Below are 115,343 nucleotides of genomic sequence, written 5' to 3' on the forward strand. Positions count from 1 at the left end.
CCAGCTATAACCATGATCATGGGAAATATCGGTCGATAGCTTACCTGTTGCAATACAGGTTTCCTGGTAACAGGCCATTGCGGTGCGCAGTCCAGGAGTGGTTCCCGGCGGTTTATGCCACACATAGCCCTTTAGATACACCATATTGGCGTCATGTTTATCCCGCTGTTGGTAATCGCCACCAAGTACAAACAGATCGCCTAAGGTATTTAAAGCTAAACCATAACCACCAGCAGTTTGGGTATCATCATAAAGTGCCACAGGCCGTCTACGCCAGTGCTCTCCTGAATCAGCGCTACTGTAAACTGAGCTACTAAAGCCGCCAGAAGTAAACCAAGCTCTACTGCGCTTATCTACAATTAACGTATTCCCGCTAGCAGCAAAAGCCAGCTCTTTGTCGAGCATTTCAGGCAACTCTCGTTGCGCGATGCGTCGCCAACTTTTGCCGCCATCAGTGGTACGTAATATCACGTAGCTGCCGCCAACAGGATCACCCAATAGCAAACCGTTATTTCGGTCCCAAAAAGCAATCGAATTGAAAAAGCCAAGTTCATCAGGATTATCGTATAGTAGCTCCCAGCTAAGGCCCTGATTTTGGGTGATGTAGAGCTTTGATAAACCGCCGGCACCCGCGCCCATCACTATCGCAGTGTTGGCATCGAATACTTCAATGTCGCGAAAATCCATTAACAACTCAGCTTTGACTGACACATCTTGCCAAGATTTACCGGTATCTTTAGAAATATAAACTTGATTGTTACTACCAGTAACCCAAACAACGCCTTCAGATACTGCGCTGCCCCTAAATGAGGCATTAGCAGTCAGTGATTGAATTTGCCAGTCCATAGCAGAAACGCTAAAGCAAAATAGGCTAATTAACAGCATGAATATCTTCATTAAAATCCCTTAAATGAACAACGTCGCTCTACCATTACTATCGACCAAAGATCTAGGTTAAGCAAGCTAGTCCAATTCGCTTTCCAGCAAATCATATATACCTTCCTGCTCACGAATCTAAATTAGCACGAACTAAATAAAATACTATTAAACAACAACTTAATAACAAAAAGTTCTGGACTCTGCCTAAAATATAAACTAGATTGAAAGTGTGACAAAGATCACTATTTTATAAAAAAGGATACCACTATGACAAAATCACTTAGCCAAGCAGCCTTGTTGACCGCCGGATTATTACTTTCGACCGCGAGTGTTGCGGCAATGGGTCCGATTGCTAAATGTAATGACTGTTCTAGCCAAGCTGCGCAGCAAACCGCAACTGAGATTGAAAACAGCAGTGTCTACGTAGTTGACTTTGTTAACCGTACTGCGCAGAAGTTTGTAACTGATGAGAAAGGCGATACTTTATTAACTAAGCTTTCAATCGGCGAGTTAAACCAAATTAATCAAAAATATGATTACCGCAAAACTCACCTAAGAGCGGTTCAGCCTTAATTTCGCTGTTACAAAGCAGTTATTTGGCTACGGAATAAACCCGTAGCCATAGACCTTAACAACTCTCCACAACCTTAATTAACCTGTTAATGTCACTAATATTGTTGTAGATGTGTGGCGACACGCGGATCCCTTGACTGCGCACATCTACACTTATTTTAGCCCGCTTTAACGCTGTGAAAACCTGCTGCTGTTTGATCCCGAAATCCAATATTGCTGTAGCGCTGCGCTTATTTTCAAGCTTAGGTGATACCACTGCATCTCCCAAACTATCATGCAATAAATTCAATAAACTCTGATTGTGCTCGCGTAGATGATGGCTACCAATATTGGCAAAGTATTCAATGCTGTGCGCAGCAATCGCATAGGGTGCAATTGATGGCGTCCCCCCCCAAAACTTTAAGGCACTGGCATGATAGCGAAAGTCGTGAATATCAAATTCAAAAGGATTCTCATGACTAAACCAACCCACATCCTTAGGTTGGCATGTCTCGATATGCTTTGAGTTTATCCACAAATAGGCCGCTCCGGGGCCGCCGCATAACCATTTCACACTCGAGCCAATCAAAAAGTCAGGCTGTAAATGATTTAAATCTAAGGGAATAATCCCCGCTGACTGTGCAACATCAATCACAGTCAATGCTTGCTTACACTTAGCTGCTGCAAGGATCTCCGCTAATGGCGCTTGCTGGCCAGTGTTAGAGTAAACATGACTAACAAATACTAAATCAACATCATCAGTAATATACGACTGCCAAACCGCTGCGTCAGTTATATCTAAGTCTTTTGCAATAAAGCGCAGCTCACAGCTATCTGGCAGCGCTTTTTGCAATGCAAAGCCCATACTAGGGAAATCAATTTCACACATCAGCACTACAGCATTGGGTCTTTGTAACTGCTGCAGTGACGTAACAAGCTTAGTTAGCCCGCTAGAAAGATTAACCTGCGGACAAAACTCACTCGCCTTAGCGTTAAATAAACGCGCTAAACTGGTATTAAAGGACTCAATGACCTGCAGCCACTCCTGCCAAGGCTCACTGTTTGAATGCTGCCAAGGTGAGAAAAATTGCGCCTCAAAATTTTGTTGGGCAGTTTTTAAAGGTCGCCCAACCGAATGATTAAGTAAATAGCTATCTGTAGTTAACACAAAATCTTGCTTAAACGATTCCATATCAACATACCTCCAAGCTAGCTTTTAGCGCCGCTATATCGGCAAAGCGCGTATTAATATCATCGCGTTGTCTTGCCGCTCTTCTGTCTCTTAATTGTTCTAATGAGTTAAGCAATACCGGCAAAGGTGGACCACTAGCGGTGACTTTAGCAAGGTGCTGCTGCTCCAGCTTAATTGACGGCTGCGCGATATACTTGGTCACCAATTGATTATGGTGCTGAATCGCGGTCTCACCGTGGAGTTTGCACACTTCAAGAAACAGTTTTACATTTTTCTGATACCAAGCTTGATGATTAAGATGAGTCATATTCAGCAGATCATCCATAAAGCTAGTGCGACGCATACAGTCTCGCAATATGCTTTGATCTTCAGGCATCATATATAGAAATTTATCCACCAGCATTTGCGAATAACCAGGCTCATTCGCCGCGCATAAGCCTAGCAACATATCAATCACGTTAATCCCTGCAAAGTCGCCAGCATTGGCGCCACGATACACCTGAATTCCAACTCGATAAGGCTTGTAATAAGGGCGAACACAATAGAAAAAGTCATCAGCATCAAGCTGTTGAAACAACACCTTGTTTGAATCAATCACACCACGCAAAGCCCGTTTGGCAACCAACAGCAAGTCATAGGCAATGGGATGATCAATGCCCAAAGGTTGGATCTTTAGTAACGCGTCAGCGGCACGCTTATACGCCAAAATTCCTTTGGTGTTGTAATCAACAAATAGCTTTTCAGCACCCAAATTAGTAAAACGCTTGTATACACCTTGTTTAGCACGGTTATGAGTCGTCAGGTGCGCCGTGGCAAACCTTGGTGTGACACCAATAGATGCGCCAATATGCATGGCTAACGTCGATGCTTCAATCAGTGGAGAAGTGGTTTCTCTCGATGGCTCGGTGATCTCATGTCGGCGACAGGCCGCCATATACAAGCCCACATTTCCTAACAAATCAAAAGCATGATCAAAACCTTCGTCGGTATTACCCTCAACCAATAAGCTGGCAATCAGCTCTCGACCTTCAGTTTCAAGCTGTCGCTTTAAGTCTTCACCTATGCCTTCAACATTGGCTCTATCTTTTTGCTCAGCGTACAAAACTTCTAATTGACTATTGAGTTCAACAAATCGGGTGCGGATCCAATGATCGAATGCTTGGGTGTTGCGCGTCATTTTCTGGTCCTTGTTATTTAGAGTCGATTACTCAAATTAGCCTAACAGCATATGTTCAGTTTAAATCGGCAATCTATCCCTAAAAACTTTCATTTAAGATCGAAATCCACTATAAAAAGAATTATTAATATTGATTATCACCAACCCAGACAAAAGGCTTCATCGATGGACAATAAAGATCGCAACATACTGGCTATTCTCCAACGCCAAGGCCGAATCGCGATTAGTGAATTAGCTGCAAAACTCAATATGTCAGACACCCCTTGCCTACGCAGGGTTAGAAAGCTTGAACAATCTGGGGTGATAAGTGGTTACGCTGCGCAAATCGATCCCAAAGAAGTGGGTTTAAATGTTGTGGTATATGCCTTTGTCAGGCTGAAAGAAAACTCAGATCAACATGCCATTTTATTTGAAGAAAGCATGGAAAACTTAGAGCAAGTCATGGAGTGTTCAGTTGTAACCGGTGCTCACGACTACCTACTTAAAATCGTCGCAAGCGACCTGCTCAGCTACGAAAGCTTTGTAAAAAAATCGCTCGGCAGCTTAAATTGCATCGCAGGTATCGAGTCAACAGTTGTGCTTAAACAGAACTTTTCACGCAACATTCTGCCACTACAACCCTTATAAAACATATAGATAAGTTTAGATACACTCGCTTATTCCATTTCGAACTAAGGATGTAACCACACGAACTAGACGACCGGTCTAATTGTGTTAGGCTAGAAACATGAAAACAGCACCTCAACAAACTCGCCAACATATCATCGACTCAGGTTACCGCCTGATCTCGAGTAAAGGGTTTACCCATGTTGGCCTAGCGCAAATTCTAAAGTTTGCTGACGTCCCCAAGGGTTCTTTTTACCACTATTTCAAATCGAAAGAGCAATTTGGTGAAGAGATTATTAACAGCTTCTTTGACAGTTATCTGAGCAGTATTGATGACTTGTTTGCTACAGGTAAAGGTAGCGGCCTAGATAGACTGATGAGCTATTGGCTGCACTGGCAAAGTACCCAAGATGGTGAAAGCAGCGACCAAAAGTGTTTAGTGGTAAAACTAAGCGCAGAAGTAGCCGATTTGTCTGAAGCCATGCGTAAAGCGCTAAACACAGGCTCAACAGCTGTAATTGCACGCCTTACTAGGGCAATCGAAGCTGGTATTGCCGATGGTTCAATTCCTGCAATGCATGCTGAACATACAGCAGAAACTCTTTACCAGCTGTGGCTAGGTGCCAGTTTAAGAAACAAATTAGCTCGCGATCCACAAGTTATCGAACGCGCATTACTAATGACCAAAGCGTTATTAGCGCAACCTATTTCAGCAATGAAATAAGCGCAAAAATATAAGTTTATCTCCCCCGTCTAAGCCACTACCGTTTAGGCGGGTATTTTTTAACTATTTACTAGACGACTGGTCTACTCAATTTTAGGCTAGAGTTTGATTCAATATATTTAGACAGGAAAGATTATGCAAAGCTTTGACTTCTACAACCCAACCCACATTAGCTTTGGCGAAGGTAAAATTGCTGAGCTAGATAAACTAGTACCGCAAGACGCTAAAGTGTTAGTGCTATTTGGTGGTAACAGCGCCAGAAGCACTGGCACACTCGACGAAGTTAAAACTGCGCTAAAACAGCGTGAAGTAGTTGAGTTTGGTGGCATCGAAGCCAATCCAACTTACGAAACCTTAATGCAAGCCGTTGATGTGATTAAACAGCAAAACATCGACTTCTTACTTGCAGTGGGTGGCGGCTCAGTTATCGACGGCACTAAGTTTGTTGCAGCTGCAGCACTATTCGAAGGCGAGCCTTGGGACATCCTATTAAACTGGGGAGCTAATGTTACTCAAGCCATGCCATTTGGTAGCGTATTGACGCTTCCTGCTACAGGTTCAGAGATGAACAGCGGCAGCGTTATTACCCGTAAAGAGCTTAAAGCAAAGCTAGCCTTTATGAGTGACCACGTATTCCCACGTTTTTCAGTATTAGACCCAAGCAAAACCTTTACCCTGCCTGAGCGCCAAGTTGCAAACGGTGTGGTTGATGCGTTTGTGCATATCACTGAGCAATACCTTACTTTCCCCGTTAATGCACCGGTACAAGACCGCTTTGCCGAAGGTTTATTGCAAACTTTAGTCGAGCTCGGCCCTAAAGCACTGAGCGAGCCACAAGACTATGATGTACGCGCCAACTTAATGTGGGTAGCAACAATGGCATTAAACGGTCTTATTGGTAAAGGCGTGCCTCACGACTGGGCAACTCATATGATTGGCCATGAAATCACCGCGCTTTACGATGTCGACCACGCTCGCACCCTAGCTATGATATTGCCTGGATTATTAGATGTTCGCCGCCAAGGTAAGCAAGAAAAACTCCTGCAATACGCCAGCCGAGTATGGGGCATTACCCAAGGTTCTGACGATGAAATCATCGACCAAGTGATCGAAAAAACTCGTCAATTCTTCGAACAAATGGGTATACAGACTCGCCTGTCAGATTACGGTTTAGACAACAGCAGCATAGATACTATTGTCGCCCAACTTGAAGCTCACGGCATGACTGCACTAGGTGAAAAGCAAGATGTGGATCTAGCGATGAGCCGTAAGATCTTAGAACGTAACCTATAGATCTAATAAAAAATAGACCTTCCGATAAAACCTAGTATGAGACCTCAGCTGACTAACAGTGACTAGATAACTGTTAGTTGGCACACCAACAGATAAAAAGGACAACCACATGAACGTATTAATGATACTGACTTCACACGACAAACTTGGCGACACCGGCCTGAAAACCGGATTCTGGTTAGAAGAGTTTGCCAGTCCTTTTTACTGTTTCAAAGACCAAGGTTTTAACCTTACCTTAGCCTCACCAGCAGGCGGAAAGCCACCACTTGATCCAAGTAGTGAGCAGGCTGATTTTCAAACCGCTGCAACTGAACGCTTTAATCAAGACCCGCAAGCGAAACAACAACTCGCGACAACTTTGGTTCTTGCCGATATTAATCCAGCTGATTACGACGCAATTTTTTATCCAGGTGGCCATGGTCCGTTATGGGATCTCACTAACGATGCCAATTCCATCGCATTGATAGAGGCTTTCCATCAAGCAAATAAGCCGGTTGGATTAGTGTGTCACGCTCCCGGCGCCCTTAAAAATGTCAAAGCTGCAGATGGCAGCCCTTTGGTCGCAGGCAAGCAAGTCACCGGCTTTACCAATAGCGAAGAAGCAGCAGTACAGCTTACCGATATCGTGCCATTTCTAGTGGAAGATATGCTGCAGCAACATGGGGCTGATTACAGCAAAGGCGATGATTGGAGCAGCCACCTTGCGGTAGATGGCAACCTTATCACAGGTCAAAATCCGGCATCGTCAGAAGCCGTAGCTAACGAAATCATCAAGCAGCTTAAATAAACACGCTCCCTGAAAATAGGGCGTGTAATGCGCTCTGACTACCTTATAAACGGCAAGGAATAAGTAATGATCACACTGCACCATCTTAATAAATCGCGTTCAAAACGTATTATCTGGCTTTTAGAAGAATTAGGGCTAGAGTACCAAATCAAGGCGTATCAACGTGACAGCCAAACCTTTTTAGCACCACCTGAGCTCAAAGCGATTCATCCGCTGGGTAAGTCGCCGGTAATTGAGTATAACCAGCAAGTCATCGCCGAATCAGGTGCAATTACTGAATACTTAATTAATACTCATGCTGCAGGCATTTTAGCGCCAGAAAAAGGTACTGCTGAATATGTTGAGTATCTGCAGTGGCTACACTTTGCTGAAAGCTCAGCAATTTTGCCATTACTGCTAAGAATGTTTGTCGCTAAAGATGGCTGCCAAACCAACTTTTTAGAAGGTTATGCCGCCGTTGAAACAGAAAAAATCCTTAGTTACGTTAATCAATCACTTGCAGGTAAGCGTTATCTTGTTGCCGATAAACTCACAGGTGCAGATATTATGATGTCGTTTATTGTTGAATTGCTGAGTCAAAGTGGTGAAGTACAAAAGTACCCTCATATTGCTGCTTATGCACAGCAGCTGAGTCAGCATGACAATAGCGTCAAGGCAACGCAGTTAGAGCAAGAGTACGATCGCTAACCTCAAGTGAGCCTCCATTAAAAAAGCAGCCTATTGGCTGCTTTTTATCAATATAATTGCTCGCTAGCGTTGTAATTTACACTGGTAGCTGTCACCTAAGTACTGCACACTCGCCTCGCCCTGATGCTCCCAAAACTCAAAATTACGTCCTTGGTATTTTGCACCACTACCACTGCGAACATTGGTTGCTAATATTTGCTGTTCAGCAAAGCTAAATACACCTGTCACCGGATCTAATTGGGTATAAATCGCTGCATTTATTGACGGATGCAGGCCACAATCAAAAACCGCTGTCGTTGATGCTTCAATTAGGCCGCCTGTAATTTGTAATTCAATAATCCGGCCTTGATAATTATCTAGCGTACATTGGCGTACATCTTGAGATTTCCAGCAATCGTTGCGGCCTTTTATCCAACCTCGTTGCATCGCCTTTGGTTGTTCTGACGCAGGGATATTCACTAAGGCCTGTTGATATACCTGAGTCATTTTCCTATCTAATGCAGCCAGTTCTGCATCACTGCAAATTAACGTTTCAACTTGCCCTGTGGCCTTACTACAGTCAAAACTTGGTGACTCAACAACTGCTTGCGGCTTCGCTTTAGCGGCGCTATCAGCCTCAATATTCGACTCTGCCGACTGACAAGCCGCGAGTAATATCAAGCAACTGCCCAGAATAGTTTTTTGCATCAAATCCCCCAATAACCCTATCCGTAAAATATCGTTACTCACCGCACTCTGAAAAATCAACACCGACAATGGGGAGCACGCCCTTTTGAGTGACATTATTGTCGTTCGGGGTGAAATAATACAAATAGCATTGATCACGATTGAGATTATTACCACGTGGGAAGATCACAAACCCTCTACCCACTGTAGCCGTTGTTAACCCCCGACGGGTAAACCAGCGTAAGTTGCTATTTCGAGCGCACCAAACTGTATCAGAGTTTGCCTCTGTACATTGATTAGAGGTGATATAAGTGACAGAGTCAAAATCAACTAAATGAGTAAAAGTGTTGTTCCAGCGTCCATCAGGATAATGCGCTCGCACCCGAATATTTTGGCCGTCCTCTAAGGTAAATCGGTTTTGCGCATTATTGAGATTTTCAGGTCTTAGCTCTATTTGCGCCGCCACTAAATCCCGCGCCGAAGCAATACTCGCTTTCATACCTTTAAGCACAGCGGTGTCGGCGTCCGTTCTAAAATCCAAAAACTTAGGTAATGCCACCACAGCTAAAATACCCAGCACGATAATCACCACGACGAGTTCAATTAAGGTAAATCCCTTAAATTTTCCATGTTGTGTCATTGATTTATATCCCGCCTTTTTCTTACAGTTAATTTCATAATACTTATAGCTAGTTAATTGATAGCTACTGTACCACTTAAAGATAGCAAGGTTTTTTGTCTGTTACTTTTTTCTCTAACTTATCAGCATAAACTCCATGATTTTTTCGACAAAAAACGCTAATCTCTGATGATTACAACTCTGTAACATAGGATGTCACAATGCGTGTAGCTTTAATACTGCTCATATTACTGAGTGCAACGTTTGCTCATGCAACCGTGTATAAGTGGGTTGATGAAAACGGCAAGGTGCACTTCTCTGACGAGCCGATTAAAAATGCTGAGGTGGTCGAGTTTAAAGAGAACACTCAAAACAACATCAAGCTTCCCGAAGTCACAGTGATACCTAGCGCCCCTAGCGAGCCAGAAGAAAAAGCTATCGACTATAAGATGAATATCGTCTCGCCGACAGAAGAGGAGTCAGTTCGTAATAATGAAGGTGATGTTACTATTATCACCAACATCACTCCACAACTTGCTTCAACCCACCAGCTCGGCCTATTTATGGACGGCAAACAAATGGGTAGCAAGCAAACCATAGGTCTATTCAAACTCACCAATATTGATCGCGGCGAACATAACTTTGTGGTTAAAGCCTTTGATAAGAACGGCAAAAAACTTGCATCCACTCCATCAAGAAAGATATTTGTTCACCGGACAAGTGTAAATCAACCTAGGTTTATTAGGCCACAGCCAAGAAATAACTAATAAAACCCTATAAATAGATAAACTTAGGATTAGCTTGATTTAGTCTACATTCCGATGATGTCTAGTTGCAGCTTGCACCAACTTGGTGCACCATAGCAGTGCAAGCAACTTAACTGCCCAAACTGGTGCAAACGCATATTTCGGAGTAACTGATGGATACAAATTTATTGCTCAACCATCTTGTAACGGCAGTGCTAGTTATCAATGAAGAGCTTGAGTTACTCTATGTCAATGCTGCCACTGAGCAGCTACTTGGGGTTGGCAGTAGTCGCCTAACCGAGCAAGCTTTACCTGAGTATTACCAGCTGCTTGGGGTTGAGCCACAAGTACTCAAAGTCGCTATTCGCGACGGGCAAGGCCTAAGCATTAATACCGTGCCTTTAGTGACCATTGATGGCCAACAACATACGGTTGATGTCACCCTAACCCCGCTTGAAAATGAAAAAAACCTCGCCCTGATTGAACTACGCCAAGTCGATCAACAGCGCCGTATTCATCAGCAATTAACTCAAGATGCACAGCAACAAGCGGCGCAATACTTAGTGCGCAACCTTGCTCACGAGATCAAAAATCCGTTAGGCGGTTTACGTGGCGCAGCGCAGTTGTTATCTCGGGAATTAAAAGAGCCTCAACTAAACGAATTTACCGACTTAATTATCGAGCAAGCAGACCGTTTACGTAGCCTAGTTGACCGTTTACTCGGGCCACAAAAGCCGACACAACATAGCTTGTATAATATTCACGAAGTGATCCAAAAGGTCGTTAAACTGGTGAATGTCACCTTGCCAGCCAATATCTTGTTAACCCAAGACTACGATCCGTCGATACCCGATATTGAAATGGATCCTGATCAGCTACAACAAGCTATTTTAAATATCGTGCAAAATGCCATACAGGCACTTGAGCCTCTAGGCGGTAATATTCGCTTAAAAACCCGCACTCAACACCAGATCACCATAGGTACTAAGCGCCACAAATTAGTGTTGATGTTGTCGGTGATTGACGATGGCCCAGGTATTGCGCCAGAGCTAATGGACACCCTGTTTTACCCTATGGTTACTGGCCGTGAACAAGGCTCAGGCTTAGGCTTATCAATTGCTCATAACTTTGCTCGTCTACATGGTGGCCGTATTGAGTGTGACTCTACGGTTGGTCATACCGAATTTACCATCACTTTACCCATCAATAGTTAATAAGAGGAATACACTCAATGACTGAACAAGTTTGGATCCTCGACGACGATAGCTCGATTCGCTGGGTATTAGAAAAAGCGCTGCAAAGTGCCAAGTTTAGTAGCGCAAGTTTTGCCGCTGCCGAGTCACTCTGGGAAGCGTTAGAAATGGCGCAGCCGCAAGTGATTGTGTCTGACATACGTATGCCGGGCACTGATGGACTCACCCTGCTTGAGCGCCTACAAAATCATTATCCGCACATTCCGGTAATTATCATGACAGCACATTCAGATCTTGATAGTGCCGTTAGTGCTTACCAAGCGGGTGCATTTGAATATTTACCTAAACCATTTGATATCGATGAAGCTATCTCTCTGGTCGACCGCGCACTGACTCATGCTAAAGAGCAATCATCAAGCGCAACGGTTAGCGAGCCTTTAATTGCCACCCCAGAAATCATTGGTGAAGCGCCAGCAATGCAAGAAGTGTTTCGCGCCATTGGTCGCCTTTCGCGCTCATCAATTAGCGTATTGATTAATGGTCAATCTGGTACAGGTAAAGAACTGGTCGCTAGCGCACTGCATAAGCACAGCCCACGTAAAGATAAGCCATTTATTGCCATCAATATGGCAGCGATCCCAAAAGATCTAATTGAGTCAGAGCTTTTTGGCCATGAAAAGGGCGCCTTTACTGGTGCTGGCAGCGTGCGCCAAGGTCGTTTTGAGCAAGCCAATGGCGGCACGCTATTTTTAGATGAAATCGGCGATATGCCACTCGATGTGCAAACTCGCCTATTACGAGTATTGGCTGATGGTCAATTTTATCGGGTCGGCGGCCACTCGCCAGTGCAAGTTGATGTACGTATTATTGCCGCGACTCACCAAGATCTTGAGCAACTGGTGCATCAAGGTGATTTTCGTGAAGACTTGTTCCATCGTTTAAACGTTATTCGGGTGCATTTACCGCCGCTATCTCAGCGCCGTGAAGATATTCCCCAGCTTGCACGTCACTTTTTGATGATTGCCGCAAAAGAGATTGCCGTTGAGCCCAAAGTGCTCACCAAAGAGACTGCAACCAAGCTCTCGCAGCTACCTTGGCCTGGTAATGTCAGACAGCTTGAAAACACCTGCCGCTGGTTAACGGTGATGGCGTCGGGACAAGAGATTTTACCGCTCGACCTACCACCAGAACTATTACAGGAGCCTAAGGTAAGCACTAAAGCGACCGATAGAAACGACTGGCAAGACGCGCTTAAGTTATTTATCGACCAGCGATTAAGTGAAGGTGACAGTGACTTATTAACTGAAGTGCAGCCCGCTTTTGAGCGCATTTTATTAGAAACCGCCCTTAAACATACTCATGGCCATAAACAAGAAGCCGCAAAACGTTTAGGCTGGGGGCGTAATACCCTAACCCGTAAGCTCAAAGAGCTTGAGATGGATTAAGCGACTTAGTAAAACAAAAAAGGATATCCACTGGATATCCTTTTTTATCGACCCGGTTACACCGGATCTTGGTGAATAATCACCTCAGATTCAGCAAACTCTGCCCGCACTCGTTCAGAAGTGGCTACCGCAATTTTGTGGGCCTGATGTAAACTCAAATCACCGTCTAACTCTAGATGAAACTGAATAAACATGGTCTTGCCCGACTCACGAGTACGTAAGTCATGGATACCTTTCACCTGCGGATCTTGCTCAGCAATCTCGGTGATTTTGGCGCGAGTGTCATCATCAAGCTCTCTATCAAGCAGTGATTGCACCGAACGATAAGCCAAACCAATAGCTTGCTGACCGATAAACAACGCAATTAATAACGCAAATAAACCATCAGCCCACCACCAGCCATATTGTGATAACACTAAAGCTAATAGCACCGCAGCATTTAAAAATAGATCCGACTTATAGTGTAATGAGTCGGCTTCAACCACAGTACTAGAGGTGGCCGCTAGCGCTCTTTTTTGCAGCATAACTAACGCAAATGTCAGTGCAATAGCGATAACAGAGACCACAACACCTAAGGTCGCGTGCTTAACCTCAACCGGGTTAATTAAACGCTCACCACCATGGAAAAACAGCAAAAATGCCGAGCCGAGAATAAAAGCGGATTGCGCTAATGCAGCTAATGGCTCAGCTTTGCCATGACCATACCTATGGTCTTGATCGGCAGGCACAATGGCGTAGCGGATAGCAACGAAATTAACGATAGATGCTAACGCATCAGCAAACGAGTCTGTTAGCGATGCCAACATACTGGCTGAGCCAGAATACATCCAAGCGCCAAGCTTGATGATAATAAGGGTTAAGGCAGTCGCAACCGCAGCGCGGCTCGCCAGCTTAACCCAGAAATCGTATTGGGAAGTGTCATTCATAAAATCTGTTTACTGATAAAGTAAGGGAAGCACAGATCTTAAGTTTATAACAACTAGAGTAAAAATCGGGTGATTTCCCTCAAGTTAATATCAATCACCACAATAGAAAAAAACTATTGTGGTGATGGATAAAAAGCAGCTAACTATCTTTTATGATGCTTAGCAAAACGCTTTTGGAACTTTTCTTGCTGCTCAGGCGTTAACAATTGGTACGCTTGGTTTTGCAGCTTCAACATATCAACTGCTTTTTGCTGACGTGCTTCTTGCTTAGCTGCCAATGCTTGTCTTACCGCATCTTCACTGAAGTTAGTTGTAGTGATGAACTCTAGCATTTGCGCTTTTTGCGCAGCACGCTCTTCTTTAGAAGGACGGTTTTGCTTCATTTCATCGCGATGAGCACTAAATAGCGCTTTCATTTCAGTTTTTTGCTGATCTGTAAGATCTAAACCGCGGAACATTTTACGTAAATCATGGTGACCACCATGCTTACCTTTCATTTGGTGGTAACCTTGCTTACCATCGCGTGAGCCGTGATGTTCATCAGCCGCGCTAACGCCGGCAGTTAATAGTGCAGTACTGGCAACAACGGCAAGCAAGCCTGCTTTAAGTGTGTTCTTTTTCATCTTGGTAGCCTCAATTAAATGTGCCTAGCCCTGCTAAGCTTGATTTGACGCTTACAAGTGTAGCCAGCCCAATGTAAGGTAGGGTTTATTTAGCGTAAAGCTCTGTAAAGCAGTTTAAATAATGTCATTGCATGCTAGAGAATCGCAATCTTTACGTAGCATTACACTCCTTAACTGCAATTGACATCAAACAAGGTATACTCGCCATAGTAAAGGTAGAGTAAAAGGGTAAATATGAGCCGTATATTATTGATAGATGATGACTTAGGTCTATCTGAGCTGCTTGCACAGCTACTAGAGTTAGAAGGTTTTGAACTAACATTAGCCCATGATGGCCAATCAGGACTCGATCTGGCTCTAGAGCAATCTTTCGACCTTATTTTACTCGACGTTATGCTGCCGAAATTAAATGGTTTTGAAGTTCTGCGGGCACTCCGCAGCAAGAAACAAACGCCAGTATTAATGCTAACCGCTCGCGGTGATGAAATTGATCGGGTTGTGGGCTTAGAAATTGGTGCTGATGACTACTTACCTAAGCCATTTAACGACCGTGAGCTAGTTGCGCGTATTCGCGCTATCATTCGCCGTACTCATGTACAGTCTAATGAAGCTCCACAGCCGACCCATCAATATGGCGACATCAATTTAGATCCAGGTCGCCAAGAAGTTCACTGCCAAGATCAATTGATTATTCTTACCGGCACTGAATTTAGCTTACTGTTTGAGTTGGTTAAAAACGCTGGCGAGCTGGCAACAAAAGAAGACCTAAGCGAAAAAGTGCTAGGTAAAAAGTTGATGCCGTTCGATCGCAGCCTAGATATGCATTTATCTAATTTACGCAAAAAGATGCCTGAACGTAGCGACGGTCGTCCGCGAGTAAAAACCATACGCGGCAAAGGTTATATCTGGTTACCTTAGATGCAGCTAAGACAAAACCCCAACAACATATTCGTTAAGTTACTACTTGGCTTTTGGCTATGTAGCTCACTTATCATTGCCCTAATTGGCTTGCTGCCGCTGCTGCAGCAAAACCATGATCAGTCGGCAATCCCGCCAGCACTTGAGCGCTTATTAGAAAAAAGCGCCAATCGCATCAGCCAAAACCCACAAATTTTAGACTCTAACAAACTCACTCATTGGAGCCGCTTTAAAGAGTTTAAAGGTCGCCCTGCGCGTATTTATCTGGTTGATGAGTATGGCAAAGTACTCAATAGCCATAAGTCTTCACGCTCCTTAAGACGCTTTATGCTATTGGCTGACGAAGCTGGCGAACCAATTAAACACCAATTTAGAGATGAGCTGATTTTTGGGCCATACAACTTTAAAGCTGGCGGTAAACCTTACAGCTTATATGGTCGTCTGCCTGAGCATCATCCTCGACCTTGGTTCTTCTTCTTTATCGACAATAAGATCCTCACTCTGAGCATTGCCATTTTACTTTCTGGTCTATTGTGCGGTTTATTTGCTTGGCATTTAGGTAAGCCGCTACGCTCGTTAAAACGCAGCGCAGACGCGTTAGCAGATGGCGATCTAAGTAGCCGAGTCGATATGGCAACGGTAAAGCGCAACGATGAAATAGGCCAACTGGCACAAGCCTTTAATAGCATGGCCGATTCAGTAGAAGATATGGTGAAAAGCCAACAACGGCTGATTAGCGATATTTCTCACGAGCTGCGCACTCCGCTCACGCGCTTGAAATTGTCATTGGCGCTCAGTCGTAAAAAAGGCCAAGAAACACCAGAAACTGAACGTATTGAATATGAAGCCGATCAGCTAGAGCAGATGATTGCAGAGTTGTTGGAGCTGTCACGGGTCAAGCTAAATGCTAATGACAACAAGCCAAGTCTTGAGCTGTCTGAAACCTTAAGCCAAGTACTCGACGATGCTGAGTTTGAAGCCCAGCAACAGCAAAAGCAGCTACATATTGATATTGACGAGTCAATTGTATTGCCACTGTATCCACGGCCTTTATGCCGAGCGGTGGAAAACTTACTGCGCAATGCCATTCGCTACGCCAGTACCCAAGTATCAATTCAAGCTATCACCTTAAAACAAGGCGTGCAGATTGAAATTATTGATGATGGTCCCGGCATTGAAAATGAAGCAGATCTCGAAGCGATCTTTAAACCTTTTTATCGGCCGCAATCAGCACGAGAAAGAGAGTCTGGTGGCTGGGGATTAGGGCTGGCAATAGCCAAAGCTGCCGTGCAAGCCCATCAGGGGCGAATAATAGCGGAAAATAACCCAACAAAAGGCTTAAAAATTACCATTATGTTGCCGCTGCAATAAACCTCATTACAGCAGAATTAAGCTGCGTTTGCCGTGTCTTCTAGGCCGGCAAGCCAGCTTACGTAAGCCAGTTGATTAGGGATACGTTTATCTGAATGGCCCATCAATTGTGATAATGCGTAGCTAAACTGATAGTACATGCTGGCATCGTTATAATGCTTACCGCTATCATCACAATTTATTTGCGCGCCGCGCAGATAGTTAGCCACTAACTCGGCACGGTCAAAGCCCTCAACCATGCCAACCGCCTTAATTAAATCGTGATTCCATTGAATATATGCGCCGTAAGCCTGCTCAAAAGCAATGCGGTTGTCGTCGGTCACCTGTGCCAGCAACTCTGGATTCGGCATAATCCGCGAAATAACAAAGCGGTCATATAGCAAATCATCGCGCAAGCCCCAGCAGTGATGCATTAAAAAGCGAGTCAGGTTGTCGTTATACAAGGTTTGATCAAAGTAAGCCCGCTCTAAACGCCGCTTAAAATGGGCAGTTGCTACAGCAACAACTAGATCTGCTTCAGTAGGAAAATGATTGTAAATCGTGCCTTTGGAGATCTGACTGGCTTCGACTAAATGCGAGCGACGCAAATCAAAACTTTTATGGCCGCGTAAACAACGTTCAGCAACCTCAGTTAAGTAACTCTCTCTACTCTGCCAATTACTCATGTCGACCTCTTCACAAATATAACAATCAATCGAAATTCAGTTCACATTGATAAAATAACAGCCTAGGAGGCGAGCAGATATTGAGTAATACTGATACCACTATGAATAAATTCGATATCTCATGCTAAAAATTGAACTATTAGAAAGCTTTATTGCAGTAGTTGAATGCGGAAACCTTTCCAAAGCCGCTGAGAAGCTTTGCCGAACTCAGTCAACTATAAGCTTACAAATCAAGAAGCTAGAAGAAAGCGTTGGCCAACCTTTGCTATTAAGAGATAACAAGGGTGTGACTTTAACAGAGTCAGGCAAGACGCTGCTGAACTACGCCTATAAGATGTTACAGCTCAGTTCACAGGCAATTGACGAACTTAAAGATTGTCAAAACCGTGAAGTCATACGACTTGGGGTACCGACTGATTATATCAATCGTTATCTGGGTAGCTGCCTATTGGAGTTTATTCGTGAATTTACCCGCATTGAATTAGTTATCGATACCGATGTGAGCGGTAATCTGTATAAGCGTTTGCATAATGGCGAGTTCGATGTGATTGTAGCCACTCATTGGCAACCACCAGCGGCTGGCCATGGCGAACTATTGTTTGAGCGTCGTTTTCACTGGGTAGCAGCTAAAAACGGAACCGCCCATAAACGGGAAACTGTGCCTATGGCACTTTATCCAGAAAACTGTCCTATTCGCGCCCAAGTATTTGCTAATCATCAGATCTCAATGCGCCCAATGAGCGTGTTGTTATCGACACCGTCGCCAACAGCTATGTGTATGGCGGTTGAAAACGACTTAGTGATAGCACCGATTGCCGAGTTTCGTATCAGCGATAAAATGCAGATAATTGATCCAATCGCGCACAACATTCCGCCACTGCCGACATTCAATGAGTCTTTGTATCTCAATCCGAATACGCAGACAGATGCGACTTACCAGCTGATTAACTTGATCAAGGCCAACGTGTCCGAGCTAGGTGAAGTAAACCAAGCTCAAATGCTCAGTTAAACGCTTAAGTTTAAAAATAAAAATGCCAACGTAATCGTTGGCATTTTGCTATTTAGATAAAAAACTCGTTAGAAATAGTAAGCAAGGTTGATATTAAAACGATGATCCCAGTCATCATGGGTTTCAGCTAAGCCTAAGCTATTGCCACCTAACCAAAGCACATTCTTCGCCATGTAGTAATCGACATACACAAACACAGGTCCGTAAGCCAACGAAACACCAGTACTGTTTAGGATTGAATCATCAAACTCTTCAACATCTGGCTGCACCATGCTGAAATCATTGTATATAGTTAGATTACCCCAAGAAGTAGCAATACTTTTTGATAGGTTAGCCGTGTAGATATTACCTTTGCTGGACACCTCATAAAATCCATCTAACATGCCCATACCAATTTTATCTGGATCTAATTGGCCGTCATCATATTGGTCAAAATCAAAAGCTAGATACTGGGCTTGAAAGCCCCAGCCATCGTAGTTCATATCAAGGTGAACAGCGTAATTGAGGGTGTCACCATTCTCACCAAAATCTGAGTTATATAGCTGTCCATACTCAACTGATGCGCCCAATACCGTTGTAAAATCACCACTGGTTAAGGTAAAGCTTTGGCGAGCAGCGAACGTATTGGTCTCTTCGTTATTGTAAGTCGTACCATCGACAGTACCTTTAGCGACTGTACCGGCAAAATCACGGTGATCTGTACCACCGTAAACGGCATTTTTGATAAAGGCGAATTCTGATAATGAACTTCCTTTTTGGTACTGAGCGCTAACACCCACACCATAGTCATCTTCAAAACCCATATAGTAGTTTAGGCTGTACCACCAGTTATGAGATGCGTAACCTTTATTACCAAACGGCTTACTAATAACACCACCATTAATAGTCAGGTCATCATTCACATCCCAAAATGCATAACCATATTTTAAATGATCATAGCCATCGTAAAATCGGTATTCTGCTTTAACACCAATATCGTTCCATTTATCAGAAAAGGTAACCGATAATAAATTAAAGTCAAAATCACCTAGCTTATCTTGTGATGAGTCAGAGTAATCACTGTAACTATAATTACCTCTAACAGAACCACCAACATTCAAATCATCAGCCAATGCAGTTTGGCTAGCTAGCGCCATTAATATTGAAGCAGACAGCGTTATATTTAATTTCTTCATTAGACATCCATTTATTTAAAATTAAATATAAATTGAGTTAATACGTACAACTAATCATATTAATACAATTTATATTCCTAGAAGTGGAATAAATGGTGGCAAGGTTATTGCCACCAAAGTGATTACCATTTAACTTTTGTTAAATCGCACTGAATAACTTCACCGCGTTTAGCCGGAGTGCCTGGATTTGCTGCAGACTCACATAATAAGGTTGTGCCATAGTCATTACGCTTATCATTGGCATTACTACGTGCCCAAACAGACACAATTGCACGCTCTTCTGGCTTAGCTTCACAGCTACCATCTACATCAAATGCATGGATAGTGTTTTGGTGGAAATAGATCAACGAATCTTGCTCTGCACTACCAGACAACCACATGGTTTGCGAGTTATGCTGGCCTTCATCAAACTGCACTCGGCGTACGGTATCGTCTTCTTTTACCGTTTTAACTAACGGTGAATCTTCACGAATCGCCATAGTTTTAAATTGGTTGGTACACGCAGGAACACGCATGTTGTAGTACATTTCAGAAATTGCATGGTTGTGGAATGGGTATAGCGTATCCACTGCTTGCACTGTCATACCGACTTCAGCACCGACTTTCTCACCATTGATTTCATCAATGCGCAATAAGCCCCAGTGACCAAAGATTTCAGCGTAGGCATAACCGCCGCGAATATTGTCAAAGTTTTTATCGTTGCGCTTGCCCTCTTCTGCGTACATAGGGAACCAACCTGCTGCAGCCCAAAGGTTTGGTAATGAGTTAGCGCTAATATCATAAGGGAATACTGCTGGCATTTTCACTTCATCGCCAGTCACCATCTTGTAGAAGTTATTAGTAAAGCTCTTGCCGTACTCTTTAACTTGTTTATCTGTTACTTTTTCATCGAAAAATTCAGTAAATGTAGTGCGCTTAAAGTGCTGCGCTACAGGTGAGTTTTTAGTTAGCTCTCCACCTGGGTTATAGATCCAGCTAACATCTTCACGAGCACCGAAACATTTCTTAGCTTCATCAGCGTTATTAATCACTTGGTAGATGTTTTTAACCATCAGTTTCATATCACGACGGTCCATCACACACATGTGCTGGCCACCTTCAGTAGAATCTACCATTGCAGTATCAGAGTTTAAGCAACCGCTGCTTTGATCATTGGTTAATGCTTCTGCATAGGCGCGTAAATAAGTGAGTGTTTCATCCCACAAAATATCAATATACTTTTGATCTTTTGCGCTATAAGTTGGTGATTCACCTAAACACTGAAATTGCGCACCATTAATATCATTTTTATCTAGGAAGTCTGGGATCTCTCCAGCCACTAAACCATTTGATAATAATAAGCTACTTAGTAACATTGTATATTTCATATCTAAAACCTACTTTTGTTATATTTTAAAACTCATAATCGAGTTAAATAATATATATGGAATCAGTTCCAAAAATATAACCAAACCATGTTTATCGATTGATAACAACGAACCGATCACAGTTACATAAAAATCAGCTTAATTAACAATCGTCTATTTTAAATTACTTTATTTAGCAACAATTAAAGTATTCAAACCCTAAGTCACAGTTAATATATAAATGCCTGCAGCATCACGCTCAACTTATAAAACAAGGCCGTCAGCTACGATAAACCTAAAATATAAAACATATTCCCAATTGCTTTAATTTTGAGATAAGCACAAAAGCTGAATATATCGAAACAAAAAAATTAAAGTTAGAAATAAAAAAAGACCACTTTCGTGGTCTTTTTATTTGCAGGGATAATATAAAGTAATTGTAAAGAGATGAAGTTTACTAATTACTTTTTAATAAACGAATCGTTTATTCTTTATGCTTGTCGTACTTAAAAGTATGACAGTTGCTGCATAAAGGTTTCTTCGAGCCGTGCTCGCTATGACATTCTTGGCAAGGAAGCTCTTTACCATAGTGCAAGTTATTGTGTGGGTTTTGCCACTTGTCTTCTTCACTACGTGCAGTTTGCTCTGCTAAATCATCAACATCATGACATTGTAGACAGGCTTGATCAGATGGGAACTGCTTAATGCCATTGTCATGACAAGCCTTACAATCTTTCCCGATCACTTCTTTATGGTGGTCACGTATTTCAACAGCCTGTGCAGACAGTGTTAGTAGGCAACCAAATGTTAGCGCTAATACCGCTTTTAATTTACTCATCACTCATTCCTCTTAATTATCTGGCAGATTTAGGCTTTCATCATGCTGCGTGCAGCAGTCATACCCATCACCATGCATTCAGGAATAGAGCAACTACCCAAACGGCTCACACCATGAATACCACCACACACTTCACCAGCTGCGTATAGACCTGGAATAGCTTGACCAGTAAAGCTGTCTTTTACTTCAGCATTAGTGTTGATCTGCACACCACCTTGGCAGTAATGCACTTTTGGCCATAAACGCACAACAGTGAAAGGTGCTTGGATATACTTACCCTTAGCTTCTGTCATGTTCTTACCAAACTGTGGGTCATTTTGAGTCTTAACGTATTCGTTGTACTCAGCAATTTGCTGCTTAAGCGGTGCTAAAGGCACTTCAAAGTGCTTAGCTAACTGCTCGATTGAATCGAACTTCCAACCTACGTTGTACTTAAGTACTTTCTTAGTATTTGGATGCTTCTTCGAATCTTCATAGCTAGTGATTAGAATTGGTGGTAATGCATTACCTTTAGCATCACGACAGTTCAACTCAGCATCGGCACGTGTCTTACGGTCAGCGATTTCGTTCATGAAACGCTTACCAGTTAAACGGTCAATCGCAACTGAATGTGGGAAGTTGTAGATAGAGTAGTTAGATACATAACCAAAACCACCTTCATCAGGCGATGCCCATGGACCAGACTGGATATGCGCTAAGTGAACAGGTACCGCACCTAGGCGGAACATTTCGTACATACCTTCACCAGTAGCACCCGGAGCGTTAGTACAACCAACTTCAGCAGTTAATGTTGGGTCTTGCGCCATACGTAAATCAACGTTTTGTGCAAAACCACCGGTTGCCATAATCACGCCGCGTTTAGCGCGGATATTGCTAACTTTACCTGGCTGATCTTCACCAAAGTGGTAGTTATCACGCATTTTAACGCCTAATACTTCACCTTTATCGCCCACTAAGAAACCTTCGAACTTAGCGCGGTTGTGAGTATGCACGCCTAACTTACGGCATTCTTGTAATAGCGGTTGGGTAATACCAGCACCACAGCTCACTGTTGTTTGGTAAGTACGCGCAACTGAGTGACCACCTAGTTGCTGTAGGTATGGGTGATATTCAGAACCAGCGTCTAAAGTCATCTGTAATGCTTCAACAGCGTGCTCAGCAACGTGACGAAGTAGCGCCTCATCAGCAATACCACGGCCCGATGCAAGCTGATCGGCAACCATAGTTTCTACAGAGTCTTTTACACCCTCTTCTTTTTGCATTGGCGTACCAGGCGCAGCGAACAAACCACCGTTAATCGCAGAGTTACCACCAAAGTAAGACATCTTTTCGAAGATATGTACGTCTTTTGCGCCTTTGCGTGTTGCTTCAATAGCAGCCGCTAAGCCCGCAAAACCTGAACCGATAATTAGGACTTCAACTTCTTTGTCCCATTTAACGCCGTCCGCCTTTTCAGATACAGCCAAAGCTGGTGCGGCCATTGCTACGCCAGCTGCAGCTCCAAATCCTTTAATGAAATTGCGGCGTCCTAGCAGATCTTTATTACTCATCTGTCATCACCCTATTAGTTTTATTAGACGCAATAATCATAAGGGTGGAATGAGTTCCAAAACGGGAGTTAAGCAGGTATTTATCAGAAACATTAAAACAACATATCTGAACTCAAACCTAGGTCTAATGTTTGAGTTTTTTATTACTTTAGAGGTATTTTGGAACCCATTCCAAATACTGAGCCACAGCAAAATATCTAACCATAACCCCAGAAAAACTCAGTAATAGCAGCGAGTTCACTTGCATTTTAGGCTAAGCTTACTACCTAATTAGTGGTCATCTTACTAGCCCAATAAGCCTATAACATCATCAGGTTATATTTGTGTAAAAACAGTCACCTAAACTCAAACAAGCGCCAAGCTATCGTGCTGGAAAAACCATCATATTTTTCCATATAGGACTGATACCAAAAAAGCGCTAAACTTCACTAAGCAATCATGTCTTTATACTGATTAATACTCATTGGAAAATCCGAGATATTATGGAATTAGAAGAGATCTACCGCCAAGATCTAAGCCTGCTTATCGCGCTGCAAATATTGGTTGAAGAACGCAGCGTAACGCAAGCAGCTAAACGACTGCATTTAAGTCAGTCTGCTACCAGTCGCATTTTGTCTCGATTGCGCGAAATGTTAGATGATCCACTCTTTTCCAGAGTCGGCCAGCAGCTAGTGCCCACCTCTTTTGCACTGGAATGCTACCAACAGTTACGCCAGCCCACAGGCCAGTTAATCGAGCTACTGACACCTAAAGCTTTTGTGCCGCAGGAATGCAAACAGCAGTTTTCTATCGCAGCAACTGACTATGCAATGCAGGCGTTGATCCCGTTTATTTTGCCGCATATTTATCAGCAAGCGCCGCAGATCCGCCTTGAGATAGTGCCAGTGCAGCAAAAAGAATTACAGGCGCAGCTCAGTGTAAAAGGCGCAGATATGGCAATTTGTCGTGCCATAGGTCAGACCGGCAATTTACAGCATACTTTTCTTGGCAAAGTGGGGGTGAGTTGTTTAGTGTCGCCAAACCATCCATTGGCCGATCGCGATATCAGCCTAGAGGATTACCTCTATTATCCTCATGCAACGATTGCCATTAGTGACGGAGTAAAAGCCTTACTCGATGACGCCATTAGCCAGTATCCGCCGCGCACCGAACTATTAAGAACACCGCATTTAGATACAGCGTTAGCGTTGCAATCGGTTAACCCGTTAATTATTACCGTACCAGAAGGTATGGCAGCGATAGCCGCCGAGCGCCATCGACTCAAGGTAAAACCGCTGCCGTTTAAGCTACAAAGCTTAGATTACAACCTGTTTTGGCATTCGCGCTGCGAGCAAGACAAGGCACAAAAATGGTTACGCCAAGAGATAGCCAATGCAACCCAAGCAATACTGGCGCAAACACCACAAAATACCTGACGACATGATCAACTGAAATCACCACCAGACAAACACAAAAAAGCCCAGCAATTGCTGGGCTTTTCGGTTCTGGCTGAATTTAGCTTATAGCTGCACCAATACTCGACCAGTGACTTGACCTTTAATAATGCGCTGCGCATATTCAGGTACTTGCTCAAGGGCAATAGTCTCACAAGCATCGTCAAAATAGCTGGCTGGTAGCAAGTTAAGTACAGCTTCCCAAGCCGCTTGGCGCTTTTCAAATGGGCAAGCTACAGAGTCAACACCCAGTAGATTTACGCCACGTAAGATAAATGGCATAACCGTTGTTGGCAGTGCAAAACCACCCGCTAAACCACAAATTGCAGCAGCGCCGCCGTAGTTCATCTGTGCCAATGCTGTCGCCAATACCTTGTTACCTACCGTATCAACCACACCTGCCCAACGTTGCTTTTCAAGTGGACGCGAATCCGCTTCAAGCTCGCTACGGTCAATGACTTCGCTAGCACCTAACTTAGTTAGTAATGCACCGTTTTGCTCTACACGACCAGAGCTTGCCACAACACGATAACCTAGCTGCGCTAGCAAGGTCACCGCAACTGAACCAACGCCACCACTGGCGCCAGTAACTAAAATATCGCCGTCTGCTGGTTTAATACCGGCATTTTGTAAAGCTTGCACACATAACATTGCCGTTAAGCCCGCAGTACCAATTTGCATCGCTTTAGCTGCGTCACAATTACTTGGCATTGGCACTAACCAATCTGCTTTAACACGGGCTTTTTCAGCAAGGCCGCCCCAGTGATTTTCACCTACGCCCCAACCTGTAAGGATAACCTTGTCACCTGCTTTATAACGCTCGTCGCTCGACTCAAGTACCGTACCCGCAAAGTCGATACCCGGAACCATAGGGAAATTACGAATAATTTTGCCTACGCCAGTTACCGCTAAACCATCTTTGTAGTTAAGTGATGAGCAGGCAACATCAACTAATACTTCACCTTCAGGTAGATCGGTTTCAGCGATTTGACGAACATTCGCAATAGTAAGCTTTTCTTCTTGGGTCAAAACCAGTGCGTTAAACATGACAAGTTCCTATAAAAACTGATGGATGAAGCATAGGCCATAAACAGCTATGAATGAAGTGCATATTTTGCATTGAAATAATGCGCTCTGCGCATATAAGAAAAATTAACCAAATTAAACCATCTTGCTCAGTAATATTAGACTAAAAAAACTCCGCCTTGCTAGTCGACTTTATTCCTATACAGCGCTCGCTATTTTATAGACTACACTGAGTTGCCGCATAAAAAACGTACAAGGAATATAAGTATGATTTATAACAAGCCAGGCACACCCGGCGCGAAAATTAACTTCAAGTCACAGTACCAAAATTTTATTGGTGGTGAATGGGTTAAACCTGTAAATGGCCTCTATTTTGACAACAGCTCACCGGTCGACGGCCAAGTGTTTTGCCAAGTCCCACGCTCTGATGCAAACGACATTGAATTAGCACTCGACGCAGCCCACGCAGCCAAAGACACATGGGGCAAAACTTCTGTCACTGAACGAGCAAACATCTTACTGCGTATAGCTGACCGCATTGAACAGAACATCGAAAGCTTAGCCATTGCTGAAACTTGGGATAACGGTAAAGCCGTGCGCGAGACTCTCGCCGCAGACCTACCGCTTGTGGTCGACCATTTTCGCTATTTTGCCGGCTGCATTCGTGCCCAAGAAGGCAGCGCAGCAGACATTGACGCCAACACCGTTAGTTATCATTTCCCTGAGCCATTGGGCGTTGTCGGGCAAATTATCCCATGGAACTTCCCTATCTTAATGGCGGCATGGAAAATCGCCCCCGCCCTTGCCGCAGGTAACTGTGTGGTATTAAAGCCTGCCGAGCAAACGCCAGCTTCATTGTTAGTGATGCTCGAACTGATTGAAGATCTATTGCCCAATGGCGTACTCAATGTGGTTAATGGCTTTGGCGCCGAGGCCGGACAAGCACTAGCAACCAGCAGCCGTATCGCTAAACTCGCCTTTACCGGCTCAACAGAAATTGGTCATCACATTTTAAAATGTGCCGCTGAATCGCTGATCCCCTCCACCGTTGAGCTTGGTGGTAAGTCGCCTAACATTTATTTTAGTGATGTAATGGATCATGAAGATGAATATTTAGATAAAGCGGTAGAAGGCATGCTACTGGCCTTTTTCAATCAAGGTGAAGTCTGTACTTGCCCATCGCGAGTGCTGATCCACGAAGGCATTTACGACAAGTTTATTGCCAAAGTGATAGAGCGCAGTAAAACCATTAAGCAAAGTAACCCACTCGATACCGACACCCAAGTTGGCGCACAGGCTTCACAAGAGCAGTTCGACAAGATCTTAAGTTATCTGCAAATTGGTAAAGATGAAGGCGCTGAAGTCTTGATTGGCGGCGACCTATGTCAACTTGAGGGAGAACACAGCCAAGGCTATTACATTAGTCCCACCATCTTAAAAGGCACCAATGATATGCGCATCTTCCAAGAAGAAATTTTTGGACCCGTGATCTCAGTGACCACCTTTAAAGATGAAGCCGAAGCCCTAGCCATTGCCAACGACACCGAATACGGCCTAGGCGCAGGCGTGTGGACCCGAGATATGAATACCGCCCAGCGTATGGGGCGTGGGATTCAAGCGGGACGGGTGTGGATTAACTGCTACCACGCCTATCCAGCCCACGCGGCTTTTGGCGGCTATAAAAAGTCAGGTATTGGCCGCGAAACCCATAAGATGATGCTCGACCATTATCAAAATACCAAGAATCTATTAATTAGCTACGACGTTAATCCACTCGGCTTCTTTTAAGCTTAATAGTCAGGCTAACGCCTTTGTTAGCCTGATCCTCTCTGTCACTCGCTGCCACTTGCCACAAGATCGACAAAGTTGCGATCTCACGCTGGCGATTTCCATATTGGAAATCACTATTTAGCAGTTTTTCACTATCTGAATTCAATCCCTAGGCAGTAAAATCTCGGCAAAACATCTTTGTGGATATTGCACCATGACACTGCAAGCGCGATTCGCTGAAATTAGCCGTAACCCTCTACTATCACCAAAACAAAAATCAGGCTTACTTGCCCTAGAAGCCGAAGCAGCTGTACCTTATGTAGCTGTCTCTGATGCAGTAAAGCAAGCAATGGCACAAGGGGCTATTTGCGACATGTTTGAAGGTCATGCACCATTTAAACCACGCTACGTACTACCAGACTACGCCAAGTTTTTACAAAACGGCTCAGAGTATTTAGAGCTAGCGCCAGCACAAGATCTGGATGAAGCGCTAAACGCATTAACCATTATCTACCATCACGTACCATCGGTTACTAATATCCCAGTGTATTTAGGCCAACTGGATGATGTGTTATTGCCCTACTGCCAAGGGCTCGACGAAGAAACGATTTACCGTAAGTTAAAGCTGTTTTGGATCATGCTAGATCGCACCTTGCCTGACGCCTTTATGCACGTAAACATCGGCCCAACTGACAACATAGTGTGCCGCACTATTTTACGTGTCGATGCAGAGCTAAAGCAGATAGCGCCAAACCTAACCTTTATGTACGACCCAAGCGTTACCCCAGATGAATTACTGCAAATTGCCGCCAGCAATATTTGTGAATGCAGCAAGCCACATATCGCCAACTACCCTATTCACGCGAATACATTCGACCAGCAAGGTTTTGGCATTGTCAGCTGTTATAACTCGCTACCATTAGCCGGTGGTGCTAACACCTTAGTGCGCATGAATTTAAAAGAAGTGGCGCTACAAGCCAGCAGCATAGGCGACTTTTTTAGCAATGTATTGCCACACTACTGCCAGTTAACCTTCGAGTTAATCAATGCCCGCGCCTCGTTTTTGCACCAAGAATCTAACTTCTTCAATAGCTTTTTAGTCAAAGAAGGCTTAATCGAAGAGTCACGCTTTGCACCTATGTTTGGTATTTACGGCATGGCCGAAGCCGTTAATATTTTGCAAGGCACGCCAGACTTTAATGAAGACAGCCTAGACAAGCCAAGTAACCATTATGGTCATAACATCGCCGCTAACGAACTTGGGCATCAGATCTCTAAAGCACTAGATGCCATCGTTAAAGCAACCCCAGTAAAATATGGTTATAACGACCGTGCTTTGCTGCACTCTCAAGGCGGCATGAACACAGACCGAGATGTGACGCCAGGCGTGCGTATTCCTTACGGCACCGAGCCAAACCCAATTACTCATATTCAAGCATTGGCCGAGCATCACCAATATTACACCTCGGGCATTAGCGACATTCTCACCATAGATGAAACAGTAAAAGCCAACCCGCAAGCAATGATGCAGCTATGTAAAGGCGCACTTAGCTTAGGTTTCCGCGAATTTAGCGCTAACGTCGCATCAAACGATTTAGTACGAGTAACCGGCTATATGGTCAAACTGTCAGATATCGCTCGCTATAAGGAACAAGGCTCGCGCACCAACACCACCAGCTTAGGTGCAGATGCCGCGCAAAACACCAAAATCCTAGAGCGCCAACCACGCGTTGTAGCTCACGAGCTAACGCCAGCGCACAGCAAGTAATTAAGGATTTAGGCGAGCAAGATGGGCAGAGTTGCAACAGTTAATCAGATCATCCCGTTTTCTTGTGTCGATGGCCCGGGCAGTCGCCTGGTCATCTTCATGCAAGGCTGTAATTTTAACTGCAAAAATTGCCACAACCCTTACACCATAGATATGTGTAACAGTTGCGGTGATTGCGTAGCAACTTGCCCAGCAAATGCATTATCACTGACCCACGACCCACAGGGAAAACCCAAGGTTGTTTGGCACAGTGATAACTGCACTCAATGCGATATCTGCTTAGCAACCTGTCCTAGGCAATCTAGCCCTAAGACTCGCCAATACAGCGTAGAGCAAATGCTAACGCTGATCCGCAGCCAAGTGTTTTTCATCAACGGCATTACCGTAAGTGGCGGCGAAGCAACGCTACAACTGCCGTTTATTATCGAGTTATTTCAAGCGATAAAAAGCAGCGATGATTTAGCTCATTTAAGTTGCATGATCGACAGTAACGGCTACTTGTCGACAAATGCTTGGCAGCAAGTAATGCCTTATTTAGATGGTGCAATGATTGATTTAAAATCGTGGCAGCAAGAGACACACCACTACATCACCAACCGCGATAACCACAGAGTATTTGCCAGCCTAAAGCTACTGGCAGAGCAAAATAAGCTGTATGAGATCCGCTTATTGCATATCCCCAACGTGAGTGATTTTGACCGCGAAATCGACGCTGTGGCTGTTTATCTGAGTCAGTTACCAGCCAGTGTTAGGGTCAAGCTTAATGCGTTTCAACATCATGGGGTGACTGGCGAAGCCCTTAATTGGCCAACTTGCAGTGAACAACAGATGCAGGAGTTAGCAGCACGGCTAACTGAACGTGGTGTGGCTAATCTTATATTACCCAATGTTTATTTGTAGGCTTTCTTGCCAGCCTAGTGTGGCGCTTTAGGTAAAGCGGTGAACCTTTGGGTTGCGTGTTCATAGGTAGTATTTGCTGTATCTTCCTACATCAGTGGTTCCAATGGCCTGCAGCCAGCGTTTTGATACGCGGTTCTAGCCAACGCGTTAACGCTAGGAAGAATCTACAGCAGTGAACCTTTAGGTTATTCGTTATTTGCATCCATAAACCAACTTACAACATCGGTGGTTCCAATGGCTTGCAGCCAGCGTATGTGCAGACACTTCTTAGGCACGCTGCAAGTACGTCCGTGTAAGCTCTACGATGGCATCCATGCCATCAAAGGCCTAAGCCGCATCTACACTGGGTTGGAAAAACCAAATAATTTAGCTAAAGAGTAACACTGAGGTTACTAAATGTAAGTAATAGCACTTACCTTTTATGTACGACGCGAGTATAGTATTTTTAATTAATTTAATGATTTAGGCTTAGACGTGAAAGACTTTTTTGACCATATATTTAGTCATTTCAAACCGATATTGGATAATGCTAGTTATCGAATTAATAACCCTTTTGGAGGAGCATTTCTTTTTTCTTGGATAATTTTAAACTGGAAGACCGTTTATTTTTTTATACTTGGTGATGGTACAGTTCTTTCAAAAATAAAAATCATCGAGAACTATTACCTCACCAAAGAAGGTGAAATGAGCTACTTTTACTTGATCTGGTTACCTGCATTTGCTGCCACTCTTTTCATAGCACTTGCACCAGCTCTTTCAAACTTAGCAACAACAATATGGCTATGGTCAGATAGAAAATCTGCCTCTTTAAGAATAAAATTCATCGAAAAATCAATACCAATATCGCCAGAAGACCAAGCTCAGATGTATGCCGCATTTGAATCTGTTAAGAAAGATTTTCAGGACAAAATTCAAAAATTAGAAGAGGAAAATAGAGGGTTACGCAAGGTTGCAGCGCTTAAAAATGAGCAATTTGAAAACAATATCCAACATGACCACGAAACGCTAACGGCTAAATCAGAGAACAACAGCCGACCTGATAGTAAAACATTTCAAGCTAATATCCGTAAAAATGTGGATGCAGCTAAAAATCGAGACCAAGATGCACAAAAAGACTTCAATGACCAACAAACTATGGACTCTAAAGATCTTTACAATCTATATAACCTAAAATCCAATGCGCACAATATTGAGCAATGGATTGGAAGGGAGTTAAAGTTAAAAGTTGACTACAACTACCACTATGCTGAAATCCTAGATATAAAAGCTCTTATTGGCAAATTAATACAAGATGGAAAAATAAAAGCCTCAACTATAAATGAACAAGGTCGCAATATAAATCTACAGCAAGTTACCTCTTTTTTAATTCGCATGGAGCTATCTGATGTAGTGGAAAGAATCAATGATGCAACTTATGAACTAACTGAAGCAACACTCTCAGCTCTAGCCGAAATAGTAAGTAACTAAGTCATTACAGATTATTAGGCTAAATCCTTATATTCTTAACCTGACTGAATTTATAAAAAACCATTACATATATGTCGCTTACTCGTAAAAACTACCAGAATGTACCTATTCCCCATCGGAGTTGCCGAAGTACGTTGAAGAAATAACCGTGATGCCCACACGGATGTGGGCATAGCTTTCGCGGGGCAGGATGCCCCATCGGAAGCGTTAGGTTATTTCGAGTAAGTACGAGGGTGACAACTTCGTTAGGGGCGTCATGGTGGATGCAAGGAGGATAGGACGAGCAGTCCTCCTTGCCCGGGTGTGGGATGGAATCCCACGACTTTTATCAAACGAAGTTTGATTGCTAACAATTGTTAGACGAAGTCTAACTTTAAAGCTCAAGTGCAACTTAACTAAATTTAAGTCCGAAATTTAAACAAAAAAAAGCACCCCATTTGGGATGCTTTTTTGTTTTACAGCCTAAGTAAAACTTAACTTCTTAGGCTTATCAAAGTTACCCGTGGGTAACTCAATGGGTATCCGAAAATGTACACAAGAGTCGGATTGAAAAGTAGTCCGGTCGAAGCTTCTAATAGCAATGCCTCAGCTCTGTCGAATCCGGCCCAGCCAGCGGAGCTAGCTAGTGTCGAACTCCCAGTCGATTGAGTCCTCGTTATATCAATGAACTCTCCGACCTAAACCGCTGAGTTCAAACTAGCAAGAAAGTGTGACGCATGTCAAATTTTTATGGCTTTGAATTTTAATTCTATTAAACCAGCGCATCGAAACAGTTAAATCTGTTGCTTAAAAGCTAAACAGCTTTGGGTGAAATTATCCACTAAAACAATAATCCTAACCACCAGCTTAAAGCTAAAATAAGCAAGCCTTGCTTACGCGCTATTCACACAAAGACTGAGATAAATATTTGCACTACTGAGGCCTATTTCAGCTGCAAAATTCACAATACGTTGCTGCGAATCACTACAGTAAATAGCGGCCTAAACAGCGCTAAGCTAACCTATGCTGAACATCATCTAAACTAACTGTCAGCTTTCATAGATTGAGCTTAACCGAGCAAGTTAAACCACGCCTCAGAATCTGGGCCGACAACACATTCACCGTCAACTCTTAACGACATACGTAATCGGCAACGGCGGGTAACTTCTTTAAACTCGTCATCCGGTAACTGCCTAACAGAATCGACTAACGCTCGGCAATGAGGAGCAGCTTGCTCTTTTAAGGTATAAAAAACCCATTTGCCCTTTTTTTCATGGTTCAGTAGTCCAGCGCGATACAGCATCTTTAAATTGCGCGACACGTTATATTGCGTGTCACCAATAATATCCATCGCTTCTGCTACTGCCATACATTCATCGACGTGCAAAAATAACCAAAACAAGCGCAGGCGATTAGGCTCAGACAATGCTTTTAGCGCATCAATATACTTTTCATCGATCATGCAATTACCTTTTCAACAAAACACGCCACTCAACTGAGTGGCGTGACGTCTTTATACAACATATTGGAAGATAGCACCGCCAATTATCGCTGTAATTAATACAATGCCCACAAACGCGATGACCGCTTTGCGCTTAAGTACCGCAGATACTAACGCGATTTCAGGCAAACTAGCACCTGTACCACCAATAATTAATGCTAAGGCAGCACCTAAACCCATACCTTTGGCAATTAGCACTTTAAGTAATGGAATTGCCATTTCGATACGTAGGTAAAGCGGAATACCAATCAAAGAAGCAATAACAATCGACCCAAAGCTATCACCACCAACATATTTCTCTACCATGTCTGCTGGTAAATAGGCCGCTGAGAAACCGCTGATTGCCGCGCCCAATAATACGTATGGAATAATGCGCTTAAATAGCGACCACGCACCTGCCATGGCGTTTTTCATTCTCGAAGCTGAAGTTGGCATACCACCACAGGTATTAACTTTAGTGCCGCTACAGCCTTTAGCTTTAATGCCTTCTAGCTCATCACCACGCTTAATCTCATTTTTCCAAGGTGACTTAGAGATCAAATAACCACCCAGTACCGCTGCGGTAAAGGTAATTAAGAAATAGATCACTGTGATCTTCAAACCAAAAGCTGCGTAAATCATTGCTAACACAATGAAGTTACACAACGGCGCTGAAATAATAAAACTCATTACAGTACCCAGCGATGCCCCCATAGAGGCCATGCCCATAGTTACAGGCACTACTGCAGCGCTACAAAATGGGGTCAACATACCAAACAGTGCGCCCAACAACGAGCCCCACTTTTCGTGCCTAGTTAATGTCTGCTGCAGCTTATCTTGCGGAATATATTCGCGCATGATGCCGGTTAATAACGACACAATCGCAATAATAACCACCAAGCCTTTAGCCACATAAAAGAACTCGTTTAACGCTATAACTAATTTTGCATCCACTGTCACAATCTCTATCAATAAAAAGTTTGCGGATCGTACGCATACATGCGCATTTGTGCAAGTGTATTTTTATAGAGATTTCAACATGTAAAAAATAATCATTAAAAACAGCTTGTTAGGTCTATATTTTTAAATGCTAGAATGAGTGATGATCAGGACAAAAAACTTAAGCTAGTGGCAATATTGGCACTAGCTTAGTGCAAACCTTCGAATTGAACGTTGGATTCAAAGCTAAAAAGAGTCTACTCGAACTCCGCACGAGTAAACTCGACTAACTGTTGATACAGCCATTTATGGGCTGGATCATTAATACTTTGTTTGTGCCAAACCAAGCTATAGGCAACCTCGCCATAATCCAGTGGTAACGCTTTAATCACTAAACCTTTAGCCTGCAGGGCAGTTTCAGCCCAGCGACGCGAACAGGTAAATAACAGCTCACTGTGATGACACATTAACGCTGCACTGCCAAAGTCTGCCACCGACATAGGCACCGCGCGATTACGTTTTTGCTGCGCCAACTGCATCTCAAAAAATGGCGTATTTAAGTCGGAATCACTAATACCTACATGGCTGTAGCTAAGGTAATCATGGATGCTTAGTAGCTCTTTGCTAGCTAACGAGTGCGATGGATTCATCAGGCACACCATTTCATCGTTAATAATGGTTTGCCACACTAATTCATGCTGCAAAATGGGCGGCTGACTTCTGTCGTGGGGCAATACTATAAAATCTAAATTGCCTTTAATGAGCCCTTCAAATCCGACACTGTCTTTAGCCAAAATATCTAAGCGAATATTCGGTGCTTGATTAAGCACATGGGCGCAAAATTTAGCGGCCAACAGCTCAAAGGTACTTTCACGCATCGCTAACGAAAAACGCCCTTCATATTGAGCCGGATTAAACGCCTCTTGAGTCACCAGCTGGTTCATATCATTGATAATTTGATGCACGCTTGGACCAAGTCTGCGGGCTAATGGCGTGGCGACTAGCTTGTTGCCGTGACGATAAAACAGTTCATCATCAAGACTTACCCTAAGCTGGCTTAAGGTTTTACTGACTGAAGACGGACTAAGACATAAACGCTGAGCGCTATCGGTAACACTTAAGGTGTCGAGCATGACATGTAAGGTGATCAGATGTTTCATGCTGATCCGTGAAAGTTTAGCGAGATCCATAGCCCTGCCTAAAACCGTGCATTCGTAAACTGGAATATAGTCCTAAAATAGGCAATCGCATAAGGTTAAGACCCGTAATCACGAGCTAACTCACGCAACTCTTTAGCTGCTGTAGTATTTTCCGCATCGCGGTTTTTACCGTATAATCTCGACTCACCAATTTTTAGGTAGGCTAGCATGTTTCATATCGCGCTTTACGAACCGGAAATCGCCCCAAATACCGGTAATATTATCCGTTTAATTGCCAACAATGGCTGTCATCTACATCTTATTGAGCCATTAGGCTTTGATTTAGAAGATAAAAAGTTGCGCCGTGCGGGTTTAGACTATGCCGATTTAGCCAATGTAACCCACCATAAAAACTTCGACGCATTTCTTGAAGCTATGGCTGGCAAACGCATTATGGCCTGCACTACTAAAGGTAGCCGCCCGCACTCGGAGCTAACGTTTAAGCAAGACGATGTGCTGCTATTTGGCCCTGAAAGCCGTGGTTTACCTGCTGATATTATTGACTCGATTCCAACCGAGCAGCGCCTGCGTATTCCTATGATGTCCACCAGCCGCAGCCTAAACTTGTCGAATGCGGTAGCGATTATCAGCTATGAAGCTTGGCGCCAGCTAGATTACGCCGGCGTATAAAAACCAACTTAGACAGAACTAAGCCAAAAGCTGTCCATCCATGAGCTTTTGCCATAAATGTTCCAGACATAACGCCAAAAGCTGCCCATCCATGGGCTTTTGCCATAAATATTCCAGACATAACGCCAAAAGCTGCCCATCCATGGGCTTTTGCCATAAATATTCCAGACATAAAGAAGCCGCGATAATCGCGGCTTTTTGTTTGCTTTACTTGTGGTATCTAAGTCAAAAAAGCTTAGCCACCAAAACCGACATCAGTCATGTTCACTTGCTTAACCTTGCCGTGCTCTTTGGCAATCGGTGCGATTTTGGCTGCATTACCAATAATCACAAACTGCAGGTTGGTTTTCGGGAAGTAAGTGTCGATTAAGCGTTTCGATTCCTCTAGCGTTAAACCATCAACCTTAGCTTGAAACTCGTTGATAAAGGCATCGTCAAAACCATATAGGTACATATCAGACATCAAGCCTGCTAGCTGACCGCTGGTTTCATACTTAGGCGGAAACTGCCCTTTAACATAAGCCTTAGCTGAGTCTAGGGTGACTTGATCTAACCCTTGCTCCCAGAGTCTAGCATAAGTTTTTAACGCAAGATCTATGGTTTCTTTAGTGGTTGCCGTTTGGGTAAAAGTACTGATTTTAAAGGTACCCGATGCAGAATATGCACTGAAGCCTGAACGCGCGCCATAGGTTAATCCGGCATTAACTCGAAGCTCATCGTTAAGCCATGAGGTAAAGCGGCCACCTAAAATTGTGTTAATAACGGTTAAGCCTACAAAGTCTGGATTATCGCGGCTAATGCCCATACCACCAATCAAAAATGTGGTTTCAATGGCATCTGGCTTGTCTACCAGCAAGACTTCTGCTGCATCTAACTTAGGTAAGCCTTTCGATAAATCAATAAGCGCTGCAGGCTCAGAATCTTGCCAGTCGGCGAATAAGCTTTCTAACTTAGCCTGCATCTTTGCTGGCTCGAAATCACCGACAACACTAATAGCGGTATTTGATGGCTGATAAAAGCTCTTATGGAAAGCACGTAACTGGTTAACCGTTAACTCAGATAATGAATCACGATTACCCGATGTGGCATTACCATAAGGATGATCAGCAAAAACTAGCTTGTCGTAGTAACGATTAATAACGGCACGGGGGCTTTCTTTCGCTTGTGATAACCCTGCAATTTCTCGCTGGCGCAGCTTATCAAATTCACCAGCATCGAAGTCTGGCGTCACCAATACATCTTTAATCAGCGGCAGCATTTTATCGGCGTCTTTCGCCATAAAATCACTGCTGATATAACTGCCCTCTTTGCCTGCGCCGCTCTGTAAACTGGCGCCTAAAAAGTCGACCTCTTGCTCGATTTCAAGCTTAGTTTTACCTGCTGCGCCAAGCATAAGACCTGCGGCAGTTAACTCAGCCACGCCTGAAGTGGTGTCGTTTACCGCACCTGCTCGTACAGTGGCATTAATAGTGATTAGCGGCACTTCTCGCTGTGGCATCATATACACAGTTAAGCCATTAGAAAGCCTGACTTGCTGATAGCTAGGCACGCTAAAACTCCCCGTATCAACTGTTGCTGGTGCTTGAGTTGCAGCGCAACCTGAAAGGGTTAACGCGCCAGCAACTGCGATGGCTGTGAGTAGCTGTTTAGGTTGCATGAACGTTAGCCCACCTTTGGATGAATTTAGTGTTTTCATTGGTCAGCCTCCTCTTCTGCAGCCAACACAGCGACTGTGCGATTTGAACGTTTTAGGTAAGTTTGTGCCACACGCTGAATATCTTCTGGCGTGACCTTGTTGTATTGCTCTGGCGCATTAAATAGTTTGTCGTAGCTTCCAAAAAACAACTCATAAGTGCCTATGGTATTCGCCTTACCATTAATGGTTTCCATGGTGCGATAAAAGCCCATCAGCTTAATGTTCTTCACTTTTTCAAGCTCAGCAGCTGTAACGCCTTCTTGAGCTATTCGCTTAATTTCGCTGAGCATGGCATCTTCAAGCTCTGGCGCTGTCACGCCCGGATTAGCAACGCCCATTACATAGAACAAGTTAGGGTCAAACGACATCGGCATATAGGTATCAACCTGAATGGCTACTTGCTTGTCGACCAAGCCTTGATACATGCGCGAGCTGTTACCTGTGGTTAAAATTGATGACAAAAGATCCAGAGCATAATAGTCACTATTCGAGGTTGCTGGTACGTGATAGCCCAACATTACATTCGGGGTGCTGACTGAGGCTTTTTGCACAAACACGCGGCGCTCACCTTTTTGCAGCGGCTCAACGGTTTTGACTTCTCTTGGTGGCGCTTGCGCAGGAATTGGCGCAAAGTACTTATCAGCTAACTTTTTTACTTCTGCCAGCTTTACATCACCTGCTATCACAACAACGGCGTTATTGGGCGCATAGTAGGTTTTATGGTATTGGGTTAAATCGTCTAAGGTCCACGCGGCGATATCTGATTCATGACCAATCACCGACCAACTGTAAGGATGCGCTCTAAAGGCTGCGCCTTTTAACTCTTCTTGGATCACGCGCCAGTTTGAATTTTCCAGCCCAGTTAAGCGCTCTGATGCAACAACGCCACGCTCACTCTCTACCATCTGCGCGTTAATATCGAGGCTTTCGATACGATCTGCTTCAAGATCAAAAATGGTTTCGATGGCGTTAGCAGGGAACCAGTCAGTATAAACGGTTAGGTTTTCTGTGGTGTAAGCGTTATTCGCGCCGCCAGCAGCTTCCATTGTACGGTCGAACATCTTAGGGCCGTATTTTTTAGAACCGTTGAACATCATATGTTCGAAAAAATGCGAAATACCGGTAATACCCGGAACCTCGTTACGGGAACCGACTTTCCAGAATAAGTACATATTGGCATTAGGGATAGAACTGTCTTCTAACACCATAATTTTCATGCCGTTATCCAAAGTAAATCTTTGAATATCTTCAGCTTTGGTGGCGTGAGCCATTGGCATTGCCATTAGCAAGCCAAGAGACATAAACAATGCCTTGGTATAGCGCTTCATTATTCGCTCCTTGTTTGAGCACTGCCGTTCGTTCTAGTTTTTATCAGTCTAGAAAGTAACAACAGCCTAGGTATAACTTCGATAAATATTGTTTGAAATCCGCGTCCATCAAAAAGCAAATCAGCGAGAAAATCAAATTAACGACACAAATATTTGTAACTTAAGGTAAACACCTAGTAACAAAGCCGTAATGAAATTTTAGTTAGCCGTTGTTTTATGCTAGCTTCAAATGCTAATTCATCGAAAGTTAGGCCGCTGTATGCCATCAGAAAAGGACTTCAAAACATTAGACTCGCTCAACTGCAATACTGAAGTGCATTTGCAATTACTCACTCCCACGCAAACCATACGCCTGCGTAGTCGCCTAATTGGTGTCGATCCCGGCCGTGCGGTGATTTTGTCCTTAGGTAATGACAAAGCCTGGCAAGGTGCTACTTCATTTCTGCGTGAACGCCAAAGCGTAGTCATTCGAGTAGTAAAAAGCGATGAGCAAGATGCCAATATCTTGGCCTTCAGAAGCACTATTCAACAAGTAGTGAGCTCAACCGGACGCTGGCTGATTATTACTTACCCGCGCGAGCTTCAAACTGTATCGCTAAGGCAGCATTCACGGGTACCGATTAACATTAAAGCCAGTTTAACCGCGATTGATTCAAGCGAAGTGATTGCCAGTGGATTCTTAAAGGATATCTCGATTAAAGGTGGCGCTTTTGCCGCTGAGGCCAGAAGTAATTTTATTATTGATAGCCAATTCAAATTGAATGTTGAGCTCGATGACGAAGTGCTAACGATTGCAGTTACCTTGAAAAATCAGCAAGAACTCGAGCCACAATCAGGTTTAGCTCAGTACGGTTTTGTGCTCAATACCGAGGAGCAAGAAACAGAAGCGCTAGTGCAAAAAGTGGTATTGCATCACTTAAATAGCTAACCGATATGATCTTGCATAAAAAAGCCACTCAGTAATCAATTGCTGAGTGGCTTTTTTGTGCTGTATTTATTGCTGCAGAAAAACCTGTTCAATTTTCTGTAATAACTGTGGCGATTTCAGCTCAGTTTCTTGGGTCATTAAAAACGAGAAGTTTTCTGCAATAATCTCTTCTGGGTGAATAATGTAGTTGGTGTTACGGCCAATCTGTTTAAAGAAGCCCTTAAGCTCCGACACCTTAACAATTTGCGGATTATTAGCATCATAGATATTGGTGCTCGCTTGCTCTGAGTCACCCACAATTACAAAGTTAAACTCTAGATAATCAAAGAACTCGCCGCCTTTTTCCAGACTATATTGCGGCTCTGCTGAGTAAAGAATAGGTACGGCCCACACCTGTTTGTCTTGGTAGGTGACTCGAATGGCAAAGTCATTTACCGGTGCATCTGGATTAGTGATCTTTTGTCGCTTAAGTGGTGCTGGAAAACTAATTTCACCCACTGGATAAAAACCAATGGCTTGATAGAGTTTTTGCTTTATAACAGGATTGTGGCGAGAAAAAATGTGCAGTAATTCATGGGCGACTAATCCGGGTAAGCCCGCTTCATTGGCGATCTGCTTTTGCTGCAAGATAATCGCTTGGCCGCGAGTATAAGCTGCGCCGCCCTCTTCTAGACCTGTGGTTTTAATTAACTCGATAGGCTTTGGCAAATCAACCTTCAGCGCCGTTAATTGCGGTAATATTTGCTGGTAAGCTTGATTTACCGCCGCTTTCTCAGCATCGCTCCAATCCAAGGTTTGGGTTGCCACAAACGCCAAATATTCACGCTTACTTGGGTCATCGGCACGCTTCATACGGGACGCCATGTCAAACGGGCTGATACCACGAACAAAGTCGTCTTCTTGGGTTAACACAGAGGCGGCCTCAGTCTTAGTTAAAAACGATATGGCCTCAGTTGCTGCCCAGCTTGCTCCCGATAGCAAAACACTTAAGCAAAACAACATGCCATAGATGAATGCCGATAATATTGCTTTCATACTGCTCATTCCTTTGTTCATATTTTGCCACCGACTATAGCAAGTTGTAGCCACAAGGCGACAGTGCTATATGCTTTTAGCGTTTGGTAAATAACACAACATCATTACCTAATACCTCTAACGCCCAGCCGTACTGCTGTGCAATCCACTCAAAGGTGGCTGTTGAATAGAAATTAATATGGGTTAAATCATTTTTGTAATGCCATTTACTAAATGCAGTGACATCAGTAACTCGCTTGGTCATCACCAGCAGTATTGACCCAGGCTTAAGTAAACTATCGAGGCAAGTTAATAGTGCTTGGGCATCAGCCACGTGCTCAATCACCTCAGTCATGGTGATGAAGTCATATTGCTTGGCCAATTTTTCAGGCTGGTTAAAGTAATAAAGATCGTAATTGCTGATCTCAAAGCCTTGCTCTGCGGCCATTACACTTATGGTCGGCCCGGGGCCACAGCCAAAATCTAGTCCGCTGGCACTTTTATCGACTCGCGCCAATACCGGATCTAACGCTCGTGACAAGAACTTGCGATAACCTAGATCATTAGCATCGTTTTGGTGTTGATCATAAATCGCTTTTTCATCAGCAGCATTAAGTAAAAATTGACTCGGCACGCTGACCAAGGCGCAATGTTGGCAGCGCATATAGTCTCTAAATTTATCTTGGTGAAAAAGCTGCAGCTGCGGCTGCTGGCACAACGGACATGTACTCAATGATTATTCCTACAATAACTAAAATGGTCTTTAAATCGCGGTTCGAAGCCTAAAACGGTCATCACGGCTTGGGGATTTTCTGCTCTTTATTTGCCGCTTCTCGCGCTTCACGCAGATACTTTTGTTCGCGTGACTCACGTTGATTGAATTGCTGTTGGGCTTTTTGTTTTTGCTCGCTTTGCCAATCAGTCGACTCTTGGCGTTTTAATACCTTTTTCTCACGCTCTTGGGTTTGCATTGCTGCATCACGCGCCTTTTGCAGCTGCTCTTGCTCAACTTTTTGCTTAATATCATCAGCCTGTTCAGATAAAGAGTTAGCTTTTGTTTGTTCAGGCTCTCCTGCATTGACTAAAAAGCAGCAACTAGCCAATGTTATGGCAGCCATAATGCGGTGCATTAATCTAAATATTGTCATAGCAGCTTCAATCCTTTTTATAAGCAACTTGTACCAGTTAATATTCTAACAAACTCATTAACACTCAGGTTGAGCTTTTAATCTTGCGAGATAAAAATAACTCGAGCCGTGTAACGGCAGTATTAGGCAGAATGATCCGAGGCAATAATTAACTGCTTTTTTTCACTTAATACGCGGCAGATATTGCGGAAATTATCACTCTTTTTGGCGTAAATGTTCTCTAGATTCAATTTTGTTACATCTTAATTGTACAAAGCGTCAAATAAATGTACTTTTGACGCTAAATGACTAAAAGTCTATTTAATCGATAATTTTACCATCAGCAGTATTCAACCTTGAATAATGTCATGCCAAAAGGGAAGAGAGTATGAGTGTTTTAATGTGGTCCAAATTATACTCACGTGTAACGGCCACTGAACCCACATTAGTTGAGCAACTCAAACTCTGGCAACAACCTTCTGATGCAACTGCATTAGCAATTATTCAAGGGCAACATTTTGTTGCTGCGAACTTACCTGCGCTCAACTATTTTGAGAGCCAAGAACAAAACTTCCTTCATGCTACGCCTTTTGATTTCTCTCCCCGCATTCAGTCGTCAGGGAAAAGCAGCGTAGAGTATGGTCAGCAAATGCTTAAGCAGGCAACCAAAGGCGAAACCGTCTCTTTTACTTGGCTGCATATGAGCCAGCAAGGTAAAGAGTTACCAACAATTCTGTCTTTCTATCCTGCCCAGCTAGATGATAAGCCGGTGATTATCGCCGCGTTTCAGCCGATGGACAGACGTAAACGCAGCCGGGTAACCTTTAGTAATGGCTTTGAAAGTTTACCTAAAGAGCTGATGTCGATTACCCTAGAGGACAGCGCCGAAGCCGTTTATATCACTGATGAAAACAGCCTGATCTTAGCTGTGAATAAGGCTATGTGCCGAATTTGTGGCTTTAGTGCTGAACACTTACTGGGAAAAACGCCAACCGAGCTAAAACTTGAATTAGACGACTCTCGCTCACCATCGACTTATAAAAGAAGCTGGCAAGGTGAGGTCTGGAAAGCGCGGTCTGATGGCTCAACATTCCCAGCATGGCAAAGTTGTCGCCGAATTTTTGCCGACGAGCAGGTATTTTACGTCAACTTATTTAGCGACATTAGCGAGAAAAAGGCGCTTGAAGCCAAACTCACTCAGCAAGCTATGTATGACAAACTGACAGGGCTACCTAACCGCTTTCATCTAATTAAGATCTTAAATACCGCCATAGCCAATATTAAGCACTCGCCCGATCTGATGGGCGCATTAATGTTTTTAGACCTGAATGGCTTTAAAAATATCAATGACAGTTTTGGCCATTCAACTGGCGACAAAGTATTGCAGTTAGTTGCAGCTCGTTTAGAGACCTGTTGTATCGAAAATGCTGAAATAGCCCGTCTTGGTGGTGACGAATTTACTCTGGTGTTACCACGTTGCCAGAATAAAGAGGAGATTGAAGCCTTCTCCGAGCTGGTATTGTCGTTATTTGAGGCACCATTTGAGATCGACGGCCAAAAGTTCTACCTTGGCACAAGTATCGGCATTTCACTGTTTCCACAGCAAAGTGCTGATCCTAACAAGCTATTAAGCATGGCCGATACTGCTATGTACTCAGCAAAGAACAGCCCAAGCCATATTCGTTTTTACAATACAACCATTCGCGAAGCCGCAGAGAAAAAACTGCATATCCTAAATGACTTACGCCATGCACAAAGCCTAAGACAATTTAGCTTGGTATATCAAAGTGTGGTTGATCTTGAGTCGAATGCTACCATTGGTGTTGAAGCACTGCTGCGCTGGCAGCGCGCTAATGGTGAGATGCTAGAGGCACGCGACTTTTTGCCACTACTTGAAGAAACTGGCTCTATGATAAGTGTTGGCCAATGGGCATTTGAACAAGCTTGCCTACAAATGGTGGAATGGCATCAAACCTATAATCCAGAGCTAAAAATTAGCGTCAATATATCAGGCTCTCAACTTGAGCATCCAGACTTTATCAGCATGGTAGAAAGCACACTGACAAAAACTCAACTACCAGCGAGCGCCCTAGTAATAGAGATAACGGAAAGTGCTTTGATACGCCGCCCAGCACTGATTAGCAAAGTATTAGGCCAGCTTAAAACAATGGGTATTAGTATCGCGATTGATGATTTTGGCGCGGGGCTTTCTTCGCTAAGTAGAATAGCCAGTTTACCTATTGATGTGCTGAAAATAGACTCGGGGTTTGTTCAGCAAGTCGATAGTCTACAAGGGCAAAACCTATGCCGCGCTATAATTCAACTCACACAAACTTTAGGCATAGACTTTATTGTTGAAGGCATAGAAAACCAACACCAAAGAGATACCCTGCTATCTATGGGTAAAGGTATGGGACAAGGCTTTTACTTTGGTAAGCCGGTAAAAGCACAGCGCTTTTCAGCGCAAGTATTTAGCGAAGTCATAGACAGTGTAAGCAAGCGTCACCTCGCTTAATAAGGTAGCTACGCCAAGCACGCTGAATAGGTTATTCAGTGTCGCTCCCTGCAAAAGCTTGTGCCGGCGTAGCCACGTTTATCACCTAAAGGCGATAAACGTATTAGAGCTTATTTAAGATGAAATTAGCGTGATTACTACGAGATTTCTTCTAGGAAAAACCATTCTAAATCACAAAAGCACACATCAATATTTGCACTCGAGCTAGGCCATTTTATTGGCTTATTACCACTAAAAATATCAGCTTTAAAAACTAACGATATCTCGCTCTTACCTCTGCAGGCATAGAGGCTAATCGCTGCTCAACCATAGCATTTAATGCATTAGTTAATGGCGTGACATTGTGATTATCATCAATCGCTTTTAGCATCATAGCCGCAGCTTCTAATGTTGATAAGCTGTCGCTGCGACTTGCTTTACGAATGGTATAATTAGAGGCTGAATCTAAATCAAGGTGCAGCGCGGGATAAGCTTGCAGCCAAGGATTTAACTGCAACAACTTGTAAGCTTTACGCCAAGTGCCGTCAAGAAATAGCAGAATTACATCTTGCTCCACTTGTGTCTGATTGGCGCAGACACTGCTATCTGACGGGTAAACTAAATATACAGGCTTATTAGCCTGCGCGAGTTGTGTACGAAGCTCAGCAAAATCATCAGCATTCTCACCAACAACGACTTGGGTGTCTTTAATAACCAACTCTAATAAACGCACACTATTCTTGGCATGCCCAACTTCACTGGGGTCTTGCAAAATAATCAGCGTAGGTTTGACCTGCATAGGTTCAATGCTGGCACACAAACAAGCATTGTGCGGGTAATGACAATTTGGACAGTTGGGACGAGACACAAAACCTCTAAAAAATAGCAATTGATGACCAGCAAAGTTTAGCTGACCAACAGCTTAAATAATATGGAAACACCACTTGGTAATAATAAAAAGCCCACATAGGTGGTTAATCTATGCAGGCTTAGGGTGAATCATTGAGAGCAGATAACGCTTAGTAAGCGTGCTGCTCTTGATGCCAGTGATCTAACTTTGGCATTGCCATTACCACGAGTAATAGGCTAGTCAAACAGCCCATCAATAGCGCGACAGCGTATGGTGCTGGCAAACTTGTTTGCTGCACTAATGCCGCCAATAAAGACGCGCCGCTCATTTGAATGAAACCTAACATTGCAGTTGCAGTACCCGCTCTTTCACCAAAAGCCGACAGTGCCATGCTGGTTGCAGGGCCAAGCAATAAAGCAAAACCAATACAAAGCAACATCATAGGCAGCATGTAGCTATAAGCAGCCAGCAGTCCTGCTTGAGGACCAAATACTTGCACTGCAACCTGCGATAATGCAGAGGCCAGCATCAATACTAGCGCAGTTATAACGGTTGGTCGGTTACCCAGCTTTTTAATCACTAGCGGTGCAGTGAAACAAGCAATGATATTAACCGCAGCGTTTAAACCAAATAAGCCGCTAAATACCAACTCTGACACACCAAGGTGACCAATCAACCAAACTGGAGCGTAGGATACGTAGCTAATAATTGCCGCCATCCCCGCCATACATGCAAGGGCATAGAACACAAAGTGTGGGTCAGAAATAACCGGCTTATAGCGCGCCCAGCGGTATAGTGGACCGTCACTTGACGTATTTTGTGGACGAGTTTCTGGCAACCGTAAAACCACTAGCGCCAGAACGAGCAAGCCATATAACGCCATAAAGATGAAATTCGATCGCCAGCCAAACTGCAGTGCTAACATGCCGCCCAGAGTCGGTGCAAGCGCTGGAATAATGCAGATCATGCCGTTTAAGTAACTGTAATAACGCGCGCCCTCTTTAGGCGAGAAACAATCTCTTACCGCACTAAACACCACAATTGAAGTAGAGCATGCCGCCAAGCCTTGCATCACACGAGCAATCTGTAACCAATGAAACTCTGCAGCAATTGCAGCAAGCACGCTACTAATGATGTAAAAAATAATACCGCCTAAGGCAACAGGGCGACGACCATAGCGATCGGCAAGCGGACCAATTAATAACTGACCGGTACCCATTGCAAACAGGAAAAGCACTAACGTTGATTGAATTTCACTCGCAGACACGGAAAATTCAGCAGCCATCGCAGGCATAGAAGGAAGGTAAATATCGATCGCCAGGGGACTTAAAATCACCAGGGGCAATAAAATGGGTAACAAACTGCGGCGCATTATCTTTCTCTGTATTTGGAAAACAGCGTTATAGTAGTCAATCTGTGGTATGAACAGAAATGATATTATTTCCATAATGAATTTCCACTGAGGAATATCTGTGAAACTTGATAATCTAGCCCGCATCGACCTTAACTTGTTAGTTATTTTACAGGTACTTATAGAGGAAGAGAGTGTTACTCGAGCTGCAAGCCGCTTACACGTAAGCCAATCAGCCTTAAGCAAAAGTTTAAACCGCTTACGAGAAACCTTAGGTGATCCGTTATTTTTACGCACCGCCCACGGACTAAAACCCACAGCCCATGCGGTTCAGCTTGGTAAAATGTTGCCGCAAAGCCTGCAAGGCTTATATCAACTCACCTTACCGCCCAGCTTCACAGCGCATAACAGTACTCGCCAGTTTGCTTTTGCTATGGTTGAAAGCGCCTATGAAACCTTAATACCTTATTTTATTGGTACTTTGCTCAACCGCGCTCCTAACTTGAAGTTAGAGAGTTTTGTTTGGAACGAACATTCTATTCAGGCATTGCAACAAGGTCAGATCGACTTTGGGATCTCTGGACGAGAGCTACATCCACAAGCTGCTTTTCAAGTGGACCGCTTACCTGAAGGGATCGCTCACCAAACACTGTTTACTGATCATCAAGTATGTTTAGTACGCCAAGATCACCCAATTATTTCTACCATTACTGCAGGGCATTGGGATCTAGATATCTACCTTGATATGTCGCACGTGCAGGTCCGCTGTGAGGGTAATGACTGGTGGGCATTAGACTATCACTTAGCTGAACTTGGCCATCACCGCCAGCTAAGCACCATAGTGCCTGATTTTTATGGCGCAGCTAGCGTATGTGCCCATAGCGACCTAATCTTTACCTTACCCTCTAGTTTTGCCAAGCATGCTCAAAAGCTCTACCCGTTAGTGGAGCTAACATTGCCATTTGAATTTATTCCGCTGGCTTATGTCCTACTTTGGCATGAGCGTAACAGCGATGATCCGGGGCACCGATGGGTAAAAGAAATTATTTGTGAGAGCGTAGCTAACGCATTGGCTGCTGATAAAAGATAGGGCTTAGTACGTAAGATGAAGCTTTATTAACGTGATCTTAGCGTAAATAGTCGGCAAGATAGTTATCAGGTAGCAATAAGCAACATGAATAGATACAAATGATTCAGTCCACATTCATCTTATTCGTGTAAGCTGATACCAAGATATTTGGGAGAACATATGATTTATAGCCAATTTCAACACAATCCGATGCAAAACCGATTTTCAGGCACTCGCGGCTGGTTAGCATTCGTTATCGGCTTAGCTTTTATGACGCTAGCGCTGGTTGCACTGCCGTTTTTACTGCTATTTGGCGCAATTACATTTATCGCATTAAGCTTATTTGGTCGCGTGTTTTTAAAGCGTCAACTTGCACGCTTTCAAAAGCAGCAAGCTAGCCAAGAGCTTCATAGTGAAGAGTTTCAAGGGTCGCAATTCAAAGAAACGGCATTCAAAGAGAGCATGTTCAAAGAGTCTAAATCGACTGCACCTCGTCAAGGTCGCACATTTGAACATAACCCTAATGAGCCAGTGTAATTCTCGTTAAATTACACCACCAGACCTACAGTATTAAACCTGTAGGTCTGACGCGTTAAGAGGCCGAGATAACAAGGCCTCGAAGCGTGTCCATTTATCAGCTTGGTTGTTTGCTCTAGCTTCAACCCAAGCCGCCACAGCATCTTCACCCACGTTGTAATTAATCACATACGCTCGATTATGCAGAAAAAACTGCACCCGCTGCTTTGCCCGCGACTCAGGATATAACGCCCCTTCAACCAACATCTGCTCAGCGGTATCGGAGTCGACACAATTATCTGTTAACTGCTGACAAACGTAGTTTTCATAATAAGTTAGCTGTTTGACTAATTTTAGCACCTTATGAAACAGCGCTAAATCACCACTTAACCCTGCCAATGGCATCAATACGTCACGCTCAAATGACAGTACCTCTTCATCTGACATGATCAAACTTAATGCGTAATTGGCACTCCCCTCTGATAAGTAAGAAATCGGGCTATATAGAGGGTAGATGGCATACTCTAGCCACTGTTTAGTACCCACCAGCTTTTGCTCTTGCAGCACATTAAATACGTGATGTCCGGGATAACCTTCATGAGAGGCTAGCTCTAAATACCGCTCAATGCCTAGCGGCTGATCTTGATTCAACTGAATTAAGCTATGGGAGTTACCTTTGTACCAGTTATAGGCGGTCCACACTTGGTCGTTTACATATTCAATCTCAAAGCTCTCATGCGTAGGTAACTGCATATGCAAATTAGTAATATTTCGTGCTATCTCAACCGCAGCACTGAAAACAGCCGCGGCCTTATCTTTGGGGACTATAAACTGAGACTTAAACTGATTAAAACGCGCTGACAGCGCCCCCTCACCGGGCACCAATCTATCAATTTCAGCTAATAGTTTCTGATGATGTAATTCCCCTTTGCCAAAGAGGCTAGCAGTAACTGGGGTGTCATACAAAGCAGATGCTTCACTACTAAAGCTAAGCTTACTGCCTTGCAAAATACTGAGATAGGTTCCAATTGATGACCACTGTTGCTCAAGAAAGCGCCCACGTATTACCAGTTCTTGTGCCGTCACTTTATGCAAAATTTCTGTAAGCTCACTTGCACCAGATTTTTGCAGTTGCAGTAGTTCAGGGATGGGTTGCCAGTAGGTTTCTTTTTGCCACTGCTCAGGACCATAGTAAGCATCAACGTAATAACTATCGTGCTGGCCGACCGCTAACGCTAAACGAACATAACGCTCTGCAAACTGATTTAATAGCTGTTCTTGTGATTGCGGGCTTATGGCTGCTATTTTACCTTGGCCAGGTTTAGTGTGTGGCAAATGCGCTCCTTGCTGGTCGGCTGTAAGTCGAAACAACAAAGAGTATACATTATACAATTATCAAGGTCGATTGACCTAAGCTTGAGACCGCGCTCCGGCTTAGATGCTTTAATCTAATGAATAGCACAAGCTGTACTGAAAGTTCCAGCAGCTATGGCATTGCGGCATATTGGATGGCTCAATAATCGCGAACTAGCATGAAAATAATTCGCGATAACAAATTGCATCATGGTCAAAAAGCACGGTAATTCGTAGCAAAAGTTGCCGCGAACCTTGTACTAAGTCGGCTCAGATAATAGCTCAGCCGCTTTATGCAACGATACCAGCTCGTCTTTAGAGGTTGTAACGGCTAATACTGCATCAACCTGCTGGGCTAGTGAGCGCCACAAAGGCAACAACACATCAAGCTCAGCCTGATTACTGCGTTCACGCGCCATCTTTAATAGCGCTGCGGCAGACACCACATCAATACGTCCTAAAATACCGTCAGCAAGTGCAATACTCAGCTCTATCATTGCAGGTACGCTATGGCCGTATTTAATCACTTCGCGCAGATACGCCTCAGCTTGAGTAAGGTCTTGTCCCAATACTGAGTCTTCGTGCAGCATGCTTTGTGCCCGCGAGAACATCGCATCAAGCTGCCCCTGCTCTGCAGCTTCTGCCATCCAGTGAGCGCCCTTAACACTGTCTTGCTCACAGCCTTCACCGCGCGCCAGCATTAAAGCCAAATGATATTGTGCATGCGGGAAGCCCGCTTTAGCTGCGCGGCTAATATATTTATATGCTTTGACTAAATCTTGCTGTTGGTAGTAAAGCACGCCAAGATTAGCCATCGCCTCAGATTGTTCAAGCTTGGCCGCTTGAGATAAGAACTTCTCCGCAAGCGATAGATCTATCGCAAACTGCTCAGTACCCACAAGATAGAAATAACCAAGCAGCGCCATAGCGTTGGCGATACCTGCATCAGCAGCCTTAGCAATGGCTAACTCACCTGCCGCCACATCAGTCTCACCGCTATAGCCATGGATCAGCGATACGCCATGTTCATACAAAGCATTCAAATCTTTACTCTGGGCCTGTGCAAACCAGTAACTGGCTTGTTTAAGTGATGCAGTCGAACGATCTTCAACTGCATCTTCACCACTGCCTTGCAATGCGAGTTCTTGCTCGCGTTGCATTAATGCTCTGGTCTTTAGCGCCATGCCCACCAAATATTGTGACTCAGGATCACGCTCCATAACCGCGCGATAGCAGAGATCGCGGCCGGCTAAGGAGTCTGGCTCTTCAAAATAGAATTCTGGTTTATCTTGCTTGGTAACACCAGTAAATAAAGATTCTACCAATGCCAAAAGCTGCTTAATGGAGCGTTCACTTAATTGCTGTAATTGCTCTGGTGTCAGGTGATATTTTTCTGGATGAGCACCGCGGTTACCGTCAGATCTTAGCTTGTGTAACGCTCGAGTTGTTTTAACGTCGATAACTCGACGCTGATTCAATTGCTCAATGCGGTCGTATAAATTGGGGCTTTCAAAGCGTATTTGCTTAGGTTCAGCAAGCAAGCTAGTTAGCTTATGACTAAAGCTACGTACATGCAGCAATGCCTGAGTTGGTACATCTTTGACGTAACTTTTGGCCTTGCGGTAATCTTCACCTAATTCAACTGAAAACAGATTGACGAACTCGATATCGTTCAACAAGACTTTTACCTCTAATCACAACCTAAATAGTATCGCGACCTAGCCAGCCGCAATTGTCACGAAACAGGCTAACCTTGTAACGACTCACATATTAAAAAATCGCTACAAGGCTGACTAAAACTAGCTTTAATGCTAGTTATTCCTCTTCAGTTTCAACGTTGCCAGGCGTTGTAGGAGTTGGGCGTGACACCATATATAAACGAAACAATGCGACGTTAACGAATAGACCAAAAAACGCCACAGCCACGTCGCCAATTAGCTTCAATGGAATACCACCAAGCTCAGTAATTTGCGCTAACACACCGCCAAATAACGACAGTGGAATATAAAGTAAGAAAATGGCCATGGTTTTAAATGCAATCGGCCCACTAAAACTAAAGCTACGCTTAATGGCTTCCATAGGGGTCAACCTTTCAACAACCACCATGAAGTTGACGAAAGCAAGCCGTGCAAATAGGTAAACCGATGCCACTAAACCAATCACACCTAGCATAGGGTTCACAGCCATTAGAACAAATACTGGCGCTAATACCGCAAGACCAGAGAACACACCAGCAAGTAGCAAGGCTGGCACAAAGTTAAAGCTGGTTTTTAAGATCATACCGTTACTTGGGCTATGACCTTGAGAACGAATTTCTAAAAATAGCGTCAATGCAGCAATCAAAAACGAAAACACCAACAACAGCGCCATCATAGCAACCATATGGCTAGTGCCAAATTGCGGATTTTCTAGATCAGCTGAACTGATCTCTAAACTTAACCATAATTGTATGCCAACTTGCACAAACAAAATTGGCACAAACAAAAATGCTAACTGACTAATATTATTCTTAAAAAAGTTAAAAGCTTGAGTCAATATGTCTGACAGTGGCATAGGGCTTTCCAAAAGATAAAATTCAATTTCATGAGTTAGCGCTAAGGATACCCAAGTTTATAAGTGAATGCACAATTGAAATCACCAATTAGTTAACCGCTGAACACAAAAAAAATGCAAACAGATTGTTAAAAACGCTAGACTAGACAATATATAAACTACTAAGGATAGCCGCGATGAAACTTACCACTGCATGTTTGCTTGCCATAAGCGCCCTATTAACCGCTCCAGCTAGCGCAGGAATTTTAGATCAACTTGGTCAAACGACCGACAGCAAAAAACAACAAACTGAACAAGGTGAGTCTTCTGATCTTGTTGGTAGTGTTATGTCGCAGCTAGGTTTAAGCCAAACTCAAGCTGAAGGTGGTTTAGGTAGCCTATTATCACTTGCACAAAGTTCTCTAGGCAGTAATGACTTTAGCTCAATTGCAGACTCTATTCCTGGTGTTGACGGACTACTAGGTGCAGTGCCAGAACTCGATGGTGACTCTGGCATGTCAGGACTGCTTTCAAAAGCTGGCGGTCTAGGGGAGTCACTACAAGGTGGTGCTATGGTTTATGATGCTTTCGAAAAGCTGGGGATCTCTAAAGAGCTAGCAGCGCCTATGATTGATATCGTCAAAGGCTATTTAGATACCAACGGCAGTGCAGGTACATCAGACATGCTAATGAAAGGTCTAAGCTCAATCCTATAGCTTTAAACTTTGCAGTTGATAGTTAACAATACAAGGCCATTGCGAGCTCTGCTTCGATGGTCTTATATCTAAAACTCACAAATCACCTATAATACCAATCAGTATAAGAATTTGATCTACTCAGAGCGGTTTTTGGCAAACTAATTCAAGACGAATAGCTGCAATAATGGTTATTCCCTTATCAAGCTATTCAACGTAGAAGTAGGCAGCCAAAAACGCTCCAGAATGGCGAGTTTTAGCGATTCTGATGCTGTGGCTCTTAATCAACAAGAAGGAGCTTGAACGTAGAGCAACGATGCTCTTCACTCGTTGCCTTGCCTCAAAACCGCTAAACTCTCGCTGAGTGACTAAATGTTTATACTGATTGGTATAAACGCTACAGTGAAAAGCTCGCTCCACCAGCTGAAATTAATGTGCTTAAAAACACCCTCAGCCGCACAACATCTTATACTGATTGATACGTAGCGGAACTCTACTATCAAAAAATGCTCTAAATAGCATAGACATCAATCAAGCTCACCGATTTAGGAGCCTTATATGCTGGCAAAACTAAAACAGTTTTTTGGTAACCCAGATACACCATTATCTGATGAAGAACGCGCAGAGCACTTAAACCTTGCTGCTGCGAGCTTGCTGATAGAAGTTGTGATGGCAGACGAAAGCATGTCGGAAAACGAGGCTAAATTACTCCCAACTTTGCTAACCACTACACTAAACCTTGACGTTAGCGACGTTGAGAATTTAATAAACGACGCCAAAAAGTCACAGCAAAAGTCCACGTCTTTATACGAGTTTACCCAAGCAATTAACGACAACTTCGATGTTGAACAAAAACAACAACTCATTTTAGCAATGTGGAAACTCGCCTACGCTGATGGACATCTTTGCCAATATGAAGACCAAATTATTCGTCGTACTGCCGAGCTTTTTTACCTGCGCCACAGTGAGCTAATTCAAATGCGTAATATTGCAATGGAGCAGCAAAATAAAAAGCCACCCTTTGAATAGAGTGGCAATTTAGGTTGAGCGGTAAAAAACTTATTCTAAGAGCAAGAATATTAAAACAAAGTCTCTATACTAAACCGAGTAAACTAGGCGCTCGTGTTAAGACTAACGTTAAGGTTAGTGGCAATTCGCACAACTATCATTGGCCGAGGCTTCTTCATGTACTACATGACAGTCACTACAAGTAATAATTCCATCATGCTGAGTATGCATTTCGCCTTCTAATTCTTTCAAAGAACCATGACAGGTAATGCATGCCTCATTTTCAAAAGCCATATCTGACGATGGGGCACCATCAGCATGACAAGACTCACATCCAGCCATTTCAGTATGAGTATCTGCAACAGATGCGGCTGTCGCGGCGGCAGAAAAGCTTAATAAAACAGTTAGACCTAAAACTTTAAGCATTGTTAAACCCTCATTTAATAGTTATGCAATCGTCATTTGACCTGTATAGAGAATAAAATTACGTAGCAACAACACTCCCACTAAGCTGCAGCTCGCTGTAACCGCCACGTATGAGAACTTGCGCTTGGCTGACGCCTTCATAAACAGGTTGAATGCAAGTGGCATACTTAAACCTACCACTACCACTCCAGCCCAGAAGATCCATCCCCAGAAACCTTCGCCAATTGCAGCTAATGCAGCCACCTGACTTTGACCTCCAGTTAAAATAAGCCCCGCGAAGAAAGTGAATAACAGCACGATCTCCAGCAAAATAATTGGGATCTCAATATTGTGGATAAAATGCACTTCCTTACCATCAGGATTACCATTTAATAACACACCACCTAATAAGGTTCCCGCAGCTCCAGAAGATAGACCTGAAATCAAGAATAATAACGGTAACACCGGGTTATTCAGCATTGGATACGTAGTCAATGCTGATAATAGGAAGCCCGTATAAGCACCTAAAGACAGTGCGAGCATAACGAGTAGGCCTGTAATCGTAGCTTCATGCTTAGCTATCGCATTAAAGATTTTACTCACAATAGGCCAGCGGCCATTACACCAGTTGAGCACAGGGGTTTTGAACACGCATGCTAACCAAGCAAAAAGTGCAACTTGATAAACCATCAATACTGCAACACCAACAGACATCACCGATGTTGGGTTATAAAACACCAATATTTTCCAAAAATCGAATGGCTTAGTAAGATCTATTACTAAAATACCAAGACCAGCAAATACCGCTAAAGGTGCAATCAAGCAGGCAGCCTGCACAAATCCAGATTTATAGGCATCGCGGCCTAACTTAAAATGTTTAAGCAGTACTGCAAAACAGATAGCGCCTGCAGAGATACCAGCAAGAAATAGATAGATAGCAATAGGCCAAGGCCAAACTAAACTGTCAAAATGGAATGGACTCATAGATTTATCTCCCCACCTTTAGCTGCGATACGGAACACTTTCGGTCTAGTACCCAAGTCTGTTTTAGTTCTATAGCTTGGAGCAGACTTTAAAACTTGAACAACTTGCGACTCGGGGTCACTAATGTCTCCAAAAGTTAATGCCTTCGTTGGGCAAGCATCGACGCAAGCAGGTAGTAGGCCTTCTTTAAGACGAGTTTCTTTACAGAAATCACACTTATCGGCTGCTTTGGTCACAGGGTGAATAAATCGAATTTGATAAGGACAAGCGGCGATACAGTACTGACATCCAACACACTTCCACTCATCTACACATACAATACCTGTTTTGGGATCTTTGTAAGCTGCACCAGTAGGGCATACCTTAACGCAAGGAGTGTCATCACACTGCTGGCAAGATTTTCGAGTGAAACGAAAATACTGATCAGGATACTCACCAAAGGGGCCTTCTCGTTCAATTTCAAGACGACTAACGCCTTCAGGAACCTGATTAACTTCACGACAAGCGATAGAGCAAGCATCACAACCTATACATTTTGTTTCATCGTGAACCAGGGCATATTTACAGGATTGTTCTACTTTAGATCCCGCTTGATCTTTTGCAGTCGCAATAGTAAAGCCAGAAGCTCCTACAACAGCAGCACAAGCGCCTTTTAAAAATAATCTTCTAGAGTTAGACATATTTAATTCCCCAATTACTTAGCCACATGGCAACTGCTGCATAACTCACTGCGCTCTTTCTCAGAAACCCCAACTATTGGGTCTTTATTAGGGTGCAATAAATGGCAACTAGCACAATTCACTTTATTTGAGTGAACATCATGGCTCCAATCATCTTGTGCTAAAACGTCATGGTCGTGACAAGCTAAACAACGCTGAGTTTGCGTATTTGCATCTGCAGCAGACTTTTCACCAAATCCCACTAAGTTTGAGGCTTTTCTTGGGTGTCCCTCTTTCTCACCATGGCAATCCTGACAGCTGATATCCAAAGCATTGTTGGCGTGAACGCCTTGCATTACTCCATTGCGCTTGTGGCACATAATGCATTGTTTGTTTTCATTAATTTTAAATTCTGCTGCGATCGCCTGGATAGAAACGGTTGATGCTGCAACTACGAGAAGAATGCTCATTAACACTGGAGCTGAATATTTGAATAGTCTGGACATGAAGCGTCCTCACATTACTAAGTGATAAAATAAAAGAGAGCTGGAATTTGGGTGCTGATATTTAAATATCAGCACCGGTGAAACTATGCGACTAGAGAGTTTTTAATCAAATTAACATCGCAATCATTCTTAGCAAGGTGGAGGACTTTAACGCCCATCTTTGCCAGTGTTGCATCGATAAAACGATTATTCTCGTCTGAGTTATGCTGAGGGTCAGTGATAACGAGTTTGACTGCTGACGATTGATTATCCACTAATACATAGTCAAGATGGCAGGCTTGTAAGTAACTATGAGCATCTTGCTCTTTATCATCTTTATCAACATCGCAAAGACTATCTAATGTTGTACCATAAAGAACATTATATTTGTCCTTAGCCAAAGTATTTAACTTATTTACGAAGCTAATAGGTTGATTGGTTAGCGTGTTAGCTTTTAATTTAATACTTGAATTAACGAACTCATTTCCTTTGAAAAACTTTATACATGTCATTGTAAATGTCACTAAAACAAATGGAACAACAAGAAACAATACAAAATACATGAAAGCATAACTAAAAATTACAGATGCACTCATAACGACCTCCAAACTTACACTTCATTTATTTAAACTATATTTAACGCACATCCAGTATTGTTACTTAGATACATCCAAACATTGATTCAAATCAATTATTACCATACAACCAGATTATTAATCACTAAAACTAAAAGACTCTCTAATTAATAAAATCAATAATCTAAAAATACAAAAATGGAATGTCTAAATTCCAAAATTTAATTTAATGAAAATCTTAAACGCTTTGAGCAATTACAAGAAACAGATCAAAACATACAGTTCCCGAGCAAAAAACAACACATCCGAAGCATTTTTAACCAAAAATACACAAAATGTAGCTTTTTGACACCAAATAAATTCCTTTGGAGGTAAGCCTAATAACTAAGCTACATGTGTCGTAGATAAAGAGGTATGTCCAATTTACATATTCTATATTTAATATGAGAATAACTTATTAAGTGACCTACGCATCAATTTTAAAAAGCAATTGAAATAAACTAGTATAAAAAATTACAAATTGGTTATTATCGAATTTGATACTTACCACTTAAGAGGTATTTAATATGAGAGATATAAGTTTTAGCGACCTAGATTTATTAAGCATTAATATTCTAGTCAATTTATATGAGAATAAGTCTGCAACTTTTGTCTCCCATAAGCTTAATGTTCCTGCTCCCAAAATTAGTCGTTGCTTAAAACACGCAAGAGAAGTCTTTGGTAATGAGCTTTTCATTAGAAAGAAACATGGTTTAGTGCCAAATGAATTTGCTAGTCAGATATACCCTATCGCTAAAGAAATCATAGAGTGCTCGAAGAATTTGCAGAAATTAAATGGTATGCATGAGCTCAATCCTACACATCATTTCGAGATGGCTGCCCCAGATTTAATTTCGTATCCTTTCCCCAAGGTTTTACTCAATGCAATCAAAAATGCAGGTAAAGACATCAGCTTTAACATCTCATCTTGGACAAAGCACTCTATCCACGACATTATCAGCGGAGAAGTCGACTTAGGGCTTTGCTGCAGTAAAATGCTCGATAGCATCAAAGATACTGATGACTCTCTTAATGCCATCCCATTAAAAAAGCTCAATAAAATATTTTTAGTTTGTCAGAATGATCATCCTATTTTAAAGGAAGACATCAACCTAGAATCTATTGCTAAGTACCCGTTTATTAATAGCAATATTGGCCAAAGTGAGCTAGAACCTAGCCCTTTCCAAGAGTATTGCCAAACACAACATATAAAACTAACTACTGAAATGAACCTAACTGGATTAACGGGTTTATTCGAATACCTACGATCTAGCCAAGGAATAGCTTTACTGCCATATAGCTCTATTTTCACCATGATAAATAATAGTCAAGATTTACATGTTTGCCGCCTTTCAGATGTAGAGTCAGAGCGTCTATATATGCAGGTTAAAGAACCAAACCTATATCTGGTTTATAGTGATAACAATAAAGATCCAAATCTTCGCTGGTTGTCTTCTGAGGTAAGGGATTTAGTTGAGTTATTTCTACATTAATAAATGGAAAAGCAATAAAAAAAAGAGTGTGTTAACACTCTTTTTAGGTCAGTTTATTTGCAAAGATGAATTTGTTTATTCTGCTCATACAGCTCTTGAGCAATAGCTAATTTTTCAGCCAATAACTTAGATAATGACTTCGAAAAGTCATCTTCATGGGTCTGATGGTATTGCAAAAAGTAGTCGTATTTAGTTGAGTTACCATCAGGAAAAAGAGTGTTCTCATAGAAACTTGTTACATCTATATAGTCGATATCAGTGCGGCTATTGAAATACAAATACGAGAATATAGAAGCCGTCCAGCAGATATCATCACTCTTTGCAACGTGATTTAGTGCCATAGCTAAACTCGTCGTTTTAAAACTAACTTTCATATCTAAAGCATGCTCTTTTGCATAGGTTTCACACCAGTGCTCACTCAGCCCGACCTTAGAATAGTTGATGAAAACCAGTTTATTTTCGAGTAGCCCTTTTAAAGTCAAATCTTGTTCAAAAAATTGATGGCCTTTTTTAGCGGCTAAGAAATAATAACGGACATCACCAATTTTGACATTTTTTACTGATTCAGAAGGTTTTGAGTTAACAGTAATCGCGTAATCAATCTTACCTTGTGCCAGTAACTCTTGAACATTATCACTCCAAGGTTGGATACTTACTGACATGTTAATGCCTTGCTGCTCACATACCTCGGTAATTGAATCAACCAAAAATCCAGCTAAATGCTCTTGTGCTGCAATGACCAGCTGATTTTTTTCTGGTAAGTATTTAGTGACCTCTGCCATAGCTTCGTAACCTTGAACAATATTTTTCGCTATGGGGTACAACTTATCAGCCATGACATTAGGCTCTACGCCATATTGCCGTCTGATAAATAGTTCGTCCTGAATAACTTCCCGTATAGTGCTCAACGCACGACTGACCTTAGGCTGTGTGGTATCAAGTTTCTTTGCGACAACCGAGCCGTTTTTAAACTCAACCAAACCAACAAAAACTTTAAGGGTAAAGTAATCTAACTTAGAAAGTTCTTTGCGCATCCGTGTACTGCCTACAATCTGTCTAGTTCTTATATATTGTATACACAGTATAACACTGAAAAGTATACATTTTTGCCACACAAATCACACCTATACCCATTAATAGGTATTAAGTTGAAAAATCTAATCTTGTTTCTTTTGCTCGAGTGCTTTCAGCCTATGAATAAAACTCTAGAGTGATCATACTCCTTTAGCTTAAAGCAAGTTAAACTAAGGCTATCAATGATATGGTAATGATTTATGCAAACTGAAAATACAGCTGAACTCAACCTGCTTTGGGGCTCATTAATTTTAGAAGAACTGGCTCGCTTAGGAATAAAGCACGTCTGTATGGCACCAGGCTCTCGCTCAACCCCACTGACTTTAGCCGCAGCAAAACAAACTAAGCTTAGTCAGCATCTGCATTTTGACGAGCGTGGACTCGGCTTTATGGCACTTGGATTAGCCAAAGCAAGCCAAGCTCCTGTGGCCATTATCACTACATCGGGTACAGCTGTAGCCAATCTTTACCCAGCCATCATTGAAGCATGGTTAACCCATGTACCATTAATTGTATTATCTGGTGATAGACCACCTGAGCTAATTGATTGCGGCGCCAACCAGGCGATTATCCAACCAGCAATTTTTGCGCAATATGCCAAACAAATAAACTTACCCACGCCGGATATTAATATCGCACCTCAGGCGTTATTAAGCTTGTTAGATGATGCGGTGTGCAATCAGGTTCAACCTGTGCATATCAACTGTATGTATCGTGAGCCGCTGTATCCAAACGAACCTATCGCCGACTTTTCTCGCTACCTAGCACCAATTGCAAACTGGCAACAACAAGCTGCGCCTTACAATCAATTTGCCTCAATGGATACCGGCATTATGCCAACGGCTGATGCGCTTGCTCGCTTTGTGCATGGTAAAGGGGTAATTGTCGCAGCAACGCTTGCACCAGAGCAGCAAAGTAGTGAGCTGATCCAGCTGGCCCAAAAACTAGGTTGGCCGATTGTCACAGATGCTCAGTCGCAGCTTCGCCAGCATCCAGGTGCTATTGGCAACATAGACCAACTCTTGCAGCAACCGAAAGCTAAAGCGCTACTAGCCCAAGCAGAAAAGGTGATCGTGTTTGGCGGACGTATTCTATCAAAGCGCTTAATCAACTACTTGAGTGAGCAGAACTGGAAAGATTACTGGCAAGTATTACCACAGCAACAGAGACTAGACCCAAGCCATAAGCCAAAACAAGTATGGCTAGCACCCGCACATAAATTTGCAGCTCTGTCATGGCCAAGATCATCGCAAGCGAATTGGGCACTCAATCTAGTGCAGTTTAATGATGAGTTAGAAACCCTATACCAACAGCAAATTGATAATGCAGAGTTTGGTGAGGCGCAAACAATTAGAGCCATTGCTAAACGCCAAAGCGACAATCACCAGCTATTTATTGGTAATAGTTTACCTGTAAGGCTTTACGATATGTTTGCCCCAATCACACCATCAAGTGCAAGCGTGTTTACCAACCGTGGGGCATCGGGCATCGACGGCCTACTTGCAACGGCTTGTGGTGTAGCAGTGGCTGAGGCAAAACCAACAACCCTGATTATTGGTGATATCTCGGCCTTACACGACCTAAACTCACTTGCGATAGCACGCAGTGTCACTAGCCCACTGGTGATTGTTATTCTCAATAATGATGGCGGCAATATCTTTAACTTGTTACCAGTACCTAACGAGCAGCTCCGCACAGACTACTATCGTTTGTCTCACGGACTTGAATTTGGCTTTGGTGCTGCCATGTTTGGCCTCGCTTATAATCAAGTCGACTCGATAGATGACTTTATTGAGTCCTACGAATATGCGATGACTTATGCTGGCCCATCGGTCATTGAGGTCACTGTTAGCCAAAATCAGGCTAGTGACCAGATAGCCCAAATAGCTAGCTGGGTAAAGCAGCACTAATGCTGAATTACCGTAGTGCAGGCAAAGTTGGCGCGCCAACCGTGGTGTTTCTTCACGGCTTTTTAGGCAGCCAACAAGATTGGCAAGACATAACTGAGCAGCTAAAAAATGATTTTCACTGCATCAGCATCGATCTTCCCGGTCACGGTGATAATCAGCAGCAATTGGCAGAACAAGTGCTGCCAACACCCGGCTTCAAGCGCTGCGCAGAGCTGATAACGGCGACTCTAACAACACTTAATGTGCATCGCTACCACCTAGTTGGCTACTCACTTGGTGGCCGCATAGCCTTGCATATTGCCAAGTTATACCCAGAGCAATTATTGAGTTTAGTGCTAGAGTCTTGCCACCCTGGGCTGCAAAGCCAAGCAGACAAAATTGCTCGCAAACAAAATGATGCAGCATGGGCGGATAAACTTAGCACCATGCCGATTAGCGAGTTTCTAACGCTTTGGTATCAACAAGCTGTTTTTAGCGATCTCACGCCTGTAGAGCAAAATGCTTTAGTCACGAAACGCTCCAGTAATAACCCATTCGCGCTGGCAAACTGCTATCAAGCAACGTCGTTAGCCGAGCAAGATGATCTTTGGGATATTCCTGGGCAATTAGACATTAAAGTGCACTTTATTGCAGGCCATCAAGATAGTAAATTTATGGCATTAGCGAACCGTTGGCAGCAACAACAAAGCATAATGCTACACACTATTGAAGCTAGCGGTCACAACGTACACTTAGCCGCACCAAAGCAATTTGCGATTAAGTTACAACAACTTTTTGCAGTTAAAATCGATAATTCTAATAACTAAACCCACAAAATAATGCAGGCAAGCCAATGACAACGACGCAACAGCAATTAACGCCATTAACTCTTACCCAATTGAGTCTGCATCAATTTACTATCGATTTAGCCAAGCCATTACCTGTTGGCAAACAGCGTATTGAGCAGCGCAGCGGCCTTGTGTTAACTGCAACCGCAATCCAAGGTGATAATGAGTACCAAGTATCTGTTGAGATATCTCCATTGTCAGGTACTGATAATGCAAAACAAAGCATTACAGGCTTTAGTCAAGAGTCGCTTGAACAAGTACAGCAACAACTCACTGCAGCTTTACCGTCGTTATTACGGCAACCAGCTGACGCATTATTGGATTTCGAAACAAGTCTACCTTCGGCCTCTTTTGGCCTAAGCCTATTGCACGCAAAACTAAACGGTAAGCTTGATGGACACTCTATTGCGCCGCGAAGCGTGCCACTTATCTACCGCGCGGCAGACGAGCCATTGTCAGCTATAAGCGAGCGTGTCAGCGCACTCGCCTGTAATGTCCACTCAGTAAAAGTCAAAGTTGCCCAAGACTCGCTTGAAGACGAAATTAAGCTCATTCATCAAATTTTGGCTATTCGGCCGGATCTCAAACTGCGATTAGATGCCAATCGAGGTTTTAGCCTAGAGCAAGCCATCGAATTCGCTGCTTGCCTACCAATTACTAGCATTGAGTACATTGAGGAACCTTGCCAAAATCCTGATGACAACCAAGCGTTTTATCAGGCGGTAGAGATGCCATGGGCGCTCGATGAATCGCTAAATAGCAGCGACTATCAATTTGAAATGCAAACGGGACTCACCGCGTTAATCATCAAACCTATGCTGCTTGGCAGCATTGAAAAATTGCAGCAATTGATTGAGACAGCTACTGAGCACGGCGTGCGCTGCATTCTTAGCTCAAGCTTAGAGGCAAGTTTAGGAATTGAGGCCTTAAGCCGCTTAGCGACGATTATTACTCCCGATGAAATCCCAGGGATTGATACCCTTAGCGCCTTTAGCCAAGATCTATTAGCAAGCTCAGGTAAAAGCCTTTGCTTGCAGCTTGATGATCTAAGCTTAATCACCTGCGTTAAATATACCTAACAGCGACCCATTGAGATGATAAACACGGCACCACTGATACTTTCACCTGTTCATCAACAGGCAACAAGCAATGCTGCAGCTCCGGCTTATCGAGTTGATGGCAAGGCCGTAAATTATCAAACTTTAAGTCAGCACGTTATCTCGCTAAGTCAGCAACTCGCCGCACAAGGCTTAAAAGCAGGTGATCGCCTTGCTTGCATAAGTCATAACAATCCCGAACAACTAACACTCTACTGGGCCTGTGTTGATAGTGGCATAGTGTTTTGCCCGATCTCACCGCGCTTTGCGCCGCAGCAAATCATTGAACTAATCCACACTCATCAATACCACAACTATTGGCTGGAGCCAGAGCAAGCTGCAGAACTTAAGCAATTACTCGAATCGCAGCCAAATATTAGCGGCATAAATGTTGATTTAACTCTACGAAGTAGCGGCAAAGCAGAGCTAATTGACCCTACACGGGCTGTTAATGCAATCCTAACCTCTGGCAGCAGCGGCACGCCAAAAGCTGCAGCTCATAGCTTAACAAATCATATCGCTAGCGCCGCCGGCTCAGGCGAGCAGATTAGCCTTAATGCTAATGACAGCTGGTTATTATCCTTACCCCTCTTTCACATCGGCGGCTTAGCGATACTTAACCGCTGCGCCTTAGCTGGCGCTTGTGTTGTATTTGAAGACAAGACGCAAACTCTGGCCACACAAGTTGTTCGCGATAGAGTCAGCCATTTGTCGCTAGTCAGCGCGCAACTACAGCAACTGCTTGCCACCGGCGCTACAGATAACAACTGCTTATCTCAAGTTAAAGCGATGCTTCTTGGCGGCGGCGCAATATCTGGAGACCTATTGGCAGAAGTAGCCAAGTACGGCATCAAAGCCTATACCAGCTATGGCATGACAGAGATGGGCTCACAGATCACCACTGGTCCAGCACTTAGTGATGGCTCAAGTGGTAAGACTTTATCGGGCCGCGAGCTTAAAATTGTAGGTAATGAAATATGGGTTAAGGGCGAGTGTCTGTTTTTAGGCTATTTAGCCAAAGATGGCTTTAACCTGCCATTAAATGACAGCGGCTGGTTCTACACCAAAGATTTAGGTCACCTCGATGCAAACGGCAACCTTTGTATTGATGGCCGCGCCGATAACATGTTTATCAGCGGCGGCGAGAACATCCAACCAGAAGAGATTGAAGCCGCCTTAAAACTGCATCCATTAATCGCAGATGCCATAGTATTCCCTGAAGCTGATACCAAGTTTGGTCACTTACCAGCAGCCATTCTTAAGCTAGCTAATGATTCAGCTAACCAACCTTCGGAAGCAGAATTAACCGAGTTTCTCGCCGACAAGATCGCCCGCTTTAAGCGCCCAAGGTGTTATTACCCTTGGCCAGAAGTGAGTAGTACAGGGATTAAGGTTGTACGCAAACAGGTTATTGAGGCTGTTAGAGTTAAAGTTTAACAATGTTTTTACTTAAATCCAGGTAAAATTTAGCCTCCCATTGAAACGCCAAAATATCTAGTGTAAGGAATTAAGTTTATTTACCAGTAAGTCAATTTTTCTCCTAAATGAACATAAAACCACTACCAAAGCGCTATTTTACGTATTTTTCAAAAAAATAATTTTTTTATGGCCAGTAAATGCCAGCAAGATTGTCAAAGATGCCAGCAAATTTTAAACATCGGCCAGCAGACACTTAAAACCCTTTATTTTCAACACCTTATGTGGTTTGACACTTTATATGCCTCGACTTAATATCAATATAGCAAACATATAGGAGAAAAAAAATGCGTGAATATACAGAATTATTTGTACTACTTATGATCGCGTTAGAACGATTTATTCGAGTAATTAAACTGCTAAAAACAGGCGGTAAGTAGGCTAATCCCACAGAAATTAGCTTAATGGGTATTATTATAAAAAATACTGGGAGCTAGTCTCTCAGTATTTCCTTCTTTTAAATATATAACTCTTGTTGTTCCAATAGTCTGTATATGTTCAGGTACTTGTTAGACACGTCTAATTTGTAGGTAAAACACAGCAACTTAACTTTTTCTATTTCAGCATCTAATCTCACCATTAGTTACGACCTTCACCAGAGATAACTAATTGCCTGCGGCAGGCGTATGTGCAGACACTTCTGAGGCACGCTTTACGTCATCCCTGACCGCTCAGCGAAAACATCCATGTTTCCGATGGCCTCAACTGTATCTGCACTGAGTTAGAAAGGCACAATCACTAGGTATCAGTGCTCATAACAGAAAAGCACAAGTCTACAAGTCGCTAATCAACGTACAGGAAACACTGGTTCCCCATCGGAGTTGCCGAAGTACGCAGATGAAAATGCCGTGGAACCATCATGGATGATGGTTCAGGCTCGGAGGGACATGGATGTCCCATCTGAGCCGTTAGGCAATTTTTATTGGAGTATGAGGATCTACAACTTCGTAAGGGGCGGCGGGGAGATCCAAGAGGGGGTAGCTGTTGACCCCCTCTTGGCCGAGTGTGAGCTGGAAGCTCATGATTTTTATCAAACGAAGTTTGATTAAAAAAGTTACCGTTATTTAACTTAGTTAAATAACCAAGCTTTTGGATTCTCAATTGGCTGCCCAGCATCAAGTGCTTGGATACCTTTAATGGAGCGAACAACCAGCCAAACGACCCAAAATAACAGCACAAACCAACCGATGAGAATAATTGACAGTAGCGCGCCAACAAACATAAATAAGCCGCCTATCCAGAATGTTCTGATTTGATATTGATAGTGAGACTGCAGCCATTCAGGTGCGGTACTTTTGTTGATGTAAGCCATAACCACACCCACGATACCGGTAATACCAAAAACCAAGGCTACCAAGTATAAGATGTAGACTATTTTGGCATTACTCTTACTTGCATCGCCACTTCCTGATGTCACTTCGTTCATCTAATTTTCCCTATATTTTGATGACTTTTTACTTCGCTAATTTACCTAAAAAGCAGACCCAATTAATCCCTAACAGCATGAATTTTATTCATAACCTAATAGGTTGGCGGTTAACTTATCACCACTAACTTATCGTTGCAAATAAGCTTAGCAAGGTCTTAGTCTGAAAACTGAAGCATCAAACTAACTTCTCAGCATCTTTGGCTGCAATGGCCCGCAGCCAGCATATGTGCAGACTTCCCTACAAGCCTGGAGGGAGCGTTTCTGACATAAATGTTCCAGACATAACGCCCCAAGCTTTCCATCCATGGGCTTTGGGCATAAATGTTCCAGACATAAAACCCAAGCTTTCCATCCATGGGCTTTGGGCATAAATGTTCCAGACATAAAGCCAAAAGCTTTCCGTCCATGGGCTTTAGGCATAAATGTTCCAGACATAAAAAAACCTGCTAGAAGCAGGTTTTAATTATCGCTAAGCGATTAGGGCAAACAATGAAAATTAGGCTTCCATACAGCCTTTAAGCTTGTTCATTGCATTCTTTTCCAATTGCCTAATTCGCTCTGCTGACACTTGGTAAGTGGCTGCTAAGTCTTGCAATGTGGTTTTGTCTTCATCTAACCAACGCGCTTTAAGAATGTGCTGGCTGCGCTCATCAAGAGTCTTGATAGCAGATAGCAAACGCGCTTGATTATTTTGTTCCCAGTTGTCGTTTTCAACTTGAGACGCTAAATCTGAGGAATGATCTTCAAGATAATGCATTGGTGCATAATCTTGTTCATCATCGTTGTCGCTCGCAAGATCAAATGCAGGGTCTTGCGCCGCCATACGTGATTCCATTTCAGTCACATCGGCTTTTGATACGCCAAGACTGTCAGCAACCATACCGACTTCACTATCGCTAAACCAGCCTAAACGCTTCTTAGCTTTACGAAGGTTAAAGAACAACTTACGCTGCGCTTTAGTGGTCGCGACTTTAACAATGCGCCAGTTTTTCAGTACATATTCGTGAATTTCAGCTTTAATCCAATGTACAGCAAACGATACCAAACGTACGCCCACATCTGGGTCGAAACGCTTAACCGCTTTCATCAAGCCGATATTACCTTCTTGAATTAAGTCAGCTTGTGGCAGGCCATAACCTGAGTAGCCTTTAGCTACGTGAACCACAAAACGTAGGTGCGACATAATCAACTGCTTTGCAGCCTGTAGATCACCCGTTTCTTGCAGACGCTTCGCCAGCTCATATTCTGTATCAGCTTCCAACATTGGAATGTTGTGTGCTGAATGAACATAAGACTCGAGGCTGCCGCTACTTTGGGGAACCATTAGTGCCATTGATTGCGCTTGATCTGTCATTTACGCTCCTACTACTTTCTTACAAAGGTCTTGCTAAAAACTGCTAAACGAACCATTCATTACTGAAATGGACAGTGAACTATCGACTAAATGACAAAATATGTCAACCATCGTACTTATCTAATATGTATCAATATGCACTAAGCCTAGCCAAATTTTGCTGCAAATCACTGCCAACAAAATATTACACCTAGTGATAGGCAACGCAAATGAAACAAAGTTCATCTTTTAAGCAAATACGTATTATTGAGTCTAACCCGCTATTATGACGGTTCTATTGCTCTCAAATGCTGGCGTACAGAAAGGTATGAACCTAACCAGCCCAAAAACGAGGCCAACAATACTAACTGGCCAAGCTCTGCAATTGTCAGCGACTCCATTTGTAAACTACTACCATATAGACCAAGCAGCTCAGCTAATGCCGAGTCTAAATACCAGACTAATAAATTAATGATCACCCAAGCTAAGAAGCCGCCGATCACCCCATACCAAATACCTGTGTATAGAAATGGCCGCTGAATAAAAGCTTCAGTTGCGCCAACTAGCTTCATTACTTCAATCTCGGTGCGGCGATTCATAATGGCTAACCGTATGGTGTTACCAATCACCAATACCACTGCTAATACCAACAGCGCTGCAATAGCTAATACAGTGCGTTCAAGTAACTTAACAACAGCCTGTAATCGCTCTAGCCATTCGATATCTAAACGGCCAAAACTCACTTCCGGTTCTTGCTCGAGTTTGCGCAGTAACTCACGTGCACCAGCAGGGCTTGAGTACTTCACACTTGGGGTAACCATCACCACTGCAGGTAATGGATTAGAATCTAAATAAGATAAGGCTTCGCCAAAACCTGATAGACGCTGAAACTCTTCTAAGGCTTGATCGCGATTAATGTAATTAACGTTGCTGATCTCAGGATAAACATTAAGGCGTGTTATCAAACTTTGAATAGCGGTTTCACTGCGCCCTTCATCAATAAACAGTGAGATCTCAGCCGCGCTGTTCCACGACTCGGTAATGGTTTCGGCATTTTTGACTAACACTTGCAAGGCTGCCGGTAAGCTTAAGCTAACGCCCAATACTGCCATGGTCATAATTGATGATACCGGATTGCGCCATAGTTCGCCCATACTCGCCATTGCGTGTTGTATGTGACGAATAAAAAACATCACGATACGACCTGAAAGCGGTAGTTTACTGCGATTTAGTTGAGGTTGCTTACTCATCATTTATCCTCAATTAATACCAATAGGGTCGTGAGCGTTTAATTCTTCTGCGCCCAATACTCGCCCTTGCTTCAGAGTTAAAGTGCGATACTTCATCCGCGCAATTAAACCTAGGTCATGGGTAGCAATAAGCACAGTTGTGCCAGCATCATTAAAAGTTTCAAACAAACGTAGAATATCCATCGACAACTTAGGGTCTAAGTTACCGGTTGGTTCATCGGCAAGCAGTAAAGGTGGTTTATTCACAATCGCCCGAGCGATACCCACACGTTGTTGCTCACCACCTGATAGCATTATCGGGTTGTGACGCTCTTTACCATACAAGCCCACCATATCGAGTGCGCCAGCAACACGCTTGCGAATTTCACCAATAGAAAAACCTTCGATCATCAATGGCAAAGCCACGTTGTCGAAAACGCTTTTGTTCATTAATAGATGGTGGTTTTGAAAAATCATTCCAATATCGCGACGTAAGTAAGGCACTTGTGAGCGACTAACCTTAGCAATATCGTGACCATTAATAGCAACCCGACCGCCGTTTGCTCTTTCAATAACGGTGATCAGCTTAAGCAGCGTACTTTTACCCGCACCAGAATGGCCAGTCAAAAAGGCCATTTCACCGCGCTTTATATGAAAACTCACATCCGACAAGGCTTTTTGACCGCCGGGATAGACTTTACTTACCTGCTCAAATCGAATCATTGAATAAGATTTCTTGTTAGTTGGCATTAATAAAAGCACCCCGCAGGGTGCTTATCTTTCGGTCACGCTTGATATAAGCTAACGTTATTTCGCGTCTTTGTCGTCTTTTGTTTGACTAAACAAAGCTTCGATAAAGTCTTTAGCATCAAAGGTACGTAGATCATCAATCTGCTCACCTACACCAATATGACGAATTGGAATACCAAACTTGTCAGCAATAGCGAAGATAACCCCGCCCTTAGCAGTACCATCAAGCTTGCTAATCGTAATACCAGTAACGCCAACAGCTTCTTGGAATAACTGCGCCTGACTAATCGCGTTTTGACCCGTGCTTGCATCTAAAGTCAACATGACTTCGTGTGGTGCCGACTCATCTTGCTTTTTCATCACCCGAACAACTTTCTTCAGTTCGTCCATTAGGTGAGCTTTATTCTGTAAACGACCCGCTGTATCTGCAATAAGTACATCAACATTACGTGCGCGAGCAGCTTGCAGCGCATCGAATAATACAGATGCGCTATCCGCACCAGTATGCTGAGCAATAACCGGAATATCGTTGCGCTGCCCCCAAACCTGTAACTGCTCAACCGCTGCCGCGCGGAAAGTATCGCCCGCTGCCAACATCACTGATTTACCTTGCGCCTGATACTGCTTAGCAAGCTTACCAATGGTGGTAGTTTTACCCACACCATTTACACCTACCATTAAGATCACAAATGGACCTTCGGCGTTTTCTGGGATCAAAGGCACTGATACTGGATCTAGCGTTTTTTGCATCTCTTCACGAAGAAGGTCGTACAGGGCTTCACCGTCTTTAAGCTGTTTACGACTAGCTTGCTCTGTTAAACTTTTAATCAAACGAGTCGTGGTTTCAACGCCCACATCGGCGATTAATAACTGCTCTTCAAGTTCTTCAAATAGATCGTCATCGATCTTTTTACCGCTAAATAAACCAATAAAGCCGCTACCAATACTTTCACTGGTGCGCTTAAGTCCACGCTTTAAGCGAGCAAACAAACCTTCTTTGACTGGTTTAGCTTGTGGCTCAGGTTGCGCTAATTCAGCAGCTTGTTCCGCCGCAAGCTGTTCTGCTGCAATTCTGTCAGCTTCTGCCTGCTCTGCAGCAACACGTTCAGCTTCAATACGTTCAGCTTCAATACGTTCAGCTTCAATACGTTCAGCTTCAATGCGCTGTGCTTCCGCTTGCTCAGCAGCAATGCGTTCAGCTTCAAGGCGTTGTGCTTCCGCTTGCTCTGCAGCAATACGTTCAGCTTCAATGCGCTGTGCTTCCGCTTGCTCTGCAGCAATACGTTCAGCTTCGATACGTTGTGCTTCCGCTTGCTCTGCAGCAATGCGTTCAGCTTCAAGGCGTTGTGCTTCTGCTTGCTCTGCAGCAATACGTTCAGCTTCGATCCGTTGTGCTTCCGCTTGCTCTGCAGCAATACGTTCAGCTTCGATACGTTGTGCTTCCGCTTGCTCTGCAGCAATACGTTCAGCTTCGATGCGTTGTGCTTCCGCTTGCTCTGCAGCAATACGTTCAGCTTCGATGCGTTGTGCTTCAGCTTTTTCAGTGGCAAGACGAATTGCTTCAGCCTGCTCTTCTAGAATACGGACTTCAGCTGCCGCGGCCTGCTCTGCTGCAAATCTTTGAGATTCAGCCTGCTCTGCGGCAAAACGCTCCGCTTCAATTCTTTGTGTTTCAGCTTGCTCAGCAGCAACGCGCTCGGCTTCTAGTCGTTCTGCTTCAAGACGTTCAGCCTCAAGGCGAGCAGCTTCAATTCTTTGCGCTTCTGCTTGTTCAGCTGCAACACGCTCGGCTTCTAGTCGTTCTGTTTCAAGACGTTCAGTCTCAAGACGGGTAGCTTCGACTCTTTGTGCTTCAGCTTGCTCCTCAACTAGTCGTGCTTCCTCGGCAGCTTTTTCTGCCGCAAGCCTTTCCTGCTCCTGCTGTTCTTCTGCTAACTTTGCCGCTTCAGCAGCTTCCGCTTCTTCTTTAGACTTATCCCTGCGGAACCAGGAAAAAAAACCTTTCTTTGCCATGTGTTATACCGGTGCTCAAATAGCTGTACATAAATGCATTAGGGTGGAGGACGTTATATCAAAATCACACTAAAATTACGCTGGTAAAAACAGCAAAAAAACACATAGAGTCGATTCCACCTACTGCTTTTTACCATTTAGCTATGCTTTGATATAAAATAGCGCCCTTAATTCAGACGCCATAGTCTACCACTTTCTTTCATTAGGCAAAATCACGAGGACACCATGGTCAAAAAAAGACCTTCTAGCGGTCAAGTTAGGATAATTTCAGGCCAATGGCGATCTCGCAAATTGCCAATTCATGATCTTGAGGGCCTGCGCCCAACAACAGATCGTGTACGTGAAACACTATTTAACTGGATTGCCAACGATGTTCGCGGTTCTCGCGTACTCGATTGCTTTGCCGGCAGCGGCGCACTAAGTCTTGAATCCTTATCACGTTACGCCAGCTACGCTAAGATTTTTGAATTACAAGCTCAAGCAGCAAAACAGCTCGTGGCAAATCTGGCCACACTAAAATGCGAAAACGCTGATGTGATAAAGGGCGATAGCCTAGCCTTACTAGCCAATAAACCTGCCGAAGGTTTTGATCTGGTGTTTATCGACCCTCCGTTTCGAAAGTCTTTAGCAGAAAAAAGCATTGCTCTAATTGATCAGCACCAATGGCTTAAAGATGACGCATTGATTTACGTTGAAACAGAGAGTGAAATTAGCTTACTTAACGTCCCTGCTAGCTGGGAAATGCTCAAAGAGAAAAAAGCCGGCCAGGTGATTTATCGTTTATATCAATACTCGGCAGATACCGAAACGACTGAAGCCGATGATACTAGCGGCGATACTGAGGAAGAACAATAAATGAAAGTCATGTTAGTTTTAGGAAAGATTGTCACTGGTTTTGCTTGGCTAATGATGCTTTACAACCTAATTATACCTTTTGAAGGCAATATATCGGTGGTTCTCAACATTTTGTTTGCAATGACTATTTTTATGCATTGCTTTCAAACCCTCATTTTCCACACTATGTTTAAGCCACTGCTACAGCTGAAAAAAGCTGACTACTTGCAGGTCTTTCTATTTGGCGTATTTAGCCTGTTACAGTACCGTAAACGCGTGATGGATAATCAGGCTCAAAACGACTAATAACCAGACAAGATATATGAAGAAGCTGCAATAACGATTGCAGCTTTTTTGTTTTTAGGCCGGCATTTATGCCGTTAACTTGGCATATTTTATGTAGTTTTAGTAATTGATGGGCAAAAACCAAAGCTACATAAACATTCAATCCTGTTTGCTCATACCAACCTAACATAAACACTCTAGCTGCTTGCTTATCTTTGGAAGAGACAAATCGTAAAAACAAAAAAGCCCCAATAAAGGGGCTTTTAATGTTTTAACTTGCAGACGTTAAGTCTGGGTCGCTACTCGACTCGAGGCTTATGCCTGAGGATTATCCTTTTGGATAAACGTGAGCAACACCTTTGTGACAGTCTACACAAGTCTTACGCTTGTCTTCTTCTTTCTTGAAGTTATTAGCGTGCATTCTCTTCGCCATTTTCTTCATAGTTTCAGGCTGGTTCTCATAGATACGAGAGTGACAGTGCTGACAGTTAGCAGAGTCATTGCCTTTGAAGTACTTAAGCGCTAGATCAGCTTGTTCTTTACGGTTTTCATCCAACCACTCTTGAGTGTTGAAACCGTCGATTGTTAGGTAACCGTATAGATCTTTAGATACAATGATCTTCTTAACTAAGTACTTAACAGGGTTGTGTGGAAGGTGACAATCTTGACACTGTACCACGATACCAGCACTACCACCGCCGTGAGCAGACGCTAACACTTCATCTTTCAATGAGTGGTTGCTGTGACAGCTCATACAGAACTCATCTGTACTTGTTGCATGTAAAGTTTGTTGTGTAGCAAAGTAGCCTACAACACCGACAACGATACCGACGACTAACAGTGCCAGAATCGAATATTTTGCGCTGGGTTTAAATAGTGCTCGCCAGTTCATCACTCTTCTCCAAGTATTTAATTTTTTCTATCGATGAAAATGAACTTCATCTTAAATTTATGTGATCCATTATAAACTAGATCCTACTCATTGATCTGGAACTAAAAGTGCAAAATGAGACATGGCTCTAACTCTCTCATCTGAGTAGATTTTTGCTCACTTTATATGCACATTTACTAAAGCTACTCTAAAGCCTTGATTATCGCAAGGTTAATAGCCTATTCGATTGATAATATGGTAGTTTCAAACGATTTATTTGAAATTCTTTTAGATGTAAAAGTGAGGTATAGCACACATTTAAAATCAAAAATTTTGTGATTATTTGAAACTTTTTCAATAAATCTAAGGTCTTTATTTTTACAGCAACTTGATTGCAAAACTTAAGGGCTCACATGGGCAAGCAAATCGCATATTTGGCATTTTTTATCGCACTATTAGGGCAATTTATTTTAGCCCCTGCGATGGCTATGCCTAAATACTTATCCGCGAGCTCGCATACCCATACTCAACAAGATACTGCGACGCCTAAGTCACGACTAATACCCGCAGAGATAATACAAGCTCATGGGTTATCATTATCTCATACAGCTAATGATGATTTAGAGATGCTACAGCTTGCCAGCATTAACCCGTCTGATAATAATCCAGATTGCGATCCTCAAGCCGTTCAGCTTAGTCAGTTAACAATCGACTGCGATAAGGTTTGTGAGCAGCTAGCTGCAGGAAACTGCATCTCACATTGTGCTTCTGCGCCAGGCATTATTGACCACTCTCAACTTGCCATATCAATTCAAAGCTCTAGCAAAAGTATCCAAGCCAACTTTTGGTCACTACAAACTGTTGAGCTTGCATCTAAAAATCCCCCTCCGATTTACGCGTAAGGCTTACTTCAAGCGCGTTTAGGGGCTCATCTGTTAGCAACTTATCTGTTACTGAAAATACTCAACAGGTTAAAGCAATAGGTTAAGCGCCCTGCATGATCAAAATATTACGCCAGCACTACTACATTATAGTCGGTAGTTGGCGATAGCGTTTGTCACATCAAATAGCAAACTGGTGCCCGGCAACGCACAATTAAAATGTATCGGAGTTTATTATGAAAAAATTTATCGGCGTTATCGCACTATCATTAACTAGCTTTTTGTCTTCTGCCGCTTCAGTGTCTTTCCCTGAGTCAATTGATGTATTAACCCTCAATGGTCTTAGCCATGTCGATAGCCGCTATCTAGAGCTAGAAACTGGCCATAACCTTATAGAAGTAAGGTACAGCGACTTGTTTGAAAGCAGTGCTGAAGACTCAAACTGGGTTCGCTCTGAGCCCCTTTATCTATATTTAGATTTTGAAACTGCTAACAATTATCAAGCATTTACTCCAAGTATCGTTTCTGAAGAAGATGCATATCAATTTATCGATAACCCTACTATCCAGCTCAAAGACGGCATGGGTGGTGAAAGGCAAGTAAGCTTAATGACACATAGCCAGTTAATGGCGAAACTACTACTATCAAACCAATAGTCTTTACGACTAGAAAGTGAAGTTGATGACACATTGAACAAAGTAATTTGTGAAGTTTATCAATGTGTCAGCCAATTCCTATGGTAGACTTAACGAAGCTCATTATTTGGAAGCATCATGTTTAGCATCATCCGTCGTCATACATTAATAGCCATTACGCTACTCGCTTTGTTGAGTCAGCTAGTGCTATCTAATGGGTCGCTGATGGTTGCCAAAGCGATGGCAGATGACATGCCTATGATGAGCATGCAAGACGGTGCAGACTGTCACCAAGTAACAATGGACATCAATAATAGCGACGACGATTGCTGTGAGATTGAAGCTAACACGCAAGCGCTAGCAGAACACTCACCAAACTGCTGTAATGGCAGTGGTAGTTGTCAAAGTGATTGCAGCCATTGCTTGGTAATTTCTGTAACAGGTACTCTGTTTAGTGTGTCGCCTTGGCCGGGCTTCAGCACTTCCGAAATTGTTATGGCCACTCCTATGCCTCATTTCCACTCTATTTCATTGCCACAAGATTTAAGACCTCCGATTGCATAACTAGAGGCGCCTGTCTCTATGCAAGATAAAAAAATCGTTATTAATCTTAATCAGCAATTATTTAAGCCGTTAATTGTACTGCTGCTTGCTTCAAGCACAGCCATTCGGCCATCTGTAAGATGGAGTTGAGTTATGAAAACCCTTGTTAGTTTAGTCTTATCAGCCTTGTTAGTTTTGTCGTGGGTACCAAATGCATCAGCCAATGAACACCACCACGGTGCTCATAAAGGTCAACATGCAAGCCAGCACCAAGCCTATGCTTGCCCTATGCACCCAGAAGTAACTGGCAGTAAAGACGATTCTTGTCCTAAATGCGGTATGGACCTAGAAGTCGTAAAAGTTAATGCGACTGCTAAAGCCCATGCTCAAGATTGTGAGTCTTGCCCAAACAAAGGCAATTGTCCTAATAAAGCTAAGAAACATCACCATAAACATATGAGCAAGCATACCCATGCATGCCCTATGAACCCAGCTATTACAGGTCAAGCTGGCGACAGTTGCCCTAAATGCGGTATGGATTTAGAGCCAATTGCTAACCAAGCAGCTCACAAAAACTGCGACTCTTGCCCAAACCAAGAGTCATGCCCTAATAAAGCTAAGAAACACCACAAACATATGAGCAAGCATACCCATGCATGCCCTATGAACCCAGCTATTACAGGTCAAGCAGGTGACAGCTGCCCTAAGTGTGGAATGGATTTAGAGCCTATCGCAACTGGCGATAATGCTCACAAATCTAGTCACACGCATCACTAATATTTAGGGTGGAGATAAGGCATTATGAGTCTTTTTAAATCTAAAGTGGCAAGTCCACTAATCTGCGCACTAACGTTAACCATGGCAGTTACTCCACAAGTGAGTTTTAGCCAAAACTTAACCCCAAGCTCAGATACCAGCGAACAACATACTCATGCCCATCAGCATGAGTCTAAATACTACTGCCCAATGCACCCTGAAGTGACTAGCCATGAGCCGGGTCGCTGTCCTGAGTGCAAAATGTTTCTCGTCTCTGATCAAAAAAACACTGATGACAAAGAGACTGGCAACAAGCCTGCTGCTCATGTGGCTGTAGCAAACTACTACTGCCCAATGCATCCAGAAGTAACCAGCCATGAGCCGGGCCGCTGCCCTGAGTGCAAAATGTTTCTCGTCTCTGATCAAAAAAACACTGATGACAAAGAGACTGGCACCAAGTCTGTTGCTCATGCGGCTGTAGCAAACTATTACTGCCCAATGCATCCAGAAGTGACTAGCCATGAGCCGGGTCGCTGCCCTGAGTGCAAAATGTTCTTAGTTAAAGAAGAGGAAGAAGAAAGCGCAAACACCAAACCGCAAGCGCATTCGGCACATGTCAAAAACGAGCATGCAGGACACCAGCACAACGCTCAAACAGCAGCAAAAACTAATCAGGCCGACACTATATTGAGTCAGCCTAAGCCAGAGCTAATGCCTGCCGCACAAAGCAGCAGTGATGGCAGCGTAAAATACGTTTGCCCAATGCATCCACATGTAGTGTCTGATGTACCAAGCTCATGCCCAATTTGCGGTATGGATCTAGAAAAAGTCATTGTCGGCGGCGTGGCTGAAGAAGTGGTTGTCGGCGTATCTGGTGGTATGCAACAAGCTCTAGGTATGCGCAGTGAGCAAGTCAGTAAAGGCACTCTTTGGAAGCTGGTTAAAACAATCGGCACCGTTGAATACAATGAAAACAACATTGGCCATAGCCACACTCGCGTCAACGGCTGGATTGAAACCTTAATGGTACACAATGTTGGCCAACGCGTTAAAAAAGGCCAGTTATTATATGAGCTATATTCGCCTGAGCTGATTAATGCTCAAGACGATTATATGCAAGCAATGGACTACCTCAACCAAGATAAGAGTCGTGGTAAAGACCTGCTTCGTAAAGCACGCTTACGCCTCGAACTTCTTGGTGTCGACTCAGCAACAATCAAGCAACTAGAACGTACAGGCAAAACCATTTACCGCGTACCATTTTACGCCGAGCAAGATGGCTTTGTTAGCAAACTCACCGTGCGCCACGGCATGTATGTGCAACCCGGCGATACTCTTTTTGAAATTGTCGACTTAACCAGTGTTTGGGTTATTGCTGATGTATTTGAAAACGAGCAAAGTTGGCTAGAGGTCGGCCGTCCCGTTGAAGTAACGTCTGCGGCCCAAGGCTTGTTTGATTTAGAGTCAAATATTGACTACATCTATCCTGAACTCGATCCAGTCTCACGCGCTATGCGAGTCCGTATCAAACTGGATAATCCAGGAAAAGTGCTAAAGCCCGGTACCTTAGTCGATGTAAAACTGTTTGGTGGCCCTAAACGTGAAGTATTAGCGATCCCAACCGAGGCACTGATTTTAACTGGCCGTGAAAACCGTGTAGTAGTGCAGCGCAGCAATAACCAATTCGCCTCAGTGCCTGTTAAAGTCGGCATGATAGCTCAAGGTAAAGCCGAGATTATTGAAGGCTTAACCGAAGGCGATAAGGTCATTGTTTCAGGTCAGTTCTTGCTAGATTCAGAAGCCAGTATTCAAGGTAGTTTGCAACGCCTTAGCGGCAGTAATAGCAATACCACTGACGACGAAGCTGCCAACGATCCACACGCGCATCATTAACTGGAGGTCGTTATGTTAGCAAGAATTATTAGCGCCTCAATTAAACAGCGCGCCATGGTATTAGTGCTCACTGCAGTGATAGCTTTAATCGGCTATCAAGCAATGCGCATGACACCGCTCGATGCATTACCAGATTTATCTGACGTGCAAGTTATCGTCAAAACCTCTTATCCGGGCCAAGCGCCACAATTGGTAGAAGATCAAATCACCTACCCATTATCTACGGCCATGCTAGCTGTGCCCGGCGCAAAAACCGTACGCGGTTTTTCAATGTTCGGTGATTCATACGTTTATATTATCTTTGAAGATGGCACCGACATTTACTGGGCGCGCTCGCGGGTTTTAGAATATCTATCGCAAACCCAAGGCCAGCTGCCTGAAAATGTTACTCCCACACTTGGGCCCGATGCGTCTGGCGTTGGCTGGGTATTTCAATATGCCTTGGTTGACCGTAAAGGCCAACACGACTTGGCCCAGCTGCGCTCATTACAAGACTGGTTCTTAAAGCTTGAGCTGCAAAGTGTTTCAGGCGTATCAGAGGTGGCCACAATAGGTGGTATGGAACAGTCATATCAGATCATTGTCGATCCACACAAACTGGCGCTGTATCAGATTGATTTGATGACAGTGAAAAATGCCTTAGATAACTCTAACAGCTCCACTGGCGGCTCGGTGATTGAAATGGCCGAAGCCGAATACATGATCACCTCAACTGGCTATCGCCAAACACTGGCAGATTTTGAAGAGATCCCATTAGGGATCGTGTCAGAATCTGGCACGCCGGTATTAATGAAAGATGTGGCGCAGCTGCGTACAGGTCCAGCCGCACGCCGCGGTATTGCAGAGCTTGATGGTGAAGGCGAAGTGGTTGGCGGTATCGTTGTGATGCGCTACGGTGAAAACGCCCTTGCAACCATTAACAACGTTAAACAGAAGCTCAGCGAAATTGAAAACGGCTTACCCGATGGCGTTGAGCTAGTAATCACTTACGATCGCTCAGAGCTTATTCTCAACTCCGTTGATAACTTGATGCACAAAGTGCTCGAGGAGATGCTAGTTGTCGGCGTGATCTGTCTAATCTTCTTACTCCATGCTCGCTCAACATTAGTGGCAATTATCTCGCTGCCTATCTCGATTCTGATTAGCTTTATCATAATGAACCTAATTGGCGTCAACGCTAATATTATGAGCTTAGGTGGGATTGCGATTGCGATTGGCGCCGTGGTAGATGCCGCGATTGTAATGGTGGAAAATACTCACAAACACCTTGAGCATTACCGTGAGCAACACAATGGCGCAACCCCAACTGGAGAGGCGCACTGGGACTTAGTACGTAAAGCCTCGATTGAGGTTGGGCCGGCGCTATTTTTCAGTCTACTGATTATTACCTTAAGCTTTGTGCCTGTGTTTGCCTTAGAGGCGCAAGAGGGGCGTTTATTCCACCCTCTTGCTTTCACTAAGACCTTTGCCATGGCAGCTAGCGCCATCTTGGCTATTACCCTAATTCCAGTATTAATGGGTTATTTTGTTCGCGGGAAAATTCCCGATGAACGTAAAAATCCGCTTAGCCGTTTGCTGATTGCTATTTATGAGCCGACGTTACGCTTAGTACTGCGCTTTCCCAAAATCACCATCCTGTTAGCGATAATGACCTTAGCCAGTGCGCTATATCCAATGAGCAAGATGGGCAGCGAGTTTATGCCAGAGCTTGAAGAGGGCGACTTGCTTTACATGCCAACCACTTTGCCAAGTGTCAGTGCTGGTAAGGCTGCTGAAATTTTGCAGCAAACCGACAGGTTAATTAAAACCATTCCAGAGGTGAAACGCGTGTTTGGTAAAGTTGGCCGCGCAATGACGGCAACCGATCCTGCTCCACTCACCATGCTAGAAACTACTATCATGCTTAACCCTAGAGACACTTGGCGTGAAGGCATGACGCTCGAAGGTATCATCGCGGAGCTACAAAAAACCGTAAAAGTGCCCGGTATGACTAACGCTTGGGTGCAGCCAATTAAAACTCGTATCGATATGCTTTCGACGGGCGTACGCACACCTGTGGGGATAAAAATTTCTGGCGCGGATATCGACGAGTTACAAAGAATTGGTACCGAAATAGAAGCTGTTGTTAGCAAGCTTCCCGGCACGACATCAGCATTTGCTCAGCGCACAACTGGCGGCCGTTATATTGATATTGAGCCCAACCTTAAAAACGCTGCCCGCTACGGTATGACCTTAAAAGACATACAAGACGTGGTGCAAATGGCAATTGGTGGTATGAAGGTCGGTCAATCTATTCAAGGGCAAGAGCGTTACCCGATTAACATTCGTTATCCACGGGAACTACGCGACAGCATTGAAAAGCTAGAAGACTTACCGGTACTGACCAAAACGGGTAAATACTTACCTTTAGGTAATCTTGCTAGCATTACGATTAGTGATGGTGCGCCCATGCTAGCCAGTGAAAATGGCCGCTTAATCAGTTGGGTATTTGTCGATTTGAAAGATATTTCAATTGGTGAATACATAACAACTGCCAGAGCCGCGCTAGATGAGCAAATTACATTGCCAGCGCGTTACAGCTACACCTTTGCCGGTCAATACGAATATATGCAGCGCGTAGAAGCAAAAATGCAGCTAGTCGTCCCCTTGATGCTAGCAGTGATCTTTATGCTACTGATGATGACCTTTAGCTCATTTACACAGGCTTCTGTCATCATGCTTAGCCTGCCGTTCTCGCTAGTAGGCAGTGCTTGGTTGCTATTCTTGTTAGACTTCAACTTCTCGGTCGCAGTCTCAGTGGGAATGATCGCCCTTGCAGGTGTAGCCGCAGAGTTTGGCGTTGTTATGCAGGTTTACCTTAATAACAGCATTAAAGAGCGTAAAGAAGCGGGTCTACTCAGCAAGCGTAGTGATTTAAGTGAAGCGCTTATTCACGGCGCAGTAATGCGTATTCGTCCTAAAGCGATGACAGTCGCAACCATCTTCTTTGGTCTACTGCCCATCATGTGGGGTAGTGGTACTGGTAATGAAGTAATGCAAAAGATTGCCGCACCTATGGTAGGTGGCATGGTCACAGCGCCATTGCTGTCATTATTTGTTATCCCAGCGATTTACTTACTGATCTACGGCAGAAAGCTCAGCCAAGGTAAGTAAGCAGGTTTTATTAAAATGGGTAGCCAATTGGCTACCCATTTTTTATTTCAATGCCATCTAGTACGCTATTATTCAGGCTCTACCTCTAAAGCTCTAAACGCCCATGCGCAGCTCTATAATTGAGAAAAAACCACCGTCGGGATCATTGATCACCGCGAATCGTCCCACATTAGGAATATCCGTCGGCGGTACGCACACCTTACCGCCAAGCTCAGTGACTTTGGCAGCTTTATCATCACAACTATCAACTGTGAAGTACAACATCCAATGCGCTGGCATATCGCCCCACTCTGCAGTCATCGCCATCATACCACCCACATCTTGGCTACCGACTTGCCATTCGGTGTAGTTCATCCCCTCCATGTCACTATCTCGATGGGCCCAGCCAAATACATGGGAGTAAAACAGCTTAGCCTGCTCTGGTGTACGGCACGCCAGCTCTACCCAACACATGGTATGCGGCTCGCCAGCTCGCTTAGCACCGATATGGTTATTAGCTTGCCACAAAGCAAAACGCGCGCCTTCAGGATCTCTTATCACCGCCATGCGCCCAGCCTCGCCCACATCATGAGGCCCAATAATCACAGTACCACCAGATCCAGTAACATCGACGAGTGAGGAGTCTAAATTCTCAACCGCAAAATAGATTGTCCATTGGGTTATTTCACCGTTTTGCGCCATTTCATCGGGGATCTGGTACATGGCGCCAATATCATCCTCTTCAATAGTCAGCATGCTATACGTGCCCTCAGGGATTGGCATATCCACAATATCCCAATCAAATAAGCCACGGTAAAATGCCTTACTGCTTTCAATCTTCATCGAGGCGAGCTCAGCCCAACATGGCTGGCCTTGAAAATACTGGTCAACTTTCATCGCAATCACCTTTTAGATCATATTGCATTGAGTTAAGACCGAGATCCGCTAACTGTCCAACTAAAAATCCAGCCTATTTTGTTAGCAATAACATTACTGTGGCTCGGCGATAATTGAGTCTATAGTGAAAACGAAAATAGCCCCATTAGGGGCTATTGATAGTCTCAACCTTGGTGCTTAATTGAATCGAACGATTTATCGATTCAATTGCCTCGAAACATTTAGGCTAGATACTGTAGAAGTAGTAGATTTGCGATTTCATTCTAATAACAATACCACGAATTACGTCCAAGAAAGCCAAGAACTCAATCGGTTTAGTTCCAGAGATCCACGCTAAACCTACCGAGCCAACCGGAATGTCATAGTCAGCAGACTCACTCAGTTTTAACCTAACAAAATGATGCTTGTTGTTAAGGTTCTGCCCTGTGGTTTGCCTAACATTATCGTCTATAGCCAATAATCGCCCTTGCGATTCTCCAGTCGCCTCCACTATGCCTTCAACTTCGGCGCGAAACACTTTGCCTGGATACACAGCTGAAGCAAACTCAGCCTGCTGGCCAACCTTAACGTTACGAATTGCCTGATGATTTACCCGCATTAGTACATACTTTTCATTGGTATACATCTGCATTCGCGGTGCTACGCCAACATACTGACCTTCACGCATAATAAAGTTAGTTACGTAGCCGTCGGTTGGAGCGTACACCTTAGTGTTATCTAGATTCCATTGCGCCTGTGCCACATTCTCATGCTCACTATTTAAATCAGCTTGGCGACTTTCAACCGCTAGACGCGACTTTTCAATGTTTAGCAGCGCAGTATGCTCGGCCATTTGCGCCTTTTCTATTTGAGTGCCATAAGTGTTTACTTGAGCCTGCGCCAAATCCACCGCTGTTTGCTGCTCATCTAACTGGCTTTTGGTAATAGTGTCTGGTACCACACGATTTTGCTCTTTATAGCGCGCTAAGGTGGTTTGCTTCCACTTCAGATCTTTTTTAGCAGCATCTAGCTGATTTGTTGTAATACTGACATCAGCAATTGCAACTTGATGTTGTTTCTCTGCTAGCTTCACATCTTCAGTCGCTAGCGAGAGGTTTACCTCAGCACTTTGTTGCGCGACTAATGCCTTGTTCAATGCAATTTGATAAGGCTCTGGATCTAAGTCATAAATCAACTGACCTTTAGTTATCTGTTGATTCGGTTGGATATAGATATTTTCGACTTTGCCTTTAATCTGCGAGTTGGCTGGGCGCAGCTGAATATGCGGTGACTGCACCAAAGAACCACCGGATAAATCCATTGGAGTGTAATTGAGTAGCCCCACCCAAACAAACATCAACCAGCCAGTACCACCTAAATAAGCAAATGCTTTGCTATAAGTGTTCCAAGGCATACCAACTAAACGCAGTAGGTAAATAAATAGCGCCCAAACTGCTAAGCCTTCAAGCATTATTCTTCTCCTCTGTTGCTGCAACTTGTTCTATATTTGGCTCTTTCTCGCGCCACACATCTCTAATTCGCCGTAATGCTTTTTCACCATCGACAAATGCCACCATAACTGCGATTACCCAAACCCAGTGCCATATAAACCCTATCCAGGTGAGCGCGGTGATCAACCCTATTTGATGGTGTTGCTCCCTATGAGCTTTATTGATTGGCATTTCATGGATTTTCCAAAAACCGAATGCAGCAGCGGCAACAGAGAGCACCATGACCACAGCAGCCACGCCATGCAGAGCAGTGTCTACGCCTGAATCAACGAATGGCATACTGAATAAACTCATAGGTATCAACCTCGAAAATAGATGTTTTGGAGCACTATTTTGACTTGTAGTGGAGCAAGAACAAGATCGAATACACTTATGTATCATATAGGCGCTCTTTATGATTCAATGAGGTAAATTTACTTTGGGGGGCTTGGGAAATGTTGCTTAATACCGCCTTTATACGTTCTTGCTATATCGCGCCTATTTTCACTGGCATTTACGCGAAATATGGCATTAGTCTCGACGATATCGGCATCCCTAAACAGTTGATGCAAGAGCCTATGATGCTGATCCCTTTTACTGAAGTATCACAATGGTTTGAGCAAATAGAGCGCCTCAGTGGGGATGCTGACTTTATGGTGAAAATTCAGCAGCACTTAACGCTGTCAGCCCCAGAGATCCCCGGTAACTGGTTTTTGAGCGCCCCCGATCTCGCCATCTCGTTTAGGCGAATTAACCATGGCGTAAATTGTTTTCAGTCAGGTGCTAGCTATTATGCTCAGCAATCAGGAAAGATATTAAAGTGGTGCTACAGCAATGATTTTGCCAAGGGAAAAGCACGCTCCCATGACTCACTAAGGGTTGCGTTCACGCTATTTAATGCCATCAAGCATTATGTTGGTGATGGCAATAATCTGCTAAAAGTTAGGCTCAGTGGCCCACCGATTCAACAACAAGAAACCGAACAATTATTTAATTGTCCTGTGGTGTGGAATGCGCCGCAAACCGAGCTATGGCTGAGTATTGACGACCTATTAATGTCGACGGACGATTACACCTATGCACCTGAGCCACTCACTGCGTCAATTCCGTTATCGCAACTGGAAAACTTCTTAAACATTCCACAACCAACTGATACGCCCAAAGTGCTTTATGAGATGGTGAATTATTCGCGCTATTACGGCTTACCTAATGTCGATAAAGTCGCGGCACTATTTGGGATCTCAAGACAACAGCTGCAAAGACGACTACAAAAACTGGGTTTTACCTTTACCTATCTATCGGGCTATATCCAGTGTAATCAGGCAATAAAATATATGCTAGAAGGCATGGATATTGACGAAATAGCCCTACGACTAGGCTACAGCAATAGCCATAGTTTTAGTCGCTCGTTTACCCGCTTTCGTAGGCAAACACCCACTCAATATTTGGCTAAGCTAAACCTACAAAGCAAAAAGCCTCTTTAAGTAAGAGGCTTTTTAATTAACTCGCTAAAATGGCGTTAACCGTAAACAGGCAATATCCCAGCCATAGCAAGTAAGTGGCATGCGCCAGTTACTAAACCAAATATAATCACAATGGCAATTAATGGCGTACCGCCAGGTACTTTAAAGCTATCGCTTTCAGCAAACATTTGACGTGACTTATAAGCCATCATCGCAGGTACAATCGCCGCCCAAATTGTAGCTGCCAGCGCAGCAAAACCAATTGCGATTAAGAATCCATTCGGGAACAAAATACCTAAAACCGTTGGCGGAATAAAGGTAACCGCTGCAGTCTTAAAGCGGCCAGTACGTGACTCATCAAAACCAAATAAATCGGCTAAATAGTCAAATAATCCTAAGGTCACGCCCAAGAATGACGAGGCTACAGCTAAGTTAGCAAACAGAGTTAACATAGTGTTTAACCAGCTATTGGCCATTACATCAGACAAAGCACCAACCAGCACCCCCATATTACCGCCCTCGGCAATAATATCGACAAACTGACTACGTGGAATATTGCCCATGGTCGCCATTAACCAACAGCTATAGATTACAAGCGCGATAAAAGTACCAATAAACAATGCTTTGATAATTGTCTTTGGCTCTTTGCCATAGTACTTAACTAGGCTTGGCACATTACCGTGATAACCAAAGCTCGCAAGACCAAATGGCAATGCCGCTAACAAATATGGTGCGTAGCTTTGCTCGCCATCAGGCATAAATAGTTTAGCCGTGTCGATATCAATCAGCAAGTTACCAACCGCAAGGAAGAAGGTAATGATCATACCGCCAAGCATTACAGTAGTAATTCTATCTACCGCCTTGGTACTAATCACCACAATCGCTGCCAACACACCTGCAAACACAAGGCCTGCAACGCTCTGAGGTAAGTTAATCCCTAAACCTTCTAGGCTGTGGTTCACAATCGATCCACCGCCACTTATGTAAGCGTAGGTCAAAATATACAGTACAAAGGTAATTGATAAGCCATTCACCAAGCGCCAAAATTGGCCTAAGGTTTCTTTAGTTAACGTATCAAAACTGGCACCCGGCTCAAAATGCAGGTTGGTTTCCAGTAGCATCAAACCTGACACCAACATACAGAACCAGATACCCACTAACATCAGCATTGAGTAGCCAAACCACATTCCGGCGCCAACAACTGGTAGCGAGAACATACCCGCACCAACAGTTGTACCCGCAATGATCATAGCTCCGCCTAATAGCGACTTACCTGCAGCTTTGTTTTTAGCTGCATTCATATGATTTGCCATTAAGCTTTTTGCTCCGCATGAACACTATCTACGATAGTTTGTCTTACTGACGAGCGTAACAACAAGTTGGCTCTCTCTTTAATACGTTTGATATCCGCGCACCCTTCGCTATCAACTAGGTAACCTAGTTCTTTTAATTTGACGCTCAGCGTAGCGTATAGCTTCTTGTCGTAAAACTCTGGCGCTGTAATACCGTGAAGCGCGCCCAATCTTTGCGCCAAACGATGACTGTCTTTCTCAAGCTCTGAACGCTCCATATTTGGCTTAACCTCAAGTAGGTTAAACAAAATAGCGTAACGCTGCATGGTTTCACTAACAGTGCCAGATAGCAGTAATAATTGATTAATTTTGCTATCTACAACTTCAAAGTGCTCAGCTTCAACCACTAAACCTTGAGCTACAAAAATGTCTAAGATCTTGTTGGTGTATTCTGCAGGATCATCGATCCCCATAAACAATTCAGCTTCAAGCAAAGGATAGAAATCATTAACGATACAAATAACATCTTCACGGCTGCAGTTTTCTTTACGCAGCAAACAAGCTGCGATTAAAGACGGCAGTACCATTAAGTGAATAATGTTGTTGCGATAGTAAGTCATCGTAATCGCAATACTTGGGTCGATAGAGATAATATCGCCAAGTGGATCGCTTTCAATTTGTAGCTTTTTAAGCTCTAAACCTTGTGACACTAGGTCGTGACCACTACCCTCTGGAACTGAGGTATAAGCGGTATATGGCTGCTCTTTTAATAGCGTTAAATACAGATCTAACTGCTTATCTAATTGCGAGCGCTCAAGTGCATTTTGCTCAGATGCCAACAACACCATGCTGGTTAACGTCACCGAGCTTACCGCTGCAGCGTCGTTAATGTTGGTCATTACGCGGTTAGCCAAGTTATTAACCACTGGAGTTAACCAGCTTGGCTTAGCATCTGGCTCGTTTGCCACTTCTTCACGCCAGTTTGGCGCCTGCTCATTTAAGAAGCTATGCAGTGTAATTGGCTCACCAAAGTTTACATAGCCTTGACCAAAGTTACCTAGCTTGCGGATAGCACCAAATACTTGCCAAACAGACTCTTTCTTTTTCTTCTTACCACTTAGCTCTTTGTGGTAAGTCGCAACTTCCATTACATGGTCATAGCCTAAGTACACTGGCACTAAAGTTACTGGACGCTCAACACCGCGCAATACACTGTTTAGTGTCATCGCCAACATACCGGTTTTAGGTGCAAGTAAACGACCTGTACGTGAGCGGCCACCTTCAGTGAAATACTCCACAGAGTAACCTTTAGTAAATAGCTGATCTAAATACTCACGGAACACTGCAGTGTAGAGCTTATTACCGCCGAAACTGCGGCGAATAAAGAAAGCACCACCACGGCGGAACGCTGGGCCAGCAGGCCAGAAGTTAAGGTTAATACCGGCAGCAATATGCGGTGGCACCATACCTTGATAATAAAGAATATAAGACAATAACAGGTAGTCCATGTGGCTACGGTGACACGGTACATATACAATTTCGTGACCGTCGTGGTGCAGCTGTCTAATCTGCTCAGCACCTTTAATATTGATGCCTTTATAAAGCTTGTTCCAAAGCCAAGTTAAGAAACGCTCGGCAATACGCACTAAGCTATCAGAATAATCTGCGGCGATTTCGTCTAAATACTCCATCGCTTTAGCGCGGGCTTCAGATTCAGAAATTTTCTTGCTTGCCGCTTCTTCTTTAATCGCCTTGGTAATAGAGTCAGATTTAAGTAGCGAGTGGAATAACGCTTGGCGCTTAGGTAGTTGTGGCCCAGTCATTACCTTACGTTGACGCTGGAAGTGCACTCTTGCAACACGAGCAAGCTTTTGCGCAATGCGCTTATCTGTACCGTGCTCATCGGCCATGTAACGCAGCGAAACTGCATTAGAAAACTGGACAAAGTTATGACGGCCTAAGAATAAAATCATCAAGCACTTACGCAACCACGTTGGGTTTTGGCGTTCAAGTACCGCTGCACGCATAGTGTCGTCTTCTTTACCCGGAGTACGCCCCCAGTAAAGGCTAACTGGCACTAACTGAATATCGAGTTCGCGATTTTGCTTATGTACACTCAGCAGGCGCTTGAAGCAATCAAGATAAGGCTCGCCACCTTGCCTTTTACCAAATAGCGGCTTACTGCCTTCTAAACAAACGACTCTAGGTGCTTTAACACCGTTAACCTCTAAGTCTTCATAAGGGCTCGGCAAACCTAGCTTAGTCGTCATTTCGCTAAGTGCAGCAATGTCACTGACAGATTCAGTTTTCATTACGTAAGCTAGTGGCTTACTTGGATCAAGATTGAGATCGTCAAATGGATCGTGAGGCACCACAATCGTGTGCACCAATTTGCGCTGTATCCAGCGTAAAGATTTAAACCAAAGTGAGTCTTGTTTGGACATGTTTATATGCAATGTTAGTCGCTTCTAATAAGGCGCTAGAATACCAGATATTTAAATCCTTTGCGCGATTGTATTACCTACGCGAATAATCTTATCAGTCTATTTATAGAACAATGACTTAGTATTTAAAAAGTCGATAACTCAGTGATTAACTAGGATTAAATCGCGTTCATACCAGTTTAATCTAAACACCAGGGTTCATTCTGAATAAAATCAGATTTAACTTATATATGGGATCCAGTTTCAAGTGAAATTCCCCCTAATATGAAATCAATAAGTTAAGGGGCGAAATCCAGATAGGCACATAGACTTGATCCGGGATAATGTGAAATTTGCCCCCAGAAATCCAGCCAAAATGAAACTCTCAATTTCAGCAAATTACAGGCCTCATTTAGAGGTAAGCACGAGGCATGGGGTAGATCTTAAATGTAGCAGAGAATTTTAGTATTAAACGGAAAATGTTTAGTCTGTAGAGACTCAGAAAAAGGGGGGCAAAGACGCAGAGATACTCGCTATTGAGACAAGAGTAATTATAGGCACTCTGTAATACAGCTAAACTAAGCAGTGCTTTCTTACAGCTCATATAACTCTATGAAGTGGTAAGTCCCTAATTTCTTAGACACTTAACTGAACCACTAGAGCAGAGACTATGGGCTTTCCTTTGCGAAAAATGATGTAAATAAACTTCCTAGCTATCTCGAATATTTTCGTTTTAACTCTGCTAGCGTTGTAGGTTTAATTTCGAGATCAAGCCCTTCATAAGACACGCTCACTTTAAAGTTTTGCGGATTCGGGACAAATAGGCGATTAGTTTTGGGGGTGTTTGCTTTAGTCTTCTTGTTATTCATAAGTATACTCTTCGAATGCTGACATTATCATTTTAAGACTCTGCCGCCCAACACTCCAAATACATCACGAAAAAAGGCGTAAGAGCATGATGATAAGTGAGAAAAAAGAAGGTTAGCTTTGCCTAATCGCAATCAGCTAACCTTCTTGAGTTACAACACCTTTCCTGGTGAGCAGCGTAGCTCGAACGCTAACCTTGATGAATTAGACAAAACAGGCGGTTGCGTGATTTGCAATATCTGCTTGAGCTGAGAAGGTGATTTCGACTTAAACCAATCCACCTCAAACTGCCTGATAGCTTCAATTAACAAAGGGGAACGCTTGAATATATGTAGCTTACTTTTACCTTCCTTTGGATTCTCTATTGGCTCAATCCCGTGGTTTAACAGGTATGAGTAAAGGCTCGATTTGGGGTACAACTCTTCAGCACACCACTTATCCAGCAAGATATACTCATCAACAAACTGCTGAATACTGGTAGGTTCAAACTTCACACTCTTGCGGCTAACGGCGACTTTTTGCCATTCAAAGATGTCAGCCATTATCTGAATTTTGATGGGTTGAACATTAAAGTATTTTGTTAACTCTGGTAAGCCCCGAGTTTTATGGACAGATTTCACCTAAGGTTCTTTCAATAATTAAAACTTCACCTTTAAATACAGCCATCCCAAATATATGAAAGTCTAGACATTTCTTTTCCTTTAAACTCCCATTTTCCATATTCTCGTATATCTGTATCGTTCCAAAGTCGAATTGTATCTGCAGAAATTGAAACCTTATCCTGGTCTGCCATGTACGATCTAGTCCAACCTTCACCATTGGCTTTATATGATATTGAGCCCCAATTGCCATACATAGTCGCAAGAGCTTTCCTTACTCCATGTTGTTTCGACACATAAGTACCGCAGTAATATAATGTATCATCACTGTAAGAGTATGGTGATAATACAACCAACAAACCTAATATTAATGCTCTCATCATTTACCTAACAACCCAACCAACCTTTACGCTAATAGGTTCCCATTTTATTCTTACTATGGCTGTTTCTGGAGCTGATTTTTTGTAAAAAGAGATACCGTTCTATTTAAACGCCTTCGTAAGCCCAAAATACCGCATCACGGCATTCCACTCCTTAAAGTGCTCTCCTGCAAAGTGAATTAGCTCACCTTGAAAGCTCTCTTGTCCTTTTCCTTCCAAGTAATCATCAATCAAATAATCACCAACAAGCAGGTCTTTAACTGGTGAGATAATTAACCGTTCGGCATAAGCAAAGCCCAAGTGCTTTTCTACCCACAATCTCTTCTCTGTGTAACAAAGGGGGTTCTTGACTGACGGCGCTGTCAGTATATATGGGTCGTATCTTTCATCGGCCAAAAAGCACTGCATTGCATCGATGGCATTAGGCAGTGGTGACAAGTTTAGGAAGAAAGAGGGTTGGCTTTGTGGGTATTCAATATCTGGTCGCAAGCGCCTAGCCTGCTCAAATGCAGACTTGTAATCGCAAAGCGTATCGTCCATATCGATATAAACAATTTTCATCTTAGCCTTTCTCCTTCTAAGTGACATGAATACGGGGTCTTAGCCTTTTCAGCTACGGCAACACCTTCCCCGGTGAGCAGCGTAGCTCGAACGCTAATCTTGATGAATCGGACAAAACCGGTGGCTGCGTGATTTGCAATATCTGCTTGAGCTGAGATGGGGCTTTCGACTTAAACCAATCCAGCTCAAACTGCTTAATAACGTCAAGTAGCAGAGGGGAGCGCTTGAAGATATGCAGCTTACTTTTATCTTCCTTTGGGTTATCTATTGGCTCAATCCCGTGGTTTAACAGGTATGAGTAAAGGCTCGATTTGGGGTACAACTCTTCAGCACACCACTTATCCAGCAAGATATACTCATCAACAAACTGCTGAATACTGCTAGGTTCAAACTTCACACTCTTGCGGCTAACGGCGACTTTTTGCCATTCAAAGATGTCAGCCATTATCTGAATTTTGATGGGTTGAACATTAAAGTATTTTGTTAACTCAGACATTGACAGTAAGCGTGAAAACTGTGACTGCTCATTATCTTTTAGCGCCTCAATGAGCTCTCTTTTGTCCACATAGATAGCATCAAGTGAATTGGCTTGAATAGCGCAATACAAAGGCAATTCGACATCAATAATTAGCTGCAGACACTCCACGAAGTTAAACAAGTAAGAATGGCTGATTTTGGATAAATCACTCAATCGATAATAGGTAGACCCAACCTCTCCAACCAATAAATTAGCTCTTTCGACTAGCGACCCAATAAACGTATCAATATGCCGTAATTGATAAATACTACTGCGCTCTAAATTAGTATGCTTAACCATATTACCGGTCGATAGCTCATTGAGCTCACCACTGCTAATACCTAGCAGCTCACCAGCCTGACTCGCTGAAACCATGGTTGTTGATACGTCATGCTGGCCATGCCGCAGCTCTCCGCTCCAAGCCCCTAGTCCCTCTGGCTCACTCATCAGTGACAACTTAGGAATGGGCTCAACGATTTTTTTCAGCGCAGATGCATCAAGGCACACTAGAGCCCCTGAAATCTCATCCACTATCCGTTCGTGATATTGACTCGCATCCTCACTGATTATGAGCTTATATGCCGCCTCAAATACCTCATGCGCCTCTTCTGTTGCAAAGGGGCACTCCTTTCTATTTATCTTCATCAACTCAAAGGGAAGAAAGACTCGAATCGCGGCCAGATAAAGCGCATTCAAATAGGAAACGACTTGGGTATCGGCTAACCAATCTATCGCCGTTTGATAGCTTGGTACTGCAGATAAAGCGAGTGCTGATACCTGCTTCCAGCGAGTACCGCAGCTTTTGCAGCCATCAAGCAAGTCAGCACTCCATTCTAGGCGCGAGCTACAGTCTGGGCAGTGGTCAAGCAAAGCGGTTTCGTGCTGCGCACAATGAGTGATGTGCATATGCTGCCAACGAGAGCGTAAATAGCCATTAGTTTCACTGAGGCAAGCGGCGCAAACCTTAGGGGTTGAAGAGGTAATGTCAAAGACACTTCTTTTGCTATGTCGGTCATAATGCTGCGAATGAGCAAAAGCATCGAATAGCACTTGCTCGCTTAACTGTAGCATCGGTGCGAGCTTGTTAACCAACTCTTTAAATCGCGGGCTTGAAACTATCAGATGCTTTTCTGAGAAGACCACGTCAATGACATGAAATATCGCGCCAAGATTAAAGTGTCCATTCATCTTGGCGAGGCGGAGCAAGTACCCCTTAATACTTTCACCGTTTTGGGGGCGAGGGCGCACAGGAAAGTAACTAGACATATAAACCTTCCTTCATGAGCTCCTCCTTAACCTTTTTGATAGAAGCGTCAAAAGGGTTTTTCGACTTTTTATCATGAGCTCTTTGAAAGCAGGTTTGATACGCCTTGGCCATAACCTTTTTAGTTACCGCTTCACCTGGCCGAGTCGACTCAATAGCCTCAAGTAAAAGTGTCCTTATATGCCGCGGCTTCCCCTTAGTTGCCAAACAAAAGCGCAATAAATTGCTACTATCAATTTCGGCATTAAGTTTAAAGCCATCCTCTGTGAGCAATTCATTCATAAACTTAAAGAAAGGGGCTCTTCTTGGAAAAGACGCTAATAAGTCATACAAATACTCCATAAAATCGAGAGTGTTTTTGTCATCATTACATGCAAAAGCATCCAAGCAGATTACCCGACTGAATCGGTCTGAAAGCTGAGGGTCAACATCTGCGATACTGGCCGCATCAGGCACGCCCATTAACACCCACGCACAATTCGTTTTATTTGTGAGCTCTTTAATCAGCTTCATTGATTTAGACGTAGGCAATAACTTAGACGATGGCAACATCGATTGAATCTCATCAAGAAACACCACCTTTACATTAAGGTTGTTTACGAGGTCAATAATGCGCTTTAACTTCCCACCATGCGTTCCATACTCAGGTTTGTTATCCCCTAGTTCAAATAATAACTGCCGCAATAAATCACTGATCCCACTTCCTGGTGTCTCAACATAAATCCCAAAGCGTTTGTCTTGCTCCGGCACCGACTGCTCTTGATAATCAGCCAGCAACTTCTTCACTAAAGTCGTCTTTCCGCACCCTGAAGGAGCCAACAAAATGGCCCCGCAGGTCTCATTGCAGCGGTACTTAATCAAGCTAAGAATGCTATTCCTAGCCTCGGTATATTTATCAATCAAGACGTATGCCTGACTGAATGCTGCCGCATCTGAAGAAAGCTCTGTTTGTAACGTCAATGCAGTACGACTCCTTTTAAATTTTGATTGGTTTAACGCGTTTAATGCGTGAGCGTTGAGATGGACTTTCAGGTTCTTCTAGGTCAGGTGAGCTATCAATTTCCTTAGGAGGAAGCCGTATATCAACATCATTTTCCTCAATAAAGCTATCCAATACCTCATCCATATCGTCAGGTATGAACACCTCATTTTCATGCTTACTTTCATTCGCTTTTTGCCTACGACTTTCACGGATTTTTTCTTTAGCTTTCTCCTCATCAAGCACCCGCTTCTTAATTGCAGCAGTGAGATTTGTGGCCGTTTCAGGATGTCGTTTTGACTCGCTGTTCTTATCTTCTTTTTTACCCCGAACCTTGCACTCAGCAAGTGAAGTAGGCTCTTTTACTGAAGTGCATGGCACCGTAAATAACTCACCTGTCAGAGGGTCTACCACGCTTATTCTTGACACATCAATTTCTGAATAAAACGCTTGAACCTTAGTACTCTTATGTTGATTAACGAGCCGTCTACGCAGAGCTCCCAATCCCTCATCGTTATAGAAAAGACCGTTCTTTTCGATCCCTTTATAGTTTTGAATTTTCACTTCGCACTCAACACCTCTAAAGCTATCTATTCGACTTAGATATTCAGGAGAAGGGATAGAAGTGATAGGAAACGCTTCGCACATTTCTGCAGGAGTTTTCCCTTCTAGACCGCGATGCTGTGTTTGGTGGTAATCATCTAAAATAAACGCTTCAACAATCTGCCTGAACTCTTCTATAAGAACGTATGCAACAGCCTTAATATTGACGGTATCCTTGTATTCATCAGTACGTTTACCCAAATAACCAGGTATTTTCTGGCAGCAACGTTGACGAAATGTCCGGTTAAAGCGCTCAATGTAGGCATTGACCCAAGCTTTCTTCGCTGGATTCTGGAATTTCTCGATATTTGCATTCAGCAAAAATGCACTAAACTGCTCACTTCTAAACACCCCCGAGTCGTGCTGAATAACCTCAGGTATACCGCTTAATGGCCAGCCGTGAACGGTGTGGCTTGGTTTTTCTTTTGGGTTTATGATGCATTTAACTAAATCAGTCGCGGCGCTCAACTCTTCTCTACGCGTCTTTGCATAGCTAATCACGTAACCTACAATCGCTCGAGTAAAGACATCTATCGCAAAAAAAACGACAGGCATCCCAACGTATTTACCCTCATAGTCAATTAGGCCGAGATTTATATGCACCGCATCAATCTGAACGCGCTCTAAAGGTCTCGAGCAGATGTAATGCTCTTTCGAAATGCGATAACGGTTATTCGCGACAGCTCGACCTTCCTGGGCAACACAAACTTCATATGGGTCAATCAGCTTGATCATCTCGTAAAATACGCTACGACTTATTCTGCGAGTTTCTGCTCGCTCAGCTGCAGACAAACTAGATAAGTAAGCCTTTTCCCTGCTCTGAAAGTGGGCAAATGTATCTTGTACACTGCAACTCCCTAGGTGTGAGGGCACAAGGTAGTATTCATCGACTACTTCATAAAAGATATCGATTATGGCTGCACTCGCTTTACGGCCCCGCTTACTTTTTGCTGGAGTGACCATCACAGCAACATTGCGGCCTACTTCAGGGCTGGTATAGTCTTTGTACCATCTGTATAAGGCACTAGCAGAAGGCCGGTTTTTACCAAAATCTCCGCGCCTGTTAGCAACAGCCTCTATAACTTTCACTCTTGTTTTATGGGAGCATGGAAACTCCTCGCTTTCCAAAGCGGTCAGGTAATCAGCTAACTTTTCAGCAAGCGCTCTATCCTCTGCAGTGACCAATGGGCCTGGCTGCATAACCACCCGACGAGGCTGCGCATATTGGATGCGCCCGGCATTCATTTCATGATAAAACTTGGCGAAAGACATAGAGAGAAGAATCTTCTCGTCTACAAACTCTAGAGTGATTTCATCCCCTGTATAGGAGCGCACCCTGCAAAGTTGTTGCTCACGCTCAAGTTGAAGCCCAATTTTGATTTCACTACCAAGCATCAGAGCCCTTAACCTTTTTGAATAATGAGCTACCAGTTAACGGAGCAAACTTATCCCACTCAAAGTACCCATGAGCGATAAGTCGGAGTGGAGCAGAAGATGAGGTTTCTTGAAATCGTTGCTTCAATGCATCAAAGGTTAACTGTAGCGGCATCTGCTTAAACACAGCGCGCTCGGATGAGAGAACGGATTGCCATAAATACGGATAAAGCTGCTTGAGATTATCAATCTGCACTCCACGGTAAACAGCTTTAGAGCTAAGTAACGTCAACGAGTGGCCCAACTCCTGCTGAAAAATCTCTTTGAGCAGTGCAAACTTATCGATATTGACCTGTTTTTCTAGCTCCTCATGCGGTTTAACCTCAATGCTACCGAAGGCTCCATTGACGTATTTCAACAAGATGTCAGGGGTATATCGACGCAACCGCCCTTGAGAGCGATACAGAATAGAGAATGGCTGAGTGGTATAAGAAACCACCTTAGACTCAAACTCGAGCATTAGTAATGCATTCATCTCCAACTCACTCTCACAGTAATGCGAAGCTTGATTTTTATGGGAGCAAAACCTCTGTAACGACAGCAAGCGACTAGTGCAAGGCAGCCTCCTCCCAAGACTAATTAAGCAGCCTTCATTACCCTTACCTCTAAAATTAATTTTCAAAAAACACCACCAAACTGTTTACTATTTAATCAATAAAGAGTAGCCTGAAAAGTTTGCTTGATCAAAATACAACCAGCCAAAACTAGACACTTCCCTAGATACAACCTCCAATTTTTCTCTGTAATTATTTAAACATTTAAGTCGAGCAGAAATCTTTAAACCGCTGGCGCTTTGAAAAAAATAATTTTAAAGCTATTGTTTTTATTAAAATATGCAACGAAAATACTTCCTTTTTTACTAATCCTGACTGGTCTTAATCAGCTAAGCAGGCCAAAAAATGCACAAACATAGATACAAATATTCAGCCGAATTTATCTACACGGTATTGAGCGAATTCGAAGCATCCACTTCCAAGCCCCGAGAGTTTTTTGATACGCAGGAAGTGAATAGCCAAACGGTTTATATGTGGAGGACTAAATTTGGCAAAATGACAGAAAAGCAAATTGCTGATTATCGTAAAATGGAGGAACGAAGCAGTCAGCTGAGAGTTGAAAATCAAAAGTTGCAAAGAAAGCTTGATGCGGTGAGTGATTTCTTCTTGCGTGAATTTCCTGATGACAAAATCAGACGAGGATATGCCCGAAGGCTCTATCAGCAAGGACCTCTTGGTCAAACGGAAGCTTGTGAGTTACTGATAGTCAAGCGGAACAGTTTTTATAAACGCAAAGAGCAATAGCACACAGCCGCTAGTTATTAATTAGCTATGTAGTTCGTTGTTGGTAAGAAAGCCTGTTATTGCTTCCTTGGAACACTGAGTTTATCTTTTTTCCGAGCGGACTTGATAAACTCTTTGAGTTCCATCTGCAAATCATAAGCGGTATAAAGAGATAACATACATGCCTCGAAAATTGTCATTATGGTATCAATTATAACGATATATCATGGTGTATTTGCTACCACTATAGCAAATTCAAAAACAAGACTTTATGCGTCTATTTGCTGTTTCACAAGAGCATATCTTGCTTTACATTCAGGTCGTTCAACTCGCTGTGATGACATTAGATTAGATATGAGAAAAGACAGGCTATCAATGATCGTAGATCTTCTACTCTAACGCAGTTTAGGGCATCAGTAAGTCACCGAAGATCTCGCTGACTCGAAAGTGGACAGAAGTTTGTTAGAGTCAAAGCTCTTAAAGTGATGACTCTATATTAGGGGAAGTCTGGAAAGTGGATATACGGTAACGCCTCGTTAAGGGGCAAACTGTAGTTGGCTAAAATAGTAAACGCAGTGAACAATAGCCAACTGTTTATTTGTCCCGCTTGAACGACTTGTTACAAGCAAATTAACAATCAGGTTTGGTCTCGTAAAAGAAATCGTGAGATATATCTAAAATTTCCCGGATTTTTGCAACATCTTTGTCAAGTTGTTTAAACCATTGGTCATATACAGGCGAGCACTCCTTAAAAATACGCCTTAATACATCCTTTTCAGCTTCATTAATAGTGCTATGCCACTCAGCATTGTTATTCATCGGGGTAGTCATAGCTGTCCCCATTGAATGAACTTTAGCCTGTGAAAGTATCTCTGAAAATATCTCATTTAAACTATTTGAAATAAGGGCTATTTCATTTGAAATATACATTGTTTCTTTTTGTGTTAATTTACATATTCTTTCAATACAATTTTTAAACATTTCTGGATAATCTGAAGAAAACTCGAGCTCCTCAGCATGATCTAACAAGGTGTCGCCTATACTATTTTTTAGAGTTATGAGCTTTGCGTATGTTTTTATTCTTTTATCGAAAAGAGATTGAAATTGATCTTTAGCTATAGCGCTATACGATTCATGCTTCAAAAACTCACTCTTAAAGTCATTCCTGAATTTTTCGAGATTGTTGTTACTATCTAGCTTTAATATTTCCAGATCTTTACTACTTTCAGACTTTAAATTTTCAATTGATATAGAGTGTTGTTGCTCCAAAACCTTTAAATTCTGTATGTTCTCGGCTTTAATAGACTCTACTTTTAACTGGTGTGCCTGTTCTAATTCTTTAAGCGATTCTTTGTTTTTATCTTGCAGGCGTTGTAGCTCAAGCCTCTGTTCGGAAAGACCTTTATTTACAATTGTTTTTAACCACAACTTGCCTAAGAATGTTGTAAAAACGGATATTATTGCTGCAGTGCCACCATAGGGAGAAAATAAAATTTCTAAGAACTCATTCATATATCAGGTTACTCAACTGTGAATTAGTTATTGCTTATAACGCCCGTATTTGAGGCTGGTTTGAAGCGAAGCGGAAAACCAGTCCAACAACATGCGTTTGTTATAAGCTCTAGCTTATTGAACTAAAGGTTAGTGATATGTCCTTTGATAAAAGGCCCGGAAAGTCATTTATCACTGTATTAATCACATCTTTCTTCAAGGCACTATCTCCACCATTATTACTTCTAACACTCCTAAGGCTTGGCCAAGATTCCTTGATGAGATCTTCAAGCTTGTGTCCTTTCATTTCAAAAACTTCCTTACGCACCTCAATTTCACTTCCATCCAGTAATTCACTTTTTACCATAATGGTATCTTCATTTTCCCATGAAATATTATTTTGGACATGATCTACAATTATTTGTAGAGAACTATTGTCAGTTTCGATCCTCTTTATGACATCAAGATAAGAATTGCAGTCGACAAGTCCTAGAACATTAGGAGTTACAAACTTTTTATGTATCAAATATAAACCAAGAAAATGAGGTTCAAATACGTAGTTTTCTATTGCGTATCGCTTGCCTAGCCCAAGAATTATGACTTGTTGTTCGGGTGAGTTTTTTAGATCCCAATCAATTAAACCATAGACATGTGTGTTACCCATATCACGAAGTTTACGTGTTATTTCTAAGACAGCATCGCAGTTCGAACCATTAAGCGTGTGCGGGGGAAGAAACTGTGGAGTCACAGTAAACTTCTCTCTCCTTGAAACTATATCAAATAGGGCTTCATAGTAATCGACATCGTAAGTATGCTCTACGAATACTTGACGACGGTGCTCAGTTGAAACTCTTAGATTCGGAATGCCATAGGTCAATATTTTCATCGAATCTTGTAAATCACACTGAATAGGAGCCTTATCTGACGCCGAAATCTTGTATAGGGCATTAGCTGGTGTACATGCAATTGTTGTTGGAGAGTGAGTTGATAGTAAAACGGGGATCTTATGTTTTCTTACTATTTCTTCCTCAATAATTTCGAGCATCAATTTTGACATTGAAGGGTGCAGAGGTGCATCAGGCTCATCTAATACGAGAAAGCCTGCTCTATCACGTGTTCCAGTAGAATTGTAAATAGCCAAGGCTAGAGACATTAATGTTTTTTCCCCTGTCGATAGATCATTAGTGTTTATTTCTATACTGGAATTCTTATGAATTAACTTGAATACAAATGTCGTATCCCTCATTGTATTCATTGGATTATTAACGGTATAAGGTAGTTTTAATTTCTCTAGGACGTCATTTACAAATATCCATGGAGCCTCCCCGTATTTAGCTTTGAACTCTGCATCCTCAAGGAAAGGAGGAGCATCAGAAATTCCATCTTCTGCGTAAATCTTATTTAACTTATTATCCAAATATCGAACATGGTATGACTTAAATATCAAAGCGAATTGACTATTAAATAAACTGCCGCCTGAGATGGCCATTATACTAATTCGATCAGCGACAAGATCCTCAGTCAGCTGCGAGGGTGGAGTTGAAAGCTTTTTTGAAATATCAAGTATTTCATCTCTGTGCTGTTGATTTCCGATGTACCCTAAAATTGGGTCATTCTCTGGAGGGCCAGAATAAGCCACCCCTTGCTGGTTTCTGTAAGCTCTTTGCTTAGCGTTTACAACCTCTTGCCAAACTTGTTTCACTCTTTGTGATATTTGAGCAGGATCGCATTGCTGATCCACCTGAGGGTTTAAACCGCCAAAGGGAATGTAGCTGATCGTATTAAGTAAACTCCCATCTAAATGAACTTCACCATTCTTCGTGTTGCTAATGGCTTCAAATAAATGTGTTTTCCCACTACCATTTTCACCAGTTAAAACAGTAAACATTGGCAGTTCAAATTTAAGACCAGATTGAATTGATTTGTGATTTTGTCTGATTTTTATTTTCATTTATAACTCAGGCTAAAAAAGGTCCATCGTGAGCTTATAACAGCTTATTATATAGTTGCTCGATAATGTAGCGGTTTAAATTCAACTGGGCAACAATCAAGCCAACCTAAGCAATTGTTTAATAAACTAAAAAAAGCTAAAGACCAATCATATTAATATCAAGCCCGCAAAAGTGAGCGCCTTGATGTAGAGGTCTTTATAACCTTTTACCAATCATCGTAAATTCAATAGGTTATCAAAAAAGTAGAAGTTTATCGAGTATAAAGCACCCGATTTTTGCTCACTTTACACACGAGTCATCAGCGTAAAATTATAACTGTATATCTAGTACTTTATAGCCAGATCTGAGTGCCCAAAACATTAGAAAATATAAGAAACTATTTGAGTTCTCAGGCGTAGAAATCTCTCTCGCTAACTCGTATTGGGGCATAAACGTGCTCGCAGAGTTCGACTAACACAGCCTTTGGACAGGAGTGCGTCAGTGTAAAAAGTCTAAAAATGGGTAACAGGATTAGAAAAAGTACGGGGAGCAATCAAAGTTTATTCTAAACCCCACATATCTCTATGAAACCGTGTAATGTGGGAAGCGTCAAAAGCTAAAAGTTAGCTATTGAAGCCAAAGTCTCTTGTTAGGCTATGTGCTCAGAGCAGGATTATCTTTAAAACGCTGCCAAAGATAGAACTTAACTTCGGGATCAACAGGAAATACCCACAAACCACTCCCGGTGACGACATGAAGTTTCAAGCCAAAGATACAAGCGAATAAAAAACGCTTACTTCCATAACTTTCATTTGCATCAATAATAGCCTGCATTACTTTATCGAGTTCAATTTCACATAAAAATGGCTCTTCTTCAGATAAGGTAGTTGGAAGTGACTTTGAAGTTCTCCGTATCGCAGACTCACTAGCGTAAACGATTAACTCTTCTCTACTAAAGATATGTCTTAGCACTCGTCTAATTTTTAGAAAGTATCTACATATTCGCTATTTAGGTATGAGACTACAAATCGAGTATTAAGGGTTGCCATCGGATCTATTTAAAGAAAGAGACATTTATGCTCAAGCGACCGCTAATCAACATGAGAGCGCTTTCAGCGCCAATGAAGGAAAAGCTCGGGCAAAAACAGAAAAACTTTAATCGAGACGAAATAATTGTGAAGTATCCAACTTGAATAAAATGCGGAAAAACAGTCTACTAAGAGTGGATATGGGCTTATCGCCATTTACAAAATCCGTCTCAGGCCTACTGACGCTACTAGCTGACCTGTAATGAACCTGCAGTGAGCACCTATCTCTTTTCAAGCATATAAAGCTGCATCACTGAAAAAGCAAAAGAAAGTGCCACGAAATTGAGGTGGAATAAAAACAAGTAAGGAAACATTGCAATGAAAATTGCCCATATAGACATCCAAAACTTTCGAAAATTAAAGAGCTGCCGTGTAGAGCTTGCAGATACTAATACAATTCTTGTTGGTGCAAACAACAGCGGTAAAACCTCAGCGATGGATGCGCTGATCATGTTCTTAAAGAAATCAAAGCGAAAAGAGCTATCTACTACAGATATTACCCTATCAAACTGGGCCAGCATCGAAAAAATTGGCACTGACTGGCTTAGTATCGGCGAGGATCAACAGCCGGATTTTTCCTCAGACAATTGGCGGCAGCAACTACCATCAATTGATGTTTGGTTAGAAGTTGATGAGCCAAAGATCCACTATGTCAGACATTTATTGCCAACGCTAGATTGGGACGGTGGCTTGCTCGGTGCAAGGTTGATTTTAGAGCCTAAGGACACCGAAGAACTATATAAAGCCTATTCGTCTGCACGCTCGGCAGCGCAAAAGACTAAGGAATCTCGTCAAAGGGAAAGTGGTGATAACTGTTCTACACATCTAGCATTGTGGCCAACATCAATGCGAGATTTTTTGGACAGAAAACTCCAGAGTTACTTCACGATCAATGCTTATGTATTGGATCCGGAGTCGGCCAATAATACACCACCGCAACCATTCACAGAGTACATGGAGGCAATGGAGAACGACCCATTTGATGGTTTGTTTAAAATTGACATTATCAATGCACAACGTGGTTTTTCAGATCCTAACTCAGGAGAAGGAACCGCAAATAGTGATCGACGTCTGTCAGCTCAGCTGAGAAGCTATTTTGACGAGCACCTCAATCCAAATGAACTACCGGAAGCAAGCGACCTCGATGCTCTCGAAGCGATGGAGGCTGCCAGAATAGCGTTCGATGAAAAGTTGAAAAGTAGCTTCAGCAATGCGATAGGAGAACTGGAGGGTCTTAACTACCCAGGTTTTAGTGATCCCCAGATTCTGCTCTCAAGCAAAGTGAATCCGTTAGAAGGCTTGAATCATGACTCAGCGGTTCAGTTCAACGTGCTACGCGATGATGCCCCTTATACAGAAGGATTCTGCTTACCGGAAAAATATAATGGACTCGGTTACCAAAACCTTATTTCAATGATTTTCAACCTCATCCGTTTCCGAGATGAGTGGATGCGAGTAGGTAAAGCAAGTAAGCGTGAAGAAAACAGCTGCAAGCCCATTGAACCTATTCATCTCATGCTGATTGAAGAGCCTGAAGCTCACTTGCACGCACAAGTACAACAGGTCTTCATTAAGAAAGCTTACAGTGTACTAAGAGCTCACTCGGATCTTGGGGACAGAAAGCAGTTCTCTACTCAGATGGTTGTGAGCACACATTCTAGCCATATTACTCACGAAACGGACTTCACAGGCTTGCGCTATTTTCGTAGAAACCCACTCACAACTGCGCGAGAAGTCCCTTGTGCCACTGTTGTAAATATGTCGGCAATTTTTGGTATTGAGCGAAAACGGCAAGTAAATGGACAAGATCCTGAAGAACAAAAAAGAATAGAAACCGCACAGTTCGCAACACGCTATCTTAGAACAACACACTGCGACCTATTTTTTGCAGATGCGGCAATCCTAATAGAAGGTCCTGCGGAACGAATTCTGGTACCTCACTTCATAAGAAATCATTATCCCGAACTGGATAGAAGCTACATATCACTTTTGGAAATAGGCGGCAGTCATGCTCACCGTTTGCGTCCATTAATTGAAGCATTGGGGATACCGACGCTGATCATTACCGATTTGGATTCACTGGCAAAGGAGGAGACTGGAGAAGTAAATACTGATGGTGAACCTAAGTTCACGACAAAAAAAGCCAGCCCCCAAACAGGTCAAAATCAACTAACTGGAAATGACACGCTAAAAACTTGGGTTCCGGGAAAAATTGACTTGGATGAAGTCATTGGGGTTACTTCAGAGCTGAAAACGGCAAGATGTGGAAAGGTTCGGGTAGCCTACCCCTCCAAAATTATTGTCACTCTACTCCCAGATAGCAAGGGGCTTACAGGATTTAGAACTGCTATTCCCTACACTTTCGAGGATGCTTTGGTATTGGCCAACCTTTCGACCTTCCAACGTATGACCCAAGTAACAGGCCTCACCAAGAAAATGGCTGATGCCACCCAGAAAGCAACCTTCGATGAAACCTGTGAAGAGATGTTTAAGGCACTGAATAAAAGTGCTAAAAAAGCAGAGATGGCTCTAGATCTGCTCTATTCGGTAGAACCCAGCACTTTTAGACCACCGTATTACATAAAAGAGGGGTTATCATGGCTTAAAATGACACTTGAGAAGTTGGCCCAACCTAAATCGACCCAGGGAGGTAATTCATGACAGACACCACCACTCCCGCTTCTATTGATAATGATATCTATAGCTGTCTTAACCTTGACGCCCCTAAGAGCTTTTTCCTATTTGCCGGTGCTGGCTCGGGGAAAACCCGTTCATTAGTTGAAGTGCTCAAGCGATTTCGCGAGCAGAACTTACATCGCTTACGAGCAAATGCTCAGCAAGTAGCGATCATTACTTACACCAATGCAGCATGTGACGAAATCAAGCGTCGCTTGGAGTTCGATCCAAGCTTCAGCGTTTCAACAATTCATAGCTTCGCTTGGGAACTTATAAAGTTTCACCCAAACGACATTAGAGAAATGCTCAAAGCCAGTCTTCAAGCTGATATTGAAATACTTGAAGATGCTCAGAGTAAAGGACGTGCAGGCACAAAGGCGGCAGAAGACAGGCCTCGACAGATTGCGTCAAAACAAAGTCGTCTTGGCTCGCTTGATAGAATTCGGAAGTTTTCATACAGCCCCAGCGGAGATAATACGAGCAGAGACTCTCTTAGTCACGCTGAAGTAATCGGTATGACCGCGGAACTTCTGACAAACAAACCTCTTTTGCAACAGATCCTTATTCGCAAATATCCTGTGTTGCTCGTAGACGAGAGCCAAGATACTAAGAAAGAGCTCATTGAGGCACTATTTGCTGTTCAAGCATCCCATAAAGAGCAGTTTTCAATGGGGCTATTTGGCGATGTTATGCAACGGATCTACAACGATGGCAAAGAGCATTTAGGTCAAGACTTACCTGATGACTGGCTGACTCCCAAAAAGGAATACAACTACCGCTGTCCGCGACGGGTTGTTAGGCTTATCAATAAAATCCGTGAGGATGTTGACCAAAATCAGCAACTACCAGTTAAAGATACGGAAGGCTTTGTCCGTCTATTTATCGCAGATACCCGAGACGAAATTGATAAATCTACATTTGAAGAATCGGTTTGCCAAGAAATGGCAAAAATTACCGAAGATGAACTTTGGATAGAAGATAGGAAGAGTAGGAAAACACTAACCTTAGAGCATCATATGGCTGCGAGACGGGGAGGGTTTTCAAGCTTTTTTGACCCTCTGTATGCAATTGATAAACTCAAGACTAGTTTACTTGATGGTACAAATGCCTGTATCACGCTGTTTTCAGAGCGAGTTCTACCACTTATTAATAGCTTGGAGGTTGGGAATCAATTTGCTATTAGCCGAATAGTAAACAAATATTCACCACTTATTGCTACTGACCGCCTACAAGTGAGTAGTAGCCCGAGAGCGGAGCTGGATAAAGCCAAGCATGCTGTTAATTCTCTGCATGCTTTGTGGGATGAAACTTCTGAGCCCAGCCTGAACAGCATACTCAAAGAAGTTCATCGTAGCGGACTATTCCCATTACCTGAGATGTTAGCTGTTATCGCAGCTAGAGAAGAGGAAGAAGAGTATCAAGAGCCTGAGAATGAGCGTGATGTCAACCCAGTTATTGATGCTTGGGACAATGCTCTTAAAGCAAAGTTCAGCGAATTTAAGGCATATGTTCAGTATATTTCAGACGAGTCCGAATTCGGCACTCATCAGGGGATTAAGGGTCTTGAATTTCCCCGTGTTATGGTCATATTAGATGATGAAGAGGCCCGAGGTTTTTTATTTAGTTACGACAAGCTATTTAGAGTCAAGCCACTCACAACCACTGACCTACGCAATCAAAGAGAGGGTAAAGAGACTGGTATCGATCGCACCAAAAGGCTCTTTTATGTAACTTGCAGCCGAGCTGAAGAGAGCTTGGCTATTATAGCTTATACAGATAAACCAGACGAAGTCATTAGAACAGCACTCCAAGAAGGATGGTTTGAAGAGGGGGAGATTATTCCTACTCCCACAGCAAAAGGTTAATAACTCTTGGCTCTCACGAATTAATCGGGTCAGAGTAAAATTTAGCAGTGTCATTTTCGAAAACAGGAATAACACATGCTCCAACTTTTGGCTCAAGCCTGTTATCCATAATTTGATTAGTTTTGTATGCCAAAAGTCTATGGTTCCAGAGTTGACCAAATCACGAGCCAACTCACTTTGGGGCAAAATGAGTCAGCGTAGATCTCGCTGACTCGAAATTGGACAAAAATGAGCTAGAGTTTTTTATCTAACGTGGAGGCTTAGTATTAGAAAAACTATGGCTAAATCATGTTCTTTAAAAAGAATGCCTTCCCGAATGCTTTGTTATACCTGTTGATACGGTATGTGAGTAAAGCGTTTGAAATTTAACAGGTGTGAGTTCTTGCTTTGCAAATGCTTAACTACACTAAACCATTCCAAGTTCAGCGAGAACAATCGATTCACCTTCTCGGTAACGGTATCAACAACATCGATGTCATCCAGTAAACAGTCATACTCTAGCTCAACTTGACGTCTCTTTGCATTAATGACTTCTATGCTTTTATCCATCTGATTTTTTACTAAGCTTCTGCTTTTTAGATGCATTTCTGAAATTGCATAGATGTAGCCATCCATAATTTCGTGCAGGTCAATTTTATCACCATAGTTTGATAACTTATTTTTTTTAACACCACCATCTATTAGCGCTTGCTTATCAAGCGGTACGTGAAACACTGCAAAATTTTGATTGTCTTCAGGTCGAGTGCGGAAGCCTGAAGTGAAAGTTCTTACAGGAAGCGAAGCATGTTGAACATAATTGCGCAGCTGACATCCTACTACGTATTCAGAGTTTTCATTGAATATCTCTTCTCGATGCGCTTTTATTTTCTCGATATCATTATCTGAGTCAGTAATTTTATGGACGAAACAAGTGGTTTTCACAATATCCCCATCTTTATTTTTATGCTCGCGATAGTGGTCGTCAAGGTATAGCTTACTCAAATTTAAACAGTTGAAAAAAAGTCGATTTAGTTTACTTCGACAATCATGATTCTTAACGTAATCGTACGTAACGCTGTTAGAAATTGCTCTGACACTCATCTCATACATTACAGATTTAGCATCAACGTAGGATTCTATTACCTGATCATATAATTCTTCATGATTGAGTACCCTTGATAGAACCTTCCTAGCATTGCTAAGTTCGAGGTACTCATTAGAACTCAGCTTGATTTTGTGAGTTACAAGTTCATGACCATTCATGATATAAAAATGTAGTTCTTTCAAATTATTAGCCTTGATAATGATTGCTATTTTTATTTTTTACACATTACATAAATAAGTAAAGCTAGGTCAATTAGGAGGCTGAACATTTGTGTAGACTGTCAGCCCCAACTCATAAAGGGGCATAAATGAGCTAAGACTAATTTATATATTCACTCAAAAACCCAACCTCCTATCGAATTTCCATTCAAAGGCCTTATCTAAATTTATAAGCGCAGATGTAGGACAAAATAATAGTTAATTTCATGTGCTACCCAATAACGAGTTTCACATCGCTGGATTTATTTCATTTGAAACCGGATCCCACATATATTTACATTATAGCTGGTTAATACTTGCACTCATTAAAATACTGTATATACTGACAGGTACTGTATAGAAAGACAGGGTTAACCATGAGACCACTTACACCACGCCAAGCTGAAATTTTAGAGCTAATTAAACGTAATATTGCTGATACTGGCATGCCACCAACCCGTGCCGAGATCGCTAGACGTTTGGGCTTTAAATCTGCCAATGCTGCCGAAGAGCATTTAAAGGCACTGGCCAAAAAAGGCTGCATTGAAATTATGCCTGGCACTTCTCGCGGCATTAAGTTAACCCAAGAAGATACAGAAGAAACCGAATTAGGCTTACCACTTATTGGCCAAGTCGCTGCTGGTGAACCTATTTTGGCCCAAGAACATGTTGAGCAACATTACCAAGTTGACCCAGCGATGTTCCGCCCATCAGCAGACTTTTTACTACGAGTTCGCGGTGACAGTATGAAGAATATCGGCATACTCGAAGGCGACTTACTAGCAGTACACAAGATTCAGCAAGCGCGTAATGGTCAAGTTGTTGTTGCCCGAGTGGAAGACGATGTTACCGTTAAGCGTTTTGAGAAAAAAGGTAATAAAGTTTTCTTACATGCAGAGAACGACGATTACTCACCTATTGAAGTGGATCTAGCAAACCAGAGCCTAAGCATTGAAGGGTTAGCCGTTGGCGTGATCCGTAATGGAGATTGGCAATGAACAAACTAATTGGCACGAGCCCACGCCACCCTGGACTTTGGCAAGATCTGCCATCAACCACACTGGCAAGTAACACGGTAAACGACATTACTACCATGAGCACACAAACTCAGGGTCGTGATGAGCTAAAACAAATTAGCGCGCAATTGTCGCAGTTAAGCCAACAAGGTCGCTGGATCGTACTAATTAGCCCACCAAATATTGGCTATAAGCAAATGCTTGCTGCAGCTGGTGTGCGTATGGACCGAATTTTATTAGTTCATGCAAAAGATGAAGTAGAAACATTATGGGCAATGGAAAAAGCGCTTATGAGCGGCACTTCTAGTGCTGTTATCACTTGGACGCCATCGTTAGATGCACGTGATAGCAGACGCCTACAAATTGTTGCCAAAAGTGCTCGTGCAGCTGGGATTATTATCGAAAATTCGACTGACACCAGCAATGAAAATGTAAATGGTCACTTACCAAGCAGCGCAATTAACATACAGGATAATGCTTTTTCACAAGCCTCACTGTTTGGTGGTATTCACTAGTCATTTTTGCTAGCCATCTTTCTAATTCATTCTTTCTAGTAAAGAAATACAGTTATAAAAAAGCTCTCGTACGAGGGCTTTTTTATTTTCACCATTCAGCAAATCATTTGAAAAGTGATCTTGATCAATATTTAAACACCAAGTAGTGTAAGAACTATAACAACGATATTTTGTTATATCCGAACGATTTAGTTGTCGGTCTTATATTTCCAAACCCGCTGTTCAATACAGCGAATAAAGACTGAAGTCGGCCTGATATATTTCAGCCGTAAGTGCCAATGTGGTGACACTAAACAGTAACCAATACTGAATAAACAATAGTCGATACCGTAACTCGTTTAGTTATTGAGAGATTGACATACCACTCGCGCACTTTGAAGTCATCGTTGCTTTTTTGGGAACTGAAGAGTTTACATAGAGCAGAGACTTACTGTGTGACTCTTCTTTGTCTTGTTGACAGAGGAGAAGTCTAGTGAAGCAATTGTTGTATTGTGTGCTGGTGTTACTATTTTCACCCGCGCTTGTTGCATCAGAGATGCCACTTAACATGACCAAAGGTGTTACGGATATCAGTGGCCAGGTTTACAGCCTGCACATGATTATTCTGTACATCTGTTGTGCTATTGGTGTCGTGGTTTTTGGCGTAATGATTTATGCCATGATCAACCATCGCAAATCAAAAGGCGCTGTAGCCGCCAATTTTCATGAAAGTACCAAAGTCGAGATTCTGTGGACGGTTGTGCCCTTTCTTATTCTTATCGGCATGGCAATTCCTGCGACCAAAACTCTAATTGCAATGGAAGATCCCAGTAATGCCGATCTGACCATTAAAATTACCGGCTCGCAATGGAAATGGCATTACAGCTATTTCGATAAAGACATCTCATTTTTCAGTCTCCTCTCTACTCCGCGTGAACAGATAGATGGCCAGCAAGCTAAAGGTGAAAACTACCTACTTGAAGTAGACAAGCCGTTAGTGCTGCCAATCAATCGGAAAGTGCGATTTTTAATGACTTCAGACGATGTTATCCACTCATGGTGGGTACCCGCTTTTGCCGTTAAAAAGGACGCTAACCCCGGATTTATTAACGAAGCTTGGACCAAAATTGATAAGCCTGGCGTATACCGCGGTCAATGTGCCGAGCTTTGCGGTAAAGACCATGGCTTTATGCCAATTGTGGTTGAAGCATTATCAGAAGCAGACTTCGATGCGTGGCTAATCGCCCAGCAGCAACAAGCCAGCCAAGCTGAAGCCGCGGCGCAAGCAGCATTGTCGCAAACCCTCACCATGGATGAATTAATGGCTCAAGGTGAGCAAGTTTATCTCGCGCGCTGCGCTGCTTGTCACCAACCAAATGGTGCAGGTCTACCCGGTGTATTCCCATCATTAATTGGTAGTCCATTAATCAAAGGACCTGTTGCAGGCCATATTGATATCGTAGTTAACGGTAAACCCGGTACAGCCATGCAAGCCTTCTCGCAGCAACTTACAGCTACAGAAATTGCTGCCGTTGTGACTTATGAACGTAATGCATGGGGCAATGACTCAGGCGATACAGTACAAGCATCAGACGTAAGTAATAACGCTGCAACTCCAAGCTCAGATGCTGATGCAGCAAGCGATAGTGATATGAGCAATGCCACTACGCTACCTGCAAACTTACCTGCCGAACAAGCACAAGCTGAAGTGACGAGCGAAGTACAACAAGCTGCACTGTTAGATGACTTAACCATGGAGCAACTCATGTCCATGGGCGAGAAAGTGTATATGACCAGCTGCGTAGCTTGCCACCAAGCAACAGGGGCAGGTCTGCCACCAGCCTTCCCTTCACTCGTTGGCAGCCCCGTAATCAAAGGGCCTGTAGCCGATCACCTTGAAATGGTTATCAATGGTAAACCGGGCACTGCAATGCAGGCATTTGGTCAGCAGCTTACGCCACAAGAGATTGCGGCAGTGATTACTTTTGAACGTAATGCTTGGGGTAACGACTCCGGCGATGTCGTTCAAGCCACCGATGTTGATGGTCACGGAAAGTAGGGGATTAACATGAGCACAATTACACAAGATTCACCCGTCGCTCAAGACGATCACCATGATGACCACCATCATGGTGCGCCGAAAGGCATTATGCGCTGGATTTTAACCACCAACCATAAAGACATAGGCACGCTCTATTTATGGTTTAGCTTCATTATGTTTTTAACTGGTGGCGCCATGGCAATGGTGATCCGCGCAGAGCTATTTCAGCCAGGTCTACAACTTGTCGAGCCTAACTTCTTTAATCAAATGACCACAGTCCATGGTTTGATTATGGTTTTTGGTGCTGTCATGCCAGCCTTTACAGGCTTAGCCAACTGGTTAATTCCTATGATGATTGGCGCGCCAGATATGGCTCTGCCACGTATGAATAACTGGAGCTTTTGGATTTTACCCTTCGCTTTCGCCATCCTATTAAGCTCGCTATTTATGGAAGGCGGTGGTCCAAACTTTGGTTGGACTTTCTATGCCCCGCTTTCAACCACCTATAGCCCAGACAGCACCGCCCTATTTGTGTTTGCAGTACATATTATGGGAATAAGCTCGATTATGGGTGCAATTAACGTAGTCGTTACCATAGTTAATATGCGCGCACCGGGCATGAAGTGGATGAAGTTGCCGCTGTTTGTTTGGACCTGGCTGATTACTGCATTTTTATTAATTGCAGTAATGCCAGTACTTGCTGGTGTAGTGACTATGGTGTTAACCGATAAGTATTTTGGTACCAGCTTTTTTGACGCCGCGGGCGGTGGTGATCCGGTGATGTTCCAGCATATTTTCTGGTTTTTTGGTCACCCAGAAGTGTACATCATGATTTTGCCGTCATTCGGTATCATCTCCGCGATTGTGCCGGCCTTTAGTCGTAAACGCCTATTTGGTTACTCCTCGATGGTTTACGCTACAGCCAGTATTGCGATTTTGTCATTCCTGGTGTGGGCACACCATATGTTCACCACAGGTATGCCGGTGTTCGCCGAGCTATTCTTTATGTATTGCACCATGTTGATTGCGGTGCCGACAGGGGTAAAAGTATTTAACTGGGTAGCCACCATGTGGCGCGGCTCAATCAGTTTTGAAACCCCAATGTTATTTTCGGTAGCGTTTATTATTTTGTTCACCATTGGTGGTTTCTCCGGTTTAATGCTGGCGATTACACCTGCGGACTTTCAGTATCACGATACCTACTTTGTTGTTGCCCACTTCCATTATGTACTAGTAACCGGCGCCATCTTCTCGATTATGGCTGCGGCCTATTATTGGTTACCCAAATGGACAGGCCACATGTATAGCGAAACCTTAGGACGCTGGCATTTCTGGTGCTCAGTGATTTCGGTCAATGTGTTGTTCTTCCCGATGCATTTCCTTGGCCTTGCGGGTATGCCAAGGCGTATTCCTGACTACGCTATCCAGTTTGCCGACGTAAACCAAATCGTGTCGATAGGTGGTTTTGCCTTTGGTCTGTCGCAGTTAATTTTCTTGGCAGTGGTGATTAAATGTATTCGTGGCGGTGAGAAAGCGCCCGCTAAACCGTGGGATGGTGCCGAAGGACTAGAATGGACTATTGCCAGCCCTGCACCTTATCACTCATTTACGACGCCACCAGAGGTGAAGTAAACATGACTGAGCTAAAGCGTAAATCCAATAAAAAGCTGATCAGCCTGCTAATTCTTAGCGCGCTGGGCATGTTTGGCTTTGGGTTTGCACTAGTGCCTTTATATGACGTGCTTTGCGATGCTTTGGGGATCAATGGCAAACCCCAAGGCACAGCGAGTGTTTATCAGCCTATCATGATAGATGAAAACAGAACCATTACTGTAGAATTTGTATCGCAAGTGCAAAGCGATATGCCTTGGACGTTCACTCCGCAGGTCAATACCATGCAGGTTCACCCCGGTGAGCTTATCCGTACTCACTTTGTGGCAAGTAACTTATCTGCAGATTACCTTATAGGTCAGGCGATTCCGTCAGTTTCTCCTGGCCAAGGCGCGGCATACTTTAATAAAACCGAGTGTTTCTGTTTCAACCAGCAAGTATTAAAGGCCAATGCCCAAGCCGATCTACCACTGATCTTTTTTGTGGATCCTGAATTACCGGATTCAATTTCAACCTTGACCCTCTCTTATACCCTCTACAACATTACCGACAAAGGCTATGTCGATAATGCTGCAGAATAGGAGCAGCAAGATGATAAATGAATATAACCAACACTATGATATAGGCCTTAACAGCTCTGTTGTTTTCAAAAACGTTGGTGCGCAGGAGCAACAACATGACAACTGAAAATAAACATGAAAATTATTACGTCCCCGAACAAAGTGCCTGGCCAATAATTGGTGCAATAGGCCTGTTTCTAATCGCATTCGGTGCGGGTAGTTATGTATCCGAGCTCAATAGCCAAGAAGGCAGTGGCGGCATCATTTTGCTAGCCGGTATTGCGGTGATCATCTTTATGATTTTTGGCTGGTTTAGAGCGGTCATTGCCGAGTCTATGGCTGGGTTGTATTCAAAACAGATGGATCGCTCATTTAGGCAAGGTATGAGCTGGTTTATCTTTTCAGAAGTCATGTTCTTTGCGGCGTTTTTTGGTGCACTGTTTTACGCCCGTATGATTGCTGTACCTTGGTTAGGTGGCGCATCAAATAATGCTATGACCAATGAAGTATTATGGCCAACATTTGAAGCCGTTTGGCCCTTAGTCACAACGCCTGATGGCACAACAACTCAAGCTATGGGATGGATGGGATTACCGCTTTATAACACGCTAATCCTACTCACCTCTTCCGTCACTCTGCACTTTGCTCACGTAGGCTTAGAAACTGGTAAACGCAAAGCACTAACTATTTGGTTAGGGCTAACTATTTTACTGGGTATCGCCTTTTTAGGCTTACAGGTAGAAGAGTATATGCACGCTTATCTAGAAATGGGGCTAACGCTAGATTCAGGCGTTTACGGTAACACCTTTTTCTTATTAACAGGCTTTCACGGCATGCACGTTACCTTAGGCACCGTGTTTTTAATTGTGTTGTTTTTTAGAGTGTTAAAAGGGCATTTCACCCCAGAAAAGCATTTTGCTTTCCAAGCTGGCGCTTGGTATTGGCACTTTGTTGATGTGGTTTGGTTATGTCTATTTATCTTTGTTTACGTACTGTAAGCCCATTAATAGGGTCTGGAGTTAGGTGTGATGACTCCAGTCCCCAGCGCCACAATAAGTAATAGCACCACCAGCACAGAGAACAACACACGCCGACCTAGGTATTGACTCATTGGGGCATCTCCTTGCCCTTTCACCATAATAAATAGGGCTCGCCCCAAATTAAACAGTATGAATAGCAGTAATAATACTAAGACGACTTTAAAGATAAACAAAACCGACATGGCGCATCCCCGCGTTAAAGTGAATCTTGCTTGGTTGTTTATTGTACTTTCTACTGTGATGGTGTTTTCGATTTTGGTCAAGTTAGGTTTTTGGCAGCTAGAACGAGCACAATATAAAGCCGCCTGGCAGCAAGAGTTAACAGCAAGGCAATCTTCCTCGGTACTCGGCTATACAGATTTACTTAATTTCCCTCAAGACGAGCCGCTAACAGGCTATAAACTGCAAGTAGCGGTTACGCCTAAATCCAGCAATATCTTTTTACTCGATAATCAGGTTTATAACGGCCGCGTAGGTTATTTAGCCTATCAAGCGCTACAAGTTAGCGATACGCAGCCGTGGCTGTTAGTTGAGCTTGGTTTTGTAGCTGCGAGTTTAGATCGTTCTCAGCTACCTCAGGTTCAGCCCATAAGTAGCCCACTGAATTTACAGGGACGAGTTTACCAAAAGCAGTTAAACCCAATGAGCTCCGAGCTAATGGCAGAAGAGGGCCAGCCTACACGCATGCAAAACCTTAACTTACTCCAACTAGCGCAATTAATAGGTAAGCCTTTAGCAACAGCTGTATTGCAACCAAACAATTTAGATAATTCCTACCCTCACCCATGGCAGCCAATTCCTTTGTCGTCGCAAAAGCACCATGGCTATGCCGTGCAATGGTTTTCTATGGCGTTTGTGTTTGCAATCTTGATCGGTTACCTGTTATTTCGAAAGCTAAAAAAATCTTATGGAGAACAAAGCAATAAGGCTATTGCCAACGATACATAGACACTGTAGGTTAGAAATTAAGCGACCTAGCCGTTCCGGGAAGCCTAATGTTAATCAATCATTTTGATGCATAGCAATCTCAAGCATTTAACTTATAAACGCTGCTTAAGCGTTAGTTATACAGAGATT

104 protein-coding genes (1 of these 104 cut by a window edge) are annotated in these 115,343 nt (G+C 43.2%); 49 read left to right on the forward strand and 55 right to left on the reverse strand.

Annotated elements, in window-relative coordinates; translation table 11 throughout:
* A protein-coding gene (locus L2740_RS05865; protein WP_248949169.1) for a WD40/YVTN/BNR-like repeat-containing protein crosses the window boundary here: on the reverse strand, window positions 1-897 show its 5' portion. The gene continues 111 nt to the left of window position 1, outside the view; 897 of the gene's 1,008 nt are visible here — the first part of the coding sequence; it begins with the start codon at window positions 895-897; its stop codon lies off the left edge, out of view.
* A gap of 249 nt (window positions 898-1,146) precedes the next feature.
* Here L2740_RS05865 and L2740_RS05870 point away from each other — a divergent pair, with 249 nt between their 5' ends.
* Window positions 1,147-1,452, forward strand: a complete 306-nt coding sequence (locus L2740_RS05870; protein ID WP_248949170.1) for a hypothetical protein — start codon at window positions 1,147-1,149, stop codon at window positions 1,450-1,452.
* A 55-nt stretch (window positions 1,453-1,507) separates the two neighbouring features.
* Here the strand turns inward: L2740_RS05870 and L2740_RS05875 are convergent, their stop codons facing one another.
* The gene (locus tag L2740_RS05875) at window positions 1,508-2,623 is read right to left on the reverse strand and encodes an aminotransferase class V-fold PLP-dependent enzyme (RefSeq protein ID WP_248949171.1); all 1,116 of its coding nucleotides are present in this window, start codon (window positions 2,621-2,623) and stop codon (window positions 1,508-1,510) included.
* A 1-nt stretch (window position 2,624) separates the two neighbouring features.
* Complete coding sequence (locus tag L2740_RS05880; RefSeq protein WP_248949172.1) at window positions 2,625-3,800, reverse strand: PrnB family protein; 1,176 nt, start codon at window positions 3,798-3,800, stop codon at window positions 2,625-2,627.
* A 165-nt stretch (window positions 3,801-3,965) separates the two neighbouring features.
* Between L2740_RS05880 and L2740_RS05885 the strand changes: the two genes are divergently transcribed.
* From L2740_RS05885 to L2740_RS05905, 5 genes are all read left to right on the forward strand, one after another.
* Window positions 3,966-4,427: an Lrp/AsnC family transcriptional regulator gene (locus L2740_RS05885; RefSeq protein ID WP_248949173.1), complete on the forward strand. Its 462-nt coding sequence runs from the start codon at window positions 3,966-3,968 to the stop codon at window positions 4,425-4,427.
* Between the two features lie 100 nt (window positions 4,428-4,527).
* The gene (locus tag L2740_RS05890; protein WP_248949174.1) at window positions 4,528-5,130 is read left to right on the forward strand and encodes a TetR/AcrR family transcriptional regulator; all 603 of its coding nucleotides are present in this window, start codon (window positions 4,528-4,530) and stop codon (window positions 5,128-5,130) included.
* A 135-nt stretch (window positions 5,131-5,265) separates the two neighbouring features.
* The gene (locus L2740_RS05895) at window positions 5,266-6,423 is read left to right on the forward strand and encodes an iron-containing alcohol dehydrogenase (RefSeq protein ID WP_248949175.1); all 1,158 of its coding nucleotides are present in this window, start codon (window positions 5,266-5,268) and stop codon (window positions 6,421-6,423) included.
* Between the two features lie 109 nt (window positions 6,424-6,532).
* Window positions 6,533-7,210, forward strand: a complete 678-nt coding sequence (locus L2740_RS05900; RefSeq protein ID WP_248949176.1) for a type 1 glutamine amidotransferase domain-containing protein — start codon at window positions 6,533-6,535, stop codon at window positions 7,208-7,210.
* A 66-nt stretch (window positions 7,211-7,276) separates the two neighbouring features.
* A complete protein-coding gene (locus L2740_RS05905; protein ID WP_248949177.1) occupies window positions 7,277-7,897 on the forward strand; it encodes a glutathione S-transferase family protein in 621 nt (206 codons plus the stop codon).
* A gap of 63 nt (window positions 7,898-7,960) precedes the next feature.
* On the opposite strand, the gene L2740_RS05910 is transcribed toward L2740_RS05905, so the two are convergent.
* Both L2740_RS05910 and L2740_RS21450 read right to left on the reverse strand, forming a co-directional pair.
* Window positions 7,961-8,584, reverse strand: a complete 624-nt coding sequence (locus L2740_RS05910; RefSeq protein WP_248949178.1) for an MliC family protein — start codon at window positions 8,582-8,584, stop codon at window positions 7,961-7,963.
* Between the two features lie 34 nt (window positions 8,585-8,618).
* On the reverse strand, window positions 8,619-9,203 hold the full coding sequence (locus L2740_RS21450) for a type II secretion system protein (RefSeq protein WP_275974041.1): 585 nt from the start codon (window positions 9,201-9,203) through the stop codon (window positions 8,619-8,621).
* Window positions 9,204-9,403: 200 nt separating this feature from the next.
* Here L2740_RS21450 and L2740_RS05920 point away from each other — a divergent pair, with 200 nt between their 5' ends.
* From L2740_RS05920 to glnG, 3 genes are all read left to right on the forward strand, one after another.
* Window positions 9,404-9,949 carry a DUF4124 domain-containing protein gene (locus L2740_RS05920; protein ID WP_248949179.1) on the forward strand — a complete coding sequence of 182 codons (546 nt, stop codon included), beginning with the start codon at window positions 9,404-9,406 and terminating at the stop codon, window positions 9,947-9,949.
* A gap of 152 nt (window positions 9,950-10,101) precedes the next feature.
* Window positions 10,102-11,142, forward strand: a complete 1,041-nt coding sequence (gene glnL, locus L2740_RS05925) for a nitrogen regulation protein NR(II) (RefSeq protein WP_248949180.1) — start codon at window positions 10,102-10,104, stop codon at window positions 11,140-11,142.
* Window positions 11,143-11,159: 17 nt separating this feature from the next.
* Entirely contained in the window at window positions 11,160-12,566 is a 1,407-nt protein-coding gene (gene glnG, locus L2740_RS05930; protein ID WP_248949181.1) for a nitrogen regulation protein NR(I), read from the forward strand.
* 56 nt (window positions 12,567-12,622) lie between these two features.
* Here glnG and fieF read toward each other — a convergent pair whose 3' ends face one another.
* Both fieF and L2740_RS05940 read right to left on the reverse strand, forming a co-directional pair.
* On the reverse strand, window positions 12,623-13,492 hold the full coding sequence (gene fieF, locus L2740_RS05935) for a cation efflux pump FieF (protein WP_248949182.1): 870 nt from the start codon (window positions 13,490-13,492) through the stop codon (window positions 12,623-12,625).
* 143 nt (window positions 13,493-13,635) lie between these two features.
* A complete protein-coding gene (locus L2740_RS05940) occupies window positions 13,636-14,115 on the reverse strand; it encodes a Spy/CpxP family protein refolding chaperone (protein ID WP_248949183.1) in 480 nt (159 codons plus the stop codon).
* Between the two features lie 234 nt (window positions 14,116-14,349).
* Between L2740_RS05940 and L2740_RS05945 the strand changes: the two genes are divergently transcribed.
* The gene (locus L2740_RS05945) at window positions 14,350-15,033 is read left to right on the forward strand and encodes a response regulator (protein ID WP_248472166.1); all 684 of its coding nucleotides are present in this window, start codon (window positions 14,350-14,352) and stop codon (window positions 15,031-15,033) included.
* Entirely contained in the window at window positions 15,034-16,404 is a 1,371-nt protein-coding gene (locus L2740_RS05950; RefSeq protein WP_248949184.1) for an ATP-binding protein, read from the forward strand.
* 17 nt (window positions 16,405-16,421) lie between these two features.
* Here the strand turns inward: L2740_RS05950 and L2740_RS05955 are convergent, their stop codons facing one another.
* On the reverse strand, window positions 16,422-17,069 hold the full coding sequence (locus L2740_RS05955; protein ID WP_248949185.1) for a TetR/AcrR family transcriptional regulator: 648 nt from the start codon (window positions 17,067-17,069) through the stop codon (window positions 16,422-16,424).
* Window positions 17,070-17,190: 121 nt separating this feature from the next.
* Between L2740_RS05955 and L2740_RS05960 the strand changes: the two genes are divergently transcribed.
* The gene (locus tag L2740_RS05960; RefSeq protein WP_248949186.1) at window positions 17,191-18,078 is read left to right on the forward strand and encodes a LysR family transcriptional regulator; all 888 of its coding nucleotides are present in this window, start codon (window positions 17,191-17,193) and stop codon (window positions 18,076-18,078) included.
* A 68-nt stretch (window positions 18,079-18,146) separates the two neighbouring features.
* On the opposite strand, the gene L2740_RS05965 is transcribed toward L2740_RS05960, so the two are convergent.
* The 4 genes from L2740_RS05965 to ardA form a co-directional block, all read right to left on the reverse strand.
* Complete coding sequence (locus L2740_RS05965) at window positions 18,147-19,253, reverse strand: hypothetical protein (protein ID WP_248949187.1); 1,107 nt, start codon at window positions 19,251-19,253, stop codon at window positions 18,147-18,149.
* A gap of 122 nt (window positions 19,254-19,375) precedes the next feature.
* A complete protein-coding gene (gene dddY / locus L2740_RS05970; RefSeq protein WP_248949188.1) occupies window positions 19,376-20,620 on the reverse strand; it encodes a dimethylsulfoniopropionate lyase DddY in 1,245 nt (414 codons plus the stop codon).
* Between the two features lie 463 nt (window positions 20,621-21,083).
* Window positions 21,084-21,437 carry an acrylate reductase cytochrome subunit ArdB gene (gene ardB, locus L2740_RS05975; protein WP_248472172.1) on the reverse strand — a complete coding sequence of 118 codons (354 nt, stop codon included), beginning with the start codon at window positions 21,435-21,437 and terminating at the stop codon, window positions 21,084-21,086.
* A 29-nt stretch (window positions 21,438-21,466) separates the two neighbouring features.
* On the reverse strand, window positions 21,467-22,987 hold the full coding sequence (gene ardA, locus L2740_RS05980) for an acrylate reductase flavoprotein subunit ArdA (RefSeq protein WP_248949189.1): 1,521 nt from the start codon (window positions 22,985-22,987) through the stop codon (window positions 21,467-21,469).
* Window positions 22,988-23,469: 482 nt separating this feature from the next.
* Here ardA and L2740_RS05985 point away from each other — a divergent pair, with 482 nt between their 5' ends.
* A complete protein-coding gene (locus L2740_RS05985) occupies window positions 23,470-24,402 on the forward strand; it encodes a LysR family transcriptional regulator (protein WP_248949190.1) in 933 nt (310 codons plus the stop codon).
* Window positions 24,403-24,486: 84 nt separating this feature from the next.
* On the opposite strand, the gene acuI is transcribed toward L2740_RS05985, so the two are convergent.
* Window positions 24,487-25,467 (reverse strand): acrylyl-CoA reductase (NADPH), encoded by a 981-nt coding sequence (gene acuI, locus L2740_RS05990; protein ID WP_248949191.1) that lies wholly within the window; start codon window positions 25,465-25,467, stop codon window positions 24,487-24,489.
* A gap of 246 nt (window positions 25,468-25,713) precedes the next feature.
* Between acuI and exaC the strand changes: the two genes are divergently transcribed.
* From exaC to L2740_RS06015, 5 genes are all read left to right on the forward strand, one after another.
* Window positions 25,714-27,234, forward strand: a complete 1,521-nt coding sequence (gene exaC, locus L2740_RS05995; protein ID WP_248949192.1) for an acetaldehyde dehydrogenase ExaC — start codon at window positions 25,714-25,716, stop codon at window positions 27,232-27,234.
* Window positions 27,235-27,430: 196 nt separating this feature from the next.
* Complete coding sequence (locus L2740_RS06000; RefSeq protein WP_248949193.1) at window positions 27,431-28,984, forward strand: YjjI family glycine radical enzyme; 1,554 nt, start codon at window positions 27,431-27,433, stop codon at window positions 28,982-28,984.
* Window positions 28,985-29,005: 21 nt separating this feature from the next.
* Window positions 29,006-29,884, forward strand: a complete 879-nt coding sequence (locus tag L2740_RS06005; RefSeq protein WP_248949194.1) for a YjjW family glycine radical enzyme activase — start codon at window positions 29,006-29,008, stop codon at window positions 29,882-29,884.
* A gap of 234 nt (window positions 29,885-30,118) precedes the next feature.
* Window positions 30,119-30,265: a hypothetical protein gene (locus tag L2740_RS06010; RefSeq protein ID WP_248949195.1), complete on the forward strand. Its 147-nt coding sequence runs from the start codon at window positions 30,119-30,121 to the stop codon at window positions 30,263-30,265.
* A gap of 93 nt (window positions 30,266-30,358) precedes the next feature.
* Entirely contained in the window at window positions 30,359-31,351 is a 993-nt protein-coding gene (locus L2740_RS06015; protein WP_248949196.1) for a hypothetical protein, read from the forward strand.
* Window positions 31,352-32,399: 1,048 nt separating this feature from the next.
* On the opposite strand, the gene L2740_RS06020 is transcribed toward L2740_RS06015, so the two are convergent.
* From L2740_RS06020 to L2740_RS06030, 3 genes are all read right to left on the reverse strand, one after another.
* Window positions 32,400-32,792, reverse strand: coding sequence for an ArsR/SmtB family transcription factor (locus L2740_RS06020; protein WP_248949197.1), 393 nt, complete (start codon window positions 32,790-32,792; stop codon window positions 32,400-32,402).
* Between the two features lie 51 nt (window positions 32,793-32,843).
* Window positions 32,844-33,764, reverse strand: coding sequence for a permease (locus L2740_RS06025; RefSeq protein WP_248949198.1), 921 nt, complete (start codon window positions 33,762-33,764; stop codon window positions 32,844-32,846).
* Between the two features lie 242 nt (window positions 33,765-34,006).
* Complete coding sequence (locus L2740_RS06030; RefSeq protein WP_248949199.1) at window positions 34,007-34,939, reverse strand: LysR family transcriptional regulator; 933 nt, start codon at window positions 34,937-34,939, stop codon at window positions 34,007-34,009.
* Between the two features lie 177 nt (window positions 34,940-35,116).
* Here L2740_RS06030 and trmL point away from each other — a divergent pair, with 177 nt between their 5' ends.
* Window positions 35,117-35,578 carry a tRNA (uridine(34)/cytosine(34)/5-carboxymethylaminomethyluridine(34)-2'-O)-methyltransferase TrmL gene (gene trmL / locus L2740_RS06035; protein WP_248949200.1) on the forward strand — a complete coding sequence of 154 codons (462 nt, stop codon included), beginning with the start codon at window positions 35,117-35,119 and terminating at the stop codon, window positions 35,576-35,578.
* A gap of 235 nt (window positions 35,579-35,813) precedes the next feature.
* On the opposite strand, the gene L2740_RS06040 is transcribed toward trmL, so the two are convergent.
* On the reverse strand, window positions 35,814-37,274 hold the full coding sequence (locus tag L2740_RS06040; protein ID WP_248949201.1) for a M16 family metallopeptidase: 1,461 nt from the start codon (window positions 37,272-37,274) through the stop codon (window positions 35,814-35,816).
* Entirely contained in the window at window positions 37,271-38,602 is a 1,332-nt protein-coding gene (locus L2740_RS06045; protein ID WP_248949202.1) for a M16 family metallopeptidase, read from the reverse strand. The genes L2740_RS06040 and L2740_RS06045 overlap by 4 nt, the downstream gene beginning before the upstream one ends.
* 259 nt (window positions 38,603-38,861) lie before the next feature.
* On the opposite strand from L2740_RS06045, the gene L2740_RS06050 reads away from it, so the two are divergent.
* A complete protein-coding gene (locus L2740_RS06050) occupies window positions 38,862-39,530 on the forward strand; it encodes a flagellar brake protein (protein WP_248949203.1) in 669 nt (222 codons plus the stop codon).
* Window positions 39,531-39,596: 66 nt separating this feature from the next.
* Here the strand turns inward: L2740_RS06050 and L2740_RS06055 are convergent, their stop codons facing one another.
* The 3 genes from L2740_RS06055 to L2740_RS06065 form a co-directional block, all read right to left on the reverse strand.
* Window positions 39,597-40,565 carry a hypothetical protein gene (locus L2740_RS06055; RefSeq protein ID WP_248949204.1) on the reverse strand — a complete coding sequence of 323 codons (969 nt, stop codon included), beginning with the start codon at window positions 40,563-40,565 and terminating at the stop codon, window positions 39,597-39,599.
* 76 nt (window positions 40,566-40,641) lie between these two features.
* Window positions 40,642-41,277 carry a class I SAM-dependent methyltransferase gene (locus L2740_RS06060; RefSeq protein ID WP_248949205.1) on the reverse strand — a complete coding sequence of 212 codons (636 nt, stop codon included), beginning with the start codon at window positions 41,275-41,277 and terminating at the stop codon, window positions 40,642-40,644.
* A gap of 61 nt (window positions 41,278-41,338) precedes the next feature.
* Window positions 41,339-41,692 carry a hypothetical protein gene (locus L2740_RS06065; protein WP_248949206.1) on the reverse strand — a complete coding sequence of 118 codons (354 nt, stop codon included), beginning with the start codon at window positions 41,690-41,692 and terminating at the stop codon, window positions 41,339-41,341.
* Between the two features lie 367 nt (window positions 41,693-42,059).
* Here L2740_RS06065 and L2740_RS06070 point away from each other — a divergent pair, with 367 nt between their 5' ends.
* Window positions 42,060-44,186: an EAL domain-containing protein gene (locus tag L2740_RS06070; protein WP_248949207.1), complete on the forward strand. Its 2,127-nt coding sequence runs from the start codon at window positions 42,060-42,062 to the stop codon at window positions 44,184-44,186.
* A gap of 253 nt (window positions 44,187-44,439) precedes the next feature.
* Here the strand turns inward: L2740_RS06070 and L2740_RS06075 are convergent, their stop codons facing one another.
* Together L2740_RS06075 and L2740_RS06080 are read right to left on the reverse strand one after the other, a co-directional pair.
* On the reverse strand, window positions 44,440-45,033 hold the full coding sequence (locus L2740_RS06075) for a tRNA-uridine aminocarboxypropyltransferase (RefSeq protein WP_248949208.1): 594 nt from the start codon (window positions 45,031-45,033) through the stop codon (window positions 44,440-44,442).
* 151 nt (window positions 45,034-45,184) lie between these two features.
* Window positions 45,185-46,387 carry a multidrug effflux MFS transporter gene (locus tag L2740_RS06080; protein WP_248949209.1) on the reverse strand — a complete coding sequence of 401 codons (1,203 nt, stop codon included), beginning with the start codon at window positions 46,385-46,387 and terminating at the stop codon, window positions 45,185-45,187.
* 100 nt (window positions 46,388-46,487) lie between these two features.
* Here L2740_RS06080 and L2740_RS06085 point away from each other — a divergent pair, with 100 nt between their 5' ends.
* Complete coding sequence (locus L2740_RS06085; RefSeq protein WP_248949210.1) at window positions 46,488-47,456, forward strand: LysR substrate-binding domain-containing protein; 969 nt, start codon at window positions 46,488-46,490, stop codon at window positions 47,454-47,456.
* A 159-nt stretch (window positions 47,457-47,615) separates the two neighbouring features.
* Window positions 47,616-47,972 carry a hypothetical protein gene (locus L2740_RS06090; protein ID WP_248949211.1) on the forward strand — a complete coding sequence of 119 codons (357 nt, stop codon included), beginning with the start codon at window positions 47,616-47,618 and terminating at the stop codon, window positions 47,970-47,972.
* A gap of 33 nt (window positions 47,973-48,005) precedes the next feature.
* Here the strand turns inward: L2740_RS06090 and L2740_RS06095 are convergent, their stop codons facing one another.
* The 3 genes from L2740_RS06095 to L2740_RS06105 form a co-directional block, all read right to left on the reverse strand.
* Entirely contained in the window at window positions 48,006-49,286 is a 1,281-nt protein-coding gene (locus L2740_RS06095) for a hypothetical protein (protein ID WP_248949212.1), read from the reverse strand.
* Window positions 49,287-49,564: 278 nt separating this feature from the next.
* Window positions 49,565-50,983 (reverse strand): DUF4145 domain-containing protein, encoded by a 1,419-nt coding sequence (locus L2740_RS06100; protein WP_248949213.1) that lies wholly within the window; start codon window positions 50,981-50,983, stop codon window positions 49,565-49,567.
* Between the two features lie 136 nt (window positions 50,984-51,119).
* Window positions 51,120-51,857: a hypothetical protein gene (locus L2740_RS06105; RefSeq protein WP_248949214.1), complete on the reverse strand. Its 738-nt coding sequence runs from the start codon at window positions 51,855-51,857 to the stop codon at window positions 51,120-51,122.
* A gap of 176 nt (window positions 51,858-52,033) precedes the next feature.
* On the opposite strand from L2740_RS06105, the gene L2740_RS06110 reads away from it, so the two are divergent.
* Both L2740_RS06110 and L2740_RS06115 read left to right on the forward strand, forming a co-directional pair.
* Window positions 52,034-52,552 carry a DUF2780 domain-containing protein gene (locus tag L2740_RS06110; RefSeq protein WP_248949215.1) on the forward strand — a complete coding sequence of 173 codons (519 nt, stop codon included), beginning with the start codon at window positions 52,034-52,036 and terminating at the stop codon, window positions 52,550-52,552.
* Between the two features lie 537 nt (window positions 52,553-53,089).
* Window positions 53,090-53,560: a tellurite resistance TerB family protein gene (locus L2740_RS06115; protein ID WP_248949216.1), complete on the forward strand. Its 471-nt coding sequence runs from the start codon at window positions 53,090-53,092 to the stop codon at window positions 53,558-53,560.
* Window positions 53,561-53,674: 114 nt separating this feature from the next.
* Here L2740_RS06115 and L2740_RS06120 read toward each other — a convergent pair whose 3' ends face one another.
* From L2740_RS06120 to L2740_RS06140, 5 genes are all read right to left on the reverse strand, one after another.
* A complete protein-coding gene (locus tag L2740_RS06120) occupies window positions 53,675-53,965 on the reverse strand; it encodes a cytochrome c3 family protein (RefSeq protein WP_248949217.1) in 291 nt (96 codons plus the stop codon).
* A gap of 21 nt (window positions 53,966-53,986) precedes the next feature.
* Window positions 53,987-54,928 (reverse strand): cytochrome c nitrite reductase subunit NrfD, encoded by a 942-nt coding sequence (gene nrfD / locus L2740_RS06125; protein ID WP_248949218.1) that lies wholly within the window; start codon window positions 54,926-54,928, stop codon window positions 53,987-53,989.
* Complete coding sequence (locus tag L2740_RS06130) at window positions 54,925-55,608, reverse strand: 4Fe-4S dicluster domain-containing protein (RefSeq protein ID WP_248472202.1); 684 nt, start codon at window positions 55,606-55,608, stop codon at window positions 54,925-54,927. The genes nrfD and L2740_RS06130 overlap by 4 nt, the downstream gene beginning before the upstream one ends.
* A gap of 14 nt (window positions 55,609-55,622) precedes the next feature.
* Window positions 55,623-56,093: a multiheme c-type cytochrome gene (locus L2740_RS06135; protein WP_248949219.1), complete on the reverse strand. Its 471-nt coding sequence runs from the start codon at window positions 56,091-56,093 to the stop codon at window positions 55,623-55,625.
* Between the two features lie 83 nt (window positions 56,094-56,176).
* On the reverse strand, window positions 56,177-56,668 hold the full coding sequence (locus L2740_RS06140; RefSeq protein ID WP_248472204.1) for a PDDEXK family nuclease: 492 nt from the start codon (window positions 56,666-56,668) through the stop codon (window positions 56,177-56,179).
* Between the two features lie 545 nt (window positions 56,669-57,213).
* Here L2740_RS06140 and L2740_RS06145 point away from each other — a divergent pair.
* Window positions 57,214-58,179: a LysR family transcriptional regulator gene (locus tag L2740_RS06145; protein ID WP_248949220.1), complete on the forward strand. Its 966-nt coding sequence runs from the start codon at window positions 57,214-57,216 to the stop codon at window positions 58,177-58,179.
* A gap of 53 nt (window positions 58,180-58,232) precedes the next feature.
* On the opposite strand, the gene L2740_RS06150 is transcribed toward L2740_RS06145, so the two are convergent.
* The gene (locus L2740_RS06150; protein WP_248949221.1) at window positions 58,233-59,213 is read right to left on the reverse strand and encodes a LysR family transcriptional regulator; all 981 of its coding nucleotides are present in this window, start codon (window positions 59,211-59,213) and stop codon (window positions 58,233-58,235) included.
* Window positions 59,214-59,453: 240 nt separating this feature from the next.
* On the opposite strand from L2740_RS06150, the gene menD reads away from it, so the two are divergent.
* Genes menD through menE form a run of 4 tightly spaced genes read left to right on the forward strand, consistent with a single transcriptional unit; the run spans window position 59,454 to window position 64,524 of the window.
* Complete coding sequence (gene menD, locus L2740_RS06155) at window positions 59,454-61,163, forward strand: 2-succinyl-5-enolpyruvyl-6-hydroxy-3-cyclohexene-1-carboxylic-acid synthase (RefSeq protein WP_248949222.1); 1,710 nt, start codon at window positions 59,454-59,456, stop codon at window positions 61,161-61,163.
* Window positions 61,163-61,969 carry a 2-succinyl-6-hydroxy-2,4-cyclohexadiene-1-carboxylate synthase gene (gene menH / locus L2740_RS06160; protein WP_248949223.1) on the forward strand — a complete coding sequence of 269 codons (807 nt, stop codon included), beginning with the start codon at window positions 61,163-61,165 and terminating at the stop codon, window positions 61,967-61,969. The genes menD and menH overlap by 1 nt, the downstream gene beginning before the upstream one ends.
* A 26-nt stretch (window positions 61,970-61,995) precedes the next feature.
* Entirely contained in the window at window positions 61,996-63,069 is a 1,074-nt protein-coding gene (gene menC / locus L2740_RS06165; RefSeq protein ID WP_248949224.1) for an o-succinylbenzoate synthase, read from the forward strand.
* 15 nt (window positions 63,070-63,084) lie between these two features.
* The gene (gene menE, locus L2740_RS06170) at window positions 63,085-64,524 is read left to right on the forward strand and encodes an o-succinylbenzoate--CoA ligase (RefSeq protein WP_248949225.1); all 1,440 of its coding nucleotides are present in this window, start codon (window positions 63,085-63,087) and stop codon (window positions 64,522-64,524) included.
* Between the two features lie 1,108 nt (window positions 64,525-65,632).
* Here the strand turns inward: menE and L2740_RS06175 are convergent.
* From L2740_RS06175 to ftsY, 5 genes are all read right to left on the reverse strand, one after another.
* A complete protein-coding gene (locus L2740_RS06175; RefSeq protein WP_248949226.1) occupies window positions 65,633-65,989 on the reverse strand; it encodes a DUF4870 family protein in 357 nt (118 codons plus the stop codon).
* Window positions 65,990-66,488: 499 nt separating this feature from the next.
* Window positions 66,489-67,346: an RNA polymerase sigma factor RpoH gene (gene rpoH / locus L2740_RS06180; RefSeq protein WP_248472213.1), complete on the reverse strand. Its 858-nt coding sequence runs from the start codon at window positions 67,344-67,346 to the stop codon at window positions 66,489-66,491.
* Window positions 67,347-67,609: 263 nt separating this feature from the next.
* The gene (ftsX, locus tag L2740_RS06185; RefSeq protein WP_248949227.1) at window positions 67,610-68,575 is read right to left on the reverse strand and encodes a permease-like cell division protein FtsX; all 966 of its coding nucleotides are present in this window, start codon (window positions 68,573-68,575) and stop codon (window positions 67,610-67,612) included.
* A 9-nt stretch (window positions 68,576-68,584) separates the two neighbouring features.
* The gene (ftsE, locus tag L2740_RS06190; RefSeq protein ID WP_248949228.1) at window positions 68,585-69,277 is read right to left on the reverse strand and encodes a cell division ATP-binding protein FtsE; all 693 of its coding nucleotides are present in this window, start codon (window positions 69,275-69,277) and stop codon (window positions 68,585-68,587) included.
* Window positions 69,278-69,361: 84 nt separating this feature from the next.
* Window positions 69,362-71,317: a signal recognition particle-docking protein FtsY gene (gene ftsY, locus L2740_RS06195; RefSeq protein ID WP_248949229.1), complete on the reverse strand. Its 1,956-nt coding sequence runs from the start codon at window positions 71,315-71,317 to the stop codon at window positions 69,362-69,364.
* Between the two features lie 225 nt (window positions 71,318-71,542).
* Here ftsY and rsmD point away from each other — a divergent pair, with 225 nt between their 5' ends.
* Both rsmD and L2740_RS06205 read left to right on the forward strand, forming a co-directional pair.
* Entirely contained in the window at window positions 71,543-72,172 is a 630-nt protein-coding gene (gene rsmD, locus L2740_RS06200) for a 16S rRNA (guanine(966)-N(2))-methyltransferase RsmD (RefSeq protein ID WP_248949230.1), read from the forward strand.
* On the forward strand, window positions 72,173-72,457 hold the full coding sequence (locus L2740_RS06205) for a DUF1145 domain-containing protein (RefSeq protein ID WP_248949231.1): 285 nt from the start codon (window positions 72,173-72,175) through the stop codon (window positions 72,455-72,457). It begins immediately after the preceding gene.
* A gap of 307 nt (window positions 72,458-72,764) precedes the next feature.
* Here the strand turns inward: L2740_RS06205 and L2740_RS06210 are convergent, their stop codons facing one another.
* Window positions 72,765-73,328, reverse strand: a complete 564-nt coding sequence (locus L2740_RS06210) for a NapC/NirT family cytochrome c (protein ID WP_248472219.1) — start codon at window positions 73,326-73,328, stop codon at window positions 72,765-72,767.
* A gap of 392 nt (window positions 73,329-73,720) precedes the next feature.
* On the opposite strand from L2740_RS06210, the gene L2740_RS06215 reads away from it, so the two are divergent.
* The 6 genes from L2740_RS06215 to L2740_RS06240 all read left to right on the forward strand — a co-directional run bounded on the left by L2740_RS06215 (window position 73,721) and on the right by L2740_RS06240 (window position 81,168).
* Window positions 73,721-74,209: a hypothetical protein gene (locus tag L2740_RS06215; protein WP_248949232.1), complete on the forward strand. Its 489-nt coding sequence runs from the start codon at window positions 73,721-73,723 to the stop codon at window positions 74,207-74,209.
* A 215-nt stretch (window positions 74,210-74,424) separates the two neighbouring features.
* A complete protein-coding gene (locus L2740_RS06220; protein ID WP_248949233.1) occupies window positions 74,425-74,844 on the forward strand; it encodes a DUF2057 family protein in 420 nt (139 codons plus the stop codon).
* Window positions 74,845-74,961: 117 nt separating this feature from the next.
* Window positions 74,962-75,387: a hypothetical protein gene (locus tag L2740_RS06225; RefSeq protein ID WP_248949234.1), complete on the forward strand. Its 426-nt coding sequence runs from the start codon at window positions 74,962-74,964 to the stop codon at window positions 75,385-75,387.
* Window positions 75,388-75,519: 132 nt separating this feature from the next.
* A complete protein-coding gene (locus L2740_RS06230; protein WP_248949235.1) occupies window positions 75,520-76,143 on the forward strand; it encodes a heavy metal-binding domain-containing protein in 624 nt (207 codons plus the stop codon).
* A gap of 24 nt (window positions 76,144-76,167) precedes the next feature.
* Window positions 76,168-78,015: an efflux RND transporter periplasmic adaptor subunit gene (locus tag L2740_RS06235; RefSeq protein WP_248949236.1), complete on the forward strand. Its 1,848-nt coding sequence runs from the start codon at window positions 76,168-76,170 to the stop codon at window positions 78,013-78,015.
* A gap of 12 nt (window positions 78,016-78,027) precedes the next feature.
* On the forward strand, window positions 78,028-81,168 hold the full coding sequence (locus L2740_RS06240; protein ID WP_248949237.1) for an efflux RND transporter permease subunit: 3,141 nt from the start codon (window positions 78,028-78,030) through the stop codon (window positions 81,166-81,168).
* 93 nt (window positions 81,169-81,261) lie between these two features.
* On the opposite strand, the gene L2740_RS06245 is transcribed toward L2740_RS06240, so the two are convergent.
* The 3 genes from L2740_RS06245 to L2740_RS06255 form a co-directional block, all read right to left on the reverse strand.
* Window positions 81,262-82,044 carry a VOC family protein gene (locus tag L2740_RS06245; protein WP_248949238.1) on the reverse strand — a complete coding sequence of 261 codons (783 nt, stop codon included), beginning with the start codon at window positions 82,042-82,044 and terminating at the stop codon, window positions 81,262-81,264.
* A 226-nt stretch (window positions 82,045-82,270) separates the two neighbouring features.
* Window positions 82,271-83,494 carry an HlyD family secretion protein gene (locus L2740_RS06250; RefSeq protein ID WP_248949239.1) on the reverse strand — a complete coding sequence of 408 codons (1,224 nt, stop codon included), beginning with the start codon at window positions 83,492-83,494 and terminating at the stop codon, window positions 82,271-82,273.
* A complete protein-coding gene (locus tag L2740_RS06255) occupies window positions 83,487-83,828 on the reverse strand; it encodes an MFS transporter (RefSeq protein WP_248949240.1) in 342 nt (113 codons plus the stop codon). Before L2740_RS06255 ends, L2740_RS06250 begins: the two co-directional genes overlap by 8 nt.
* Window positions 83,829-83,968: 140 nt before the next feature.
* Between L2740_RS06255 and L2740_RS06260 the strand changes: the two genes are divergently transcribed.
* Entirely contained in the window at window positions 83,969-84,997 is a 1,029-nt protein-coding gene (locus tag L2740_RS06260; RefSeq protein WP_248949241.1) for an AraC family transcriptional regulator, read from the forward strand.
* A gap of 35 nt (window positions 84,998-85,032) precedes the next feature.
* Here the strand turns inward: L2740_RS06260 and mtr are convergent, their stop codons facing one another.
* The 9 genes from mtr to L2740_RS06305 all read right to left on the reverse strand — a co-directional run bounded on the left by mtr (window position 85,033) and on the right by L2740_RS06305 (window position 96,370).
* Window positions 85,033-86,289, reverse strand: coding sequence for a tryptophan permease (gene mtr, locus L2740_RS06265; RefSeq protein WP_248949242.1), 1,257 nt, complete (start codon window positions 86,287-86,289; stop codon window positions 85,033-85,035).
* Entirely contained in the window at window positions 86,289-88,712 is a 2,424-nt protein-coding gene (plsB, locus tag L2740_RS06270) for a glycerol-3-phosphate 1-O-acyltransferase PlsB (protein WP_248949243.1), read from the reverse strand. The genes mtr and plsB overlap by 1 nt, the downstream gene beginning before the upstream one ends.
* A gap of 998 nt (window positions 88,713-89,710) precedes the next feature.
* Complete coding sequence (locus L2740_RS06275) at window positions 89,711-90,178, reverse strand: hypothetical protein (RefSeq protein WP_248949244.1); 468 nt, start codon at window positions 90,176-90,178, stop codon at window positions 89,711-89,713.
* A 32-nt stretch (window positions 90,179-90,210) separates the two neighbouring features.
* A complete protein-coding gene (locus tag L2740_RS06280) occupies window positions 90,211-90,540 on the reverse strand; it encodes a hypothetical protein (RefSeq protein WP_248949245.1) in 330 nt (109 codons plus the stop codon).
* 99 nt (window positions 90,541-90,639) lie between these two features.
* On the reverse strand, window positions 90,640-91,098 hold the full coding sequence (locus L2740_RS06285) for a 5' nucleotidase, NT5C type (protein ID WP_248949246.1): 459 nt from the start codon (window positions 91,096-91,098) through the stop codon (window positions 90,640-90,642).
* Between the two features lie 52 nt (window positions 91,099-91,150).
* The gene (locus L2740_RS06290) at window positions 91,151-92,881 is read right to left on the reverse strand and encodes a TniQ family protein (RefSeq protein ID WP_248949247.1); all 1,731 of its coding nucleotides are present in this window, start codon (window positions 92,879-92,881) and stop codon (window positions 91,151-91,153) included.
* Window positions 92,874-93,839, reverse strand: a complete 966-nt coding sequence (locus tag L2740_RS06295; protein ID WP_248949248.1) for a TniB family NTP-binding protein — start codon at window positions 93,837-93,839, stop codon at window positions 92,874-92,876. The genes L2740_RS06290 and L2740_RS06295 overlap by 8 nt, the downstream gene beginning before the upstream one ends.
* 16 nt (window positions 93,840-93,855) lie before the next feature.
* Window positions 93,856-95,856 (reverse strand): hypothetical protein, encoded by a 2,001-nt coding sequence (locus L2740_RS06300; RefSeq protein ID WP_248949249.1) that lies wholly within the window; start codon window positions 95,854-95,856, stop codon window positions 93,856-93,858.
* Entirely contained in the window at window positions 95,846-96,370 is a 525-nt protein-coding gene (locus L2740_RS06305; RefSeq protein ID WP_248949250.1) for a Tn7 transposase TnsA N-terminal domain-containing protein, read from the reverse strand. Before L2740_RS06305 ends, L2740_RS06300 begins: the two co-directional genes overlap by 11 nt.
* 424 nt (window positions 96,371-96,794) lie before the next feature.
* Between L2740_RS06305 and L2740_RS06310 the strand changes: the two genes are divergently transcribed.
* Complete coding sequence (locus L2740_RS06310) at window positions 96,795-97,193, forward strand: transposase (RefSeq protein WP_248949251.1); 399 nt, start codon at window positions 96,795-96,797, stop codon at window positions 97,191-97,193.
* Between the two features lie 609 nt (window positions 97,194-97,802).
* Here the strand turns inward: L2740_RS06310 and L2740_RS06315 are convergent.
* From L2740_RS06315 to L2740_RS06325, 3 genes are all read right to left on the reverse strand, one after another.
* Window positions 97,803-98,684: a hypothetical protein gene (locus L2740_RS06315; RefSeq protein WP_248949252.1), complete on the reverse strand. Its 882-nt coding sequence runs from the start codon at window positions 98,682-98,684 to the stop codon at window positions 97,803-97,805.
* A gap of 109 nt (window positions 98,685-98,793) precedes the next feature.
* Window positions 98,794-100,614, reverse strand: coding sequence for an ATP-binding protein (locus L2740_RS06320; protein WP_248949253.1), 1,821 nt, complete (start codon window positions 100,612-100,614; stop codon window positions 98,794-98,796).
* Window positions 100,615-101,248: 634 nt separating this feature from the next.
* The gene (locus L2740_RS06325) at window positions 101,249-101,566 is read right to left on the reverse strand and encodes a hypothetical protein (protein WP_248949254.1); all 318 of its coding nucleotides are present in this window, start codon (window positions 101,564-101,566) and stop codon (window positions 101,249-101,251) included.
* A 434-nt stretch (window positions 101,567-102,000) separates the two neighbouring features.
* Here L2740_RS06325 and L2740_RS06330 point away from each other — a divergent pair, with 434 nt between their 5' ends.
* Both L2740_RS06330 and L2740_RS06335 read left to right on the forward strand, forming a co-directional pair.
* The gene (locus L2740_RS06330) at window positions 102,001-104,343 is read left to right on the forward strand and encodes an ATP-dependent nuclease (RefSeq protein ID WP_248949255.1); all 2,343 of its coding nucleotides are present in this window, start codon (window positions 102,001-102,003) and stop codon (window positions 104,341-104,343) included.
* Window positions 104,340-106,223 (forward strand): UvrD-helicase domain-containing protein, encoded by a 1,884-nt coding sequence (locus L2740_RS06335; protein WP_248949256.1) that lies wholly within the window; start codon window positions 104,340-104,342, stop codon window positions 106,221-106,223. Before L2740_RS06330 ends, L2740_RS06335 begins: the two co-directional genes overlap by 4 nt.
* A 324-nt stretch (window positions 106,224-106,547) precedes the next feature.
* Here L2740_RS06335 and L2740_RS06340 read toward each other — a convergent pair whose 3' ends face one another.
* On the reverse strand, window positions 106,548-107,489 hold the full coding sequence (locus L2740_RS06340) for a hypothetical protein (RefSeq protein WP_248949257.1): 942 nt from the start codon (window positions 107,487-107,489) through the stop codon (window positions 106,548-106,550).
* 392 nt (window positions 107,490-107,881) lie between these two features.
* Here L2740_RS06340 and lexA point away from each other — a divergent pair, with 392 nt between their 5' ends.
* The 6 genes from lexA (at window position 107,882) to L2740_RS06370 (ending at window position 114,224) form a co-directional block, all read left to right on the forward strand.
* Window positions 107,882-108,502: a transcriptional repressor LexA gene (gene lexA / locus L2740_RS06345; protein ID WP_248470484.1), complete on the forward strand. Its 621-nt coding sequence runs from the start codon at window positions 107,882-107,884 to the stop codon at window positions 108,500-108,502.
* Window positions 108,499-109,035: a cell division inhibitor SulA gene (locus L2740_RS06350; protein ID WP_248949258.1), complete on the forward strand. Its 537-nt coding sequence runs from the start codon at window positions 108,499-108,501 to the stop codon at window positions 109,033-109,035. The genes lexA and L2740_RS06350 overlap by 4 nt, the downstream gene beginning before the upstream one ends.
* 472 nt (window positions 109,036-109,507) lie before the next feature.
* Window positions 109,508-111,073 (forward strand): cytochrome c oxidase subunit II, encoded by a 1,566-nt coding sequence (gene coxB, locus L2740_RS06355; RefSeq protein WP_248949259.1) that lies wholly within the window; start codon window positions 109,508-109,510, stop codon window positions 111,071-111,073.
* 9 nt (window positions 111,074-111,082) lie between these two features.
* On the forward strand, window positions 111,083-112,687 hold the full coding sequence (gene ctaD, locus L2740_RS06360) for a cytochrome c oxidase subunit I (RefSeq protein WP_248470481.1): 1,605 nt from the start codon (window positions 111,083-111,085) through the stop codon (window positions 112,685-112,687).
* 2 nt (window positions 112,688-112,689) lie between these two features.
* Window positions 112,690-113,247, forward strand: coding sequence for a cytochrome c oxidase assembly protein (locus L2740_RS06365; protein ID WP_248949260.1), 558 nt, complete (start codon window positions 112,690-112,692; stop codon window positions 113,245-113,247).
* A gap of 95 nt (window positions 113,248-113,342) precedes the next feature.
* A complete protein-coding gene (locus L2740_RS06370; RefSeq protein ID WP_248949261.1) occupies window positions 113,343-114,224 on the forward strand; it encodes a cytochrome c oxidase subunit 3 in 882 nt (293 codons plus the stop codon).
* Window positions 114,225-114,229: 5 nt separating this feature from the next.
* Here L2740_RS06370 and L2740_RS06375 read toward each other — a convergent pair whose 3' ends face one another.
* A complete protein-coding gene (locus tag L2740_RS06375; RefSeq protein WP_248470477.1) occupies window positions 114,230-114,448 on the reverse strand; it encodes a DUF2909 family protein in 219 nt (72 codons plus the stop codon).
* Here L2740_RS06375 and L2740_RS06380 point away from each other — a divergent pair.
* Window positions 114,447-115,214: an SURF1 family protein gene (locus L2740_RS06380; protein ID WP_248949262.1), complete on the forward strand. Its 768-nt coding sequence runs from the start codon at window positions 114,447-114,449 to the stop codon at window positions 115,212-115,214. The genes L2740_RS06375 and L2740_RS06380 overlap by 2 nt on opposite strands.
* Window positions 115,215-115,343: the final 129 nt, after the last annotated feature.

This window comes from Shewanella pneumatophori (assembly GCF_023283895.1).
GTDB lineage: Bacteria > Pseudomonadota > Gammaproteobacteria > Enterobacterales > Shewanellaceae > Shewanella > Shewanella pneumatophori.

Bases quoted from the DNA above. Each gene is read 5' to 3' on its own strand.
- L2740_RS05870 (WP_248949170.1), top strand. From the start codon at position 1,147: ATGACAAAATCACTTAGCCAAGCAGCCTTGTTGACCGCCGGATTATTA.
- L2740_RS05875 (WP_248949171.1), bottom strand. From the start codon at position 2,623: ATGGAATCGTTTAAGCAAGATTTTGTGTTAACTACAGATAGCTATTTA.
- L2740_RS05880 (WP_248949172.1), bottom strand. From the start codon at position 3,800: ATGACGCGCAACACCCAAGCATTCGATCATTGGATCCGCACCCGATTT.
- L2740_RS05885 (WP_248949173.1), top strand. From the start codon at position 3,966: ATGGACAATAAAGATCGCAACATACTGGCTATTCTCCAACGCCAAGGC.
- L2740_RS05890 (WP_248949174.1), top strand. From the start codon at position 4,528: ATGAAAACAGCACCTCAACAAACTCGCCAACATATCATCGACTCAGGT.
- L2740_RS05895 (WP_248949175.1), top strand. From the start codon at position 5,266: ATGCAAAGCTTTGACTTCTACAACCCAACCCACATTAGCTTTGGCGAA.
- L2740_RS05900 (WP_248949176.1), top strand. From the start codon at position 6,533: ATGAACGTATTAATGATACTGACTTCACACGACAAACTTGGCGACACC.
- L2740_RS05905 (WP_248949177.1), top strand. From the start codon at position 7,277: ATGATCACACTGCACCATCTTAATAAATCGCGTTCAAAACGTATTATC.
- L2740_RS05910 (WP_248949178.1), bottom strand. From the start codon at position 8,584: ATGCAAAAAACTATTCTGGGCAGTTGCTTGATATTACTCGCGGCTTGT.
- L2740_RS21450 (WP_275974041.1), bottom strand. From the start codon at position 9,203: ATGACACAACATGGAAAATTTAAGGGATTTACCTTAATTGAACTCGTC.
- L2740_RS05920 (WP_248949179.1), top strand. From the start codon at position 9,404: ATGCGTGTAGCTTTAATACTGCTCATATTACTGAGTGCAACGTTTGCT.
- glnL (WP_248949180.1), top strand. From the start codon at position 10,102: ATGGATACAAATTTATTGCTCAACCATCTTGTAACGGCAGTGCTAGTT.
- glnG (WP_248949181.1), top strand. From the start codon at position 11,160: ATGACTGAACAAGTTTGGATCCTCGACGACGATAGCTCGATTCGCTGG.
- fieF (WP_248949182.1), bottom strand. From the start codon at position 13,492: ATGAATGACACTTCCCAATACGATTTCTGGGTTAAGCTGGCGAGCCGC.
- L2740_RS05940 (WP_248949183.1), bottom strand. From the start codon at position 14,115: ATGAAAAAGAACACACTTAAAGCAGGCTTGCTTGCCGTTGTTGCCAGT.
- L2740_RS05945 (WP_248472166.1), top strand. From the start codon at position 14,350: ATGAGCCGTATATTATTGATAGATGATGACTTAGGTCTATCTGAGCTG.
- L2740_RS05950 (WP_248949184.1), top strand. From the start codon at position 15,034: ATGCAGCTAAGACAAAACCCCAACAACATATTCGTTAAGTTACTACTT.
- L2740_RS05955 (WP_248949185.1), bottom strand. From the start codon at position 17,069: ATGAGTAATTGGCAGAGTAGAGAGAGTTACTTAACTGAGGTTGCTGAA.
- L2740_RS05960 (WP_248949186.1), top strand. From the start codon at position 17,191: ATGCTAAAAATTGAACTATTAGAAAGCTTTATTGCAGTAGTTGAATGC.
- L2740_RS05965 (WP_248949187.1), bottom strand. From the start codon at position 19,253: ATGAAGAAATTAAATATAACGCTGTCTGCTTCAATATTAATGGCGCTA.
- dddY (WP_248949188.1), bottom strand. From the start codon at position 20,620: ATGAAATATACAATGTTACTAAGTAGCTTATTATTATCAAATGGTTTA.
- ardB (WP_248472172.1), bottom strand. From the start codon at position 21,437: ATGAGTAAATTAAAAGCGGTATTAGCGCTAACATTTGGTTGCCTACTA.
- ardA (WP_248949189.1), bottom strand. From the start codon at position 22,987: ATGAGTAATAAAGATCTGCTAGGACGCCGCAATTTCATTAAAGGATTT.
- L2740_RS05985 (WP_248949190.1), top strand. From the start codon at position 23,470: ATGGAATTAGAAGAGATCTACCGCCAAGATCTAAGCCTGCTTATCGCG.
- acuI (WP_248949191.1), bottom strand. From the start codon at position 25,467: ATGTTTAACGCACTGGTTTTGACCCAAGAAGAAAAGCTTACTATTGCG.
- exaC (WP_248949192.1), top strand. From the start codon at position 25,714: ATGATTTATAACAAGCCAGGCACACCCGGCGCGAAAATTAACTTCAAG.
- L2740_RS06000 (WP_248949193.1), top strand. From the start codon at position 27,431: ATGACACTGCAAGCGCGATTCGCTGAAATTAGCCGTAACCCTCTACTA.
- L2740_RS06005 (WP_248949194.1), top strand. From the start codon at position 29,006: ATGGGCAGAGTTGCAACAGTTAATCAGATCATCCCGTTTTCTTGTGTC.
- L2740_RS06010 (WP_248949195.1), top strand. From the start codon at position 30,119: ATGGCTTGCAGCCAGCGTATGTGCAGACACTTCTTAGGCACGCTGCAA.
- L2740_RS06020 (WP_248949197.1), bottom strand. From the start codon at position 32,792: ATGATCGATGAAAAGTATATTGATGCGCTAAAAGCATTGTCTGAGCCT.
- L2740_RS06030 (WP_248949199.1), bottom strand. From the start codon at position 34,939: ATGGATCTCGCTAAACTTTCACGGATCAGCATGAAACATCTGATCACC.
- trmL (WP_248949200.1), top strand. From the start codon at position 35,117: ATGTTTCATATCGCGCTTTACGAACCGGAAATCGCCCCAAATACCGGT.
- L2740_RS06040 (WP_248949201.1), bottom strand. From the start codon at position 37,274: ATGAAAACACTAAATTCATCCAAAGGTGGGCTAACGTTCATGCAACCT.
- L2740_RS06045 (WP_248949202.1), bottom strand. From the start codon at position 38,602: ATGAAGCGCTATACCAAGGCATTGTTTATGTCTCTTGGCTTGCTAATG.
- L2740_RS06050 (WP_248949203.1), top strand. From the start codon at position 38,862: ATGCCATCAGAAAAGGACTTCAAAACATTAGACTCGCTCAACTGCAAT.
- L2740_RS06055 (WP_248949204.1), bottom strand. From the start codon at position 40,565: ATGAAAGCAATATTATCGGCATTCATCTATGGCATGTTGTTTTGCTTA.
- L2740_RS06065 (WP_248949206.1), bottom strand. From the start codon at position 41,692: ATGACAATATTTAGATTAATGCACCGCATTATGGCTGCCATAACATTG.
- L2740_RS06070 (WP_248949207.1), top strand. From the start codon at position 42,060: ATGAGTGTTTTAATGTGGTCCAAATTATACTCACGTGTAACGGCCACT.
- L2740_RS06080 (WP_248949209.1), bottom strand. From the start codon at position 46,387: ATGCGCCGCAGTTTGTTACCCATTTTATTGCCCCTGGTGATTTTAAGT.
- L2740_RS06090 (WP_248949211.1), top strand. From the start codon at position 47,616: ATGATTTATAGCCAATTTCAACACAATCCGATGCAAAACCGATTTTCA.
- L2740_RS06105 (WP_248949214.1), bottom strand. From the start codon at position 51,857: ATGCCACTGTCAGACATATTGACTCAAGCTTTTAACTTTTTTAAGAAT.
- L2740_RS06110 (WP_248949215.1), top strand. From the start codon at position 52,034: ATGAAACTTACCACTGCATGTTTGCTTGCCATAAGCGCCCTATTAACC.
- L2740_RS06115 (WP_248949216.1), top strand. From the start codon at position 53,090: ATGCTGGCAAAACTAAAACAGTTTTTTGGTAACCCAGATACACCATTA.
- L2740_RS06120 (WP_248949217.1), bottom strand. From the start codon at position 53,965: ATGCTTAAAGTTTTAGGTCTAACTGTTTTATTAAGCTTTTCTGCCGCC.
- nrfD (WP_248949218.1), bottom strand. From the start codon at position 54,928: ATGAGTCCATTCCATTTTGACAGTTTAGTTTGGCCTTGGCCTATTGCT.
- L2740_RS06130 (WP_248472202.1), bottom strand. From the start codon at position 55,608: ATGTCTAACTCTAGAAGATTATTTTTAAAAGGCGCTTGTGCTGCTGTT.
- L2740_RS06135 (WP_248949219.1), bottom strand. From the start codon at position 56,093: ATGTCCAGACTATTCAAATATTCAGCTCCAGTGTTAATGAGCATTCTT.
- L2740_RS06140 (WP_248472204.1), bottom strand. From the start codon at position 56,668: ATGAGTGCATCTGTAATTTTTAGTTATGCTTTCATGTATTTTGTATTG.
- L2740_RS06145 (WP_248949220.1), top strand. From the start codon at position 57,214: ATGAGAGATATAAGTTTTAGCGACCTAGATTTATTAAGCATTAATATT.
- L2740_RS06150 (WP_248949221.1), bottom strand. From the start codon at position 59,213: ATGCGCAAAGAACTTTCTAAGTTAGATTACTTTACCCTTAAAGTTTTT.
- menD (WP_248949222.1), top strand. From the start codon at position 59,454: ATGCAAACTGAAAATACAGCTGAACTCAACCTGCTTTGGGGCTCATTA.
- menH (WP_248949223.1), top strand. From the start codon at position 61,163: ATGCTGAATTACCGTAGTGCAGGCAAAGTTGGCGCGCCAACCGTGGTG.
- menC (WP_248949224.1), top strand. From the start codon at position 61,996: ATGACAACGACGCAACAGCAATTAACGCCATTAACTCTTACCCAATTG.
- menE (WP_248949225.1), top strand. From the start codon at position 63,085: ATGATAAACACGGCACCACTGATACTTTCACCTGTTCATCAACAGGCA.
- L2740_RS06175 (WP_248949226.1), bottom strand. From the start codon at position 65,989: ATGAACGAAGTGACATCAGGAAGTGGCGATGCAAGTAAGAGTAATGCC.
- rpoH (WP_248472213.1), bottom strand. From the start codon at position 67,346: ATGACAGATCAAGCGCAATCAATGGCACTAATGGTTCCCCAAAGTAGC.
- ftsX (WP_248949227.1), bottom strand. From the start codon at position 68,575: ATGAGTAAGCAACCTCAACTAAATCGCAGTAAACTACCGCTTTCAGGT.
- ftsE (WP_248949228.1), bottom strand. From the start codon at position 69,277: ATGATTCGATTTGAGCAGGTAAGTAAAGTCTATCCCGGCGGTCAAAAA.
- ftsY (WP_248949229.1), bottom strand. From the start codon at position 71,317: ATGGCAAAGAAAGGTTTTTTTTCCTGGTTCCGCAGGGATAAGTCTAAA.
- rsmD (WP_248949230.1), top strand. From the start codon at position 71,543: ATGGTCAAAAAAAGACCTTCTAGCGGTCAAGTTAGGATAATTTCAGGC.
- L2740_RS06205 (WP_248949231.1), top strand. From the start codon at position 72,173: ATGAAAGTCATGTTAGTTTTAGGAAAGATTGTCACTGGTTTTGCTTGG.
- L2740_RS06210 (WP_248472219.1), bottom strand. From the start codon at position 73,328: ATGAACTGGCGAGCACTATTTAAACCCAGCGCAAAATATTCGATTCTG.
- L2740_RS06215 (WP_248949232.1), top strand. From the start codon at position 73,721: ATGGGCAAGCAAATCGCATATTTGGCATTTTTTATCGCACTATTAGGG.
- L2740_RS06220 (WP_248949233.1), top strand. From the start codon at position 74,425: ATGAAAAAATTTATCGGCGTTATCGCACTATCATTAACTAGCTTTTTG.
- L2740_RS06225 (WP_248949234.1), top strand. From the start codon at position 74,962: ATGTTTAGCATCATCCGTCGTCATACATTAATAGCCATTACGCTACTC.
- L2740_RS06230 (WP_248949235.1), top strand. From the start codon at position 75,520: ATGAAAACCCTTGTTAGTTTAGTCTTATCAGCCTTGTTAGTTTTGTCG.
- L2740_RS06235 (WP_248949236.1), top strand. From the start codon at position 76,168: ATGAGTCTTTTTAAATCTAAAGTGGCAAGTCCACTAATCTGCGCACTA.
- L2740_RS06240 (WP_248949237.1), top strand. From the start codon at position 78,028: ATGTTAGCAAGAATTATTAGCGCCTCAATTAAACAGCGCGCCATGGTA.
- L2740_RS06245 (WP_248949238.1), bottom strand. From the start codon at position 82,044: ATGAAAGTTGACCAGTATTTTCAAGGCCAGCCATGTTGGGCTGAGCTC.
- L2740_RS06250 (WP_248949239.1), bottom strand. From the start codon at position 83,494: ATGCTTGAAGGCTTAGCAGTTTGGGCGCTATTTATTTACCTACTGCGT.
- L2740_RS06255 (WP_248949240.1), bottom strand. From the start codon at position 83,828: ATGAGTTTATTCAGTATGCCATTCGTTGATTCAGGCGTAGACACTGCT.
- L2740_RS06260 (WP_248949241.1), top strand. From the start codon at position 83,969: ATGTTGCTTAATACCGCCTTTATACGTTCTTGCTATATCGCGCCTATT.
- mtr (WP_248949242.1), bottom strand. From the start codon at position 86,289: ATGGCAAATCATATGAATGCAGCTAAAAACAAAGCTGCAGGTAAGTCG.
- plsB (WP_248949243.1), bottom strand. From the start codon at position 88,712: ATGTCCAAACAAGACTCACTTTGGTTTAAATCTTTACGCTGGATACAG.
- L2740_RS06280 (WP_248949245.1), bottom strand. From the start codon at position 90,540: ATGATGAGAGCATTAATATTAGGTTTGTTGGTTGTATTATCACCATAC.
- L2740_RS06285 (WP_248949246.1), bottom strand. From the start codon at position 91,098: ATGAAAATTGTTTATATCGATATGGACGATACGCTTTGCGATTACAAG.
- L2740_RS06290 (WP_248949247.1), bottom strand. From the start codon at position 92,881: ATGTCTAGTTACTTTCCTGTGCGCCCTCGCCCCCAAAACGGTGAAAGT.
- L2740_RS06300 (WP_248949249.1), bottom strand. From the start codon at position 95,856: ATGCTTGGTAGTGAAATCAAAATTGGGCTTCAACTTGAGCGTGAGCAA.
- L2740_RS06305 (WP_248949250.1), bottom strand. From the start codon at position 96,370: ATGAATGCATTACTAATGCTCGAGTTTGAGTCTAAGGTGGTTTCTTAT.
- L2740_RS06310 (WP_248949251.1), top strand. From the start codon at position 96,795: ATGCACAAACATAGATACAAATATTCAGCCGAATTTATCTACACGGTA.
- L2740_RS06315 (WP_248949252.1), bottom strand. From the start codon at position 98,684: ATGAATGAGTTCTTAGAAATTTTATTTTCTCCCTATGGTGGCACTGCA.
- L2740_RS06320 (WP_248949253.1), bottom strand. From the start codon at position 100,614: ATGAAAATAAAAATCAGACAAAATCACAAATCAATTCAATCTGGTCTT.
- L2740_RS06330 (WP_248949255.1), top strand. From the start codon at position 102,001: ATGAAAATTGCCCATATAGACATCCAAAACTTTCGAAAATTAAAGAGC.
- L2740_RS06335 (WP_248949256.1), top strand. From the start codon at position 104,340: ATGACAGACACCACCACTCCCGCTTCTATTGATAATGATATCTATAGC.
- lexA (WP_248470484.1), top strand. From the start codon at position 107,882: ATGAGACCACTTACACCACGCCAAGCTGAAATTTTAGAGCTAATTAAA.
- L2740_RS06350 (WP_248949258.1), top strand. From the start codon at position 108,499: ATGAACAAACTAATTGGCACGAGCCCACGCCACCCTGGACTTTGGCAA.
- ctaD (WP_248470481.1), top strand. From the start codon at position 111,083: ATGAGCACAATTACACAAGATTCACCCGTCGCTCAAGACGATCACCAT.
- L2740_RS06365 (WP_248949260.1), top strand. From the start codon at position 112,690: ATGACTGAGCTAAAGCGTAAATCCAATAAAAAGCTGATCAGCCTGCTA.
- L2740_RS06370 (WP_248949261.1), top strand. From the start codon at position 113,343: ATGACAACTGAAAATAAACATGAAAATTATTACGTCCCCGAACAAAGT.
- L2740_RS06380 (WP_248949262.1), top strand. From the start codon at position 114,447: ATGGCGCATCCCCGCGTTAAAGTGAATCTTGCTTGGTTGTTTATTGTA.
- L2740_RS06375 (WP_248470477.1), bottom strand. From the start codon at position 114,448: ATGTCGGTTTTGTTTATCTTTAAAGTCGTCTTAGTATTATTACTGCTA.